Here is a 112,420-nt window from a genome sequence, read left to right as displayed (position 1 = left end):
CGGCGGCCCACCTGTCTTCGTCGATGGTGTGGGCCGCCTGCTGCACGACGGCGGCTTCCGGCGACGCGTCGATGACGACGCACTCGATGCGCTGCAGGCCGCGGCCCGCATGCGCTTCCTGTCGTTGATGGCGGCGAGGCGATGAGCACGCCTGCGGCAATGGAAGGATTGCTGTCGGCGTTCGCCTGGCCGTGGATGCTGCTGGCCTTGCCGTTGCCCTGGGTGCTGCGGCGCTGGTGGCCGCCGGCTCGCAGCGAAGGCGATGCGCTGCGGGTGCCGTATGCCGGTCTCGAGTCGATCGTCACGCCGGCCGCCGGCCGCGGCGGCGCACGGGCGTCATGGCTGCTGTGGTCGGCCTGGGCATTGCTGTGCATCGCGGCGGCGCGTCCGCAGGGCCTCGGGCCACCGGAGCATCCGCCGCGAACGGCGCGCGACCTGATGCTGGCGGTCGATCTGTCGGGCAGCATGAGCGAGGAGGACATGGTGATCGGGCGGCGCGCGGTCGACCGGCTCACGGCGGCCAAGGCGGTGATCGCCGACTTCCTCGAGCGCCGGGCCGGCGACCGGATCGGGCTGATCGTGTTCGGGCAGCGTGCCTATGCAGTCACGCCGATGACGTTCGATCGCGACAGCGTGCGCCAGCAGTTGGACCGGACCGTGGTCGGGCTGGCCGGGCGCGAGACTGCGATTGGCGATGCGATCGCGCTGGCGGTGCGCCGGTTGCAGGACGGCGAAGGCGAGCGCGTGCTGGTGCTGCTGACCGATGGCGTCAGCAATGCCGGCGCGCTGCGCCCGCAAAAGGCGGCCGAACTGGCGCGCGACGCTGGATTGCGTGTGCACACCATCGCCTTCGGCAGCGACGAGGACGGCTTGCAGATGCTGGGCTTCCGTCTGCCCGACGGCGGCGAGCCGGCGATCGACGAGGCGGCGCTGCAGGCGATCGCCGATACCACCGGTGGCCGTGCATTCCGGGCCCGCGACACCGAATCGCTGGCCGGGATCTATGCCGAGATCGACCGGCTCGAACCGGTCGAGACGCCGGGGCCGGCGCTGCGGGCGCGGGTGGAACGCTATCCGTGGCCGCTGGCCGCCGGTTGCGTGCTCCTGCTGCTGGCGCTGGTGCCGCGCTCGTGGCGTGTGCCGATGCGGGGCGCGCGATGAGCGGCGGATGGCCCGACGTGGTCTTCGCTCGGCCGGCCTGGCTGTGGGCCTTGCTGGTGCTGCCGCTGCTGGCCGGCATCTGGTGGGTGCGCCGGCGCGGCGAGGATGCCTGGCGACAGGCGGTCGATCCACATTTGCTGCCGCACCTGCTCGAGCGCCGCCCCGGTGGACGTGGGCTGCTGGCGCTGGCCGCGTGGCTGTGCGCGGGCCTGCTCGCGGTGCTGGCACTGGCAGGCCCAGGCTGGCGCCAGGTCGACGTGCCGTTGGCGTCTGTCGACGCGACCCCGCTGGTCGTCGCCCTGGACCTGTCGTCGGCAACGACGGCGACCGACCTGCCGCCGTCACGGCTGTTGCAGGCGCGGGCCAAGCTCGCGCGCCTGCTCGCGTTGCACCAGGGGCCGGTAGCGTTGCTGGCCTATGCGGACGACGCCTACACGGTGGCGCCGCTGACCGACGACGCGGCGAATGTGGCGCTGTATCTCGACGCGCTCGCGCCCGACATCATGCCGGTCGACGGCCAGCGCGCGGATCGCGCGATCGAGCAAGCGACGCGGCTGCTGCGCCAGGGCGATGCGCTGCGCGGCGAGATCGTGCTGCTGACCGACGGCGCCGATCGGGCCGCCGTGCGCGAGGCCGCCGCCGCGGCGCGGATGGGCTATCGGGTCTCGGTGCTGGGCCTGGGCAGCGCGGACGGCGCCGCCTATCGCGATCGCGATGGGGCACTGCGCCATGCGCGCCTGGATGCTGCCGCGCTGCAGGCCTTGGCGACCGCCGGAGGCGGGCGCTGGCACCCCCTGAGCGCCGACGACGGCGATCTCGACGCACTGGGCCTGCGCGCGGCCCGCGCGGGCGGGGCCGGCGCCGCGGCCGACGGCGACGCGCAGACCCGGCGCATCGCCGACCAGGGCTACTGGCTGTTGCTGCCATTGCTGGCGCTGGTCTTGCTGGCGTTCCGGCGCGGGGCCGCGGTCGCGGTGCTGGCGGTCGTGCTGGTCTGGCCGATCCTGCCGGCACAGGCGGCGCAGCCGCCGGTCGGTACACCCTGGCGGCGCGCCGACCAGATTGCCCACGCCCAACTCGAGCAGGGCGCAGCGGCCTATCGCGACGGGCGGCACGAGGACGCATTGCGCGCGTGGACCGGACTGCCGGGTGCCGACGCCGCCTACAACCGCGGCAACGCGCTGGCGCGCCTGGGGCGGTTCGACGAGGCGATCGCCGCCTACGACGAGGCGCTGCGGTTGCAGCCGGACATGGCCGATGCGCAGGCCAATCGCGCCGCGGTCGATGCCGCGCGTCGCCGTCAGCCGCCGCCCGGTCCGCGCGACGATCCGCGCGCGCCGCCGCGCGACCAGCAGCGCCAGTCCGGACGCCCGGATCCCGGCGATGGCCGGACAGGCGACCGAGGCGCGCCACAGCCTGCGCCCTCGTCGGACGGTGCGCCGCGTCCCGACACGCCGCCGGCGCCCCCCGATGCCGTCCCGCCCACCGACGAGGCCGCGCAGCAGCGCACCGACCAGGCCATGCGCGAGCGCATGCAGCAGGCACTCGACGACGCCGGCGAGGGCAGCCAGACGCCTGGCGACGTCACGCCAGCCGACCGGCAGGACGCCGACACCCGGCGCGAGCGCGAGCAGGCCAACCAGGCCTGGCTGCGGCGGGTGCCCGACGATCCGGGTGGCCTGTTGCGGGCGCAGTTCCGGATCGAACACGAGCGGCGCCACGGCGCGGAGGCACTGCGATGAAGATCGGAGTTCGGGCTTGGCGTGGGACGGTGGTCCTGGCGGTGCTGCTCGCCTGCATGACGGGGAGCCTGCAGGCGCAGACGCGCGCCTGGCTGGACCGGGACCAGATCGCGCTGGGGGAGACCACCACGCTCAATGTCGAAACCGACGAAGCGGTCGCCGTGCCCGACTGGAGTGGCCTGACCCGCGATTTCGAGCTCAGCGGGCACACCAGCCGACGTCAGGTCGAGATCCGCAACGGGCGCCAGATCGAGCGCGCGCTGTTCGGCGTGGCGCTGCGTCCGCGTCGTGAGGGCCGGCTGACGGTCCCGCCGTTGCAGGTCGGTGGTGCGCGCACCGACGCCTTGTCGCTGACGGTCGGCCCGGCGCCGGTGCGATCAGCCCGCGATGGCGCGGCCGCGTTCGTCGAGGCCGAACTCGAGACCGACACGCCCTACGTGCAGCAGGCGGTCGGCTACACCCTGCGGCTGCACTACGCCGTACCACTGGTGTCGGGCCAGCTCGAGCAGCCCGAGCCCGAGGGGGCATCGTTGCAGCGGATCGGCAACGACATCACCTACAGCCGCGAGTTCGAGGGCCGTCGCTACAACGTGGTCGAACGGCGCTTTCTGCTCGTGCCCGAGCGCAGCGGGCCGCTGACGATTCCCGGCGCACGCTTCGAGGGGCGCGGCGCCGGCGGCGGCTTCTTCGATGATCTGTTTGATCGTGGGCCGCGCCAGCTCGCGGCCAACGGCCCGGCGACCGCGCTGTCGGTGCGCGCGATGCCGGGCACGGCGCCGCAGCCGTGGCTGCCGCTGCGGAACCTGGACCTGCGCTGGCTCGACCAGCCCGAGCGCGGCCGGGCCGGAGCTGCGACCACGCTGACCCTGGAGGCGACCTTCGACGGCGCGGTCGGCACGCAGTTGCCCGAGATCAACTTGCCGGCGCCCGACGGCGCGCAGGTGTTCGCCGAACCGCCGCAGTACGACGAGCGCTTCGACGAGGGCCGCCCGCGGGTGCGGATGACCCGCCGCTTCTCGATCGTGCCGCGGGCTGCCGGTTCCTTGCAGGTGGCCGGCCCCCGCCTGGGATGGTGGGATGTCCGCGCAGGCGCCGCCCGGACCAGTGCGGCGCCGGATCTGCATCTGGCGGTCGATCCGGGCGATGGCGATGCCACCGATGGCGACGCCGACACGCAGGCGGTGGCGACTGCGTTGGGCTTGCCGGCCGTCCCTGGGGCGGATAGGGAGGTCAGTCGTGTCTGGCCGTGGCTGGCGGCGCTGTTCGCGCTGCTGTGGTTGGCGACCAGCGTCGTGGCCTGGCATGGGCTGCGCCGGGCGCGTGCCGGCGCGCGGGGGCTGGTCGCTGCGGTGCCGGGCGCCGCGCCAGTGCCGAGGGCGCGGATCGGCGGGCCGTCACTGGCGACCGTGCTGCAGACCGGGGATCCGGCCGAGGTCGACGCGGCGCTGCGCGCGCTGGTCGACCCGCCGGCGGCAGACCTCGAGGCCTTGCGGCGTGCGCTCGGCGATACCGGCCAGCGCGACGCGCTCGCGCAGTGGCAGCGGGCACGCTGGGGGGACGGCGACCTGGTGGCGGCGCGCGCCGCGCTGCGCCAGGCCTTCCGCGCCGGCGCGCGCGTTGCCGGCCCGGCGACGCCCGAGGACGAGGCCGGGCTGCCGCCGCTCTACCCGCGGCGCTGAGGTCCGCTTCCTGCTAGCCTCCGCTGCTTTCCCGCAGCGATCACGCCATGTCCCGTCCGCTCGCATCCGCCCGCGCCCGCCTGCCGCTGCACTGGAAGATCGCGATCGGCTTCGCCGCCGGCTTGCTGCTTGGCATGCTCGCTCACTACACCGGCCTGTCGGCGTGGGCCCCGACCGATCCGGCGTCGGCTGCCTGCGCCGTCGCCGAGCCGGGTTGGCAATGCCGGCCGCTGGTCGCGACGTTCGTGGCCTGGGTCACCGAGCCGCTGGGCACCTTGTTCCTGAGTCTGATCTTCATGCTGATCGTGCCGTTGCTGTTCTCGGCACTGGTGGTCGGCGTGTCGGAGATGGGCGATGTCGCCTCGCTCGGCCGGATCGGCTGGCGCACGCTGGCCTGGACGATCGTGCTGTCGGGCCTGGCGGTGCTGCTGGGGCTGGTGATGGTCAACCTGTTCCGCCCCGGCGCCGGCGTGGATCCGGCGCTGGCCCAGCAGCTGCTGGCCGAGAGCGCGCAGCGCACCGAGGCGATCGTCAGCGACAGCCGCAGCGGGGCCAAGGGCATGGAGATGCTGCTGTCGATCGTGCCGCAGAACGTGGTCGGCGCGGCATCGGACAATGCCAACATCCTGGCGTTGATGTTCTTCGCGCTGATGTTCGGTATCGGCCTGGTGCTGACCAAGTCCGAGGCGGCGGCCGCGCTCAAGCGCGGCATCGAGGGCCTGTTCGAAGTCTCGATGACGCTGATCGGACTGGTGATCCGGCTGGCGCCGATCGCGGTGTTCTGCTTCATGTTCAACCTCGCGGTGCTGTTCGGCTGGGACCTGCTGGTCCGCCTGGGCGCCTACGTCGCGGTGGTGGCCGGTGCGCTGGCGCTGCACATGCTGGTGACCTACTCGCTGGCGCTGCGGGTGTTCGGCGGCTGGTCGCCGCTGGCGTTCTTCCGCGGCGCGCAGGAGGCGATGCTGATGTCGTTCTCGACCGCATCGAGCAACGCCACGCTGCCCACCGCGCTGCGCGTGGCCGACGAGAATCTCAAGCTGCCGCGCAAGGTCTCGCGCTTCGTGCTGACGATCGGCGCGACCGCCAACCAGAACGGGACGGCGCTGTTCGAGGGCGTCACGGTGATCTTCCTGGCCCAGTTCTTCGGCGTCGACCTGTCGATCGGCCAGCAGGTGCTGGTGATGCTGGTCTGCATTCTGGGCGGGATCGGCACCGCCGGCGTGCCGTCGGGCTCGCTGCCGGTGGTGGCGCTGATCTGCACGATGGTCGGTGTGCCGGCCGAGGGCATCGGTCTGGTGCTGGGCGTCAACCATTTCCTGGACATGTGCCGTACGACGGTCAACGTGACCGGCGATCTGGGCATCGCCGCGCTGGTGTCGCGCGGCGAGGTCGACGCACCCGAGCCGCCCAAGAGCGCTTGAGGTGTGACACAACGCCTTGCTCGTTGGATCGAGCGCGCGCCGGCCTTCGGCGATTGTTCTGGCTCCGGAAGCAGCGTTGCGCCGTCCGGGGGGGGGGCTCATCGGCTCGGTCAGTCCGCTCCGCGGTCCGGCCCGATCAGTGAAGCGGAGCGGGCGCGCGCCCGAGTCAAGGCAGGGTGAGCATGGCGGGCGTGCGCGGCACGGTCGCGCATCCATGCGAACGCCACGCGTGCTTCGCGTGGCCGGACCGCGCAGCGGTCTTGACCGAGGGGGAAGCGGCTTCCGGCCGCCAGCCCGATGCCCTTCGGAAGCTGCGCGCTCGCCTCAATCACAAAAAACGCCCGGTGCTGCCGGGCGTTTTCGCAGGACCCTGAGGGGAAGCGCGCTTACTGGAGCAGCGAGCGCAGCATCCAGGCGTTCTTCTCGTGGGTCTGCAGGCGCTGGGTCAGCAGGTCCTCGGTCGGATCGTCGTCGGCATCGTCAGCCACTTCGAGCGCCTTGCGCGCGCTGCGGCAGACCGCTTCGTTGCCCAGGACCAGCTGGCGCACCATCTCGCGCCAGTCGGGCGACTTCTCCAGACCCGGCTCTTCCTTGATCGAGCTCAGCTCGATGAACTCGGCATAGGAGCCCGGCGCGTTGTAGCCCAGGGCGCGGATGCGCTCGGCGATCTCGTCCAGCGCGTTCCACTGTTCGGTGTACTGGCCTTCGAACATCACGTGCAGGGCGTTGAACATCGGGCCGGTGACGTTCCAGTGGAAGTTGTGGGTCTTCAGGTACAGCGTGTAGGCGTCGGCCAGGAACACCGACAGATGCTGGGCGACCTGCTTGCGATCGGCGTCGCTGATCCCGATATCGATGGCCGGCGCGGTCGAGCGCGCATCGGGCGAGGCCACGGCGGGCGCCACCGACGAACGCTTGGTGCTGGATTTGGAGGCAGGTTGGGGTTTGGCCTTGGCCATGGTCGACGACTCCTGTGGGATGGGATTGCGGCCACAATACGCGGCCTTCGCGATCGAATATGAGACCTGGGAGCGGATTCGCAAGCGTGATGGAGTATTTCAGCGACAACGAGGTGAATGCGGCGTTGAGCCGGGCGCGCGCGTCGGTCGATGCCGCCTGCTCGCGCGATCGCGGCCCGCTGCTGGGCCTGTGGTCGCGCTGGCGGCGTACGCCTGGCGACCCGGCCGCGCGCGATGCGTTCAGCAGCCGGCTGCAGGCCTCGGTCGCGCGGCGCGCGGCGCGTGCGCAGCGGCTGCCACGGGCGACGGTCGATCCAGTGCTGCCGATCGCCGGCAAGGCCGAAGAGATCGTCGCACTGATCCAGGCGCACCAGGTCGTCGTGGTCGCCGGCGAGACCGGCTCGGGCAAGACCACCCAGCTGCCCAAGCTGTGCCTGGCGGCCGGGCGCGGGGCGGCGGGCATGATCGGCTGTACCCAGCCCCGGCGCATTGCCGCGCGCACCGTCGCCCGGCGCGTGGCCGAGGAGTTGCAGGTGCCGATCGGCGGTGCGGTGGGCTACCAAGTCCGCTTCAACGACAATATCGGCCCGGACACTGCGGTCAAGTTCATGACCGACGGCATCCTGCTGGCGGAAATCGCCTCGGATCGCTGGTTGTCGGCCTACGACACCCTGATCGTCGACGAGGCGCACGAACGCAGCCTCAACATCGACTTCCTGCTCGGCTACCTCAAGCAACTGCTGGCCCGGCGACCGGACCTGAAGTTGATCGTCACCTCGGCGACCATCGACACCGCGCGCTTCTCCGCCCATTTCGGTGACGCGCCGGTCGTCGACGTCGAAGGCCGCGGCTATCCCGTCGAAGTCCGCTACCGCCCGCTCGGCGAAGAACCGGGGTCGGCGTCGAATGTCGCAGCAGCGGCGAACGGTGCGCCGCGCGGACAGGGAAAAATCGACGCTGATCCCGGTATTTCCGTGCTTGACGGCATTCTTGCGGCCTGCGACGAGATCATGGGCGAGCGCGGGACCGGCGACACGCTGATCTTTCTGCCGGGCGAGCGCGAGATCCGCGATGCGCACCAGGCGCTCGAGCGCCGCAAGTATCGGCACACCGAGATCCTGCCGCTGTATGCGCGCCTGTCGGCGCGCGACCAGGATCGGGTGTTCAACCCGGGGCCGCTGCGCCGTATCGTGCTGGCGACCAACGTCGCCGAAACCTCACTGACGGTGCCGCGGATCCACTACGTGGTCGATCCGGGGCTGGCGCGCGTCAAGCGCTACAGTCCGCGGCAGAAGCTCGACCGCCTGCACATCGAGCCGATCAGCCAGGCCAGCGCCGATCAGCGCAAGGGCCGCTGCGGACGCATCGCGCCGGGCGTGTGCTACCGCCTGTTTTCCGAGGCGGATTTCGACTCGCGGCCGCGCTTCACCGATCCGGAGATCCGACGCGCGGCGCTTGCCGGCGTAATCCTGCGCATGCTGTCGCTGGGCCTGGGCGGAGAGGGCGAGCCGCGCGCGCGGCGCAGCCGGCGGGGCGGCGATGCGCCGCCACCGGCTGCGGATCCGATCGCCGATTTTCCCTTCGTCGAGCCGCCCGATCCGCGCGCGGTCGCCGACGGCTGGCAGCAGCTGACCGAGCTGGGCGCGATCGACGACGGCCGCCGATTGACGGCGCACGGCCGCACGATGGCGCGGTTGCCGATCGATGCGAAGCTCGCGCGCATGCTGGTCGCGGCGAACCAGCACGGCTGCCTGCACGAGATGCTCGCGATCACATCGTTTTTGGGCATCCAGGACCCGCGCGAGCGACCGGCCGACCAGCGCGCCGCGGCCGACGCCGCGCATGCGACCTTCGCCGACCCGCGCTCGGAGTTCGTCGGCATCGTCCGGCTCTGGGACGCGTACCGGCAGGCGCATGAGGACCTGACCCAGTCGCAGCTGCGCAAATGGTGCGAGCGGCATTTCCTTGGCTTTTTGCGGATGCGCGAGTGGCGTGAACTGCATCGGCAGCTCAAGTTGCAGTGCGAGGATCTGGGCTGGTCGGTGGACGCGTCGGTTGTCTCCGATGCGCCAGCCGGGGACGAGACCGAGAGCGCGCGGGCGCGCGGGCAGGCGGCCATGCGCGCGCACGTGGCCTTGCATCGCGCGCTGCTCGCCGGACTGCCCACGCAGATCGGCCATCGCGCCGATCCGGCCGGCGGGGGACGCCATTCGGGGCAGTACGAAGGGCCGCGCGGGCGTCGGTTCCAGTTGTTTCCCGGCTCGCCGCTGGCCAAGAAGCCGCCACCGTGGGTGCTGTCGGCGACGCTGCTCGACACCGAGAAGGTCTGGGCGTTGACCAATGCCGGGATCGAACCGGACTGGGTGATTGCCGAACTCGATCACCTGCTCTCGCGACGGCACCACGACCCGCGCTGGTCGCGCGCGCAGGGCCGGGTGATCGGCAGCGAGCAGATTGCCCTGTTCGGCCTGGTGCTCGCGCCCAAGAAGCCGGTGGATTACGGCCGGCTGTATCCTGATCAGGCGCGCGCGCTGTTCCTGCGCGACGGTCTGGCGACCGGCGAGATCGACCTGCGCGCCGGATTTCTCGAACGCAACCTGCGCACGCTGGCCCGCGCGCGCGAGGAGGAAGCCAAGCTGCGGCGCAGCGGTCTGGTCGTCGACGAGGATTGGATGGCGCAGTGGTACGCGCAGCGCATTCCGTCCGACGTGCTCTCGGCCCAGGCGCTGGACGCCTGGTATCGCAAGGCGCCGGAGGCGGCCAAACGCGCACTCGAGTGGAGCCGCGACGACCTGTTGGTCGCAGACGGCGTCGATGCCGATCTGTTTCCGGCGTTCATCGCGCTGGGCGAGGCGCGGCTCGCGGTGTCGTACCGGTTTGAGCCCGGCGCGCCCGACGACGGCATGACCGTGTCGGTGCCGCTGCATCTGCTCAACGCGATCGACCCGGCCCGGTTGTCGTGGCTGGCGCCAGGGTTCGTCGAGGACAAGGCGGCGGCGCTGATCCGCAGCCTGCCCAAGGCGCTGCGTCGCAATTTCGTGCCGGCGCCCGATTTCGCGCGTGCGTTCGCCCAGGCCTGGCGCGAGGGCGATGCGGATACCTTCGCCGGCACTCTGGCGCGCTTCTTGAAGAAGCTCGGCGGTGTGGAGATCGCGGCCACGGACTTCGACGAGGCAGTGCTCGAGCCGCACCTGCGGGCGAATCTGCGCCTGGTCGACGTCGGCCGCGACCGCAAGGGGCGCACCGTGCTGGCCGAATCGCGCGACCTCGAGGCGCTGCGCACGCGCTTCGGTGCGCAGGCCGCGCGTGCATTCGCCGCCCATGCCGCCGATGGGCTGCAGCAACGGGGTCTGACGGCATTTCCGGACACGCCGGTACCGGTGTCGATCGCCGGGGCCGGCGGGCTGCCGGCGTATCCGGCACTGCAGGACGATGGCGACAGCGTGTCGCTGGCCGTGCATGCCGACCCGGCGCAAGCGCGGCGCCTGCACCCGCAGGGCGTGCGTCGCCTGTTGCGAATTGCACTCGCCGAGCGCGTGCGCCAGGCGCGCAAGCAGTTGCCGGTGGCCCCGAAGACCGCGTTGTTGTATGCGGCCATCGAATCATTGGCGCCGCGTGCGGCCGACCGGCCGGGCGATCGATTGCGTGAGGATCTGGTCGAGGGCGCGCTCGCCGCGTTGCTTGACGACGGCCTGGAGACGATTCGCGACGCCGACGCCTTCGCCGCGCATCGCGACACGATCGGCAAGGCCCTGTTCGGCGAGGCGATGGCACGACTGCAGCGCGCCGAGACGATTCTCGACCTGGTCGCCGAGATCCGCGGGCGACTGGATTCGAAGCTGATGGGCTGGGCGCGGGCGAACCTCGACGACATGCAGGCGCAGCTTGCGGCACTGGTGCCGCCCGGCTTCCTGCGCGACGTGCCGGCGGCCGCATTGGCCGAGTATCCGCGCTGGCTGCGCGCACTGTCGTTGCGCGCAGAACGCGCCTTGCGCGACCCTCAGCGCGATCAGCAGCGCATGCTCGACGTCAAGCCGTTCGTCGACGCGCTGCTCGACGCCGGGGCTCGCGGCCTGGCCGACGACACGCAATGGCAAGCGCTGCGCTGGGAGATCGAGGAACTGCGCGTCTCTTTGTTCGCGCAGGAACTCGGCGCCAAGGGCGGCGTATCGGCAAAGAAGCTGGCCAACCGGGTGGCGGTTTTGCGCGCGGCCTGACGTGTTGCCTGGATGCCCGATCCGTGCCGTGCCGATGCGTTTGCCGCGCATCGGCGCGCCGCTGCGCGGCAGGCGAGCGCCTGTAAAAGTGCTGTGTTGCTAGACTGCGGTCGCGGCCTCGGCGGACTTGCCGCCTCCGGACGAGCCGTGCCGGATCGAAGGAAGTGCGGCGATTCGCTGTAGCCACTTTCAAGGAGGAATACGATGAAGACATCAATCCGCTGGATTTCGACCGTCTGTGCCGTGGTGTGTCTGGGGGCAATGGGAACTGCCCTCGCGGCGCCGGCCACGCCTTGCACGGCTCAGAACAACGGTGCCACCGAGTACGTGCCCAATCTCAATGGCGGCGCGATCTACGAATGCGTCGATGGCAGATGGTGGCGGATCGCTGTCTGCAACCAGAGCGGGCAGTGCACCTACCTCTGACGAAGGATGCGGCCGCTCCGCGCGATGGAGCGGCCGTTTCGCGCGCCCGGTAGCGGACACTCGGCGCGCCTTGCCATAGCGTTGCTTCGAACCTCGGCCGTGTAGCGTATGCAGCCTTGGACCGGGGACGATCGATCGCGTGCTCAGGCGTCCGCCTGCTGGCGAAGCGCTATAGGGCCGCGATGGCGTGCGTGTCGCGCGTCCACCAGTGGCGATGAGCGCGCAAGCGTCCGTCCAGGCCGTCTCGGCGTGGTTGGGCGATGAGTTCGCGCACATGGTCGCCGAGATCGGCGTCCGGGCGCAGCCGCCGATCCATGAACCCGGCCTGCCAGATCGAACCGGCACCGCGGCAGCGGCCGCGAATCGCCCGGGCGGTCTGTGACTTGAACGTCTGCACGACCTGCCCGAGCATCGGGACGCGCAGTTCGAAGAGCCAGTGCACCCGGTCGGGCATCAGCACCCAGGCTTCGGAGCGCAGCCAACCCTGTCGCTCGCAGGTCTCGATCTCATGGCGCGCGATCCGTGCGTAGAGCGGGTCGTGCAGCCAGGGCACGCGGCCGTAGGTGACCGCGGTGACCACGTAGTGCGTGCCTTGTGTGGAGCGCGGAAGCGGTTGGGGGCGAGGACTGGGCATGCCGACAGCGTGCCTCGCACGCCGTGGCACGCGAATCGGGCATCCCCCGCGCAGCGCTTAGGAAAATGCCGCGTGGCGAGGGCGGGAACTTCCCGGTCACTGCACGCAGGCGAACGCGGAGCACTGGCTGTGCCGCGCTCGAGCTCGCAGTGGCGTCGCAGACGGCCGTATGCGCTCGCGGGTCCGGTCAAGCGCCGCGCGCTGCGCACGGCGCCGCCGGGCGCGGCGTGCTCAGCGGACGCGTTCGACCTTGGCCTGGGTGTTGTAGCCGTCCACCTTCAGCCACCAGGCGCCGAGCATGCCGGGGCGGATGCGCACGCCGACATCGGTGCCGCGGGCACCCGAGAGCGTCGCGCCGTCGATCTGGCGCCAGACCTGGCCATTGGCGAGCGTGTACTGCCGGCCGCTGGCAAAGCCCTGGAACGCGCCCACGATCGTGCTCTCGATGGGCTCACGTGCCGGCGCAGGTGCTGGCAGCCCGGTGGCGGCGGAGGCGGCCTCGCGGCGGCCTTCCTCGCGTGCCTGCGCGATTCGCGCCTCGACATCGGTGCCGCTGCCCACCGCAGCAGCCGCGGCGGCCGGGGAACCGGCTTGGCGGGCCAGCCACGCATTGAGCCGATCGAGCTCGGCGTCGTCGAGCTTGCCCAGCCCGGCAGCACGGAATTCCGCGGCGCTCATCCGGTCCTCGATCCGGGGCTGCTGCGCGAATGCGGGCAGAGTGGCCGCCAGCACGGTGGCGATCAGGACGCAGTGGAATGCACGCATGCTCTGTTCCTCGGACGGGGTCGCGGGCTAGTGTAGACGGTCCTGCGACCGTCCCGAACACCTCATGTCCGAGCCTGCCGGCCCACTGCCGGATCGCCTGCTGGCACTGCCTTCCACGGCAGCGCTCGGGCCTGCCCTGCGCGCGGCCTTGCAGGAGGCGGCCGCCGCGGCCGACGGCGTGGCCGAGCTCGATGAGAGCGTGCTGCAGGACACGCTGGCGTCGCTGGCGCTGCTGGGCGCCGATGGCGATGTGGTCGCCGCGGCGATCGCCGATGCGGTGCCGGTCTGGCGCGCGCCGATGCGCGCGCGCGTGCCCGCGCTGGCGCCGCTGCTCGACGGTCTTCGCGCCGCGCATCAGGTCTGGTCGCTGCACGCCGAACACGTGGGCAGCGGCAACCCCGAAGGCCTGCGCCGGCTGCTGCTTGCGCTGGTGCGCGACCTGCGCGTGGTGCTGGTGCTGCTGGCCCGGCAACTGGCACAGATGCGTGCGGCGGTGCGCGCCGACGAGCCGACCCGGCGTGCGCTGGCGCTGCTCACGCGCGACATCCATGCGCCGCTCGCCAATCGCTTGGGCATCTGGCAACTGAAGTGGGAGCTCGAGGACCTGGCGTTCCGCTATCTGCAGCCCGAGACCTATCGCCGCATTGCCGGCCTGCTCGATGACAAGCGCGCCGGCCGCGAACGCTACATCGAACAGGTGCGCACGCAACTGGGCGAAGCGCTCGCTGCGCAGGACGTGCGCGCTGACGTTGCCGGGCGACCCAAGCACATCTACAGCATCTGGCGGAAGATGCAGAAAAAGCAGGTGCCGATCGGCGAACTCTACGACCTGCGCGCCGTGCGCGTGCTGGTCGACGACGTGCCGGCCTGCTATGCGGCGCTGGGCGTGGTGCACGCGCTGTGGACGCCGATCCCCAGCGAGTTCGACGACTACATCGCCCGACCCAAGAATAACGATTACCGCTCGCTGCACACCGCAGTCGTCGGGCCGGAAGGCAAGACGCTGGAGGTGCAGATCCGCACGCGCGAGATGCACGAGGCCTCCGAACTGGGCGTGGCCGCGCACTGGCGCTACAAGGAGACTGGCGGCTCGCAGCGCGCACCGGCCGGCAGCGCCGCGCTCGAACGCCGGATCGAGTGGATGCGGCGGCTGCTCGAATCGCATACCGACGGCGGACGGGCCGAGGGCCTGGTCGATGCGTTCGATACCGAACTGGTCGAGGACCGGGTCTTCGTGCTGACGCCCAAGGGCGAGATCATCGATCTGCCGCAGGGCGCGACGCCGCTCGATTTCGCCTATCACGTGCACACGATGGTCGGGCACCGCTGCCGTGGCGCGAAGGTCGACGGCCGCATCGTGCCGCTCGATACCGTGCTGCGGACCGGCGAGCGCGTCGAAATCCTGACCGCCAAGCTGCCGTCGCCGCGGCGCGACTGGCTGGTCGCGGCCAATGGCTTTCTCGCCAGCCCGCGCTCGCGCGAGAAGGTGCGCAACTGGTTCCACAAGCTCGATCGCGAGCGCAACGTCCAGGCCGGCCGCGAACTGCTGGAGCGCGATCTGCGCCGCTTGGGTCTGCTGCAGGCCGATCTGGCGCCGGTGCTGCCGCGCTTCAACGCGAGCAGCGTGGACGATCTCTACGTGTCGGTCGCGCTCGGTGATGTGGGGCCGAACCAGATCGGCCGGGCGCTGCTGGAGATCGAGCGCGAACGTCACGCGCCCGCGCAGGACGATGCGCCGACGTTGCCGCTGCGCCGGCCGCGCCGCGCGCCCAAGGCGGCCGATTCGAGCTTCCGCGTGGTCGGGGTGGACAACCTGCTGGTGCAGGTCGCCCGTTGCTGTCGTCCGGTTCCGGGCGAGCCGATCGCCGGCTATCTCACCCGCGCGCGCGGCGTGAGCGTGCATCGTCGCGACTGCCCGTCGTTCCTGCGCTTGTCGACAGGCCAGCCGCAGCGGGTGCTGCCGGTCGAGTGGGGCGAGCAGGGCGGCGGCCACGAGTCGGATGTCGTCGTCGAGGCCGTCGATCGTCGGCACCTGCTCAAGGACCTGAGCAACCTGATCGCCCAGGAGGATGTGCACGTGCTGGCGATCCAGAGCGAACACCACCGGCTCTCGCGCGTGCAGTTGCGGCTGCGCTTGCGGGTCTCCGATTACGGCCAGCTGGCGCGGCTGCTGGGCAAGCTCGACAGTGTGCCGGGGGTGGAGCTGGCGCGGCGGGCGTGAACGATCGCGACATCGGTGTTCAGCTCGATCTCGCATACTGCGCGGCGTGAACGGCGACGATCTCTCCAACGGACCTGCGCCCGCCCGGCGCTTGGCTGCCCGACCGTGGCGGTCGCTTGCGGCCGACGCGCCCTGGTGGCGCCGCTGGCCGGGGGTCTTGCTGGCGGCGTGCATCGGCCTGGCGCTGTTGGTGTTCGGCGTGCGTGTCCTCGTCGTCGACCGGCTGTGGCCCGAGACGCGGGTGCAGGCGCTGCTCGACGATGCCGCCCAGGCGATCGCGGAAGGGCGCCTGGATGCCGGCGACGGCAGCGGCGCGCGGCAGCTGTTCGAGGCCGCGCAGGCGCTCGACCCCGACGATGTGCGGCCGCGCGCGGGACTGTCGCAGGTCGCCGATGCGGCGCTCGTCCAGGCCCGCGCCGCCGTCGAGGCGCGGCGTTTCGACACCGCCCGGCGCGCGCTCAAGCTGGCCCAGGACTTGTCCGCACCGCGCGATGCGATCGAGGCCCTGGACGCCCGACTGCGCGCGCTCGAGGCCGGTGGCACGGCGCCCGAGGTGCTGTTGCGCCGGGCCCAGGCAGCGCAGGCCCAGGGGTGGCTCGATGCCGGTCCCGATGCGGCGTTGCCGCTGTACGCGCGGGTCCTCGCGATCGAGCCCGGCAACGGCGATGCGTTGCGTGGGCGCGACGAGTCGCTGGCCGCGCTGCTCGAGCGGGCACGCGCGCGGCTGCGCGACGGCGATCTGAGCGGCGCGGCGGCGCTGGTCGCCACGGTGCGCAATTACGATCCCGGCCACGTCGACCTGCCCGACACCCAGGCACGCCTGACCGAGGAACTCGATGCACTGCGCCGGCGTGCGGCGACGCATCTGGCAGACGGGCGCATCGAACGCGCCGTCGCCGAATGGCGGATTCTGCTCGCCTTCGATGCCGAGGACGCCACTGCGCAGCGCGGGCTGCTCGATGCAGGCGCCGCGTATGCGCAGCGCGCCGAGCGCTATGCCCGCGACTTCAACTTCGCCGATGCCGATGCGCAGCTGCGCGAGGCGCAGGCGCTGGCGCCCGACAGCGAGGCAGTGCGCGCGGCCGCGCTGCGGATCGAGCGCTCGCGCGCGGTGCATGCCGACCGCGGCACGCAATTGCCGCCCCAGGAACGCCGACGCCGGGTCGCGACGCTGCTGCAGCAGGCGGCCGCCGCGCAGGCGCGCGGCGATCTGATGTCGCCGCCGGGCGACAGCGCCTACGACCATGTCCGCGCCGCTCGGTTGCTCGCGCCCGACGATCCGGCGGTCACCCGCGCCTCGGCGCGATTGCTGCCCGGCGCCCGCCAGTGTTTCGACGCCGGCCTGCGCGCCAACAACCTTGCGCGCGCGCATGCCTGTCTCGACGCCCGGGTCGCGCTGGGCGAAGGCGAGCCTGCGGCGCGCGATGCGCGGCGGCGGCTGGCCCAGCGCTGGCTGGCGATCGGCGACGAACGTCTGGGGGCGGGCAATCTCGCCGGCGCGCAGGCCGCGTTGTCGGCAGCGCGCAGGATCGATCCGGGCGTGCCGGGGCACGCCGAGTTCGCGCAGCGGCTGCGCACCGCCTCGCTCAACAGCGGCTGATCAGGGCTGCGCGCGGTCGTCGGCACCGTCGACGAACACCGCCTGGACGGTCCGGCGCGCCGCATCGAGAGAGAAATGCTGTCGGACATTGTCCAGGCCGTGCTCCGCGAGCCGGGCCCACAGCGTTTCGTCCTCGTACAGGCGCACGACCGCGTCGGCGAACGCGTCGGCCTGGTCGGCCAGCAACACGTCGTGCCCGTCATGCAGTTGCATGCCTTCGGCCGCGCAGGTCGTGGCGACCACCGGCTGGCCATGGGCCATGCTCAGATTGACCTTGCCCTTGACGCCGGCCCCGAAGCGCAACGGCGCAACCGCGATGCGACAGCCGTCCATGTAGGGCGTGATGTCCGGCACGTGGCCGTGGATGATCACGCCGTCGACCCGGGCCAGCGCGGCAATGGCGTCGTCGACGTGGTCGCCGATGCAGTGGAAGCGTACCTGCGGCAGGCGTGCGCGGATCGCCGGAAAGATCGCGCCGACGAACCACTTCACTGCATCGACGTTCGGCGGATGGCGGAAGCCGCCGACGAAGACCAGATCGTGCCGCTGCGCGAACGGCCGCCCGGGCCCGGCGATCTCGTGCAGGTTCGACAACAGCGCCACCCGGGCCTGGGGCGCGTCGCGGGCCAGCAGGGCGACCTCGCTCGGGCTCACGACCAGGGTCATGTCGCAGCGGCGGACGACGTCCAGTTCCTGCGCCCGCGTGCGTTCGGCGGCGCGGCGCAGCGCGGGATCGCCCGAGACCTCGGCGCCGCGCAGTTCGCGCAGGTAATGCAGGTCGATGGTGTCGAAGATCACCTGCGCCTGCGGTGCATGCCGGCGCACCAGCGGCAGGAACTCGTGCGCGATGTAATGGCGACACAGCATCACCCGCGAGAACCGGCCGCCGTGCGTGCGTAGCCACTGCGCCGCGCTCTTGGCATAGGGCGCGTACCAGACTTCGACGCCGATCGCCTGCAGCGCCTGCGTGGCCGCGCCCAGGTGACGGCGGTCGGCCGGCAGGAACACCACGTGCATGCCCGCCTCGCGGAGGAGCCGCATCAGATTGACCAATCGCAGCGAGGCCGAGTCGCGGTCGGGCATCGGGGTCACGCTGTCGATGATCAGCACCTGGGGCACACCGGCGCGCGGTAACTGGCCGGCTGCCACCGGATCGGCGGGCCGCTGCGCCAGCACCTGCGCCCAGCGCGCGGCGAACACCGGCTGGTTGCGCGCCTGCGCCGCCTTCATGCCCTGCGACAGGTCGGTGCCTGCACTCACGCCCTCCAGGTGCACCACGCAGGCTTCGGGCTGCACGAGCACGCGCAGCCCGGCGTCGCGCACCCGCAGCGCGAGATCCGCATCCTCGTAGTAGGCCGGCGCATAGCGGCTGTCGAAGCCGCCCAGGCGTTCGAACAGCGCACGCGGCAGCATCAGCGCCGCCCCTGACACGTAGTCGACATCGGCGCAGTAGCGCAGTTGCGGATGCAGCGGGTCGGCGAACCGACCGCGGTTCTCGCCGCGGCCGTCGCGCACGAGCATCGTGCCCGCTTCCTGCAGGCGGCCATCGGGATAGACCAACTGCGCGCCGACGATGCCGACATCGGGGGCACGCGCGAAGGTTGCCAGCATCGCGTCCAGCCAACCCGGCTGGGGCACGGTGTCGTTGTTGAGGAACAGCAGATGGCCCCCGCGTGCCAGCGCCGCGCCCGCGTTGCAGGCGCCGATGAACCCTGCGTTTGCCGGCATGGTGTGCAGGCGCAGGCCGCCGATGCGGGCCAGGGTCGCCGCGCTGTCGTCGGGGCTGGCATCGTCGACGACGATGATCTCGAGCGAGGCCCGTGGCGGGTGCGCGGCGATCGCGCGCAGGCAGGCCAGGGTCTGCGGCAGGTGGCCGTAGACCGGGACCACGATCGACACCGCGGGTGCGTCATGGCACGGAACGTCGAACGGCGCGAACGCGCTCAGGTCGGCGGCGAGCAGGGTTTGCCGCGCGCGCGGTGCGAACACGCCGAACTGCGCGCCGACCCGCTGCCACGTCGCCCGCAGCCCGCGCATGCGCAGGCTTGCGAGTCCGCGGCGGAACAGGCCGAGCGCCCGGACGAGCCGGAAGCGCGCATCGGCCAGGGAAAACGACATGCGTCGGAACTCCAGCTGACTGGTCGGGAGGCCGCCCGATCCCGCCCGAAGGCGCTGGGATAGACTGCCGGGCGCTATTGTGTCACCCACATCGACCCGCTGCCGCGGGTGCAGGACATCCATGGCCCGGATCGATTACGAAGACGACGACGATCTCGACGATGACGGCGCAGCGCCGTCGACCTGGCACCGCCGCCTCCTGAGCTGGATGCTGGCGCTGATCGGCCTGGGACTCGGTTTCCTGATTCCCTACACGCTCTACCTCAATCATCAGGTCGGCGAGCGGTTCGGCGCCTTGCGCTGGCAGATGCCCACGCGCGTCTATGCCCGGCCGCTGCATCTGGCGCAGGGCGTGGCGATGAATGCCGCGACGCTGAAGACCGAACTGGCCGCGGCCGGCTACCGCGAAGGTGACGGGGTCAAGCCCGGGACCTACGCCACCGAGGGGGCACACTGGACGATCGCAAGCCGCGGCTATCGCGATGTCGACGGGGTCGTCGCGCCTGCGCGCGTGCAGGTGTCGCTGTCGGGCGGCCGCATCACGCGGCTGCGCGATGGCGAGGGCGGTGCGATCGAGGCCGCGCGGCTGGACCCGGCGCGCATCGCCACCCTGTACGGACAGCAGCAGGAGGAGCGCCGCCTGGTCCGCGTGCAGGAGGTGCCGCAGTTGCTGACCGACACGCTGCAGGCGGTCGAGGACAAGGACTTCGCGCACCACCATGGCATCGATCTGAGCGGCATGGCGCGCGCGGCGCTGGTGAACCTGCGCGCCGGCGAAGCGCGGCAGGGCGCGAGTACCCTGACCCAGCAGCTCGCGCGCAGCGGCTTGCTGGGCATCGGCCGCGAACAGACCTACACCCGCAAGTTCAACGAGATCCTCTACGCACTGCTGATCGAGGCGCGCTACGACAAGGGCGCGATCCTGGAGGCCTATCTCAACCAGGTCTACCTCGGCCAGCGCGGCGCGCAGGCGATCCACGGCGTCGCCGCCGGCGCCGAGTTCTGGTTCGGGCGCCGGATCGACGATCTCGAGCCCGAACAGGTTGCGTTGTTGGTCGGCATCATCCGCGGCCCGTCCTACTACGATCCGCGCCGCCAGCCTGAACGTGCGCAGGTGCGTCGCGACTTCGTGCTGGGCAAGATGCGCGAGAGCGGGCTCATCGATCAGGCCACCTACGACCGGGCGCTGACTCGCCCGCTGGGGGTGACCGACACGCCGGGCAACATCGCCGCCAATCGCTTTCCCGCCTACGTCGACCTGATCCGCCGCCAGCTGGCCAACGACTATCCGGCCGGCGCATTGCAGGGCGCCGGGCTGTCGGTCATGAGCGCCATGGTGCCCTCCGCCCAGGCCTACGCCGAGGGCGCGACCGTGCGCACGCTCAAGGATCTGGGCACGCGTGGGCGCCCGGAACTGCAGGCTGGCCTGGTCGTCACCGACGTGCATACCGGCGAGGTCATCGCTGCGGTCGGCAGCCGGGTGCCGAGCGAGCACGGCTTCAATCGTGCGTTCGAAGCCCACCGCCCGGTCGGATCGCTGCTCAAGCCGTTCGTCTATCTGATCGCGCTCAGCAACCCGACCCGCTATTCGCTGGCCAGTTGGGTTGACGACTCGCCGGTGACGGTCACGCTCGAGAACGGCAAGCGCTGGTCGCCCGGCAATGCCGACGGCCGCAGCCACGGCACGGTGCGGCTGATCGACGCATTGGCCAACTCGTACAACCAGTCCACGGTGCGCGTGGGCATGGATGTCGGCCCGCGCGCGCTGGCCGACGTGGTGCACATGCTCACCGGCATCCGCGCCGAGGCCAATCCGGCGTTGATCCTCGGCGCGATGGACCAGAGCCCCTATGCGATGGCCCAGCTCTACCAGTTCCTGGCATCGGGCGGCGAAGTGCAGACGCTGCGCACCGTGCGCGGCGTCATCGACGAGCAGGGGCGCGTGGTCAACCGCTACGACATCCAGCCCAGCCCCGCGCAGCAGAGCGATGCGCTGTCGGCGCGCGTGGTCACGATCGCGCTGCAGCACGCGGTGACCTCGGGCACCGCGCGTCGGCTGGTCAACGACGGCCTCGGCCGGCTCAACGCCGCCGGCAAGACCGGCACCAGCAACGACGGACGCGACAGCTGGTTCGCCGGCTGGACCGGCGACCATCTGGGCGTGGTGTGGGTCGGCAACGACCAGAACGCGCAGACCGGACTGGTCGGCGCGACCGGCGCGATGCGGGTGTGGTCGGGGCTGTTCTCGCGGCTGCCCAGTGCGCCGCTCGACGTGGGCAGCGAGGGCCTGGAGTGGCAGTGGGTGGCGCAATCCACCGCGACCGATGCCGACTGTCCGGGCGCACGCCGGTTCGCGTTCGTCGCCGGCTACGCGCCGCCGTACCAGTCCTGCCGCGGCTACGACCAGGACGGCCAGCCGACCTACATCGATCAGGACGGCAACCCGGTCGACGCCAATGGCGCGCCGATCGAGACCGAACGGCGCGGCTGGCGCGAGTGGTTCGGCTTCGGCCGCCGCGATCGCGACGAGGCACCGCCCGCGCCGACGCAACCGCAATCACCGCCGCAACCCGCGGCTCAGCCGCCCGCCGAGGAACTCCCACGATGACCGCCTTCCTGTTGCGTGGTGCCTGCTGCGCCGCCGTGCTCGCACTGGCCGCGTGCACTACGCCGTCTGCATCCGCCCCGGCCGCAGCGCCGGCGACCACCGTCGCGCCGCAGACGATGGTCGCGGCGATCCGCGCCGCCAGCGGCGACGGTGACGGTGAGCTGGCGGTGCAGCCCTTGCGTGATCCGATGGTCGAGGATCTGCGCGAGCGCGCGGTCGCACTCGAAGGCCAGGGCGATGTGGCCGGCGCTGCGGCCGCGCTCGATCAGGCACTGGAGATCGTGCACGACGACCCCGCACTGCTGCAGGAGCGCGCCGAGCTTGCGATCCTGCAAGGCGAGTTCGCGCGGGCGGCCGAGCTGGCCGAGCGTGCGCATGCGATCGGCAGCCAGGTCGGCCCGCTTTGTCGCCGGCACTGGATCACGCTCGAGCAGGTCCTGCTCGCCTCGGGCGATGCCACCGGCGCGACCGCGGCCCGCACGCAGGCCGACGGCTGCCGCGTCGCCGGCCCGCAGCGCTACTGATTCGGGACCGCGACGTCCGGGTGTCGGCAGCGGACGCCAACGGCCTGGCTGCACGCAGCCGCGAGGCGCTGGTCGAAGGCGGGCCGCTGGCCGCGCACATTCCGGCCTTCCGCCCGCGCGCGGCGCAGCAAGCGTTGGCGATGGCGGTCGGTGACGCCATCGAGCAGCGCGCCACGCTGCTGGCCGAAGCCGGCACCGGCACCGGCAAGACCTTTGCTTACCTGGTGCCGGCACTGCTGTCGGGGCTCAAGACGATCGTCTCGACCGGAACGCGCGCGCTGCAGGACCAGCTCTATCACCGCGACCTGCCGCGCGTGCGCGACGCGCTCGGCAGCGGCCTGCGCAGTGCGCTGCTCAAGGGGCGCGCGAATTACCTGTGCCTGTATCGGCTGGAGCAGGCGCGTGGCGCGCCGCGGCTGGCGACGCGCGATCAGATCCATCAATTCCAGCGCATCGTCGCCTGGGCCGGGCGGACTCGGCTGGGCGATGTCGCCGAACTTGACGGCCTGCCCGAGGACACCCCGCTGTTGCCGATGGTCACCTCCACCGTCGACAACTGCCTGGGCAACGACTGCCCGTTCTGGAGCGAGTGCTTCGTGGTCCAGGCGCGCCAGCGCGCGCAGGCCGCGGATGTGGTCGTCGTCAACCATCACCTGCTGCTCGCCGACCTGGCGCTCAAGCAGGAGGGCTTCGGCGAGATCCTGCCCGGCGCGCAGGCCTTCATCGTCGACGAGGCACACCAGTTGCCCGAGCTGGCCGCGCAGTTCTTCGGCGAAGGCCTGAGTGCGCGGCCCCTGGTCGAACTGGCGCGCGACGCCGTGGCCGAGTGCCGCGACGTGCCGGGTGCGCTGCCGGTGCTGCAGTTGCCTGCGCAGGCGCTCGACGGCGCGGCGCGGGGGCTGCGGATGGCGATGGACGGCTTGCCGGCCCGCGGCACCCGCTATCGGGCGCTGTACCAGCCGGCGGTCGAGGATGCATTGCATGCGCTCGACGAGGCCCTGGTGCACCTGCGCGACGTGCTGGCGCCGCTGCGCGAGGCCTCGCCCGGGCTCGACGCCTGCCATGCCCGCGCCGCGCTGTGCCTGACCCGGCTGCGTCGCTGGAACGACGGCGCCGCGTCGGCGGCGATGTTCGACGATGCCCAGGTCACTGACGAGTCGGAAGCCGAAGCAAGCCCCGCCAAACACCCCGGCGACGACAGCGTGTTGTGGTACGAGCTGACGCCGCGCGGCTTTCGCCTGCAGCGCACGCCGTTGGACGTGTCGGCCCCGCTGCGCGCGCATCGTGAGGTCTCGCAGGCGGCCTGGGTGTTCACCTCGGCGACGCTGGCGGTCGACGGCAGCTTCGAGCACATCGCCAAGCGGCTGGGGCTCGACGCACCGCAGACGCTGCTTGCGCCGAGTCCGTTCGACTGGGCGCACCAGGCGCTGTGCTATCTGCCGCCGCGGCTGCCCACGCCGGCCGCGCCCGCCTACACGGCCGCGGTGGTCGATGCGCTGCTGCCGGTGCTGGACGCATCCGGCGGGCGCGCGTTCGTGCTGTTCGCCTCGCATCGCGCGCTGCGCGAGACTGCGGTGCTGTTGCGCGCCTCCACGCGCTGTCCCTGGCCGCTGTTCGTGCAGGGCGAGGCGCCACGGCAGGTGCTGCTGCAGCGCTTTCGCGAGTCGGGCAACGGCGTGCTGCTGGGCGCGGCGAGTTTCCGCGAAGGCGTCGATGTCGCCGGCGATGCATTGAGCGTGGTGGTCATCGACAAGCTGCCGTTCGCCGCGCCCGACGACCCGGTGTTCGAGGCGCGGCTCGATGCGATCCGCCGCGCCGGCGGCAATCCGTTCCGCGACGAGCAATTGCCGCAGGCGGTCATCGCCCTCAAGCAGGGCGTGGGCCGGCTGATCCGCACCGAGGCCGATCGCGGCGTGCTGGTGCTGTGCGATCCGCGCTTGCTCGGACGCGGTTACGGCGCGCTGTTCCTGGACTCGCTGCCGCCGCTGCCGCGCACGCGCGAGATCGCCGATGTCGAGGCGTTCTTCGCCGCGCCAGCTGCGACAATCCTTGCCGGCGAGACCGACGCCGACCTCCCGCATTCCGAGTCCCAGCCTTCATGAAACTGCTCGCGTTCGAAACCGCCACCGAGGCCTGCTCCGTCGCGCTCTGGGACGACGGCTGCGTGCTCCACCGCAGCGAGATCGCGCCGCGGCGCCATGCCGAGCTGGCGCTGCCGTGGGCCGAGGCCTTGCTGGCGGAGGCCGGGATCGCGCGCAGGCAGCTCGACGCGGTCGCGGTCAGTCGGGGGCCGGGCGCGTTCACCGGCGTACGCCTGGGCATCGCGCTGGTGCAGGGCGTGGCGTTGGCGCTCGATCGCCCGGTCGTCGCTGTCTCGACACTGGCCGTGCTCGCCATGCGTGCCGGCGCGGGCGAGGGCGCGCACGTGCTTGCGGCGATCGATGCCCGCATGGGCGAGGTGTACCGCGCCGCATTCGCCATGCGGGCCGACGGACCAGAGGCGATGTCCGACGAGCGTGTCGGTGCCCCCGACACCGTCGAACTGCCGGGGACGGGCGCGGCCTGGTCTGGCGTCGGCACTGGCTTCGGTGTCGCCGACGGCGTGCTGGCGGCGCGCCTGGGCGCGTCCCCAGCGCGGATCGACGCGACCGCATTGCCGCAGGCCGCCGATCTGGCCGCCCTGGCGGCGGCTGCGTTCGCCCGCGGCGAAGCGGTCGCACCGGAGCGGGTCGAACCGGCCTACCTGCGCAACGATGTCGCACTGACGCTGGCCGAGCAGCAGGCGCGCCGCGCGGCGCGCTGAGCGGAACCGCGAACGTCCGCGACTGTCCTATCCTGAGTCCACCCTCATGCGGAAGCCGACCATGTCCTCGCCGTCGCCTGCAGGTGCTCGCCCCTCGTCCACCGTGCGCCCCGCCGGGCGTCTGCGCGGCTGGCTGCGTCGCGAGGGACTGCCGCTGGTCGTCCTGCTCGGTCTGTTGTTGATCGCGCGCTCGTCGCTGGCCAACCACTATCACGTGCCCAGCGGTTCGATGATGCCGACGCTGCAGCCGGGCGACCGCGTGGTCGTCGACATGCGCGCCTACGGCCTGCGGGTGCCCTTCACCGAATGGATCCTCTGGCCGGGCGACCGCCCGGCGCGCGGGGACGTGGTCGTGTTCCGCTCGCCGGCCGATGGCATCCGGCTCATCAAGCGGGTCGTTGCCACCGGCGGCGACCGGGTCGATCTCATCGACGGCCACCTGTCGATCAACGGGGTCGCGCTGGCGCCGGTGGCCGGCGCGCCCGAGGATTTCGGCACCCGCCAGGCCGTGCTCGATCTGGCCGACGGCGGCGGGCCGGACATCCACGGCCTGCGGGTGCCGGCAGGGCATGTGCTGGTGCTCGGCGACCATCGCGGCGCGAGCCTCGACGGCCGCTGGTTCGGCGTGGTGCCCAGCGACGCGATCTACGGCCAGGCCCGCGGCGTGTTCTGGCGGCGGGGCGAAGGCCCGGGCTGGACCCCGCTGTGACCGCTGTCGACGCACAGATCCGCTTCGACGATGGCGCACGCTACGAACGCTATATGGGCATCTGGAGCCGGCTTGCCGGTGACCGGTTTCTCGACTGGCTCGCAGCGGCGCCGGGCCTGGACTGGCTCGATGTCGGCTGTGGCAATGGCGCCTTCACCCAGGCGCTGATCGCGCGCTGCGCGCCGGCACGGGTGTACGGGATCGATCCGTCGGTGCCGCAACTGACGCACGCGCGGGCGCGGCTGGCCGGAGGTGCGGCGCAGTTTCTGGCCGGCGATGCGATGGCATTGCCGTTTCCGGCGGCCAGTGTCGATGCGCTGGTCATGCCGCTGGTCATCTTCTTCGTGCCCGATCCGGCACGCGGCGTGGCCGAGATGGCACGGGTCGGGCGCCCCGGCGCGCTGGTCTCGGCCTATGCCTGGGACCTGCCCGGCGGCGGTTTTCCCTACCACGCGTTGCAGGCGCGGTTGCGTGCCTTGGGGCTGACGCTGCCCGCACCGCCGTCGCCGGATGCGTCGCGCCTGGAGGTGCTGCAGGCGCTGTGGACCGGCGCCGGGCTGTGCGAGGTGCACACGCATGCGATCGCGGTGCAACGCACATTCGTCGGGTTCGACGATTACTGGCAGACCGTGCTGGAGGCGCCCAGCATCGGCCCGCAACTGGCCCGGTTGCGGTCGGCCGAGGTCGCGCAGTTCGCCGCCGAGGTCCGCGCCGAACTTCCGATCGATCCTGCGGACGGCACGATCTCAGTCTGGGCACGCGCCCATGCCGTGGCCGGCCGTGTGCCCGGCGGGCGGTGAGCGCAGGCGCCGTCAGTCGTCCACCAGGGCGCCACCGGGCAGAAAATTCCAACTGCGGGTGACGTGCAGGATGTCGATCTGCTCGTCGGTCGGCGGCAACGGCGGATAGGGTTCGGCGAGCCGGGCAATCCGCAGCGCGGCGTCGTCGAGCAGGGGCACGCCGCTGCTGCGGATGATGTCGGCGCGTTCCACCGAGCCATCGCGGCGGATCGCCACGCTGATGACCAGGCGGCCGGCCAGCCCGCGCTGGCGGGCCTCGTCGGGGTAGTTCAGGTTGCCCACACGCTCCACGCGATCCACCCATTGCCGCAGGTACGTGGCGTAGACGTACTCCTGGGTGCTGGCGGAGACGAACTTGCGCTTGGGCCTGCGCGCATAGCGCTCCGAGCGCAGGTGGATCTCTGCGGCCAGTCGCGCCATTTCCAGGTCGCGTTCGACCCGTTCGGGGCCGGGCGGCTGCGTGCGGCGGTCGGCCTGCGGCGTGGGGTCGGGGCTCGGTACCCGGGCCTGGCCGCGAGCACTGGCGACGATGCGCTCGCGCGGCGGCGGCTGGGTGTCGGGCGATTGCGCACGCAGCGGGCGGGGCGCGACGCCTGCCTCCGGTTGCGGCTGCAAGCCTGGTCGCGGCTCGCGCGGCCGCAGGCTGCGCGTGTCCTCGCCGCCGCCCTGGTGGCTGGCCTGGGCGAGGAAGTCGGCCTGGGCCTGGGTCAGCGGGCTCGTGGTCTCGGTCAGGATCACGTCCAGCGTCGGCACCACCGGTGCGGCGTCTTCGGTCGAAAAGCCGATGCCCAGCACCAGCAGCCCGTGCACCAGCAGCGACAACGCCAGCGTCGCGCCCAGGCGCGCGTCGTCGCCGATCCGCGGCGGCGACGCGGCGGTCACGGCCTGGCGCCGCCGGCGCTAGCGGCGCGCATCCGGAGCGATCCGCGACCGGGCCCGTGTCATCCGCGCTCGATCGCGTCGAACAGCTGCCCGGCGATGTTCAGGCCGAACTGCGCATCGAGCTCGCGCACGCAGGTCGGACTGGTGACGTTGACCTCGGTCAGCCAGTCGCCGATCACGTCCAGGCCGACGAAGCGCATGCCGCGCGCGGCGAGCGTCGGGCCGACCTGGGCGGCGATCCAGCGGTCGCGCTCGCTCAGCGGCCGGCCCTCGCCGCGACCGCCGGCGGCCAGGTTGCCGCGGAACTCGTCGCCCTGCGGAATCCGTGCCAGGCAGTAGTCCACCGGCACGCCGTCGATCAGCAGGATGCGCTTGTCGCCGTCGACGATCTCCGGCAGGTAGCGCTGCGCCATCGCCAGCCGGCGGCCTCCGTCGGTCAGGGTCTCGAGAATCACGTTGAGGTTCGGGTCGCCGGCCGCGGCGCGGAAGATCGAGCGTCCGCCCATGCCGTCGAGTGGCTTGAGCACCGCCTGGCCGTGCTCGGCAACGAAGGCCTTGAGGGCGGCCGCGTCGCGGGCGACCCGCGTCGGCGGGCAACATTGCGGGAACGCGAGCGCGCCGAGCTTCTCGTTCATGTCGCGCAGGCCCTGCGGATCGTTGACGATCTGCGCGCCCTGGCGCTGGGCGACGCTGAGGATCTGGGTGTCGTTGATGAACTCCGGATCGACCGGCGGATCCTTGCGCATCAGCACCACGTCGCCCTCGCCGAAGCGATGCACGGACGGTGTGCCAAGGCTGAACCAGTCGGCGGGATCGTCGCGCACGGTCAACGGCGCCAGCGTGGCCACGGCCTCGCCGCCGTCCATGCCCAGGGCGCCGGGCAGCACGTACTGCAGGCGGTGGCCGCGCCGCTGCGCCTCGAGCAGCATCGCGAACGTCGTGTCCTTGGCGATCCGGATCGACCCGATCGGGTCCATCACCACGACGACGTTGAGCGACATGCCGGCATCCGCGCAGAGGGAAAGCCGGCATGGTAGCAGGGCGATTCCAGCGCAGCCGGCACCGGTGCGTGTACGCTTGACAGCCCAGCGACCGGCTGGGATATAACTCCGCGATGCTGCGGCGCCGAACCGGCGCGCCGGGCAGGGGACAGCAACCGCATGAGCAGTGACGACAGATCATCCACCGGATGCCTTGATGGCTTGCGGGTGATGGTGATCGACGATTCGAAGACCATTCGACGGACCGCCGAAACGCTGCTGCGCCGGGAAGGCGCCGACGTGGTGACCGCGGTCGACGGCTTCGAAGCCCTGGCCAAGATCGTCGAGCACGCCCCGCAGGTCATCTTCGTCGATGTGATGATGCCGCGGCTCGACGGCTACCAGACCTGCGCGCTGATCAAGAACAACCGCCGCTTCGGCACGACACCGGTCATCATGCTCTCATCCAAGGACGGGTTGTTCGACAAGGCGCGTGGCCGGATCGTCGGTGCCGACGAATACGTCACCAAGCCGTTCACGCGCGAGGAGTTGCTCGATGCGATCCGTCACCACGTCGACGCCTGAGGGGAAAGGCATGGCTCGCATCCTGTTGATCGAGGACTCGCCCACCGACACCGCGGTGCTGACCCAGTGGCTGGAGCGGCATGGCTACGAAGTGCTCGCCGCCGCCAATGCCGAGGACGGCATCGCGTTGTGCCGCAGCGAGCGGCCCGACTTGGTGCTGATGGACGTCGTGCTGCCGGGCATGAGCGGCTTCCAGGCCACCCGGGCACTGGTGCGCGATCCGCAGACGGCGGCCATCCCGGTGGTGATCGTCAGCACCAAGGGCATGGAGACCGACCGCATGTGGGGCCTGCGCCAGGGCGCGAAGGGCTATCTGGTCAAGCCGCCGACCGAAGTGGCATTGATCGCGCAGATCCGTCAGGTCCTGGGCGGGTGAACGCCGCGGCGCCCGACCTTGCGGCATCAGCGCCAGAGGCGTTCGCGCTGCTGGCCGACTTCGAGCGACGCAGCCTGGCGCATGTCGTCGGGCTGCCCGAACAGTTGGATGCGCCCGGCCTGTGGCGCGGCGTGGGCTATCGCGTCGGTCGCCGGCTGCTGGCCTCGGCCTTCGACGAGGTCGTCGAGATCCTGACGATGCCGCCGATCACGCCCGTCCCCGGCGCCCAGCCCTGGATGCTCGGGGTGGGCAATGTACGCGGCGCCTTGCTGCCGATCGTCGATCTGCGTCAGTTCCTGGAAGGCGAACGCAGTGCGCCGCAGGACGGCCAGCGGATGCTGCTGGTCCGTCAGCCCGGCGGCGATGTCGCGGTGACGATCGACGCGCTGTTCGGCCAGCGCAGCTTCCTGGAACAGGACCAGGTGCCGGCCGACCCGATCGCCACGGGGCGCTACGCGCACTTCGTCGATCGCGCCTACGCGCAGGCCGGCGCGGTCTGGGGCGTCTTCAGCCTCGACCGTCTGGTCCGCACGCCCGAGTTCAGACATGCCGCGGCCTGACGCCGCGGCGCGCATCACGATCAGGAAACGCAACGCATGAGCACAGTGGTCGATCCCAGCGCAGGCAAGCGGCGCATTCTCGGCACGAACTTCTGGGTCGCGATGATGATCGTCGCCGGCACGATCCTCGTCCTCAACACCGGCTACGGCACCTGGCGCGCCGCCCAGCTCGGCAGTGCCAGCCTCTCGGCCTCGAATCTGCGCGTGGACAGCCAGCGGTTGGCCAATCAGGGGTCGGAAGCGGCGCGCGGCAATGCGGTCGCCTTCGCGGCGTTCAACGCCACCCGGGCGCAGATCGAGCGCGACATCCGCCAACTCGAGGAGCGCTACGGCAGCACCGCGGGCGTGTCCGGCCCGATCCGCAAGGTCGCCGCGACCTGGGAACCGCTGGGAGAGAGTGCGGCGCGGCTGGCCGAAGGCGAAGCGGCGGTCACCGCGTTTGCCGGCCATGCCGAGCGTTTCAGCCAGCGTGTGCCGCAGTTGCAGGCGCTGCTCGACGAACTGGTGCGGGCGATGTCGAGCAGCGGCTCGCCGTCCTCGCAGGTGTACATGGCGCTGCGCCAGGTGGTGATCGCCGGCGACATGGCGCGGCGGGTGACCGAAGTGCAGGCCGGCGGCGCGGTCGCCACGGTCGCCGGTCAGGGGCTGCGCCGGAACGTCGAGGATTTTCAGCAGGTGATGACCGGCCTGCGCGAAGGCGATTCGACGCGCGAGCTGCAGGCGTTGACCAATGGCAACGCGCTCGCGGCGCTGGCACGGGCCGACGAGGCCTGGGCACAGATGCGCACCGACCTGGAAGCGATCCTGGCCAGCAGCGAACCGCTGTTCCAGGCCCAGGCGGCGGCCGGCGAGCTGGTGACCGGCTCCGATCGTCTGCTCAGTGACAGCGAGGCGCTGTTCAACGCCTTCACTGCCTTCGGCTCGCTGCAGGACCGCAGCCTGCTGGGCAACGTGTGGGTCAGCATCGTCGCCGGCCTGCTGGCGCTTGCCGCGATCGCCGGCCTGGTGACCGAGCTCAATCGCGCCCAGCGCCGGCGCTACGAGACCTCGCTGGAGCTCAACAACCGCAACCAGGAAGCGATCATGCGCCTGCTCGACGAGATGGGCGCGCTGGCCGAGGGCGACCTGACCGTCAAGGCCTCGGTGACCGAGGACATCACCGGCGCGATCGCCGACTCGATCAACAACGCGATCGAGCAGCTGCGCAGCCTGGTGCAGACCATCAACGACACCTCGGTGCAGGTCGCCTCGAGCGCGCAGGAAACCCGCGCGACCGCGATGCACCTGGCCGAGGCGGCCGAGCATCAGGCGCACGAGATCAATTCGGCGTCCGACCGCATCAACGAGATCGCCGTCAGCATCGACCAGGTCTCGCGCAATTCGTCCGAGTCGGCCGATGTCGCCCAGCGCTCGGTGCGCATCGCGACCAAGGGCGCCGGCGTGGTGCGCGAGACGATCGCGGGCATGGATTCGATCCGCGACCAGATCCAGGAAACCTCCAAGCGCATCAAGCGCCTGGGTGAGAGCTCGCAGGAAATCGGCTCGATCGTCGAACTGATCACCGACATTTCCGAGCAGACCAACATCCTGGCACTCAACGCCGCGATCCAGGCGGCCTCGGCCGGCGAGGCGGGCCGGGGCTTTGCGGTGGTCGCCGACGAAGTGCAGCGGCTGGCCGAGCGCGCGACCGGCGCCACACGCCGGATCGAGACCCTGGTGCAGACCATCCAGTCCGACACCAACGAGGCGGTCACCTCGATGGAGCAGACGACCTCCGAGGTCGTCGCCGGCGCGCGGCTGGCCGAGGACGCGGGCACCGCACTGGGCGAGATCGAGAGCGTGTCGACGAGCCTGGCCGATCTCATCGAGGGCATCTCCTCGGCTGCGCAGCAGCAGTCCTCGGCTGCGACCAACATCACCGAGGCCATGCACACGATCCAGTCGATCACCGCGCAGACCTCGCGCGGCGCCAGCCAGACCGCCGAGTCGATCGGCAACCTCGCCCAGCTCGCCGCCGACCTGCGTCGTTCGGTCGCCGACTTCAAGCTGCCGACCTGAGCCGGACGGACGCATGAGCGGGCTGCGCGACGCCATCGACCACACGATGCTGGGCTGGATCAAGCCCGAGCTCGACGAGGTGCTGCGCCAGGCGCGGATGGAACTGGAGCGCTTCGTCGAAGCGCCCGACGACGGCACACGCCTGCGTCACTGCGCGGCCGGGCTGCGCCAGGCGACCGGCACGCTGCGCATGGTCGAACTGCAGGCGCCGGCACTCGTGGCCGAGGAGATGGAACGGCTGGTCGAAGCCTTGCAGCGGGACGAGGTGGGCGATCGCGACGTGGCGGCCTCGGCCTTGCTGCGCGGCCTGCTGTTGCTGCCCGACTATCTCGAACGGTTGCAGGGCGGTCATCGCGACATCCCGATCGTGCTGCTGCCGCTGCTCAACGACCTGCGCGCCGCGCGCAGCGCCTGGGCGCTGGACGAGCGTCTGTTCTTCGACGCCGGAACGGCGGACACGCCGCGCATCAGCGTCCAGGAAGAAGGGGCGGCTGCCGTCCCGAGCGACGTGCCGGCCGACGCGCTCGATGCATTGCGCCAGGCCTTCAGCCCGGGCGATACGCGCCCCAGCGACGCCGAACTCGACCATGCGCGCGGCAGCCTGGCCGGGCGCAATCGCGCCCTGCTCGGCACCGTGACCGGTGCGGTCAAAGACGAACTGCTGCAGGTCAAGGATGCGCTCGATCTGCATCTACGCACCGGCGTGCGCGATCCGGCCGCGCTGCGGCCGCAGGCGGCGCTGCTCGCCACGGTGGCCGACACCCTGGGCATGATCGGCCTCGACGACGCGCGCGCGGTGATCGCGCAGCAGCGCGAGGCGCTGGCGGCGATCGCCGACGGCGCAGTGCCGGCCGACGAAGCGGCATTGCTCGACATCGCCGGCGCCCTGCTCTACATCGACGACACGCTCGATGCCCAGGCCGCGCAACTGGGCGATGCGGCCGCGGCCGACGGCGCGCTCGCGGCCGAGGCGCAGCGCTCCCGGGCGGCGGCGATCGGCGAGGCGATCACGGCGTTCGCCGAGGCGCGCGAAGCGCTGGTCGTGTTCGTCGATCGGCAATGGGATCACACCGCGCTGCTGGCGGTGCCGGGCCTGCTGATCGAGGTGGCCGGGGCGCTGGCGATGCTGGACCAGCCGCAGGCGGCGGCCTGCCTGGATGGCGTACGCCTGTACGTCGATCGCGAACTCCTGGCCGAGTCGCAGCCACCGGAGGCGGGGCAGTTGGACGCCTTTGCCGATGCGGTCGCGAGCCTGGAGTCCTTCCTGCAGGGAATGGGCGAACAACGGCCCGACCGCGACCGGTTCCTCGATGTCGCCCGCAGCCGCCTGCAGGCGCTGGGATACTGGCCGCTGCCCGGCACAGCGCCGCATTCACACGATGCGGATGGACGCCTCGACGTGCATGGCGAGGACGACCGCCCATCGACCGACGACACCGAGGCGGTCGACGAGGGGCCGGCGTCCGCACGCGAGGTGCAGGCGCCGCCCCGGGGCGGCTTTGCTGCCGTCGGCAACGACATCGACGACGAGATCCGGGAGATTTTCCTCGAAGAACTCGCGGACGAGATCGCGCATCTGGGCACCTTGTTGCCGCAGTGGCGGCGTCAGCCTGGCGATCCGGAGCGGCTGCGGCAGGTGCGGCGCGTTTTTCACACGCTCAAGGGCAATGGACGGCTGGTCGGCGCGGTCGAACTGGGCGAGTTCGCCTGGCGTGTCGAATCGTTGCTCAATCGCGTGATCGACGGCCTGCATCCAGGCGGCTCCGCCATCGTGGCGGCGGTCGACCTGGCCGCGCAGACACTGCCGGCGCTGGACGCGGCACTGCGCGGCCAGGCGCCGTTACTGCTCGATGTGGACACGGTCGCCGCCAGGATCGCCGAAATGGCGGCCGATGGTTCCGACGTCTCGTCGCCTGCATCGAAGGCGACGGCGCAGGCCGCGTCCATCGATGAAGCACCGCGCCCCGTGGAGCCCGGTGAGACGGTGCCGGCACAGATCGACGCGCTGCTGCTCGAGATCCTCGATGCCGAGGCCAACGAACATCTGCGGACCGTCGATGCCTGGATCGCCGCGACGCGCGCCGGGGATGCATTCGACGTCGAACGGCTGCTGCGCGCGCTGCATACGATGCACGGCGCGTTCGCGATGGCCGAGGTCCCGGCGGTCGGCGCGTTGCTGGCGCCGGCCGAAGACTACGCCCGGCGGCTGGTGGCCACGCCGTCGGTGCCCGATCCCGAAGCGGTCGACGCGATCGACGCGTTGTGTCGTGCGTTGCGCGAGGCGCTGACGCGGCTGCACGACGACGATCCGCGGATCACCCTGTTGCCCGCCCTGGCGGCACGCCTGGGCGTCGTCCGCGACCGCCTCGATGCGTCACCGGTGCCGGGCTATGACATCGCCGACTTCGATGCGCCGATCGTGGACGCACCGGTGCTGGACGATGGGGACGACGCGGCGGGCGCGCTGCGCGATGGCTTACGTTTCGAACAGGCCGAGCTCGAGCAGGCCGGCTTCGAGCAGGCGCGGCACGCCGATGACGCGTGCCAGGCAGACGCGCGCAGCGACACGCATCGGTCGGACGTCGAGGACGTCACCGCTGAAGCGTGGGCGCCCGCACACTCGGACACCGACACCGACACCGACACCGACACCGACACCGACACCGACACCGACGCCGACGCCGACGCCGACGCCGAAGCCGAAGCCGAAGCCGACATCGAAGCCGACATCGAAGCCGACGCGGATCGGTCGGCGACCGAGCACCTCGACCGCGATCGCCGCGAGACCGAACAGCGGTCGGCGCTGCAGCGCCAGGCCGCGATCGACGCGGCGGTCCTCACCGACGAGCGCCATCGATACGCCGCGAGGGCACTGCGAGAGGCGGTTGTCGCGCATCGGCCGGTCGACGTCGCGCCTCCCCAGATCGATGACATGGTGCCTGTCACGGCGCCGGATGCGGGTGATCGCGATGACATCGCCCCACCGCCCGAGGCGCCGTCTATTGTGGATGCCGGCCTGTCCTCGCCAGCACTGTCCGCAGACGATGCACCGGACCCGGCGACCTCGTGGGCGGAGAGTGCTCCCGACACCGACACCGACACCGACACCGACGCCGGTGCCGAGGTCGAGGTCGAGGTCGAGGCCGCTTCCGATCTTTCTTCCGATCCCGATCCCGAAGGCCCGCTGGACCTGGCCGGCCTGGATCTCGACCTGATCGACACTTTCGTCGAGGAAGGCATCGACCTGCTCGACGATGCCGATGGTCTGCTGGCGCTGCTGCGCGACGATCCGGGTGCCTCGCCCGCGATCGCCGGCCTGCAACGCGACCTGCACACGCTCAAGGGCGGCGCGCGCATGGCCGGGCTGATGCCCATCGGCGATCTCGGGCATGCGATGGAGACGCTGCTCGAGACGCTTGCAGAGCGACGCCGGCCGATGCGTCGAGACGAACTCGCGCTGCTGGAACAAGGCTTCGACCGATTGCACGCAATGCTCGTGCGCGCCGGGGAACGGCGGGCCATTGGGCCGTCGCCGGGGCTGGTCGACGCGTTCGCCGCGATCGCGCGCAGCGCCGCGGATGTGGCAAGACCGATCGACGAGACGCAGGGCGACGCCGCGCTGACGCCCTTGTCGGCGCCATTGCCCGCGCCGACGCGCTCGGCCGACGGCGACGACGACGCCGCGCGCGGCACGCAGGAACAGGTGCGTATCCGGGCCGGTCTGCTCGACCGCCTGGTCACCTACGCCGGCGAAGTCGCGATCTACCGCGCACGACTCGAGCAGCAGTTGGGGACCTTCCGCGGCGCGATGCTCGAACTCGCGCAGACCAACGACCGCCTGCGCGACCAGTTGCGACGGCTCGACATCGAGACCGAGGCGCAGATCGTCGCCCGCTATCGGCGCGAGGGCGACAGCGGCGACATCGCCTTCGATCCCCTCGAACTCGACCGCTTCTCGACCCTGCAGCAGCTCTCGCGCGCACTGGGCGAAACGGCCGCCGATCTCGACAGCCTGCAGCACACCCTCGACGAGCAGACCCGGCATTACGAATCGCTGCTGCAGCAGCAGTCGCGCGTGAGCTCGGACCTGCAAGAGGGCCTGATGCGCACGCGCATGGTGCCCTTCGATGGCATCGTGCCGCGCCTGCGGCGCGTCGTCAGGCAGGCCGCGCAGGACACCGGCAAGCAGGTGGAGCTGCACCTGACCGGCGCCCACGGCGAGATCGACCGCAATGTGCTCGAGCGCATGGGCCCGCCGCTCGAGCACCTGCTGCGCAACGCCGTCGCGCATGGACTGGAAACGCCGCAGGCGCGCCGACAGGCCGGCAAGCCCGAGGTGGGCGCGATCCGCATCGCGCTCCGCCGCGAGGGCGCGGAGATCGTGCTGGAGGTCGCCGACGACGGTGCCGGGCTCGACCGGGCAGCGATCCGTCGCCGCGCACACGAGCGCGGCCTGCTGGCGCCCGGGGCACAGATGGCCGAACGCGATCTGGATGCGTTGATCCTGCAGCCCGGCTTCACGACCGCCAGCGCGCTCAGCCACGTGGCCGGGCGCGGCGTCGGCCTGGACGTGGTCGCCAGCGAGGTCCGCCAACTCGGCGGCAGCGTCGACATCCAGTCGCGGGATGGCGCGGGCAGCACGTTCGTGTTGCGATTGCCGCAGACGCTCGCCGTCACCCAGGCGGCGTTCGTTCGCATCGGCGAGACGACCTTCGCGGTGCCGATCGCCTCGGTGCGCGGCGTCGGACGCATCGCCCGCGACGCGCTGCGCGCAGGCGAACACTACCGCTACGGCGACGAGGACTACGCGCTCCACGACCTGGGTCGGCTGGTCGGGCAGGCGCCCGCGCGCGCCGAGGGCCACCTGCAGATGCCCTTGTTGCTGATCCGTGCCGGTGAACTGCGCGCGGCGGTCGCGGTGGACGAGATCCTGGGCAATCGCGAAATCGTGGTGAAGCCGGTCGGCCCTCAGCTCACGTCGATCCCGGGTATCTTCGGCGCGACCATCATGGGCGATGGCCGGGTGGTGGTGATCCTGGATATCGCGCCGCTGGCGCGCCGACAGGCGGCGCAGCCCGACGCGGCCATCGCCGCAGCGTCGCCCGTGCAGGCCCGTCGCGTCCCCCTGGTGCTGGTCGTCGACGATTCGATCACCATGCGCAAGGTGACCTGCCGCGCGCTCGAGCGTCAGGGCCTGGCGGTCGCGACCGCCAAGGATGGCATCGATGCACTCGAGCGCATGGACGAACGGATTCCCGACCTGGTGCTGCTGGATATCGAGATGCCGCGGATGGATGGCTACGAACTGGCGATGCGCATGAAGGCCGATCCCCGGCTGCGCGCGCTGCCGATCATGATGATCACCTCCCGCAGCGGCGACAAACATCGCGAGCGTGCGCTGGAGATCGGTGTCGACCGCTACCTTGGCAAGCCGTACCAGGAGGCCGAGCTCCTGCGGCATGTCCAGGCCTTGCTGGGACTGGAGCCCGACGATGCGTGACCCTGCCCTGCGTGTGGTGGTGCTGGCCCGGCCCGGCCCGGTCTGCGACCGGCTCGCGGCCGCCGTGGTGGAGGCCGGCGCGGCCGCGGCCGTGGAGGTCGATCCGCTGATGGCGGATGCAGGGCAGCTCGATGCGCTCGCCCCGGCCGCGATCGTTGTCGCGCTGGAACCGGCAATCGCCGAGGCGCTCGATGCGCTGACGCCCGTGCTGGCGCACCCCGGACGCACGGTGGTCTTCGAGGAAGCCGACCGCGTGCTCGAGCGCAGTGGCGACGATGCCGCGCACTGGGTGCGGCAACTGGGCGCCAAGCTGCGGCTGCGCGAGGCCCTGCAGGCAGGCCCCGCGGCGGCGCAGACCGACGAGGCGTCGGCTGTGTCGCCCGCCCATGCGGGCTATGCCTTCGATCCGGTCGCGGCCGAATACGACGACGCGCCCGCCACGCCGCACGCCCCCTTCGCGCTCGATGTCGATGTCGACTTCGCGGCCGATGAGGTCGCTGCGGCGCCCATGCCCGCTGCCGTTGCGGACAGCGCGCCGGCCGTCGCATCCGTCGACCCGGCCGAGCGCGACCACACGGCCGCGGCCGCGGTGCCCACGGCGGACATCGACCTGCTGCCGTCGTTCCGTGGGCTCACCGACGTGCCCGATCCGCCGCCGCAGCGCCCGCCGGGCCACGACTTGGCCGATCTCGAGCAGCGGATCGCCGGCCTGGCGCTGGCCGACGCCGACAGCTACGGCCACGGCCCGGAGCGCGGACTGGTCCTGATGGACGGCGGGCTCGGCAGCCCGGATGCGGTCCGGCAACTGCTCGCTGCGCTGCCCGAAGCGTTCCCGCGGCCGGTGCTGGTGCGGCTGCGTCTGGAGAGCGGTCGCTACGACCAACTGGTTCGGCAGATGGCGCGTGTGGCGGCGATGCCGGTCCATCTGGCCGAGGCTGGCATGGAGATCACGCCCGGTGCGGTGTACGTGCTGCCGCCGGACCTGCAGCCGCTGCGCACGGGCGCGCAGTTGCGCTTCGCCGCCGGTGGCGACCCCGCTGCGATCACGCAGGCGATGCCGGCCGCCGACAGTGCCTGGCTGCTGCTCAGCGGCGCCGATCCCGCGCTCGTGCCGCTGGCCACGGCGCCCACCTGGCAGGGCGCGCTGGTCATCGGACAGGACGGGGCGGGGTGCTACGACCCCACTGCCGGCCAGGCGTTGAACGCACGCGGCCATCGGACAGGGCCACCGCCGACCCTCGCCGCCTGGGTGATCGAACGCTGGATGCCCGGCGCCGGTGCGCCTCAGCATGAGGGCTGGTCGCTGTGAGCGCGGCGGCCGACATCCGCTGCGTGCTGATCCGGGCCGGGGCAACCCAACTGCTGCTGCCCAACGCGACGATCTCCGAGGTGCTGTCGTACTCGTTGCCCGAGCCCATCGCCGGTGCGCCGGCGTGGCTGCCCGGTCGCTTGCGTTGGCGCGGCTGGCGGTTGCCGCTGGTCGACTTCGCAGCGCTGTCGGCGCAGGGCGACGAGGCGGCCGGCACCGGCAACAAGGTGGTCGTGCTCAAGGCGCTCGGCGGCGATCCGCGGTTGCCGTATCTCGCGCTGTCGACCCAGGGCTTCCCACGCCTGGTGACGGTTTCGGCCGCACAATTGCGCGACACCGATGGCGCGCACGCCGCGCCGTTGCCGTTCGCAGTCCGCGCCCGTGTTCAGTTGGGCGAGGAGCGCGCGCAGATCCCGGACCTGGATGCGCTCGAGCGCGCGGTGCGCGAGGTCGTGGACTAGGTCGGGCCGGTTCCGGGGCAGGCCGGACCCCGGCTCACCCCAGGTCGCCGAAACGCGCCTGCAGCGCGGCGATCGCGGCGATGCCGGCGGTCTCGGTGCGCAGGATCCGGGGGCCCAGGCGCAGCCCGGCGAAGCCGGCGGCGACAAGCGCGGCGCGGTCGTTGGCCGACCAGCCGCCCTCCGGGCCGATCGCGAGCACCAGCTCGCCGGCCGGGGCGGGCATCGTCGTCAGGCCCGCGGTCGCTTCGGGATCGAGCAACCAGCGGCCGGTGCCCGGCGGCAACGTGGCCAGTGCCGCCGCCAGCGATTGCGGCGCGGCGACCTCGGGCACGCGCGCGCGCCAGCTCTGCTCACAGGCCGACACCACGACGCTGCGCCAGTGCGCGTGCCGCTTGCCGGCGCGCTCGGCGTCGAGCCGGACCTCGCTGCGCTCGCTCGAGACCGGCACGATTGCGGCCACGCCCAGTTCGGTGGCCTTCTGCAGGATCCAGTCCATCTTCTCGCCGCGCGCGATGCCCTGCAGCAACACGATGCGCAGCGGCGATTCGAGCGCGACCGGCGTGCCGGTGCCGATGCGCGCGGCCGCGCCGCGCTTGTCGGCCCGGGTCAGCTGCGCCTCGTGGTCGTATCCGTCGCCGTTGAACAGCACGCAGCGCTCGCCCTCGCGCAGGCGCAACACGCGGACCAGGTGCGCGGCGGCGTCGTCGGGCAACGTGATCGTGTCGCCCTCGTGCAACGGCAGGTCGACGAAGGCCCGGATCACGCGCACGACGTCGCCACCTCGATGGCCTCGGCGGTGACCTGCGCGAGCAGTTGCAGTTGGTCTTCGTCGATGCAGTAGGGCGGCATCCAGTAGAGGATGTCGCCCAGCGGGCGCAGCAGCACGCCGTGCTCGACCGCATGGCGGTAGGCGCGCAGGCCGATGCGCAGCGCCGGATCGAACGGCGTCGTGCGGTTGCCCTCGCGGGTGAGCTCGAACGCGACGACCATGCCGGTCTGGCGGGTGTCGGCGACATGCCGGTGCGCGCCGACCTGCGCGGCCAGCGCGGCCATGCGCGCGGCGGTGTCGCGGTTGCGCGCGAGCGTGTCGTCGGCGGCGAAGATGTCGAGCGAGGCCAGGGCCGCGGCGCAGGCCAGCGGATTGCCGGTGTAGCTGTGCGAGTGCAGGAAGGCGCGCTCGCGCGAGGCGTCCAGGAAGCCGTCGTACAGCGCCTGGGTCGTGAGCACCGTCGACAGCGGCAGGAACCCGCCGGTCAGGCCCTTCGACAGGCACAGCAGGTCGGGCTGGATGCCGGCGGGCGTGCCGGCGTTGCCGGGCGCCTGCTCGCAGGCGAACAGGGTGCCGGTGCGCCCGAAGCCGACTGCGATCTCGTCGGCGATCAGGAAGATGCCGTGCACATCGCACAGCTCGCGCACGCGCCGCAGGTACACCGGGTCGTGCATGCGCATGCCGCCCGCGCACTGGATCAGCGGCTCGAGGATCAGCGCGCAGATCTCGCCGGCGTGCGCATCGAGCAGCCGCGCCAGCGCATCGGCCGCATCTTCGGCGTGCCCGGCGGCGCTCTGGCCGTCGCGGGCCTCGAAGGCGTCGGGCGAGGGCGCGAACAGGGACTCGCACAGCAACGGGGCATAGACCCGGCGGTACAACGGGATGTCGCCGACCGCGAGCGCACCGAGCGTTTCGCCGTGATAGCCGTTGCGCAGCGCGACGAACTTGGTCCGCCGCGGCGCGTCGCCGCGGTTGGCGAACCACTGGAACGCCATCTTCAGCGCGACCTCGACGCCGGCCGAGCCGTTGTCGGCGTAGAACACCTTCGACAACGGCGCCCGTCCGGGCTCGCGCGGGGCCAGCGCCAGCAACCGTTCGGCCAGCTCGACCGCGGCGGGGTGGGTGCAGCCGGCCAGGATCACCTGCTCGAGCGTGCGTGCCTGGCGCGCGATCGCCTCGGCGATGCGCGGCTCGGCATGCCCGTGCAGGTTGGTCCACCAACTGCTGCCCGAGTCGAGGATGCGGCGACCGCCGGCCTCGACCAGCCAGGCGCCCTCGCCGCGCACGATCGGCAGCAGCGGTTGCGTATCGGGGTGCTCGCGCATCTGCGTGCACGGGTGCCAGACCGCGGCGAGGTCGCGGGTCCGCCAGTCGTTGCCGTCGGCTAGAATGGCCGGATCGTGGATCTGTCCTGTCATCCCACCATTATCGCCCCGCAGCGCCGGCGCCGTGCAGGCCGGAGCGTGCGCGCGTGAGCCGACGGCTGCCGACGATCCACGGGATCACCGAGCACGACGCTGGCCCGTACCGGATGGAGCAGCTCGATCTGGAGTTCTCCAACGGCGAGCGCCGACGCTACGAGCGCCTGCACGGGCGTGGCCATGGCGCGGTGATCGTGGTCCCGTTGATCGACGCGGAAACCGTGTTGCTGGTGCGCGAGTACGCTGCCGGCATGCATCGCTACGAGCTGGGCCTGGTCAAGGGCCGGATCGACGCCGGCGAGACGCCGATCCAGGCCGCCGACCGCGAGCTCAAGGAGGAGGCCGGCTACGGCGCCCGCCGGCTCGATGCCTTGCGCAGCCTGAGCCTGGCGCCGACCTACATGAGCCACCAGGCCACCCTGGTGCTCGCGCGCGACCTGTATCCCGAGCGGCTGCCCGGCGATGAGCCCGAGGAGCTGGACGTGGTGCCGTGGAAGCTCGATGCGCTGCACGAATTGATCCTGCGCGAGGACTTCTCGGAAGGGCGCTCGATCGCCGCGTTGTTCATCGTCCGCGACTGGCTGCGCCATTACGGTGGCTGACGGCCGCGCGCCGGTCGAGGCTGCGATCGTCGAAGGCGCGATCGCAATCGCGCACCGCGCCGCCGAGGCGATCCTCGCGGTCTACGCACACGCTTTCGACGTGGTCGCCAAGGCCGATGACAGCCCGGTGACCGCGGCCGATCTCGCCGCGCACCATGTCATCGTCGACGGCCTGCAGCGGCTCACGCCCGACATTCCGGTGGTGTCGGAGGAAGCGGCCGATACGGTGCCGGCGGCCGAGCGCCGCGCCTGGCGGCGGATGTGGCTGGTCGACCCGCTCGATGGCACCCGGGATTTCGTCAAGCGCAACGGCGAGTTCAGCGTCAACCTGGCGCTGATCGACGACGGCGTCGCGATCCTCGGGGTGATCCAGGCCCCGGTCACCGGCGCGCTGTGGTACGGCATGCCGGGCGTCGGGGCCTTCCGCCGCGATGGCGGCGGCGAGACCACGATGCGTGCGCGCCGGAGCGCAGGCATGGCTGGCCCGCTGCGGGTCGCCGCCAGCCGCTCGCATCGTGATCCGCGGACCGCAGCGGTACTGGCACGGATCGGCGACATCGAGCCGCGTCCGCTCGGCTCGTCGCTGAAGTTCTGTCGGCTCGCCGAAGGCGCCCTCGATGTCTACCCGCGCTTCGGACCGACCTGCGAGTGGGACACCGCGGCCGGGCAGGCGATCCTGGAGGCCGCCGGCGGCGCCGTGCTCGCGCCCGACGGCCGGCCCTTCCGCTACAACCAGCGTCCGATCCTGCTCAACGGCGACTTCATCGCCCTCGGCGACCCCGACCTCCCCTGGCGCACATGGCTCTGACGCCCAGAACCGGGGTCAGAGTCGATTTTTCGGGCTGCCCGTTATGTTCAAGAAATCGACTCTGACCCCGGTTTTGGTTGAAGGATGTGTGTGATGGCTGAGAACGACGGCGGGATGGCGCGGTTGCTGGCGGTGATGGCGCGGTTGCGCGATCCGCAGACCGGCTGTCCTTGGGACCTGCAGCAGGATTTCTCCACGATCGCGCCGTACACGATCGAGGAGGCCTACGAAGTTGCCGATGCGATCGACCGCGGCGACTTGCCGGGCCTGTGCGACGAGTTGGGCGACCTGTTGCTGCAGGTCGTCTTCCATGCCCGCATGGCGCAGGAGCAGGGGGCGTTCTCGTTCGACGACGTGGTCGCGGCGATCGTCGGCAAGCTGGTCCGGCGGCACCCGCACGTGTTCGCACAGACCTCGGCCCCAGATGCCGGCGCGGTTGCGACCAACTGGGAGGCGATCAAGCGGGCCGAGCGCGCCGAGGCCGGCGAGACCGACCGTTCGGCGTTGGCCGGCATCGCCCGTGGCCTGCCGGAATGGCAGCGCGCGACAAAGCTGCAGAACCGCGCGGCGCGGGTGGGGTTCGATTGGCCCGGGCCGCAGCCGGTGCTCGCCAAGCTGCAGGAGGAACTCGACGAGGTGCGCGCCGAGTTCGATGCGCTCGCCGCCGATTCCGATGATGCAGCCGCGCGCGATCGGCTGGAGGACGAGTTGGGCGATCTGCTGTTCGTCGCCGCCAATCTGGCACGCCATGCGAAGGTCGATGTCGGCAGCGCGCTGCGCCGCGCCAACCACAAGTTCGAACGACGGTTCCGTGCGATGGAGACGCTGGCCGAGGCCGACGGCACCGCGTTCGCCGAACTGCCGCTTGCCGCGCAGGAGGCCTACTGGACGCGGGTCAAGCGCAGTGAAGGCGGGTCTGACCCCGGAGGCCCGGACTGACGCCTGCGTAGCGCGAGGCCCGGCTTCGCGCCGCGCCGCCCGGCCGCTACCGTAACGACGCATTGTCCCGTCCCCCAACTCCCTTCCGGCTCATGAAGACTCTGCTGCTGTTCCTGCTCACCGCCGTGGCCGAGATCGTGGGCTGCTATCTGCCTTATCTGTGGCTGCGCAAGGCGGGCAGCGCTTGGCTGCTGGTGCCGGCCGCGCTGTCGCTGGCGCTGTTCGTCTGGCTGCTGAGCCTGCATCCGACCGCCTCGGGACGCGTTTATGCGGCCTATGGCGGGGTCTATGTCGCGGTGGCCCTGGTCTGGCTGTGGCGGGTGGACGCGGTCGTGCCGACGCGCTGGGACCTGCTCGGTGCGGCGCTGTGCCTGGCCGGCATGGCGGTGATCATGCTCTCGCCGCGAGCTGCCTGATCCGCGGTCCCGTGTCGGGGTTCACTCCAGGAAGACCAAGTTCTTCTCTTGAATTTGGGAATTCTGTGCGCCCCATCCCTGGCCTGCGATCGCAATCTGCGAACAGCACGACACACTGAGACCCAAGGCGTGCGACTTTTTCCAGTGGTCGACGCCGCGTCTACCGAAGTCAGGGTGCGCACGTCCGCAGCAGCGGACTGACAGCCGGTGGCGTGCTACGCCGGGCGGGGCCGAGCCGTGAAGCGGAGCGGGCGCGCGCCCGAGTCAAGGCAGGGTGGGCATGGATGGCGTGCGCGGCACTGCCGCGCATCCATGCGAACGCCACGCGTGCTTCGCGTGGCCGGACTGCGAAGCGGCCTTGACCGAGGGAGAAGCGGCTTCCGGTTGGCAGGCTGCTGCCCATCCGAAGTGGAGCTTTCAGCCGTGCTCGGGAGAAGAACCGAAGATCAGCCAAGTCGCGACGACGATCAGGGCCGCTCTCGGAACGCAGTGCGCTCATTGGAACAATGAGGCCGCGCGCGCGGCCGGGAACACGTCAGGCGCCAGCGGCACTGCGTTTGGGTTCACTCCAGGAAGATCAGCCAGGCTGCGAAGACGATCATCGCGAAGCCCGCCCCGCCCTCGATTGCGTTCCGCCTGGTCAGGGCAATGAGGCCGCGCGCACGGCCGGGAACACGTAGGGAGCCAGCAGCACCGCGTTTGGGCTCACTCCAGGAAGATCAGCCAGGCTGCGAAGACGATCATGGCGAAGCCAGCCCAATGGTTCCACTTCAACGGCTGCCCCAGGTACCACGTCGAGAACCCCGCGAACACCAGCAGGGTGATGACCTCCTGCATGCCCTTGAGTTGCGGCGCCGAGTAGACCGCCGCGCCGATCCGATTGGCCGGCACCATCAGGGTGTACTCGAAGAACGCGATGCCCCAGCTGACCACAATCACCGTCAGCAGCGGTGCGCTGCGGTACTTGAGATGGCCGTACCAGGCAAAGGTCATGAAGATGTTGGACCCCAGCAGCAGGAGCACGGGGAGGAAGCGTTCGAAGCCGGGCATGTCGAGGGCTCGGGCGAGGGAGCGCGAAGCGTAGCGCAGGGCCTGCCGGTCGGGTGATGCGCCGCAATCTTCACGAACTGTGCACCCGGCCCGTGAGATTTTCACAAAGATTAATCACCGCACCAGCCACGGGAGCCAAGCAATGCGTGCAGGTCAGGAACCAGGGGGACTCGTTCTCATTGTCGAGGACAATCGCAACATTTCAGAGATGGTCGGCGAATATCTGGAAGGGCGCGGTTTCGAGGTCGACTACGCGGCCGACGGCCTGGACGGGTACCGCCTGGCGACCGAGAACAGCTATGACGTGATCGTGCTCGACCTGATGCTGCCCCGGCTGGACGGCATCGAGGTCTGCAAGCGCTTGCGCGAGGATGCGCGCAAGTCGACGCCGGTGCTGATGCTGACCGCGCGCGACACGCTGGACGAGAAGCTGACCGGCTTGAGCTCCGGCGCCGACGACTACCTGACCAAGCCCTTCGCGATCCAGGAGCTCGAGGCCCGACTGCGCGCGCTGATCCGCCGCGAGCGTCGCCAGGTCGGCTCGGAGGTGTTGAAGGTGGCCGACCTGGTGCTCGACCCGGCCAGCATGCGCGCCACCCGCGGCGGCACTGAACTCCAGCTCTCGCCGATCGGCATGAAGCTGCTGACGATCCTGATGCGCGAATCGCCGCGGGTGGTCAACCGCCAGGAGATCGAGCGCGAGATCTGGGGCAACAGCCTGCCCGACTCCGACACCCTGCGCAGCCACCTGTACAACCTGCGCAAGATCATCGACAAGCCCTACGACAAGCAGTTGCTGCACACCGTGCAGAGCGCCGGCTACCGGATCGCCGACATCGAACAGTCGCCGGCCTGAAGCCGGCACGTCAGGCGCTCGATCCAATGCCCCAAGGGCTTCCCAATCGCATCCGCGATGCGTTCACGTTCCAGGCGGTCATCGCTGGCATGACGCTGATCGTGTGCATCCTGGCCGCGGCGCTGGTGGGCCGTGAGGTCGCGGCGCGCCATTGGCTGCGCGCCGAGGCCGAGGCCTATTGGCGTGCACGCACGACCGACGCGGCCTATCCGCCGCCGTTTGGCGCGAATATGCAGGGCTACTTCGTCCCCAGCGGCGGCGGTGCCTGGGACAGCATCGTCAGCGGCGACCGAGCGGTTGCCAGCCTGATCTGGTTCAAGGATGCACCCGAGGGCTTTTCGCAACGCCGCGACACCAGCGGCGTGCTGCTGGTGGACCGGCGCGAGGCCGGCACGCTGTATCTGGCGGTGTCGATGGGACTGTTCGACCGCATGCTGGCCCTGGCTGCAGGTGGCCTGATCGTGCTGACCGTCGGCACGATCTTCATCGTGTCGTGGCTGACCTACCGCACGTCCAAGCGGATGGTGCTGCCGATCCACCAACTCGCCGTCGAGGTCGGTCGCTGGAATCCCGCCGGCGACGAGGACGGGATGCCGCCGCCGCTGGAGTCGCGCGAGGGCGGCGGCCGCGAGGCCCAGGCACTGTCGAGCGCACTGCACGGACTGGGCGAGCGCATCGCCTCGTTCGTGCGCCGCGAACGCGAGTTCACCCGCGATGCCAGCCACGAGCTGCGGACGCCGCTGACGGTGATCCGCGTCGCCAGCGACATGATCGCCGCCGATCCGTCGACGCCCCCCCATCAACAGCGTCCGCTGCTGCGCATCCGCCGCGCCAGCCAGGACATGGAGGCGGTCATCGACGCCTTGCTGGTGCTCGCGCGCGAGCGCGGGGTGATGCCGCAAAGCGAAGTGTTCGAGGTCGCTGCGGTCGTCGACGAAGAGGTCGAGAAGGTCCGGCCGATGTTCGATGCCAAGCACCTGGGGCTGCGGGTCGACCTGCAGGCCAGCCCGCGGCTGGAGGCCCCGCCGCGCGTGCTCGGTGTGATGCTCGGCCATCTGCTGCGCAACGCCTGGGCGTTCACCGAGAAAGGCGAGGTGGTGGTGGTGGTCGCCGAGGATCGCATCGTCGTGCGCGATACCGGCATCGGCATGACGCACGAGGTGCTGCAGCGGGTGTACGAGCCGTTCTACCGGGTCGACCCGTTCGGCCAGGTCGGCAAGGGCATCGGCCTGTCCATCGTGCGCCGGTTGGGCACCCGCTTCGGCTGGCCGGTGAGCCTGGACAGCACGCCCGGCGAGGGCACCACGGTGACGATCAAGCTGACGCGCCCGGCCGGCTGAGCCCGCGCCCACCGGTCCTGCACGCGGCATGATAATCGGTGCGCACTCCGGTCAACTGCGGCCGGCCTGGTGCGTTACCCCGTCATATCGCCCATCGAAGATGCCTGCATGTCGAGCCGTGCCAAGCCCAAGTCCGTGTCCCGTCGCCGTGGTCCGGCGCGCATCGTGCCCATCGTCGTGGGGATCGCCGTCATCGCCGCGGGGCTGTGGTGGTGGACCGGGCGCAGCAGCGAGGGCGCCGAGTCGGCCTACCGCACCACGCTGGTCGAGCGCGGCGACATCCGCGTGGCGATCTCGGCGACCGGCACCCTCAGCGCGACCTCGACGGTGACCGTCGGCAGCCAGATCTCGGGGCAGATCACCGACGTGCTGGTCGATTTCAACGACAAGGTCGTCAAGGGCCAGATCATCGCGCGCATCGATCCGAGCAGCTACCAGGCGCAGATCGAGCAGGGCAGCGCGCAGATCGCCTCGGCGCGGGCGTCGTTGGCGCAGGCGCAGGCGACCCTGGAGAACGCTGAGCTCGACTATCGCCGCAAGGCCGACCTGGGCACCCAGCGCTTGGTCGCGCAGAGCGACATCGACCTGGCCAAGGCCGCACTCGACCAGGCGCGCGCCCAGGTCGCCTCGATGCAGGCGCAGATCCGCCAGCAGACCGCCGCGACGCAGACCACGCGGGTCAACCTGGATCGCACGGTGATCCGCTCCCCGGTGGACGGGGTGGTGCTGCTGCGCTCGATCGAGCCCGGGCAGACGGTGGCCGCGAGCATGACCGCGCCCGAGCTGTTCCAGATCGCCGAGGACCTGGCGAAGATGCGCATCGAGCTGTCGGTCGATGAATCGGACATCGGCCAGGTGCGCGCCGGGCAGACGGTCAACTTCACCGCCGACGCCTTTCCCGATCGTCAGTTCCGCGGCGTCGTCGAGCAGGTCCGGCTGTCGGCGACGACCACCAACAATGTGGTCACCTATCCGGTGGTGGTGACCGTCGACAACAGCGACGGCACGCTGCTGCCGGGGCTCACGGTCAATGCCGAGATCGAAGTCAGCAACCGCCGCAACGTGCTCAAGGTGGCCAGCGCCGCGACACGCTACAAGCCGGCCGATGCAGCGCAGATCGCGATGGCGGCGCCCTCGGGTGCCCCCGGTGGCGGCCTGGCGGCGGACCTCGAGGCCGCAGCCGCAGACCTCGAATTGAATGCATCGCAGCGGGCCGCCTTCGATGCGGCGCTGGCCGCCATGCGCGCGCGCCAGCAGGAGCGTCAACAAGCCGGGGCCCAACGCGCACCCGCGGGCGGGCGTGGCCCGGCGGCAGGCGGCCCTGGTGGACCGGGCGGCGGACCGGGCGGTGGCGCGCGCGCGCTCGACCCCCGGCTGCAGGCGCAGATCCGCCAGCGCATGACCGAGCGCGTCCAGCAGGAGTTTGCCGGCTTCGCCGCACAGCTCGACGACACCCAGCGCGCGCAATGGCAGCGCACGCTGGCATCTCTGGTCGGCGCCACGCGGACCACGCTCTATCGCCTGGTCGACGGGCAGCGCGAGGCGGTGCCGGTGCGCATCGGCGCCAGCGACGGCAGCAGCGTCGAGATTTCCGGTCCGCTCGCCGAGGGCGATGCGATCGTCATCGGCGAACGTGCGCCGCGATGAGCACATCCGCTCCGGCACCCGCGGCAGCGCCCGTCATCGAGACCCGCGCGTTGAGGAAGGTCTACGCCGAAGGCAGCGAGGCGGAGGTCGTGGCCTTGCGCGGCGTCGATCTGCTCATCCGGCGCGGCGAGTTCGTCGCGATCATGGGGCCGTCGGGGTCGGGCAAATCGACGTTGATGAATCTCATCGGCTGTCTCGACACGCCCAGCGATGGCATCTATCTGTGCGACGGCGTCGATGTCGCGACCCTCGACCGCGAAGCGTTGGCGGCCCTGCGTCGCGACACGATCGGCTTCGTGTTCCAGGGCTTCAACCTGCTGCCGCGGATGAGTGCGCTCGACAACGTGGCGATGCCGCTGGGCTATGCCCGCGTGTCGCCCGCCGAACGGCGGGCGCGGGCGCAGGCCGCGCTCGAGGCGGTCGGGCTGGGCGCGCGGACTGCGCACCGGCCCAGCGAGTTGTCCGGTGGCCAGCAGCAGCGCGTCGCGATCGCGCGCGCGCTGATCAACCGCCCGCCGGTGCTGCTCGCCGACGAGCCGACGGGCGCGCTCGACACCCGCACCGGCGAGGAGATCCTCGCGCTGTTCAAGCAACTGCGCGACGACGGCCATACCGTGGTGCTGATCACCCACGACCCCGAGGTTGCCGCGCATGCCGACCGCACCTATGTGATGCGCGACGGCGAGCTGCATGAAGAGCTGGGAAGCGGGCATCCGGCCCTTCATACCGAGGCCGCCACCCAACCGTCTGGAGGGCGCCCATGAGCTTCCTCGACGTGCTGCGCACGGCGATCTTCGCGCTGCGCGGCAACTGGATGCGCAGCGCGCTGACGTCGCTGGGCGTGATCATCGGCATCGCCGCGGTCATCGTCATGGTGTCGGTGGGGCAGGGCACCCAGGCCGAGATCGATCGGCAGCTGTCGGGCCTGGGCGCGCAGAAGCTCGACATCGGCCCCAGCGCTGGCCGCTCGCCTGGCGGCGCACGCATGAGCGCCTCGAGCTTCTTCACCCTCAACGAGGGCGACATCGATGCGATCCGCCAAGAGATCCCGGAGGTGCAGTACATCTCCGGTTCGTTGCGCGGCAGCAGCCAGGTGGTCTACGCCGAACGCAACTGGAACAGCAGCTGGCGCGGCGTCCAGCCCGATTTCCTGGAGATCAATGGCTGGACGATCGCCAATGGCAGCGGCTTCGAGCCCCAGCACTTCACCGGCGCCGAGCGCGTGGTGCTGCTCGGCGAAACGGTACGCCGGGAGCTGTTCGGTGAGGCCAGCGGCGTCGGCGAACAGGTGCGCATCGGCCGCACGATCTTCACCGTGCTCGGCACGCTCGACAGCAAGGGGCTGAGCGGCTTCGGCAGCGACCAGGACGAGATCCTGATCGTGCCGCTGGACACCGCGCGAAGGCGCCTGATGGGCGCGATGGGCCTGCCGGCCGGCGCGGTCATGGATGTCTCGCTGACGGTCGCCGATGCCGGCGACCTGGGCTATGTGCAGAACGAGGTGGAGTCACTGCTGCGCCAGCGCCACCGCATCGGCCCCGGCGAGCCGGACGACTTCCAGGTGCGCAACGTCTCGCAACTGGTCGCCACCCGCAACCAGACCACCCGGCAGATGTCGTGGCTGCTCGGCGCGGTCGCGACGATCTCGCTGATCGTCGGCGGCATCGGCATCATGAATATCATGCTGGTCTCGGTGACCGAGCGGATCCGTGAGATCGGTCTGCGCATGGCGGTCGGCGCCGGGCCGTCGGATATCCGCCGCCAGTTCCTGGCCGAGGCGATGCTGCTGTCGTTGGGCGGCGGTGTGCTGGGCATCGCGCTGGGCGTGATCGGGGCGTTGTTGGTAGGGCACTACAACAGCGAGTTGCCGATCCAGCTCAACGGCAACGTGGTCGCGCTGGCAGCCGGGTTCTCGGTCGCGACCGGCCTGTTCTTCGGCTACTACCCGGCGCGCAAGGCCTCCGAGCTCGATCCGATCGAGGCGCTGCGCCAGCAGTGAGCCGCGAGGCGGACGTCCTGCGCGCACGGGGTGGCGCTATGCTCCGTGCATGCCTGCGCCTCGTGCCGATGCCACAAGCGGCGATCTGCCCCGATCGCCGGCGATCGACGCTACCGTACTGCGTCGTCTGCGCGCACAGGCGGCGCGCCTGAGCCGACGCGCGGCCGATGTCGACGATCTGGTGCAGGAGGTCCTGCTCGCCGCGATCCTGGCCGGCCGCACCGATGCGGCATGGCTGGCAGGCACCTTGCGCCGGCAGGCCGCCATGGCGGCGCGCGGTGCGGTGCGACGGCGGCGGCGCGAGGATGCGGCCGGCCAATGGCTGCAGGCACGCGATCCCTGCGACGTGGTGGCTCTGCCAGCGCTGCCGACGATGCCGCTCGCGGCACGACGCGTGGCCCGGCTCGCCCTGCATGGGCTCGATGCTGCCGAGATCCGTTGGCTGCTCGGCATTTCGCCGCAGGCGTTCCGGCAACGCTTGGTCTCGATCCGCAAGTCCGTCGCGTCGGCACCTGCAGATGTCCGGGCGGCTCTGCAGGCCTTTGCCGCAGCGCCGGCGTCGCGCTGCGCTCCGATGCCCCGGCCGATGGGGCCGATCCGCTGCGTGCTGCAGCACGCAGCGTTGGGCAGTGCGCTCGGCACACACGATCCCAGTGGGCAGCTGTTGCTGATTCGTCGCGGTGCTCACACTTCGGCCCCCGGCGGCAACGTATCGGCGTAACCCATCCTCAGGACTCGCCATGCTCGCAAATGCCCGACTCGAAACGCTTGTGTTCTTCGTCGCCGACCTGCCACGCAGTGCGGTCTTCTACCGTGACGTGCTCGGTCTGACGCTTACGGTCGAAGACAGTCATGAGGGCTCGATGGCCATCGCCCAGGCCGGCAGCGTGACGCTCGTGTTGCTCGAACGCGCCGTCCGGATGGGCGACACCCCGATCCCGGTGTTCTCGCTCGATGGCGGCATCGACGATTGCGCCGATGCGCTCGTCGCCAAGGGCGTGGAGATCGTGACCCCGGTCAGCGAAGCGCCCGATGGCGGGCTCACCCTCGACTTCCTCGATCCCGACGGCACCGTACTGAGCCTGCACCAGCCCATGGGGGCCGCCCGCCGGCGCTGATCGCTGATCGCTGATCGGTCGAGCCACGGGCAGACGGCGGCGCGATGGGCGGCGCACGAGGGCTTGCACGTCTGCACGCAGGCCGATCGCCCCGTCGCTTCACAACGCACACGGCATCGCCGTGGCAATGCCGTCGCATGGACAGGCCGGGCCGCGCGATGAATGGGGAACGCCTTCGGACTAGGGTCGCTCCCAGATTGAGCGGGTGGATCGGGGCGGTGACAGTGCAGGTGTCCGCCCCAGTGACCTGGGGCCTGCCCGAATCCGTTCCGGAGGCTCAGCGATGACTGCGATCGGCAGCACCTCGTCCCACCACATCGCCTGGGGCGATACCCTCAGCGCACTGGCCGTGCGCTATGGCACGTCGGTCGATGCGCTGATGTCGGCCAACAGCCAGATCCGCGACCCCAACAAGATCTACGCCGGCGACACGCTCAATATCCCCGGCGCCGCAGGCGGCGCGACCGGCAGTCAGGGGACCGGTGGCGTTGGCGGCACCGGCGCGGTCAGCGATACCGGGGCGGTCGATGCACGCAACCCGGCCGCGATCGCCGAGCAGTTCATCGGGCGCAACGCGGGCGAACTCAAGTACAGCGACGAACTCCCGATGCAGTCGTGGGTGCCCAACAACGTCAACTGCGCGAACTTCGTCTCGGCGGTGCTGCAGAAGGCCGGTGTCATCGATGCCGGCCAGGCCAGCGCCTCGGTCGACCAGTTGGCCAACAACCTCAAGGGCGAGGGTTGGCAGACGGTGTCGCTGGCCAATGCCCGACCTGGCGATGTCGTGCTGATGCAGAAGAACGGCCAGTCGCACGTGGTGCTGTTCGCCGGCTTCGAAGGCGGCAAACCGCAGTTCATCGGCTCCAACAACGTCAATGCCGACGGCTCGCAGCGCATCAGCTGGGGCGGTGCCTCGGGCAATTACGAGATCATCACGCCGCCGCGTTGAGGCCGGGTCGCGGATCCATCGAGGCCGGCATTCGCCGGCCGCTTTGATGTGTGCACAAGTCGTGCGAGCGCCCGCGCCTTGGCGCACACGGAGGGCGCCGCCGCTAGAACCCGAACAACTGGCGGGGTGCCGCGTGCGTCTGCGGCCAGGTCAGCCACGCCACATCGGACGGCCCGATCGCTTGGTCGAGCACCGTCCATTGCGTCGTGGCGGGGTTCGCGTCCGTCGCTGTCCCGTCGTGGGGCGGCGCTTCCGACGCCGCGTCGGCGGCGTTGGTCGGCGCAGGCTGCGCGCGCAGCAGCGCCACATAGACATCGGACATGCCACCGGCCGCAGCACGCTCCGCATACGGCGTGCCGGCGTAGTCCGGGCGTCCGCCCCCGGGGGCGCGCAGCGTGCCCTGCAGGAACGCCCAATCGCCCAGCCGGTCCAGGCGTTCGACGTCGAGGACCACGCGGTCACCGAGCGCGTTGCGCAGTGGCGCGGTGGCGGCCTCGAGCAGGGCGTCGTAGCCCGGTGCGCCGGGGTGCTGTGGCGCGACGGTCGATTGTGCGAACGCATGCGGCATGGGAACTCCCAGGGTCAGCGCGGCCAGCAGGCCGGCGGCGAGGCGGAGGCGCATGGCCGTGCTCCGGGTCGATACCCGGCGCAGTCTCGCCGGGCACGCATTCGGGCCGGGTGAACGCCCGGCGTCAGCGGACCAGGTAGGGGCCGATGATCTCGCGCCACAGCGCATAGCCGGCGGCGTTCATGTGCAGGCGATCTTCGATGAACAACGCCTCGCGCGGCACGCCGTTCACATCCAGCATCGGGGTGAAGACATCGATATAGGCGACATTGCGCTGGGTCGCGGCCCAGGCGCGCAGCGCGTCGTTGGCCTCTCGCTGGACGCCCAGCAGGTTCGCGCGCAACGGGCTGGGCTTGATGCCGAGCAGCGCGATCTGGGTGCCGGGCAGCTCGGCGTGGACACGCCGGACGAAGAGCTGCGTGTCGGCCAGCACCTGTTGCGCGGACCGGCCGTCGGCGGTGTCGTTGTCGCCGGCGTAGAGCACGATCTGGCGCGGGCGGTAGCGCAATGCGATCTCGTCGGCGTACCACACCGAATCGCGCACCTGCGAGCCGCCGAAACCGCGGTTAAGCACCGGCACGTCGGGGAAGTCGGCCGCTAGTGTGTCCCAGAAGCGCACCGACGAGCTGCCGGTGAACACCACCGGCCGCTCCGGCGGCGGCGTCGCGGCGTCCTGGGCGGCGAACCGGGCCATATCGGCTGCCCATTCGGGCGATGACACCGGGTCGAGGCCGGCGGTGAAATTGCGCGGGCTGCTGGCACAGGCGGCCAGCAGCAGGGCAGCGAGCGAGAGGACGGCGGCGGCGCGGAAACGGGCGAAAAGCGGGGCATGCATCAGGGACAGGACCAGGTTCGAACGAGCCGCCAGTCAAACAGCCCCTGTCGCACGATGCAAACCACGGCCGGCCCGAGGCCCGGGATGTGGCAGAATCGCCCGGTCGCGACAGTCCTTCCGATCCGGTCTGCCAATGCTTTCGACCCCTCCGCGGCCCGTGCGCCGAGCCCCGCCGGTGCGCATCTGGCGTTCGGCGATGATCCATCGGGCGCGGACGTGAGCGATGGCTGACGAGACCGGACACTGGCCGCGCGGGCCGGCACGGATGCTCAAGGCCACGGTGTGGTCCTGCCAGGGCCTGCGCGCCGCCTGGTTACACGAGTCTTCGTTCCGGCTCGAGGTCTGCCTGCTGGTGGTGCTCGCGCCGCTGGCCTTGTGGCTGGGCGCGACCGGCGTGGAGCGGGCGCTGCTGCTGGGCAGCTGCCTGCTGGTGCTGGCGGTGGAGTTGTTGAATTCGGCGATCGAGGCGGTGATCGAGCGTTACGGCGCCGAGCATCACGAGCTCGCCGGGCGGGCCAAGGATATGGGATCGGCCGCAGTGTTCGTGACGATGATCAATGTGGTGGCGGTATGGACGCTGATCCTGCTGCCGCGCTGGCTGTAGACGCCGCCGCGAGCCCCGCGGTGGCTGGACCCAAACGAGGAAGCCCTCCCCATGATGGAACTGCTGACCGACCCCCAGGTCTGGATCCTGCTGATCACGCTCAGTGCGATCGAGATCGTGCTCGGCATCGACAACCTGGTCTTCATCTCGATCGCCGTCGGCAAGCTGCCCGTCGAGAAGCGCGAGTTCGCGCGCAAGTTCGGTATCGCCGTGGCCTGCATCACGCGCATCGGCCTGCTGCTGACGCTGGCCTGGCTGGCGCGGTTGACCGATCCGCTGTTCGAGCTGTTCGGCCGCGGCATCTCGGTGCGCGACCTGATCCTGATCCTCGGCGGCCTGTTCCTGATCGTGAAGGGCGCGATGGAGATCCGCGAGCAGCTCAAGGGCGAGGATCCCGAAGCCCATGGCAGCGTCGGCAAGGCGACGGCGTCGTTCGGTGCGGTGATCGCGCAGATCGCGGTCATCGACATCGTGTTCTCGCTCGACTCGGTGATCGCCGCGGTCGGCATGGCCGGCGAGTACGTGCCGGTAATGGTCTGCGCGATCCTGCTGGCGGTGACGGTGATGCTGCTGGCCGCGCAGCCGCTGGGCAAGTTCATCGACGCCAACCCGACGGTGAAGATGCTGGCGCTGGCCTTCATCGTGCTGATCGGTGTCTACCTGCTGCTCGATGGCTTCGGTCTGCACATCCCCAAGGGTTACATCTACGGCTCGATGGGCTTCTCGGCGTTCGTGGAGATGCTCAATCTGTGGGCCAAGCGCAACGCGATGCGCAATCGCGGTGAGGTGACACCGCCGGTCGACGAGCCCACGCATCCGCTGCCGCGCTGATCCGATGATCATCCTTCACCAGATCGATCCGATCGCGCTGCAACTGCCGCAGATCGGCCCGTTCCATCCGTCGGTCCACTGGTACGGCGTGATGTACCTGCTGGGCTTCGGCATGGCCTGGTGGCTGGGGCGGCTGCGCATCCGCGCCGGCCGCCTGCCCGGCGTCGATGTCGAGCGCTTTGGCGACCTGCTGTTCAACGGCATCCTCGGCGTGATCCTCGGTGGCCGCATCGGCTACGTGCTGTTCTATACGCCGGGCGAGCTGATGGCCGACCCGTTGATGCTGTTCAAGGTCTGGGACGGCGGCATGAGCTTCCACGGCGGTCTGATCGGCGTGCTGGTGGCGGCGTGGTGGTGGGCGCGGCGCCAGCGCCTGCACTTCTTCGACGTGATGGACTTCGTGGCGCCGTTGGTGCCGCCGGGCCTGGGCTTCGGCCGGCTGGGCAACTACATCGGTGCCGAACTGTGGGGCAAGTACACCCAGGCTGGCTGGGGCGTGGTGTTCCCGACCGATCCGGCGTTCGCCGGCTGGTCGGCAGAACGCCTGCAGGCCGAGTTTGCGACCGGTGCGCTGGATCAATTCGCGCGCCACCCCTCGCAGCTTTACCAGGCGGGCCTGGAGGGGCTGGCGATGTTCGTCATCCTGTGGCTGTTCTCGCGCAAGCCGCGTGCGCGCTATGCGGTCTCGGGGATGTTCGCGCTGCTCTACGGCGTGTTCCGGATCCTGGTCGAGTTCGTGCGTGTGCCCGATGCGAATATCGGCTATCTGGCCTTCGGCTGGGTCACCCAGGGACAACTGCTGTCGCTGCCGCTGGTCGCGCTGGGTCTGTTCCTGCTGTGGCGTTCGCGCAGCGCGCCGGTGTTGCAGCCGGCCGTGCCGGCGCAGGCGGGCTGAGCATGCGCCAGTACCTGGATCTGCTGCGTCATGTGCTCGAGCACGGCAACGACAAGGCCGACCGCACCGGCACCGGCACGCGCAGCGTGTTCGGCTGGCAGATGCGCTTCGACCTGGCCGAGGGCTTTCCGCTGGTCACGACCAAGAAGCTGCACTTGCGCTCGATCGTGCATGAGCTGCTGTGGTTCCTGAAAGGCGAGACCAACATCGGGTATCTCAAGGCCCACAAGGTCGGCATCTGGGACGAGTGGGCCGATGCCGACGGCGAACTGGGGCCGGTCTACGGCAAGCAGTGGCGGCGCTGGACCGGCAGTGACGGTCGCGAGATCGACCAGATCCGCTGGGTCGTCGAGGAGATCGTGCGCAATCCCGACTCGCGCCGGCTCATCGTCAGCGCCTGGAATGTCGCCGACCTGCCGCAGATGGCGCTGATGCCCTGCCATACGATGTTCCAGTTCTACGTCGTCGACGGCCGCCTGAGCTGCCAGCTCTACCAGCGCAGCGGCGACATTTTCCTCGGTGTGCCGTTCAACATCGCCAGCTATGCGCTGCTCACGCACATGGTCGCGCAAGCCACCGGCCTGGGCGTCGGCGATTTCGTGCACACGCTCGGCGACGCGCATCTGTACACCAACCACTTCGACCAGGCCCGAGAGCAACTGACGCGCACACCGCGCCCACTGCCGCGGCTGCGCTTGAATCCGGACGTGACCGACCTGTTCGCGTTCGGCTACGACGACATCGCTTTCGACGGCTACGACCCGTGGCCGGCGATCAAGGCGCCGGTCGCGGTATGACGGCGCGGCAGTCGGCCGTGGGGGCGCCGATGACCGAGCGTGCCACGCCGCGGATCGTGTTGATCGCAGCCCTGGATCGCAATCGCGCGATCGGTGGCAGCAATGCTCTGCTCTGGCACCTGCCCGACGATCTGAAGCGCTTCAAGGCGTTGACGTTGGGCCAGCCAGTGCTGATGGGGCGGAAGACCGCCGAGTCGATCGGCCGCGCGCTGCCCGGTCGCCGCAATCTGGTGCTGACGCGTTCGGGCCGCGCGCCGTTCGACGGGATGGAAGCGATCGCGTCGCTCGATGCGGCGATCGCGCAGACCGCCGCCGACGGTGCCGATGCGCTGTGTGTGATCGGCGGCGGCGAGCTCTACGCGCTCGCACTGCCGCGCGCCACACACCTGGCGCTGACCTGGGTCGATGTCGAGGCCGATGGCGCCGATGCCTGGTTTCCGGCCTTTGAGGCGGCCGACTGGATCGAGACTGCGCGGCAGGATCACGCCACCGACGCGCGCCACGCGCACGCGTTCGCGTTCGTCGATTACCGCCGCGCCTGAGCCGCCGACGCCGGCGCGAGCGCGGGCCGGTAATGGCCGATGATGCGCCAGCGCCGCAACACGTTTTCCTCGCGCGTGCCGCGGGCGATGTTGTGCAGCACCAGCGGCGTGCCGTCGCCGGCCTTGCGGTCGGACACGATGCCGATATGCAGCAGGCCGTTGTCCAGGCGCCAGGCGACGATGTCGCCGGCGCGGACATCGCCTGGCGCCTGGGTGACGGGCCGCGACCAGCCCTGGCGCGTGAACCAGGTCGTCTGGTTGGGCACGCGTCGATGGTCAATGTGCGGGTCGGCGGCCAGGTGCTGCCATTGGCGCGGGTAGGCGTGCGGATGGGCGCGCTTGTCCTGGTGGATGCGTTGCTGCAGGTCGATCCCCTGCGTGCGCAGCGCGCGCACCACCACATCGGTGCAGACGCCGCGGTCGGCCGGCACGTCGCCGCCGGGATAATCCAGGCGGACGTAGGCCGGGTCGTAGCGGACGGTGACGCCGACTTGCCGGCGGGCGGCGTCCGCCAGCGGATGCGCGATCGCGGTCGCCGACAGCACCAGGCCGATCAGCGCGAGCGCTGCCAGCCGGCGCTGCAGGCGCGGACGCCGACTCATCTGGCCGGCGGCGGTACGTCGCGTCCGGGCACCTGCACAATGCGCAGGGTCTCGGCATCGAGCTGCAGCGCGGTGAGCTTGCCGCCCCAGACCGCGCCGGTGTCGAGCGCGTGGATGCCGTGGCCGATGAACAGGCCCAGCGTCGACCAGTGGCCGCAGACGATCTTCAGGTCGCGCTCGGCACGGCCCGGGACCTCGTACCAGGGATAGAGGCCAGGCTGCTGGGTCCCGGGCGCGCCCTTCTCCTCGAATGCGATGCGGCCCTTGGGCGCGCAGTAGCGCATGCGGGTGAAGATGTTGATGATCGCGCGATCGCGGTCGGGCCCGGACAGGTTCGGCGACCACGCCGGGCGATCGCCGTACATGTTGCGCAGCAGCTTGCGATAGCCGGGGCTGCGCAGCTTGCGTTCGATCTCGGCGGCGTGCTTTTCGGCCAACTGGGTGGTCCAGCGCGGCGCCAGGCCCGCGTGCAGCATCATCCAGCCCAGCGTGCGGTCCACGTGCAGCAGCGGACAGGCGCGCAGCCAGTCGAGCAGCACATCGCGGTCGTGCGCGAACAGCACGCCGCGCAGATCCGGATTGACCTTGCGCTGGTCTTCTTCGCGACGCTCGGCGATCGCCAGCAGCGACAGGTCGTGGTTGCCCAACACGCTGACGACGTTCTCGCGCAGCGAATGCACCAGCCGCAGCGTCTCGACCGATTCGCCGCCGCGATTGACCAGGTCGCCGCAGAACCACAGCCGGTCGACGGCCGGATCGAAGCGGATCGCCTCGAGCAATCGCGCGGTCGCACCGTAGCAACCCTGCAGGTCGCCGATCGCCCAGATCGCCATCAGTGCAGGGTACGCGGAACCGACAGCGTGAACGGCGGAATCGGGGCGTCAAAGTGCGCGCCGTCGTCGCCGACCATGTCGTAGCTGCCCTCCATCGTCCCGACCGCCGTCGACAGCACCGCGCCGGAGGTGTAAGTGAAGGCCTCGCCGGGTTCGAGCCGCGGCTGTTCGCCGACGACGCCGTCGCCATGCACTTCTTCGACGCGGCCATTGGCGTCGGTGATGATCCAGTGACGCGAGACGAGCTGGGCCGGCAACCGGCCGACATTGCGGATCCGGATGGTGTAGGCGAACACGTAGCGATCGTCGTCGGGCGTCGATTCCTCGTCGAGGAAGCGCGTCGCGATCTGGATTTCGAGGGTGTAGTCGGCAGTCTCGTCCATGGCGCGCTCAGTGTAGCGGGCGGCAATGAATGCTTCGACTATGGCGTGGCCGTATGGTTGGCCAGACGCACGAAATCGGCCACCGACAACTGCTCGGCGCGTTGCTGGGGATCGATGCCGGCTGCCGTGATCGCCTCGGCGTCCATCGTGCCGCCCAGCGCGTTGCGCAGGGTCTTGCGGCGCTGGCCGAACGCGGCGCGGACGATATCGGCGAAGCGCTTGGGATCGATGATGCCGATGCGCTCGGGCGCACGCGGCACCAGCCGCACGACCGCCGAGTCGACCTTCGGCGGCGGGCGGAACGCGCCGGGGCCGACGACGAACAGCGACGTGACCTCGCAATAGGCCTGCAGCATCACGCTCAACCGTCCGTAGACCTTGCTGCCAGGGCCTGCGGCCATGCGCTCGACCACTTCCTTCTGCAGCATGAAGTGCATGTCCACGATCGAGGCCGCATGGGCCAGCGCGTGGAACAGGATCGGCGAGGACAGGTTGTAGGGCAGGTTGCCGACCAGCCGGATCGGCGTGCCGTCTGCGAGCGCGCTCAGATCGACGTCGAGCACGTTGGCATGGACCAGAGTCAACGCGCCGTGTGCGGCCGCCTGCGCGGTCAGTGGCGTCAACAGGTCGCGGTCGAATTCGATCGCCGTCAGGCTGCCGTGGCGGTCGAGCAGCGGGAACGTCATCGCGCCCTGGCCGGGCCCGATCTCGACCAGGCGGTCGCCGGGCTTGGGGTCGATCGCCAGCACGATCTTGTCGACGACCCCGCGCTCGTGCAGGAAGTTCTGGCCGAGCGATTTCTTCGGCGGTTCGGTGAAGCTGCCGGAAGCGGCGGAGGATCGGATCATGGGACGGGTCGCTGAAAAAGAAGGGAGGTCACAGCAGCCGGGTGCCGGGCGCGATGTCGCCGTCGGGCACGCACAGCCGGACCTTGCCCTCGGTGTCGTGGAAGCCGGTGATCAGGCACTCCGACATCAGTGGCCCGATCTGTTTAGGGGGGAAGTTCACCACACCCACGACCAGACGGCCGACCAGGGCCTCGGGTGCGTAGTGGTCGGTGATCTGCGCGCTGGACTTGCGCACGCCGATCTCGGGGCCGAAGTCGACCTGCAGCACATAGGCCGGGCGCCGCGCCTTGGGAAACACTTCGGCGGACACCACGCGGCCCACGCGCAGGTCGACGCGCAGGAAATCGTCCCAGTCGATCGGCGCGCCGGCGCTCATGCCGCGGCCCGGCGATGGCGAGCGAGCGCGGCGCACTGGTCGATCGCACAGAACAGGCTCGACGGGTCGGCGCGGCCGCTGCCGGCGAGGGCGAGCGCGGTGCCATGGTCCACCGCGACGCGGGGATACGGCAAGCCCAGGGTCAGGTTGACCGCCGATTCGAAACCGCTGTGCTTGAGCACCGGCAGGCCCTGGTCGTGGTACATCGCCAGCACCGCATCGACATCGGCCAGACGCGTCGGCAGGAACGCGGTATCGGCCGGCAGCGGGCCGTCGAGGGCGAGCCCCTCGGCACGCAGCCGCGTCAGCAGCGGCGCGATGATGTCGCGCTCCTCAACGCCCAGGTGACCGTCCTCACCCGCATGGGGGTTGAGGCCGAGGACCGCGATCCGCGGCGCCGGCAGCCCGAAGTCGCGACGCAATGCGGTGTCGAGGATGCGCAACACGCGCTCGAGGACGGGCGCGGTGATGGCATCGGGGACGGCGCGCAGCGGCAGATGGGTGGTCGCGAGCGCCACGCGCAGTTGCGGGTTGGCGAGCATCATCACGACATCGCAGCCGGCGTCGTCGGCCAGCAGCTCGGTCGTGCCAGTGTAGGGCACACCGCCGGCGTTGATCGCCGCCTTGTGCACCGGGCCGGTCACCAGGCCGTCGAAGCGGCCTTCGCGGCAACCGGCCGCAGCGTGCAACAGCGCATCGAGGATGCTGCGTGCGTTGCGCGGGTCGGGCGTGCCGAACGCGGGGACATGCGCATGCGGGAGCTCGATCAGGCGCAGCGTACCGGGGGGCACCTGCGGTGCCTGGGCATCGGCGAAGGCGATCGGCAGCGCGATCGCGTCGGCGGCCCGACGCAAGGCCTCGCGATCGCCGATCGCGACCAGGTCGGCCTCACAGGCGCGCCAGGCGGCGCGCACACACAGCTCCGGGCCGACGCCGGCCGGCTCGCCCGGCACCAGCGCCAGCCTGGGCCGGGTCATCGCTCAGCCGCCGCCGCCGATCTCAGGATCGGGGTTGGGGCCGATGCGGACGCTGACATAAGCCTCGCCGCGCATCTCACGCACATAGCGATCCCATTCGTCCTCGAGCTTGCGCTGGCCGATGGCCTCGCGTGCCTGAGCGCGCCGGTTGTTGTCGTTGCCGGCCGACTGGCGGCTAGCCATGCGCTGGACGATGTGCCAGCCGGCCTGCGTGCGGAACGGCTGGGAGACATCGCCGTTGCCGAGCGCGGCGACCTGGCCGCCGAAGTCCGGGCCGAACTCGTCCTGCGTGAACCAGCCCAGGTCGCCGCCGTTGGCCTTGGTGGCGTTGTCCTCGGAGCTGTCGCGGGCGATCTGCGCGAAGTCGGCGCCGCCCACGATGCGTGCGCGCAGCGAATCGGCACGCGCCTTGGCGGCGCTGTCGTCGTCGCCCTGGGCGCGGATCAGGATGTGGCGGGCCTGGTACTCGGTGACCGTGCCGGCGCCGCCGTTCTGGCTGGCGTCGCGCACATCCACCAACTGCAGCAGCTGGAAGCCGCTGGGGCCGCGGATCGGGCCGATGACCTGGCCCGGCTGCAGCGAAGTGACCGAGGTCGCGAACGCGGCCGGGATCTCGTCGCTCCGGCGCCAGCCCAAGTCGCCGCCTTCCAGTGCGTTCGGGCTGTCGGAGTAGCGCACCGCCGCGGCCGAGAATTCCATCTCGCCACGGTCGATCAGGCCCTTGATGCCGTCGATCTTCTGCTGGCCGGTCTGGATCTGCTCGGGCGTGGCGCCCTCGGGCAGCGCGACGAGGATGTGCGCCAGGCGGTACTGAGCGCCGGTGGCCTGCGCCGACAGGGCGGCATCGACCTCGGCATCGCTGACCGAAATGCGGGTCTGTGCGAAGCGCTGGCGCATGCGCTGGATAAGCAGTTCGTCGCGCAGTGAGGCGCGGAAGTCGTCGAACGACATGCCGTCGCCGGCCAGCTGACGACGCAACTGGTCCATCGAGAAGTTGTTCTGCTGCGCGATCGCCGCGATCGCCTGGTCGACTTCTTCGTCGCTCACGCGCACGCCCGTCTGCTGAGCACGCGCGGTCTGCAGGCGCAATGTGATCAGCCGCTCGAGCACCTGGCGCTCGAGGATCTCCTGTGGCGGCAACTGGTCCTGGCGGGTCGCGTACTGGGTGCGGATGTTGTTCACCGCGCGGTCGAGTTCGCTGGCGAGGATCACGTCCTCGTCGACGACCGCAGCGATGCGGTCGAGCGGTTGCAGGGTCTGGGCATGCGCGGCGGCGGCGCACAGCACGATGGCGGCCGCGAGGGAACGGATCAGTGTCTTCATTGGCTCAGGCCGGGAGTGATGGATTCATCGTCGTCGCTGTTGCGCAGCTCCGACGGCGGCACGAGATAGAGGTCGTCACGGTAGTAGCCGAGAATAGCACGGCGCAGACGGCCCTCCGTGTCGGGTCCGGCCGACCCCAGGCCCTTGAGTTCGACTTCGAACATGATGGCGTTGTTCATCTCGCCCTGGCGGTTGCGCAGGTAGCGCCGGCCGACCACGCGAGCGGCCAGGCAGCAGCTGTCCCACTGCACACCAGCCACCGCTTCGAGCAATTGATTGTCGGCGAGCGAGTAGTAGTAGCGCCCGACCAGGCTCCAGGTCGGGTTGATCGGATACAGGAACGACAGGTCGGCCTGCTCGATGAGGTCGCTGCGGCGGCGGTAGGCAAAGTTGACGATGCCGTCGTCGCCGATCAGGTAGCGGGTGCGGACACTGGCCAGGTCCTCGCGGCGGAACTTCGGGTCCCACTGGTAGCCGGCGCTGATCGTCCAACGGTCGTTGATCGCATAGGTCGAGTCGGCGACCCAGGCCGAGCGCCCGCGCTCGATCTGGGTTTCGTTGCCGACTGTCACCCGCGAATCGTCCAGGTAGACGATCTGGCCCAGGCTCGCGCTGAGCTTTTCCCGGCCGTCGGACTCACGGATCAGGCGCGTGCTCACCGCCAGCGTCACCTGGTTGGCGTCGGCCTGACGGTCGGCACCCGAGTAGCGGTTGTCGCGGAACAACTGCCCCCAGCCGAAGGTCAGCGGGCTGGTGTCGAACAGCGGCAGCGCCGACTGATCGCGGTAGGGCGAGTGCAGGTAGTAGATCCGCGGCTCGAGCGTGTGCAGGTAGTCCTCACCACGGAACCGGGTGTTGCGGTCGAAGAACAGCCCGGCATCGAGCGAGGTGATCGGCTGGCTGCGGCTGGGTGCGGTGTCACGCAGCTGGCCAAAGGCCGCCTGGTACTGGCCCTGCAGCGCATCGGGAATGGGCTCCCCACCGCCGATGCCCAGCGCCCCGCGGGCGCGCTGGTCGGCGATCGAGTCGGCCAGCTCCCGGTCCAACCCGTAGGCGGTGTGCCGCCAGGCGAGTGTGGGACGCAGGAACCAGCTCGGGCCCTCGAGCGGCATCGAGATGTAGGGCTTGAGGTCGACCCGGCTGCCGCCGGGACGGGCAACGTCGTCGACGTGCGAGAACCGGGTCGCGGTGGCGTTGACGCCGGCAGTGAACCAGCGCCCGTACGGCCGTTCCCAGCTGAAGTAGGCATGCGGCAGGCGGTTGTAGGGCAGGATCGACTCGGGCAGCGTGTAGTCGGTCAGCATCTGGTAGTCGGCCAGCACGCCGGCGTTCCAGTAGCCCTGCGGACCCGATCGGCCCTGGCCGAAGACACCGAGCTGGCTGACGCCGCTGATCGACGAGATGCCGTCGACATTGTTGCTGGCGTCTTCCAGATAGCGCGGGTCGCTCATCCAGGTCAGGTTCGCGCGCGCCTGCCAGGTCGGATTGAGATCGGCCGAGCCGCTGAAGCTCAGGAACCCGCGGTCGTCCTTGCGGCGGTTCTCGGCGATCGGCACCTGGGTCTGCTCGAGTTCGCGCTCGCGGCTGGCGAGCTTGTCGGACGGCAGGTAGGCCACGTCGAGCACGCCGCGGGTGGCGTCGGTCATGAACCGGAACTCGGTACCCAGTTGCAGGCCGCGCTTACTCATCCAGCGCGGCTCGAGCGTCATGTCGTAGTTCGGCGCCAGATTGAGATAGATCGGCTGCGAATAGTCGAAGCCGTTGCGGCTGGACTGCGAGATCCGCGGATAGAGCAGGCCGGAGATACGGCGCTCGTCGATCGGGAAGCGGAACCAAGGGATGTACAGGACCGGCACCTTGCCCACGCGAAGGGTCGCGCTGCGGGCCGTGCCCATGCCCAGGTCGGTGTCGACGTCGATCTGCCGGGCCTTGAGTTCCCACCAGCGGTCGCTGGGCGGGCAGGTCGAGTAGGTCGAACCCAGCAGCGCACCCTGGGCGCCCTCCATGCGGATGTGGTCGGCGCCGCCGTTGCCACGCCGGGCCGTGAGCTGGTAGCGCACGTTGTCCATGCGGTAGGCCTCGGCCAGGGTGTCGCCCTGCAGCTTGTCGGCGACCACCCGCATGCCGGCGTCCTGATAGCGGACGTTGCCATCGGCCACGAAGGTGCCGTCTTCCTCGGAATAGTCGAGGTCGTCGGTCCCCAGGAACTGATCGCCGCGGCGCAGTGTGACGTTGCCCGAGAACGTGCTGCTCTCGCCAGTGACGCCTTCGAAGGCATCGCCGTCGATGTCGGTGGGCTGTTTTTCGCGGTCTTCGACCGAGCCGACCGGCGCCTGGGCGTCGGCGAACGCCGGGACGGCATCTTCGACCGGGCACAGCGCCCAGTAGTTGGGACGTGGCAGGTCGTCGGCCTGGGCCGTGAGCGACAGCGCGATGCAGAACGGAAGAGGCAGCAGGCGGAGGGCGGGGCGCACGGTCGATCCGTTCGGCCAAAACGGGCGCCAGCATGCCGCATCCCTTGTGCAGCGGCAATGCAGCCCCTCGGCCTTCCGTTCACGTCCGCAGGCGCGGCCCGGCGCTCAGCTGGCCAGTGCCTGAAGGTGGGCCACCGTGCACTCGCGCAGCGCCTGCAGGTCGTAGCCGCCCTCGAGCATCGACACCAGGCGCCCCTCGGCATGGCGGTCGGCCAGCACGACCAGCTCACGGGTCAGCCAGGCGAAGTCCTCGGCCTCGAGCTCGAGTTGGGCCAGCGGGTCGAGGCGATGGGCATCGAAGCCGGCCGACACCAGCACCAGCTGCGGGGCGAACGCGTCGATCTCGGGCAGGATCCGTTCCCGCCAGGCCTCGCAGAAACGGGCGCTGCCAGTGCCCGGCGCCAGCGGGATGTTGACGATATTGCCGACCCCGCGCTCGCGGCGCAGGCCGGTGTCGGGAAACAGCGGCAGTTGGTGTGAGCTCAGGTACTGCACCCGCGGCTCCTGCTCGAAGATCGCCTGGGTGCCGTTGCCATGGTGCACGTCGAAATCGACGATCGACACCCGCATCAGCCCGTAGCGCTCCAGCGCATGGGCCGCGGCGACGGCGATGTTGTTGAACAGGCAAAAGCCCATCGCGATGTCGGCGGTGGCGTGATGACCGGGCGGGCGTACGGCGCAGAAGGCCCGGCGCAGCTCGCCGTTGCAGACCAGATCGACCGCGGCGACGCCGGCACCCGCGGCATACAGCGCGGCCTGGGCCGAGCCGGGCGAGAGCACGGTGTCGGCGTCGAGCGGGATACGTCCGGTCGGGCGCGATTCGAGCACAGTCTGCAGCAGGGTTTCGTCGTGCACCCGCAGCAGTTGCCCGCGGGTGGCGGCCGGGGCCTGGCGCAGATCGAGGTCGGGGAACGCGGCACGCAGCGCCTCGATCACCGCGACCAGTCGCTGCGGCCGCTCGGCATGGTCGGGGCCGGTGTCGTGATCCAGGCACGCGGCATGCGAGAACACCGGCACCTGCCGGTCGTCGCCGCCGAAGCCGATCGGGTGGTGCATGTCAGGCGCGCCGCCGGGGCTGCCACAGCACCTCGCCGTGGCCGTCGCTCCGGGCGAGCACCCGGGCCAGCACGAACAGCAGGTCGGACAGGCGGTTGAGGTAGCGCAGCGCCTGCGGCCTGACCGTCTCCACGCGCGACAGCGCGACGGCCTCGCGCTCGGCGCGGCGCACGATGGTGCGGACGAGATGGCAGCGCGCCGCGGCCTCGCCGCCGCCGGGCAGGATGAAGTCGCGCAGCGGCGGCAAGGCGGCGTTGTGGTGGTCCAACTGCGCCTCCAGGTCCGCGACATCCGCATCCTCGATCGCGGCGTGGCCGGGGATGCACAGCTCGCCGCCCAGGTCGAACAGCCGGTGCTGGAGCGCAGTCAGCAGCGTGCGCACGTCCTCGGGCAGCGGCGTGGCGAGCAGCAGGCCGAGGGCCGAGTTCGCCTCGTCGACAGTCCCGTAGGCCGCCACCCGCAGCGCATCCTTGCCGGTCCGGCTGCCGTCGCCCAGGCCGGTCGAGCCGTCGTCCCCGGTGCGGGTGTAGATCCTGGAGAGGCGATGGCCCATCGCGTGCTCAGTCGGTGCCCAGCGCGCGGGCCGTCGCGGACCGCGGCGCGCCGCGCGCCGCCACCAGGTGGGCCATGACCGCGGCACCAACATAGAGTGCCGTCGTCCACAGGTAGGCCGGCAACCAGTCGGTGTAGTTCTTCCACCAGCCGGCCATGGTCGGCGCCATGACGCTGTCGCTGATCCAGTAGAAGCTGCCCTGTGCCACCAGGTGGCAGAGCGCGACCGACACGATCAGCGCGGCTGCGAGCCTGGCCAGCGCCACAGCCGCAGGTCCACCGCGGTATCCGCGTAGCCAGGCCCCGCCCATCCACAGCGCGAAATGCGCCGGGATCAGGCACCAGTAGGCCGGCGATACGCAGTAGTGCTGCCAGAACGACAGGCCCTGGGCCTGGATGACGAGGGCATCGATCGCCACCGCCAGGACCATCAGCGCCGGAAATGCCAGACGCGTCCAAGGCCGCAAGTAGAGGCCGCCGAGGAAGAACACCGCCCAGGAGGCATCGGGAACCGCCGCGAAGTGATGCACGCGGGTGGCAGCCATCAGCAGGGCTAGCGAGGCGAGGATCGTGGCGCGGCGGGCGGTGGCGGACATGCTGCGACTCCCGGCGGAGACGGATGAGACGGGCATTCTATCGGAGCGTCGGTCAGGCCGCGTGGCGCGGCGTACCGGGCCGAACGCTTATCATCACGCCATGAACCATGCACATCAGGTCCTGATCGTCGGTGGCGGGCTGGTTGGTGCCAGTCTGGCGATCGCGCTCGATCGCGCCGGCGTCGATACCGGGCTGGTCGAGGCGACGCCGCCCGAGTCGATGCCGGCGGTGTTCGACGAGCGGAATCTCAGCTTCGCCGAGGCCACGGTCAACGCGCTGACCGCGCTCGGCGTGCTGCAGAAACTGCAGATGCCGCCGGGCCCGATCCGTCGCATCCACGTCAGCCGCCAGGGCGACTTCGGCCGCCTGCGGCTGGACGCCGCCGACTACGGCCGCGAGCAGTTCGGGCAGGTCGTGGTCGCCCGCGACTTCGGTCAGGCGCTGGAGTCGCGGCTGGGCGAGCTGTCGCATCTCACCCGCTACCGGCCCGCGCGTTTCGTCGGGCTGGAGCCGGAGGCCGACGGCCTTCGCATCGCGCGCATCGCGGGCAGCGAGGGCGAACAGCGGATCGGTGCGGCGCTGGTCGTCGCCGCCGATGGCACGGCGTCCGCCGTCCGTGCGGCATTGGGCATCGACACTCTGGAACACGACTATCGCCAGGATCTGTTCGTCGCGCGGCTGCGCACGGCGCGGGCGCCGGACGGCAGCGCGTTCGAACGCCTGACCGACAGCGGCCCGACCGCGCTGCTGCCGCGTGGCGATCGCCACTACGGCCTGGTGCACGGCGTCGATCGCGACGCCGCCGACGCGGTCGCCGCCCTCGACGAGGCCGCGTTCCTGGCCCGCGTGCAAACGGCCTTCGGCTGGCGTGCGGGTCGGTTCGAGGCCGTCGGCCCGCGCAGCCGCTACCCGCTGCGCCGCGTGGTCGCCGAACGCAGCACCGCTGCACGCGCGGTGCTGGTCGGCAATGCGGCGCAGACCCTGCATCCGATCGGCGCGCAGGGCTTCAACCTCGGCTTGCGCGATGCGCTGACGCTGGCCGAACTGGTCGCCGATGGCGGCGATCCCGGCGCGCCGGCGTTGCTGGCGGCCTGGGCGGCGCGCCGGCATGAGGACCGCACGCGCACGCTGGCGTTCTCCGATGGCCTGGCGCGGCTGACCGCCAACCCCTCGCCGCTGCTGCGCCCATTGCGCAGCGCCGGGCTGCTGGCGCTCGACGCCGACCGCGGCCTGCAGGCGATGCTCGCCGGCGGCGCGATGGGCTACCGCGGCGATGTGCCGGCGCTGTGTCGCGGAGCCGCGGCATGAGCCGGCGCGGCGTGCGCGATGTCGTGGTCGTCGGCGGCGGCGTGGTCGGTGCGGCCTGTGCCCTGGCGCTCGCTGGCCAGGACCTGGACGTGGTGCTGGTCGAGGCCAGGCCGCCGGCCGGCTGGACGCCGGCCGAGCCGGACCTGCGCGTCTACGCGTTCGCGCACGACAACGCGCGGTTGCTGGCGCAGGTCGGCGCCTGGGACGCGGTGCGCGCCGCACGCGCGCACCCTTACCGGCGTATGCGGGTCTGGGATGCCGGCGGCGGCAGCGAGCTGATCTTCGACGCCGATGCGCTGGGTATGCGTGAGCTGGGCTGGATCGTCGAGCACGGCCTGCTGGTGGATCGGCTCTGGGCGCGGTTGGCTGCGGCCGGGGTCGAGGTGCGCAGCCCGGCGACGGTCGAGGCGCTGGAGACCGCCGCAGACTCGGTCGCGCTGCGGCTGGCCGACGGGCCCCGGATCGAGGCGCGACTGGCGATTGCCGCCGACGGCGCCGGCTCGGTGCTCCGCCGCCTGGCCGGGATCGGTGCGCAGGCCCACGACTACGGCCAGAGCGGCGTGGTGGGGTATGTGCGCGGCGAGCAGCCGCACGAGGACACGGCCTGGCAGCGCTTCCTGCCGACGGGCCCCCTGGCGCTGCTGCCCTGTGGCGACGGCAGTTGTTCGATCGTCTGGACCTTGCCGGCCGACGAGGCCGCGCGCGTGCGCAGCCTGGACGATGCCGCGTTTGCCGACGCGCTGACGCGCGCTGCGGAAGGGCGCTTCGGGCGGCTGACGCCGGTCTCGGCGCGGGCGGCCTTCCCGCTGCGTCGCCAACTGGTCGACAGCCAGCACGCCGGGCGTGTGCTGGTGGTCGGTGATGCCGCGCATGTGGTCCATCCTTTGGCCGGGCAGGGCGTGAACCTGGGGCTGCGCGATGTGGCCGGCCTGGCGGAGACCGTGGCGCAGGCCCGCCGCCGCGGCGCGGCCTGGGACGCGCCGCACCGGCTGGCGCGCTGGGCGCGCACCCGGCGCAGCGACAACACCGTCGCGGCCTACGCGTTCGAGACCATCAATCGTGTCTATTCGACCGACGCACTGGCACCGACGCTGCTGCGCAGCCATGCGCTGGGTATCGCGCAGGCGCTGCCGCCGCTGCGCAACCTGCTGTGGGCGCGCGCCGCCGGTCGCTGAGCCGGCGCGGCGTCGCCTGCCTGCGGGCGGCGACGGGCGTGGCCGCGTGGCTGGGCGCGGCGCCCGCGTTCGCGCTGCGGCAGTGTCCTGTAGTCAGCGACGATGCGGGCCTGTTCGCGTTCCTGGGCGTCGCCTGTCTGGTACTGGCGGTCGTCGTCGGCAGTGCGGTGCCCTGGATCACGTTCCGCAGGCTCCGCGGGCGGCGTGCCGCCGTGGTCGCCCTTGGGCTGCTGCTGGCGATCGTCGCCATGCTGGCGATCTGGGTCGCGGGCATCTGGGTCTGGGGCGCCTGGGCGGTCATGCGCTGCTGACCGGGCGACGCCCGCTGTCGCGTCAGCCCGCCGGCGTGGGCGCCTTGCCCGTACGCAGGCGGCGGATGCCTGACACCACGGCGACCGCCAGGCCGCCGGCGACCACGCCCACCACCGCATTGATCAGCGTCGGCAGCAGCGCGCCGAGCACGGTGCCGACTGTCGGCAATGCGCCCAGGCCGGTTGCGGTCTCGTCGATCCAGGTCGCCAGGTCGTGGATGGCGTGGGTGATGATGCCGCCGCCGACCAGGAACATCGCCGCGGTGCCGACGATCGCCAGGCCCTTCATCAGCCAGGGCGCGGCGCGCAGGATCGCGCGGCCTGTCGTCTGCGCCGCCGCCGAGGTGCGGCGGGTCAGCGCCAGGCCGGCGTCGTCGAGTTTGACGATGCCCGCGACCAGACCGTAGACCCCGATGGTCACCAGCGCCGAGATGCCGACGAGCACGCCCAACTGGGTCGCGAAAGGCTGGCCGGCGACGGTGCCCAGCGCGATCGCGATGATCTCGGCCGACAGGATCAGGTCGGTGCGCACCGCGCCGCGGATCTTGTCGCGCTCGAATGCCACCGGGTCGACATCGGCTGCGGCCAGCGCTGCGGTGCGCGCGGGCTTGTCGGCATCGTCGCGCGCGCGGTGCACGAGCTTGTGCAGGACCTTCTCGAAGCCCTCGTAGCACAGGAACAGGCCGCCGGCCAGCAACAGTGGGGTGACCAGCCACGGCAGCCAGGCGCTGATCGCCAGCGCGCCGGGCACCAGGATCAGCTTGTTGCGCGCCGAGCCCTTGGCGACCGCCCAGACCACCGGCAGCTCGCGGTCGGCCTGAACGCCGGTGACCTGCTGCGCGTTGAGTGCCAGATCGTCGCCAAGCACGCCTGCGGTCTTGCGTGCGGCGACCTTGGTCATCAACGCGACATCGTCGAGCACGGTCGCGATGTCGTCGAGCAGGGTCAGCAGGCTGAAGGCCATCGCAAGGGCGCCGAAAAAGGGGAGGTCGGCGCGCAGTATCCGTCAGCGCGGTGAGCGCGCAATCACGCGCCCCGGGGCATCACCGTGCCAGCGCGTAGGCGGCGAGCGCGAAGGCCAGCCCCGCGGCGGTCGTGGCAGCCACGGCCAGCCGGTTGGACAGCACCAGCCGACGCTCCAGGCGCTCGGCGCCCAGTTGCAGCACCTCGATGGTCTTCTGCATGTCGACGGCGAGCTTGGCGATCGAGTCGGCGTTCTGGCTCGCCGCATCCTGCAGTTCGCCGATCTGCGCGTCGATCACGTCGAGCCGCCGTTGCTGGCCGAGGTCGATCTGGGGTGGCGTGCGGGTGAAGATCGGCCGTGCCAGCCGGACGATCTCGGGCAGGTACGGGGCGACGGCGGTGATCCAGCCTGCGGCCATGCGGTGTCCTCCGGTGCGCTTCTACTCGACGCTGGCGTAGACCGTGATCTCTTCGCGGTCGTGGTAGAGCTGGCGGGCGCGCAGCGTCAGCGTTGCATGCTCGCCGGCGTTGTTGGCGAACAGGTCCAGCGCCAGCAGCGTTTCCTGCCAGCGCTTCTTCATCGGTAGCTTGAGATTGAAGATCGCGTGTCGGCACCAGCCCTCGCGGAACCAGGTGGCCATGCGCTCGGCCACGCGGCGCGGCTGTTCGACCATGTCGCACACCAGCCAGTCGACAGGGCCGACGGGCTGGTAGCGGAAGCCGTCGACGCGATGATGGTCGACCAGGCCGGTGTCGAGCAGATCGGCCTGCATCGGCCCGTTGTCGACTGCGACCACGCGCATGTGCTCGCGCGTCAGCACCCAGGTCCAGCCGCCGGGGGCTGCGCCCAGATCGACCGCGCGCATGCCGGGCTTGATGCGGGCATTGCGCTCGCGCTCGGTCAGCAGGGTCATGAAGGCCTCTTCGAGCTTCAGCGCCGAGCGCGACGGGGCCTCGGTGTGCGTGCGCAGGCGCGGGATGCCCATCGCCCACGGGGCGCTGTCGCCGACGACCGATTGCGCGATGAACGCGCGGGTGCCGCTGACGAAGAAGACGTGCAGGCGCGGGAAGCGCGCTTCGTCCTTCTGGCTCAGGAAGCCACGCTTGCGCAGCGCCGGACGCAGCGCGTTGCCGAAGCTGCGCGCCAGGCCGGCAAGCTGCTTGCCGTCGTCGGAGTCGGGATGCTCGACGATCAACTCGCCATGACGTCCGCGGCCGGCCAGCGCCTCGAAGATCGGCGTGATCCGGTCGGTCGGGTCAAGATCGCGCAACTCGGCCAGCAACATCAGCTTCTGGCGCGCGAAGATCAGTTCGCGGAACGGCAGTTCGTGGGTCAGGGCCGGGCCATTGTCGGAATGGAACAGCACGTAGCCGTCGCCGCGCGTGGCCTGCGCATAGCCGGCGACGTGGACGCCGGCAGCGCGCTCGGTCAGCTCCGCGGCGAGGTCGGACTCGAACCCGGGGCGGCAGTAGCACAGCAGGCCGCTGATCGGCGGGGCGGTGCCGAGGTCCGGCTGGGTCGGGTCGATGTCGTGCATGTCAGTACTTCGCTCCTTCGGATTCGCCGTAGGTGCGCAGCACCGTGCAGGCCTCGTCGCGCAACAGGTCGCGCACGACCGCAATGCCGCGGCCGGTCAGGGCGCCGACCCAGTCTTCGGGCAGCGGGCCTTCATCGAAGGGCGTCAGCGCCTCGACATCTTCGGCGCGTGCGCCGATCAGCAGCCGGTCGATGCCGGCCCAGACGGTGGCGCCGTAGCACATGCAGCAGGGCTGCGATGAGGTCGCCAGCGTCACCGGGCCGATGCGCTCGTTGAGCCGCGGCGTCTGCAGCCGTTGCTGCGCCAGCATGTAGGCCATGGTTTCGGCGTGGGCGACCGAGCAGGTGTGTGGCATCACCCGGTTCACGCCGACCGCCACGATGCGGTCCTGGCCGTCGAAGACCGCCGCGCCGAACGGGCCACCACTGGCGGCCTCGACATTGCGCCGCGACAGCGCGATCGCGAGCGCGACCTTGGCCTCGTCGCCGGGATAGGCGCGCGCCGTGTCGACATGCTCGTGGACCCAGGCGGGCAGGGTGAGGTGGACTTGTGCGTACAGCATTGCAGATACCTTGAAAGAAGCGAGGCGGCGAAGCCGCGGTCAGCGCGTGTGCACACGCATCGGCGCCGCTTCGCAGCGGTTGGAGACGCAGCGGCAGGCCTCGATCTCGCGGAAGCCGCAGACCGAGGCCAAGCCGCGCGCGGCGCAGTCGGCCGCGACGGCCTGCGGGTCGACCGCGGCGTCGCGATGGACGCAGGCCGGATAGACGCCGCAGCAGTTGCCGACATTCTTGACGGTGCAGTCGGCATCGACGTTGCAGCCGGTGTCGGGGGCGAGCGGGTTGCCAGTGCCAGCCGACAGGGCCGGAGGCGCGCCGGCGGGCACGCCTGCCGGTGGCGTGCTCGGTGCCTGCGGCGCGGCGCAGGCCGCAAGCGCGAGCAACGACACGAGGGTCAAGAGGCCGAACAGCAGGGAGCGCAAACGATTCATCGGCGCGATGGTACCGCTCCGGCCCCGTCGGCGTGTCGAGTGCGCGCGGCGGGCGCGCACCGACACGCCCGGGCCATCAGCCGGGCTTGGCCGAGGTCCAGACGTCGCGCAAGGTGACGCTGCGGTTGAACACCGGCTTGTCGCTGGCGTGGTCGTAGCGGTCGGCGACGAAGTAGCCCAGGCGCTCGAACTGGAACGCCTGCTCGGGCGCGGCCTGCGCCGCGGCAGGCTCCACGTAGCCGGTGGTGCTGCGCTTGGACTCGGGATTGAGATGATCGCGGTAGGTCTTGCCGGTGGATTCGTCGTCGGGCTTTTCGACCACGAACAGGCGGTCGTAGAGCCGCACCTCGGCCTGGACCGCATGCGCGGCGCTGACCCAGTGGATCGTGCCCTTGACCTTGCGGTTGGCGCCTTCCATGCCGGGTCGCGACTCGGGATCGAGCGTGCCGCGCAACTCGACGATCGCACCGTCGGCGTCCTTGATCACCTTGTCGACGCGCACGATGCCGGCGCCGCGCAGGCGCACTTCGCCGCCGGGCACCAGGCGCTTCCAGCCCTTGGGCGGTACTTCGGCGAAATCCTCGCGCTCGATCCACAGCTGGCGCGAGAACGGCACTTCGCGCGTGCCCTGCGCCTCGTCCTTGGGGTGGTTGGGGAAGGTCAGCGTTTCGGCATGGCCCTCGGGCAGGTTGGTCAGCACCAGCTTGAGCGGGTCGATCACCGCCATGCGCCGCGGCGCGCGCGCATCCAGGTCGTCGCGCAGCGCCCCTTCGAGCACCGAGAAGTCGATCACCGAGTTTTGCTTGCTGATGCCCACCCGGTCGACCAGCAACCGCAGGCTCGAGGGCGTATAGCCGCGGCGGCGCAGCCCCTGCAACGTGTACATGCGCGGGTCGTCCCAGCCGTCGACCAGGCCATCGGCGACCAGTTGGGTGAGCTTGCGCTTGCTCATCACCGTGTAGTTGATGTTCAGGCGCGAGAACTCGATCTGACGCGGCTTGGCCGCGACGACCGGCAGGCCGCGCGCGGTCAACGATGCGAGCAGCTCGGGATGTCCGGCCAGGTCGACCCGGTCGACGACCCAGTCGTAGAGCGGGCGATGGTCTTCGAACTCCAGCGTGCACAGCGAGTGGGTGATGCCTTCGACCGCGTCGCCCAGCGCGTGGGCATAGTCGTACATCGGATAGATCGGCCAGGCATCGCCGGTGTTCTGGTGGGCGAGATGCTTGATCCGGTACAGCGCCGGGTCGCGCAGATTCATATTGCCGCTGGCCATGTCGATCTTTGCGCGCAGCGTGCGCGTGCCGTCGGCGAACTCGCCGGCGCGCATGCGCCGGAACAGGTCCAGGTTCTCGTCCACGCTGCGGTCGCGGAACGGCGAATTGCGGCCCGGCTCGGTCAGCGTGCCGCGATACTCGCGGACCTGCTCGGCGGTCAGGTCGCAGACGAAGGCATCGCCCTGCGCGATGAGCTTCTCGGCGGCCAGGTAATAGACCTCGAAGTAGTCCGAGGCGTGGCGCAGTTCGGCCCAGTCGAAGCCTAGCCAGCGCACGTCGTCCTCGATCGCGCGCACGAACGCGAGGTCTTCCTTTTCCGGGTTGGTGTCGTCGAAGCGCAGGTTGCACCGCCCGCCGAACTCATCGGCGATGCCGAAGTCCAGGCAGATCGCCTTGGCGTGGCCGATGTGCAGATAGCCATTGGGCTCGGGCGGGAAACGGGTCCGGACCGTGGTGTGCCGGCCGCTGGCGAGGTCCTCGCGGACGATCTGCCGGATGAAGTCCTGGCGCACCGGAGCGGCGGCGTCGGTGGGCGGGGCGGCGGATTCGATCGGACCTGCGGACATGGGGCGGACGGCTCGGGGGATGCGGAATGAACTGCGCAGTGTAGCGGACCGGCCGGTGGGGCCGACGGAGGCGAGCCCTACCCGGGGTGCCGCGCTTCTGTGACCGCCAGTGACATAATGTTGTGACGGAGTACGGATTTCCGACGGGAAGGAGCAGGATGCAGCGCGACAGCGACAACGCGCGCGGGCGGCGCGTGGGCGACGATGTGTCGGCCGCGCGCCGGCGTGTGCGAGAGGGCCCGCCGATGACGAGCAGCGAACGTGCGCGTGCGATTCCCGGCCATGGCTGGGTGCTGGCCGGCTGCCTGCTGTTATTGCTGGGCCTGTTCGTCGCGCTGGTCGCCTCCACCCAGTTGCGGCCGGGCGAGCGCCGCGCGGTCGAGATCCTGGCCCCGGCGTCCGATGCGGCCCCCGGGGTCGAGGCGCGCCTGCGTTTCACGCTGCCGAGCGGCGATGCCGCCGGCGCGCGTTGGGCGCTGTGGTTTCCCCGAGAAATGGTCGAGGGGTTGCAGCTGCGCGCGGCCGATGGCTGGCAAAGCGAACCGCGCGGCTTCTTCCGGGTCGGTGACGATGAGGGCATGTTGCCGACCGGCTACGGCTTCGTGCTGCCGGAGTGGCAGGGCCCGGTGGAACTGACGCTGCATGCCGACCGGCCGCTTCCGGCGACGATGCGGCCGGTGCTGGCCCGCGCCGTCGACGTGCGGCGGATCGAGCGCTCGGGTGTCGCGCTGGCCGGTGCGGTCTACGGCGGCCTGTTGGCGCTGGCGGCGATGGCGCTGGCGCTGGCGCACGCCTCGCGTGACCGCCTGTTCGTGGGGTTCTTCGGCTATGTGGTCGTGCTGGTGCTGCTGCTGCAGGCACGCAACGGCCATCTGTACGGGCTGCCCGGCGCGTCGTTGCTTGGGGCGTGGCGCGAACAGGGGGTCTCGGCGCTGGCGCTGCTGTATGCCGCCGTCTGGCTGTCGCTGGTGCGCGCCTACGCGATGCCCGAACGGCGCGACCGTCTGGTGGCCATCGTCCGCGTGCTGGGAGGCGTGTTGACGGCGTTGGCCGCGGTCTGTGCTCTGCGCCTGCCGGCGCTCGATGGGGTCATGGAACGCGTCACCGCCTACGGCTGGCTGCTGGCGGGCATCGCCGGACTGGCGATGCTGGTCGATGGCGCACGCCGCGGCGTCAGCCTGGCCGGCTGGTTGCTGGTGACGGCATTGGTGCCGGTCGTCGCCGGTGCTTGGGCTGCCCTGGTGCGGCACGGCCTCGCCGCAGACGTACCGCTGGTCCACCTGGGCTATCAGGGCGGCGCGGTGGCGTTCGTGCTGGTGTTGGGCCTGGCACTGGTGCAGCGGATCGGCGATTACCGCGATCAGCGCGATCGCGACCGGATCGCGCGACTGGAGACCGAGCGCCGCATGCGCCGGGAGGCCGCCCGCGCGAACCTGTCGGCGGCCCTGCAGGCCCAGCTCGACGGCCTGGATGCGGGCGACCTGCCGGCCTGCGGTTTCCGCTTGCTGGTCGAGCACCTGATGCCGCTGGTGCCTGCCGAGTCGTGCGCGGTGATGCTGCGCGGTTATCTCGGCGTGGACCGGGTGTTCGTCGAGCCGGCCGGGGTGGCGGCGCGCGTCGAACGCAGCCTCGCCTCGCGCGAGCAAGCCCTGCGCCGACTGGCCGTCGCTGGCGTGGCGACCCAGCAACCTGCGCCGGAAGAAGGCCGCGGACCGGCCATCGAGGCCTGGGTGCCGCTGCAGATGCGCACGCCGGTCTGGGGCGTGCTGGTGATGCGCCGTGCCGGCGACGCCGGATTCCTGCCCGAGGACATGGCGCTGATCGCCGAACTGCTGCGGCTGGTGCAGCAGCACGTCGACCAGGCGGCGGCCGCGCTCAAGCTGCGCCGCTCGGCCGAGATGGACGCACTGACTGGCACGATGAACCGCCGCATGCTCGACCAGTGGGTGGCGCGGATCTTCGCCGATGCGGAGCGCGACGAACGGCCGGTCTCGGTGCTGTTCGTCGACCTGGATCACTTCAAGTCGGTCAACGACCGCTACGGTCATGCCTGCGGCGACGACTGCCTGCGCCGGGTCGCGGCCGCGCTGCAGGGCGCTTTGAGCGACGGCGCGGTGTTCGGCCGTTACGGCGGCGAGGAGTTCATGGTCGTGCTGCCGGGCCTGGAGGGCGCCCGGGCGCGGGTCATCGGCGAGCGCATGCGCATGGCGGTCGAGGAGGTCGATGTCCGCCACGAAGGTACGCGCGTCGGGCTGTCGGTCAGCATCGGCATCGCGACCCGACGCCGCGGCGAACGTACCGCCGCCGAGACGCTGTCGCGCGCCGACAAGGCGCTCTACGCCGCCAAGCACGAGGGCAGGAATCGCGTCCGGATGGCGCCAGCCGTCTTCGCCTGAGGCGCAGGCCGGGGGCTGGGCGCTGTTACGCTGCCGCTCCCCCTCGCTGGATCGGTGCCATGCAGGACGTTCCCGCCGGCCGCGCCGCGCTCGCGAGCATGTTGGCCGGCGCCGTGTTGATCGGCAGCAATGGCCTGATGGTGCGTCTGGCCGGGACGCCGCCGACGATCTCGGCGTTCTACCGCATGCTGTTCGCCGGTGCGCTGCTGACGCTCTGGGTCGCGCTGCGCCGCGATTGGCGGCCGATTCCGGCACGGCTGTGGTGGCTGGCGCTGTTGCCCGCCGCCGCGTTCGCTGCCGACCTGTGGCTGTGGCATCGCAGCATCCTGCTGATCGGCCCCGGCCTGGCAACGCTGCTGGCCAATGCGCAGGTGTTCTTCATGGCGCTCGCCGGCATGCTGCTGTTCGGCGAACGGCTGGGGCCGCGCTTTCTGGGCGGCATCGTGCTCGCCTTCGCGGGGCTGTGGCTGCTGCTGGGTGCCGACTGGGCCGCGCTGCCGGCCGACTATCGCTGGGGCGTGTGGCTGGGGCTGGGGACCGGGCTGTGCTACGCGATCTACAACATCGGCCTGCGCCAGGTGCAGCGCGCAGGACAGCGGCTGGCGCCGCTGCGGGCCGCGCCGATCGCGCAGGTGCTGGCGCTGGTGTCGCTGCTGTGTGCGGTATTGCTGGGGCTGGCGGGCCTGGCCGAGGGCGTGTCGTTCGCGATCCCGAGCTGGCGCGCCCTGGCCTGGCTGCTGGTGCTGGCCGGGCTCGGGCATTGCCTGAGCTGGATCCTGATTTCGCGGGCAATGCAGCAGTTGCCGGTCGCACTGGTGGGCCTGTTGCTGCTTGCCCAGCCGGTGTGCGCGTTCGTGCTCGATCTGGTGGTGCTGCAGCGGCCGACGCTGCCGCGCGAATGGCTGGGGCTGGCATGCACGCTGGCCGGCATCTTCCTCGCCGGGCTGAAGGGCCGCGATCGCGCGCGGACATCGCCGCCGCAGCGCCCTTGAACCCCGGCTCGGCATGCCGCATCCATGAGAGGCGGCGACCGGCCGCATCCGCAGGAGGGTTCGATGATGCTGGGAATCGGAGCGTGGAAGCAGCGCCTGCCGCGGGCGCAGGACGCGCTGCCCGGCCGCGACACACCGCTGCCGCTGCACAACGTGCATGCCGTGCACGGCCGACCGCTGCGCGATGCGTTCGCCGGTCTTGAGCAGGTGCAGTTCGGCATGGGCTGCTTCTGGGGCGCGGAGCGCAAGTTCTGGTCGCTGCCGGGCGTGGTGACGACCGCGGTCGGCTACGCCGGCGGGCTCACCCCCAACCCCACCTATCGCGAGGTGTGCTCGGGTCAGACCGGCCATGCCGAGGTCGTGCTGGTGGTCTACGACCCGGCCCAGGTCGCCTTCGAGCATCTGTTGCAGCAGTTCTGGGAAGGCCACGATCCCACCCAGGGCATGCGCCAGGGCAACGACGTCGGCACCCAGTACCGCTCGGCGATCTACTGCACCACTGCCGATCAGCATGCCCTGGCGGTGCGCAGCCGCGATGCCTATCAGGCACGGCTACAGGCCGCGGGCTTCCCGACGATCACCACTGAGCTGGCGGGACCGCCCGCGCCGACGTTCTACTACGCCGAGGACGAGCATCAGCAGTACCTGCACAAGCACCCTGGCGGCTATTGCGGGCTGGGTGGTACCGGCGTCGCCTGCCCGGTGGGCGTGGCGCTGTAGCGTCGTCGGCGCAGGGCCGACTCAGGCGGCGCGCGGCGCCGCCGGATCGAGCAAGCCGGCCGGCAGCGCGCGCAGCGCCTCGGCCAGCCGCAGCAGGAAATCGTGCATCGCCGAGCTGCGGCGCCACACCATCGCGATCCGCCGTGTCGGGCGGGTGTCACTGAAATCGAGCAGGTGCAGATGCGGCGACGGCGCCACCGGTGGCTTGGTCGCGAGCACCGGCAGCAGGGTCACGCCGACGTTCGCGGCGACCATCTGGCGCAGCGTTTCCAGACTCGTGGCGCGGAATTCGGCATGCTCGGCGGCGCCCGACAACCGGCACACGTCCAGCGCCTGCTCGCGCATGCAATGGCCGTCTTCGAGCAGCAGCAGCTTCTGCTGCGACAGGGCCGGCAGGTCCAGCCGGTCCTGCGCGGCCAGCGGGTGGCGATCGGACACCGCGAGCACGAACGGCTCTTCGAACAGAAACTGGGTGTGCAACTGCTCCTCGTCCAGCGGCAAGGCAAGAATCGCCGCATCGAGCCGGCCGTCGTGCAGCCGCGACAGCAGCACGTCGCTCTTTTCCTCGATCAGCAGCAGTTCGAGCTCGGGGAAACGTGCGCGTACCAGCGGCACAGCGTGCGGCAGCAGGTAGGGCCCGAGTGTGGGAAACACGCCCAGCCGGATCGAGCCGGCTTCGGGGTCGGCGCTGCGCCGCGCGACATCCTTCATCTGCTCGATGTCGGCGACGATCCGCCGCGCGCGCTCGGCGATCTGCTGGCCGGTCGGGGTCAGCATGACCTTGCGCGGCGCGCGTTCGACCAGCGCCACGCCCAGCTCCTCTTCCAGCTTGCGGATCTGCGTCGACAGCGTCGGCTGGCTGACGAAGCAGCTGGCCGCGGCGCGGCCGAAATGCCGGTGCTCGGCCAATGCGACGAAGTAGCGCAGATCCCGCAGGTTCATCGCTGCGTGCTCCGATGGCCGCGCGCCGACGCGATGCCCCGTCGCCGCACTGCGACGACCGGGCAGGTCGCAGGGTCTGCGGGCGCGCCCATGCTCAGGCGGCCGCCACCTGTGGTGCCGGCGCGGAGTGCCGGATCAGGTGGTCGAACGCGCTCAGTGCTGCCTTCGACCCTTCGCCCATCGCGATGACGATCTGCTTGTAGGGCACGGTGGTCGCATCGCCGGCGGCGAACACGCCCGGCACGCTGGTCTGACCACGGGCATCGACGACGATCTCGCCGCGCGGGCTCAACTCGACCACGCCCTTCAACCACTCGGTGTTGGGCAGCAGGCCGATCTGCACGAACACGCCTTCGAGTTCGACGCGGTGATCGCCGCCGCCGACGCGATCGCGGTACACCAGGCCGTTGACCCGGCTGCCGTCGCCGAGCACCTCGGTCGTCTGCGCGCTGGTGACGATGCGCACGTTCGCCAGGCTGCGCAGCTTGCGCTGCAGCACCTCGTCGGCGCGCAGCTGCGCGTCGAATTCGATCAGCGTGACGTGGGCGACGATGCCAGCCAGGTCGATCGCGGCTTCGACGCCGGAGTTGCCGCCACCGATCACCGCCACGCGCTTGCCCTTGAACAGCGGCCCGTCGCAATGCGGGCAGTAGGCCACGCCCTTGTTGCGGTACTGCTCCTCGCCCGGCACGTTCATCTGCCGCCAGCGCGCGCCGGTGGCCAGCACCACGGTCCGCGAGCGCAGCGACGCGCCGTTTTCCAGTTGCACCTCGATCAGCCCGTCGTCGCCGGCCGGCACCAGTCGCGTGCCGCGCTGCAGATTCATGATGTCGACCTCGTACTCGCGCACGTGCTGCTCGAGTGCGGCGGCGAGCTTCGGGCCCTCGGTCTCCTTGACCGAGATGAAATTCTCGATCGCCATCGTGTCGAGCACCTGGCCGCCGAAGCGTTCGGCGGCGATGCCGGTGCGGATGCCCTTGCGCGCGGCGTAGATCGCCGCGGCCGCGCCGGCCGGACCGCCGCCCACGACCAGCACCTCGAACGGCGCCTTGTCGGCGATCTTCGCGGCCTCGCGCTTCGCCGCACCGGTGTCGAGCTTGGCGACGATCTGCTCGAGCGTCATCCGGCCCTGATCGAACTTCTCGCCGTTGAGGAACACGGTCGGCACCGACATGATCTCGCGCGCCTCGACCTCGTCCTGGAACAGCGCGCCGTCGATGGCCACGTGGCGGATGCGCGGATTGAGCACCGCCGCAAGATTCAGCGCCTGCACCACGTCCGGGCAGTTCTGGCACGACAGCGAGTAGTAGGTCTCGAACAGATAGTCACCCTCGAGCGCGGCGACCTGTTCGAGCGTCTCCTGCGCAGCCTTCGACGGGTGGCCGCCGACCTGCAGCAGCGCCAGCACCAGCGAGGTGAACTCATGCCCCATCGGCAGGCCGGCAAAGCGCAGCGAGATGTCGTGACCCGGGGAGGTCAGCGCGAACGATGGGCGCCGCGCATCGTCGCCGCCCAGGTCGATCGTGATGCGATCGCTGGCTTCGGCGAGGTCATCGAGCAGGCTGCGCAGTTCGGCGGACTTGGGGCTGTCGTCGAGCGAGGCCACGATATGGATCGGGCGCACGGCGCGGGCCAGGTAGCCCTTGAGCTGGGCTTTGAGGTTGGCTTCCAACATGGTCGGCTCCTGGAGGCAGGGTGGGGCGGTACGCGACGGGCCATGACGGCGCATCGGACGGCGGGAGGGAGGCGAACCGGAAACCGCGCACGCACGGGCTCCGGTTCGCCTCCATCCCCGAAGCGGGGATGGAGGCGGCCGCGGCACACGCCGCGGCCGGCACGCAGATCAGATCTTGCCGACCAGATCCAGCGACGGTGCGAGGGTCTTCTCGCCTTCCTTCCACTTGGCCGGGCAGACCTCGTTCGGATGGGCGGCGACGTACTGCGCGGCCTTGAGCTTGCGCAGGGTCTCGGTGACGTCGCGGGCGATGGCGTTGTCGTGGATCTCCAGCGTCTTGATCACGCCTTCGGGGTTGATGATGAAGGTGCCACGCAGCGCGAGGCCTTCTTCCTCGATGTGCACGCCGAACGCGCGGGTCAGCTGGTGGGTCGGGTCACCGACCAGTGGGAACTGCGCCTTGCCGACGGCAGGCGAGGTCTCGTGCCACACCTTGTGCGAGAAGTGCGTGTCGGTGGTGACGATATAGACCTCGGCGCCAGCCTTCTGGAACTCGGCGTAATGCTCGGCGGCGTCCTCGACCTCGGTCGGGCAGTTGAAGGTGAAGGCGGCCGGCATGAAGATCAGCACCGACCACTTGCCCTTCAGGCTCTCGTTGCTGACTTCGACGAACTCGCCGTTCTGGAACGCGGTGGCCTTGAACGGCTTGATCTCGGTGTTGATGAGGGACATGGAAACTCCTTGGGTGAAGAGGGTGCGGCCGTGGCTGGCCGGCGGCCGGAGAGACCGGCTGGACATAGAGTAGGCAAGCCCTATCGATATGTAAAATCGATAAGTCGAATCCTATCGATAGGTTCAGGCTATCGATAAGGAAGCTGAGGAGGATGCCTATGAAAACGCTTGCAATGGCTGTTGCAGTGCAGCAATATCAGGCGCAAGGAGCTGGTCGACGCGCTATCGCCGCCCAGCCCACGCGGTCCAGGCCGCACACCCCCGTTCCGTGTCCGTACCTCCCTCCCACACGTGTCACGGAATCTTTGAAGGCGGCTTCGGCCGCCTTCATTTTGTCTGTCTGCAAGTGAGAGGGCGGGCCTTACTCCGCATGGGCAGCTGCCTGCCGGCCGGAAACCGCTCTCCCCTCGGCCAAGGCCGCTGCGCGGTCACGCGAAGCGCGCCTGGCGCTCCCATGGATGCGCGGCAATGCCGCGCACACCATCCATGCGCTCCCTGCCTTGGTTGGGGCGTGCACCCGCTCCGCTTCGCGGATCGGTCCGGCCCGGCGCAGCGCGCCGGGCGTTCGCCCACTCGCGCGGCATGCCACGCAAGCTAAAGTGGGCTCACCCATGGCGCGCTTGACGCGGTCACCCGTCACCGGTCACCAGTCAGCTGCCATGAACGCTTGCAATCCGACTTCGGATGGAGGTTGTAGTCGTCCGCTTGAAGAGTCGCGCGCCGTCGGCCCCAGCGCGTTCAGGACTGCTCCCCGGCTCGGTCAGTCAGGATAAAACCGGGGTCAGAGTGCAATTTCGCGAGGCGAAATTGCACTCTGACCCCGAAGAGGCAGCTCCCGGCCCCGCACTCGGGAAGAGAACCCTTATCTTGCCCGCGCACCGGGCACCGCCCGATGGGGACCCGGGCCTTGTTCGGTGCCTGCGCGCCCGGTCGACGACACGAAGTCCAGCACCGCAGGCAACACCGTTGGCGCCCGCGCCGGGTTGTAGAACGCCGCCGCCGGCGCGAAATGATGCGCGCCGGGCAGGATCAGCAGCGTCGAGGCCTCGCCGTGACGGCGTAGCGCGGCGTCCAGGCGTCGGCTTTCGTCCACATCGACGGTGCGGTCGGCATCGCCGTGCACCAACAGGAAGGGCGGCTCGTCGCCATCGACGAATCGCAGCGGCATCGCGTCGGGCCACTGCGTGCGCGGCCCGAACACGGGCGCCAGGTGTGAGTCGATCGCGAAATCGTAAGGCCCGGCCAGGCCAATCACCCCAGCCAGATCGCGCGGTGCCATGCCGACCGCGGCCAGGTGACGTGCGTCGGTGCCCAGCAGCGCCGCGATCTGTGCGCCCGCCGAATGCCCGGCGACGAACAGCCGCCGCGGATCGCCGCCATAGGCCTGCGTATGGTCGCGGGTCCAGCGCACCGCTCGCGCCGCGTCGCCGACGAAATCGGGAAAGCCGGCCGCCGGATAGGTGCGGTAGTCGGCGACGATCGCGACGATGCCGTGCTGCGCCAACCGGCTGCCGACGAAGCGGTACTGCGCGCGGCTGCCACGCCGCCACGAACCGCCGTAGAAGAACACCACGACTGGGGCGCCGCTGACCGGCGCGGCCGGCCGGTAGAGGTCGAGCGACAGTCCGCGGTCGGCGTCGTAGACCGCGCTGATTGCAGGTCGATCGCTGTGCCGGTTGACCACCGCGAAGAACGCGCTCTGGCAGGCGGATAGCATCAGCGCGACCAGCGCCGCAAGGCAGATGCGCAAGGAAGAAGGCATCGGCGGCCGCTCGAGCGAAAGGGCGACCACCATGCCGGACGCCCGCGCCGCTACGATGTGAAGCCATGGATACGCCTTCTCCCCGACTCGATGCGGTGCTGCGCGCGGCTGCGTCGCGCATCGACGCCACCGATGCCCGCTGGCTGCTCGCGCACGCCGTCGGGCGTCCGCACAGCTGGCTGTTCGCGCATGGCGACGACCCGATCGAACCGGCATTGGCCGCACGTTTCGAAACGTTGGTGGCGCGTCGCGCTGCCGGCGAGCCGGTCGCCTACCTGATCGGGCGCCGCGGCTTCTGGCGGTTCGACCTGGCGGTGTCGCCCGCGACGCTGATTCCCCGGCCCGAGACCGAGCGGCTGGTCGAGCTGGCGCTGGCGCGGCTGCCGGCCGGGCCCGACGCCGCGGTTGCCGACCTGGGCACTGGTAGCGGCGCGGTCGCGCTCGCGCTTGCGGTCGAGCGCCCGGACGTCGAGGTGGTGGCGACCGACCTGAGCGAGGATGCGCTCGCCGTCGCGCGCGCCAACGCCGCCGAACTGGGGCTGGCGCGCGTGACGTTCCTGGCCGGCGACTGGTACGCGCCGCTTGCGGGCCGGCGCTTCGATGTGCTGGTCAGCAACCCGCCGTATATCGAGGCGGGCGATGCGCACCTGGCCCGTGGCGACCTGCGCTTCGAGCCGCCGACCGCACTGGCCTCCGGCGACGACGGCCTCGATGCGATCCGCGTGCTGGCCGGCGGTGCCTGTGCGCACCTGCGCCCAGGCGGTTGGCTGCTGGTCGAGCACGGACTGGCACAAGGCACGGCGGTACGCGCGCTGTTCGAGGCGGCCGGGCTTGCCGACGTGGAGACCGCGCGCGATCTCGAACAGCGCGACCGCGTGACCTTCGGACGCGCCGGAGGCGCCTGAGCGCGGCTGATAGAATGGCGGCCGGTTCCTTTCGGATGCCCGTGCATGCGACAGCTCTATCCCGCCATCGAGCCCTACGACACCGGTTCGCTGGCCGTCGACGATCGACACGTCCTGTACTACGAACAGTGCGGCAACCCGAAGGGCAAGCCGGTCGTGCTGCTGCATGGCGGCCCGGGTGGCGGTTGCAGTCCGAAGATGCGCTGCTTCCACGATCCGGCGAAGTACCGCATCGTGCTGTTCGACCAGCGTGGCGCCGGGCGCTCGACGCCACATGCCGATCTCGTCGCCAACACCACCTGGGATCTGGTCGCCGACATCGAGCGCCTGCGCGAGCACCTGGGCATCGAGCAGTGGCAGGTCTTTGGTGGTTCGTGGGGCTCGACGCTGGCGCTGGCCTACGCCCAGAGCCACGCGCGCCGGGTCACCGAACTGGTCCTGCGCGGCATTTTCATGTTGCGTCGCTGGGAACTGGAATGGTTCTACCAGGAAGGCGCGTCGCGGCTGTTCCCGGAAGCCTGGCAGCAGTACATCGCCGCGATTCCGCAGAACGAGCGTGGCGATCTGATCACCGCGTTCCACAAGCGTCTGACCAGCGACGACGAAGGCGTGCGCCTGGACGCGGCCCGCGCGTGGAGCGTCTGGGAAGGCGCCACGAGCTTCCTGCACATCGACGAGGACTTCGCCGGCAGCCATGCCGATGCGCGGTTCGCGCTCGCGTTTGCACGCATCGAGAACCACTATTTCGTCAACGGCGGTTTCTTCGAGGTCGACGACCAGTTGCTGCGCGACGCCTATCGCATCGTCGACATCCCGGGCGTCATCGTGCACGGCCGCTACGACGTCGTCTGCCCGGTGCAGAACGCCTGGGACCTGCACCAGGTCTGGCCGAAGGCCGAGCTGGTGATCACGCCGGCCTCGGGCCATTCGGCGTTCGAAGCGGAGAACATCGACGCGCTGGTCCGCGCGACCGACCGCTTCGCCTGATCCACTGCGCGCCCGCATGCGCGGGCGCGATCATCCACGCGCGCTCGCGTGGCACGTATCCACTGCTCATGCGCCGGACACCGGCGCACACCACGGGACATCGCACCATGTCGGAAGAAGACACCCTCGTCGTCAAGGACAGCAACGGCACCGCGCTCGCCGACGGCGACTCGGTCACGCTGATCAAGGACCTCAAGGTCAAGGGCACCAACGTCACGCTCAAGCGCGGCACGCTGGTCAAGAACATCCGTCTCACCGACGACGCCGACCTGATCGAGTGCAACGCCGAGAAGGTCAAGGGCCTGGTGCTGCGCACCGAGTTCCTCAAGAAGGCCTGAGTGCAGGTGGTGCCGGGCGCAGGCCCGGCCCATGACCGTCAGTCGACCGGTGTGCCGTCGGGCTGGTGGTCGATCATCCACAGCCCCGCCCAGAGTTTGAGATCGAGCTCGTAGCCTTCGGCATGCTTGCGCATCAGCCAGGCCGGCGCGGTGGCGCGCGGCACGGTGTGGACGATGATGTCCTCGTCATCGATGCCGCCGCCTTTGCCGACCCGGGTCAGTTCGCGGGCGCGGACGAAGGCCACGCGCTCGTTGCTCATGCCCGCCGTCGTCGGGCCGGTCAGCAGCACATCGACACGCCCGGCCGACCAGCCGGTCTCCTCGATCAACTCGCGCCGGGCCGCGTCCTCAAGCGAATCGGAGCTGCCGTGGTCGCCGACCAGGCCGGCAGGCATCTCGATCGTGCGCGCACCCAGCGGCACGCGGTACTGCTCGACGAACAGCACCTCGTCGTCCGGCGTGACCGCAATGATCAGCACCGCCATGCCGTTGCCGCCGTGCGTGCGCTCGCATGATTCCCACTTGCCCCGGCGCACCAGCCGCAGCCAGTCGCCCTGGTAGAGCACCTCCGCCGCGTCGGCGGGTCCCGTGTTCTGGTTCGTCATGCGTCGATGGTAGTCCCCCGGCCGCAGCGTCGATAGCACGCGGCGGCGCGCCGGTCAGGCTTCGGCCACCGGCGCCCAGGTCAGGCCGGCCGCGGCGTACAGGCGCCGCCGGGTCAGCGGACCGAAACGCAACGCGGTGCACAGCGCCGACAACGCCTGCGCATCGCCGTCGCGCCGCGCGAAGCCGTCCGCGCCCTCGCCCAGTGGCGCGTCGCAGGCGATCGTCGTCAGCTGTCGATACAACTGCGCAGCGTCGGCGTGCTGGCGCAACTTCGCCGCCGCCTGGGCGGCGCCGCGGAAACGCAGGAACCCGATCTCGTCGCTGCGCGCCAGCAGCGCGTCGAGCGTGCCGAAGTGGTGCAGCAGGCTGGCCGCGGTCTTGCAGCCGATGCCCGGCACGCCGGGGATGTTGTCGATCGCGTCGCCGCACAGCGCGAGGTAGTCGGCGATCTGATGCGCCTCCACGCCGTGGCGTGCCCGCACGCCGGCCGCCGTCCAGCGCTGGCCGCGAGCGTAGTCCCACTGCTCGTCGGCGCCCTGGAGCAATTGCGACAGGTCCTTGTCGGCCGAGACGATGACGCCGTGGTGCGCGCGGCGGCGACCGGCCTGCAACGCGCTGCCGATCAGATCGTCGGCTTCGTACTCGGTGTCGGCGAGCACGACCAGGCCGAGCGCGCGGCACAGCGCCTTGCAGTGCGCGAACTGCCGGCGCAATGCGTCCGGCGCGGGCGGGCGATTGGCCTTGTAGGCCGGGTACAGGCGATTGCGGAAACAGCTGTCGAGCGCTTCGTCGAAGGCGATCGCGATGTGCCGCGGGCGCTCGCGCTCGATCAGTTCGGCGAGAAACCGTGCGAAGCCCTGCACGGCATTGGTCGGCCAGCCCTCGGCGTCGTGGAACTCGTCGGGCATCGAGTGCCAGGCGCGGAACACGTAGAGGCTGGCGTCGACCAGGTACAGCGGGGCGGTCGGCGGCGGGGCGGACGACTGGACGGCGGGGGGCGTCAGACTCACGGCGCGACCCAGTCCTGCAGCAGCGCGGCCGGGTCGGGTCGCTCGCGTTCGGGCGGATCCAGCCGCGGGCTGCCGATGTGGATGAAGCCGGCGATGCGTTCGTGCTCGCCCAGGCCGAGCGTGGCGAGGATCTCGCCGTCGTAAGCCGGCCAGCCGGTCAGCCAGGATGCGCCGAAGCCACAGGCCTGCGCGGCCTGCAGCAGTGCAAAGCACACGCTGCCGGCGGTCAGCAGCCGCTCGATGTCGGGGATCGCGGTGTCGTGCGGGTCCAGGATCGCGACGACCGCGATCACCAGCGGCGCGTGCGAGAACCGGTGGCGGTCCTTGTCGAGCGCGCCGGCGCCGATCTCCGGATCGCGTGCGCGGGCGCGGGCCACCAACCGTTCACCGAGCGCGTGGCGCGCGTCGCCGGCGATGCGCAGGAACCGGAACGGCACCCGCTTGCCGTGGTCGGGGACCCGCACCGCCGAGCGCAGCATGCGCTGCAGGGTCGCGTCGTCGGGTCCTGGCGCATCGAGCTGGCGCGCCGGCACCGAACGCCGCGCATCGAGCGCGTCGAGAAGGCGTTCAGCATTTGGGAGTATCGTCACGGACTTGTGCCTCTGGTTTCGGAAAGCTAAGTGCGGGGGCGCTGTGCCCCATCCCCCGATTCTCCCCCAAGATGACGCATCCCCACGACATCGGTCCGGCGCCGCCTTCGCGCCGACCTGCGCCGGGCGAGCCCGAGGCGGTGTTCGACGCGCTGCGACGCGACGCGGTGACGGCGCTGGGCGAGGTGTTGTCGACGCTGTGGGATGAGGTCGAGACCCAGGTCGAACGCGATGCGCTTGGCGCTGCCGCCGACTACATGGCCGCACAGGACGCACGATTGGCTGCGCGCGCATTGCGCATGCGTGCGCCGGTGCTGGCGGCGAGCTTCCGTGCCGCGATCGAGGCGGCCTTCGAATGTTGGCGCAGCGCCCCCCCGCCGCGGCCGGCGCACGACGCGATGGCGCTGATGTCCGAAGGCCAGCTGGAACTGCATCTTGCGGTCCAACAGCAGGTCGACCTGCTCGAACACCAATGGCTGGGCCCGTTGACCGTGCTCGATGGCCGGATGGCGGGGCTGGCATCGCGCCTGGGTGTCGCCGATGGCGCGGCGCATCCGCTGCGTCCGCTCGTGCCGGTCCAGGCGTTCGCCGGTCTGCTCGATCCCGACGCGCTGCCGCGCGACCTGCGCACCCGGCTGTTCGAGCAACTCGGCGCACGACTGCCGGCGGTTCTCGCCGGGCTCTACGCCCGCGCCGATACCTTGCTCGACAACGCGTTCGGGCCGGTGCCGAGCACACCGGCTGCCGACCGTGGTGGCCGCGAGGCGACGTGGCAACCCGAGGGTGGGCTGGCCGAGGTGCGGGCGGCCACGGCCGACGCCGCCCCGCCCGTGCAGGGGCCGTTGTCGGCGGATCTGGTCCGGCTGTTGGCCGCCGGTGGTCCCGACACGACCGATCCCGATCCGCAGGGCGTCGAACTCGCGCTGGTCCGGGCGCAACTGCACCGCTGGCGGGCGCAACGCGCGCCTACCTCGGCGTCTCCGGTGGAGGATGCGCCCGCGCGCGATGTGCCACGCCGTGCCCACCAGGCCGTCGAGGCGGCGAAGCTGCTGAGCGTGGCGCGATTGCTGCAAGGCGACGACCCCTCGCCGTATGCCCGGGTGCTGGCCGGCGACGACCGGCGGCGATTGGGTGAGGTGATCCGGCTGGAACTCGCGCGCGGTCTGCGCGGCGTCGGTGTCGATCCCGACCGCGCGCCGCTGAGCGGCGACGACGAAGACGCGATCGATCTGGTCGGCCTGTTGTTCCAGGCGCTGTTCGAGGCCAACGACCTGATGCAGCAGGCGCGCGATCTCTACGGCCGACTGGTTATGCCCTGCCTCAAGGTGGCCTTGACCGACGAATCGATGTTCAGCCAGCGCGGCCATCCGGCGCGCCGGCTGCTCGATGCGGTCACCGAGGCCTGCGACGGCAATACCGGCGACACCGCGCTCGACCGCGACCTGCTCGAGCATGCCGGGCGGCTCGTGGACCGGGTCGTGGAGGAATACGAAACCGACCAGGCGGTGTTCGCGCTCGCGGCCGAGGAATTGCGCGAGCGCCTGGACCAGCAACGCCGTCGCACGGAAGTTGCCGAGCGCCGCGCCGCCGAGGCGATCCATGGCCGCGAACGCCTGCAGCAGGCGCGCCGCGGCGTGGCCATGCTCGTGGCCGAGCGCATGACCGCGCAACCGCTGACCGACGCGGTCGCCCGGTTTCTCGATCAGCACTGGCGCCACCACCTGACCCAGACCTGGCTGCGCGACGGCCCCGATTCGCCGCGCCACCGCGCCGCGGTCGCGATCGGCGATGCGATGATCGGCATCGATCTCGACGCCGCCGCGGCCGATGGCGACGCAGTGGCCGCGTCCCTGCGCGCGCTGCAAGGGCCGCTGGCCGATTGCTACGCCAGCGGTGGCCTCGATGCGGCCGCCGCGCGCGAGGAGGTCACGCGCATCGTCGCTGCGCTCGCGCGTTGCGATGCGCCCCGGCGCATGCATACGCCGCTGTCGGAGGACGAGGCGCTGGACGAGCCGTCCGACCCCCTGCTGCGCCTGGTGGACGGCACGGCGACGCCGGCCTTCGATCCGACCATCGCCGCACGGATGCGCCAGTTGCGCCCCGGCCAGGGCCTGCGGCTGATCGACGAGCACGGTCGCCAATCGGTGGCCCGGGTGGCATGGATCAGTCCGCTGACCTCGCGGCTGCTGATCGTCAACCGGCGCGGTGTGCGTCGGATGGTCGTCTCGCCCGAGGAACTGGCCGCCTTGGTCGGGGCCGGGCGTGCGCTGGTGCGTTCGATCGATGCCCCGTTCGACGAGGCCATGAAGCATCTGTGGCAGCACCTGAGTGCGGCCAACGACGACGGTGACAGCGCCGCAGTGGGCTGAGCGCCGCGGCCGGCAACGACACGATGGGTCTCGGGGGCGGCGTCAGCGCGGCGGCGTTGCGGCACCCTCGCGCGGCTCGGGCGCGGGGTTGGCCTGCGCCCAGCGGCGGCGCTGTTCGGGTGTCATCTGCTGCCAGCGCTCGCGCAGCGCGGCGCGCTCGGCCTCGGGCAGCGTACGCAGCTTGGCGTACAACGCACGCGCTTCTTCGCGCTGTTCGGGCGGCAACCGCTTCCAGCTGTGCATGCCGTGACGGGCGTGCTCGCGTTCGGCAGGCGTCATTGCTTGCCAGCGCTGGGCGTGGCCGAGCATGCGGCGGCGTTTGTCGGCATCGGCGTCGTTCCAGCGCTCGCGGATCGGCGCGACGAGCTGGTCGCGCTGCGCGGGCGTGAGCCGGTCCCACTCAGGCAGGGCAGGGCCGGGCTGGGCGGCCGCAAGGCCGATCGCCGACAGGCCGCCCAGCAACAGGACCGCACGCAGAAAGGGGGAAGACAGGCGCATGGGTCACTCCATCGCAAGCAAGGTGGACTCGTTCGCGGCGAGCCACAGGTAGAAGTCCGGCGACTCCTCGTACGTCGCCAGGGCGTCGGCGACGCCGTCGTCGAGTACGGCAGCTTCCTCGACCTCGGCCAGCACCGGCGCAGGAGCGGCACTCGGCGGCGCCGGTGGGGCGAGCGACTGCATGCCGATCGCCAGTGCGAACAGCGCGGCGAAACCGGCCGCGGCCGGCCAGGCCCAGCCGCGCCGTGCAGGCGCGGCGGTCGTGGCGGCATGCCGCGCGCGATGCAGGCGCGCGGTGGTGCCGGCCGAGATCTGCGCCTGGGCATGGCCGTAGAGCGCACGCAGCGCGGCGTCCCCGTCCGCGGCGGTGTGCGGGTGATTCGGGCGGATCATCGAAACTCCTCCAGTTGCGTCTGCAGCGCCTCGCGGGCACGGAACAGATGGGTTTTCACCGAGCCCTCGCCGCATCCCATGATGCGCGCGGTGGTCCCGACGTCGAATTCCTCAAGCACCCGCAGCGTGAACGCTTCGCGCTGGCGGCGCGGCAGTTGACGCAGCGCCTCGGCCAATCGCTGCCAGGCCTCGCGGCCGTCGTGCGAGCGCGACGGATCGGGGCCGGCATCGGCCCAATCGATCTCCTCGCCCTCGGACGTGCGGGCATCGGTGAGCCAGCTCAGCCGGAAGGTGCGCCGGCGCTGGGTGTCGACGATCCGGCTGCGCAGCACGGTCCAGAACAATGGTGTCCATTCCGACGCCGGCCGGTCGCGATAGCCGAGCATCCGGACCATCGCGTCCTGCACCGCGTCGAGCGCGTCGTCGCGATGGCGCAGGCCGAGTTCGGCGAAGCGGAACGCGCGGCGCTCCACGCTCGCCAGAAACGCCTCGAGCGTGGCCGGCGGCGCGGTGTCGGGGGCGGCCGTCGCCGCGGGCAGGGGAGCGCTCACCGGCGCCAGCCTACCGTGCACGGCATGCGTCTGCGGGTCGAACGGGCGGCTGCCATCCATCGTCGGTCGTTGCGCCATGGGCGGGGTCGTCATGGACAACGCCTCGTGGCGTCGACGGTTGACGCGGACCCGGCAGATCGTTGGACGAGCCGCCACGGTTCATCGGCGGTTGCGCCGGGCCGCTCGGCATGCGGCCATCACGGCCTCCGGCAGGTGTGCCGTCGGGGCAGAAACGAACGGCCGCAAGCCGACGGCGGGGCTAATGCCCGCCGTCGAGCGCCTTGAGCTCGGTGACCAGGGCGCCGGCTGCCTCGGCGCCGTCGCCATAGAGCATGCGCGTGTTGTCGGCGTAGAACAGCGCGTTCTCGATGCCGGCAAACCCTGTGCCCTTGCCGCGCTTGATGACCACGACATTCTTCGAATCGATCACGTCCAGGATCGGCATGCCGTAGATCGGGCTCGCCGGGTCCGTCTTGGCGACCGGGTTGACGACGTCGTTGGCGCCGATGACCAGGGTCACGTCGGTGTTGGCGAACTCGGGGTTGATATCGTCCATGTCGACGATCAGGTCGTAGGGCACACCGGCCTCGGCCAGCAGCACGTTCATGTGCCCGGGCATGCGCCCGGCGACCGGGTGGATCGCGAACTTGACCTTGACCCCACGCTCGATCAGGCGCTGGCTCAGTTCGCGGATCTTGTGCTGCGCCTGGGCCACGGCCATGCCGTAGCCGGGCACGATCACCACCCGCTCGGCATAGGCCATCATCGCTGCGACGTCGCCGGCCTCGATCGGCTTCTGCGTGCCCTCGATCGCCTGGGCCTGCGCGTTGCCGCCGAAGCTTGCGAACAGCACGCTGCGGATCGAGCGGTTCATCGCCTTGGCCATCAGCCTGGTCAGCAGCATGCCGGCCGCGCCGACCATCGTGCCGGCGATCATCAGTGCCTCGTTGCCCAGCACGTAACCTTCGAAGGCCACCGCCAGGCCGGTCAGCGCGTTGTACAGCGAGATCACCACCGGCATGTCGGCGCCGCCGATCGGCAGCGTCATCAGCACGCCCAGCGCGAGTGCCAATGCGAAGAACGCGACGATCGCCGGCAGCTCCAGTGCATGCACGACCAGCCCGCCGACGACGAGCGCGGCGACGAACACCGCCAGGTTGAACAGTTGCTGCCCGGGAAAGGCGTAGCGCTTGTCCATGCGCCCATCGAGCTTGGCCCAGGCGATCACCGAGCCCGACAGCGCGATCGCACCGATCAGTGCGCCCAGCGTCGCCAGCACCAGCGGCACCGAGGCGGGTGCGCCGGCATGCTGCGACCAGCGGAGCAGCTCGACCGCGCCGATCGCCGCCGCCGAGCCACCGCCCAGACCGTTGTAGAGCGCGACCATCTGCGGCATGTCGGTGATCGCGACCTTCTTGCCCGACACCCAGGCCAGCACGGTGCCCAGTGCGATCGCCGTCGCCATCAGGCCGAGGTTGTGCAGGCCCGGCACGAAGAACGTGGCCGCGGTTGCCAGCAGCATGCCCACGCCGGCCCATTGGATGCCCGAGCGCGCGGTCTTCGGCGAAGCCATGCGCTGCAGGCCGAGCAGGAACAGGGTCGCGGCGATGAAGTAGCTTGCCGCGATCAGTCCTGTGCGCAGATCGAGGCCGCTCATCGCGTCGTCACCATCGTGGCGCCCGTCACCGGAGACGGGCTGCGGTCGAGTCGATGGTGCTCGCGCATCTCCATCGCGGTCTTGAGCAGGCCGATCATGCCTAAGCCGAATGCGAGCAGGCCCAGCGACAACTGGCCGACCACCGGGTCGCCGGCCACATAGGCGCCGATCAGCCCCAGCGCCATCGCGCCGAGCGCGTAGACGGCCAGCAGCCCCAGCATCCAGCGCCCCTTGCGCGGGTCTTCCCAGACCCGACGCGAGAATGCGTTCTGGGTCTTGGTCGGGTCCTGCAGCGACGACAGGCCGATGCCGATGCCGGCATGCAGCAGCACCATGTTCGCCGCCTCGTAGACCGGTCCCCAGCCGGCCCGGCCCGAGGCGCCGGCGGCGAGCCCGGCGCGCACGGCGTAGGACAGCGCCACCAGCAATGCCGGGTACTGGAGGTAGCTCAGCCACTGGAACACGGTGCGGGCCGAGGGCAGGCGCCGCGACGGTGGAAAGACGGGCAGGTCGGTCACGGCGCGTCGCTCCGCTTGGCGGTGGGCTTGAACATCTCCAGCATCCGCTCGGTGACGACATAGCCGCCGGCGGCGTTGCCGGCGCCCATCAGCACCGCGAGGAACCCGATCGCCTTCTCCAGCGTGGTGTCGGCATGGCCGAGCACGACCATCGCACCGATCAGCACGATGCCGTGGATGAAGTTCGACCCCGACATCAGCGGCGTGTGCAGGATCACCGGCACGCGCGAGATGATCACGTGGCCGGCGATCGCGGCCAGCATCACGATGTACAGCGCCACGAATCCATCGATCATGCAGGAGCTCCGGAAGTGGGGGCGGTAGCCGGCACCTGCGGCCAGACCGTCCGGGCCAGCAGTTCGTCGGTCCAGTCGAAGGCGAGGGCGCCATCGACGAGCAGCAGCGACACGAAGTGCTGGACGTTGCGTGCGTACATCTCGCTGGCGTGGGTTGCGCCCAGGCTCGCCAGATCCAACGGGCCTGCGACCGTGACGCCTGCGACCTCGACGGTCTGACCGGGTACGGTGACCGCGCAGTTGCCGCCGGTTTCGGCGGCCAGATCGACGATCACGCTGCCCGGCCGCATGCCGGCGACCATGTCGGCGTCGATGATCGTCGGCGCACGCCGGCCAGGCACGGCGGCAGTGCACACCACGACATCGATGCCGGCCAAGTGCGCGGCCAGGCGGCGTTGCTGCTCGGCGCGCTCCTCGTCGGTCAGGGCACGGGCGTAGCCGCCCTCGCCGGCGGCGCTCACGCCGAGGTCGAGAAAGCGTGCGCCCAGCGATTCGATCTGCTCGCGCGTCTCGGGCCGCACGTCGAAACCCTCGACCTGCGCGCCCAGGCGCCGCGCAGTCGCGATCGCCTGCAGTCCGGCGACACCGGCGCCGACCACCAGCACCTTCGAAGGCCGGATCGTGCCGGCGGCGGTGGTCAGCATCGGGAAGAATCGCGGCGCCAGTTGCGCGCCGATCAGCACCGCCTTGTAGCCGGCCATGCCGGCCTGCGAGCTGAGCACGTCCATCGCCTGTGCGCGGGTGGTACGTGGCAGCCGTTCGAGCGGGAAGGCGAGAATGCCGTGTGCGCGCAGCGCGTCGGCGCGCGCCGGTTCGGCGTCGGGCTGCAGGATGCCGACCAAGGCGGCACCCGGCCTGAGCCGGGCGATCGCGTCGGTCGGTGGCGCCTGCACGCACAGCACCACATCGGCCTGCGGCAGCGCGTCGTCGCCGACCAGCTGCGCGCCGGCCTCGACATAGGCGGCATCGGCGAAATGTGCGCCGTCGCCCAGGCCGCGCTGCGCGAGCACGGTGGCCCCGGCGGCGATCAGTTTCCGCACCGTTTCCGGCGTCAGCGCCACCCGGCGTTCGCCAGGCGCCGTTTCCTTCATCGCAAGCACGACGACCGCCATCACCACTCCCCGTGGGTCAAGGACACCGGACGATGCCGTCCGAACCGGACACGCTGTTGCCGGTGTCGATCCTAGCCTGAATGCTGCGGCAGGTCAGCGGGTGCGTGATCGATGTGGGCAATGTGATCGGTCAGCGCCAAGGGCGCGAGGCGAGTTCCAGGCCGAGCAGCAGCAGGCAGACCAGGAACCCCACACGAAAGCGCGCTGGCGGGATGCGCTGGCGCAGTCGTCCGCCGAGCCACATGCCGGCCAGTGCGGGCACGACCGCCAGCGTCGACAGACCGGCCTGCTCGAACCGGAACGCGCCATGGGCGCCCAACCCGATCGCCAGCGCCAGCGTCGAGACCGTGAACGAGAGTCCCAGTGCCTGCACCAGCGTGTCGCGCTGCAGTCCCAGCGCCTGCAGGTACGGCACGGCTGGAATCACGAATACGCCGGTGGCGCCGGTGACCAGCCCGGTCGCGAGACCGACCGTGGGCGACCACCCGCGCTCATGGCGTGCAGGCACGGTCAGCGGCGGGGCGAGCAGGGCATGGCCGGCGTAGGCGATGAGCGCCAGCCCGAGCGCGCACCCCGACCAGGTCGGATCGGTCGTGGCCAGTGCGCCGGCACCGGCGATCGTGCCGACCACGATGCCCAGCAGCATCGGCCAGAGCCGGCGCATCAGCGGTCCCAGTTCGGGGCCGGCGGCCAGTTGCCAGACATTGGTCACCATCGAGGGCACCACCAGCATCGCCGCCGCTGCTGCTGGTGGCATGCCCAGCCCGAGCAGTCCCATGGCGATCGTCGGCAGGCCCATGCCGGTCAGGCCCTTCACCGCGCCTGCGAGCAGGAAGATGCCGACCAGTGCTGCGAGGGGGAAAGCGATCGCCATGTCCATGGCGCCATTGGGCGCCGGGGCGGGGCCGGGCACAATGCGGTTTTGACCGCGTGTCCCTTCGGATGGACCGAAGGGCACGTCCTGGAGGTCCCGTGCGAATCGACCTGGCCGACCTGCGCCTGTTCCTGCACATCGTCGATGCCGGCAGTATCAGCCAGGGCGCGGCACAGGCGCATCTGGCACTGGCCTCAGCCAGCGAGCGGCTGCGGCGGATCGAGGCCGATGCCGGCATCGCCTTGCTCGAGCGGCACGCCCGCGGTGTCCGCGCGACCGAGGCCGGCGAGGCGCTCGCGCACCATGCGCGGCGCATGCTGCGACGGCACGGCATGCTGCGCGACGAACTGCAGGCGTTCGCGGCCGGCGCGCGCGGAACCTTGCGGCTGTACGCCAATACCGCAGCGGCGACCGGTTTTCTGCCGGAGGCGCTGGCGCCGTGGCTGGCGGCGCGCCCGGCAGTCCGCATCGCGTTGAAGGAACGCACCAGCGCAGAGATCGTGCGTGCGGTCGCCTCGGGCCGCATCGAGGCTGGCGTGGTCGCCGACAGTGTCGATGCCGGCGATTTGCATCTGGCGCCGGTGGCGGACGACCGACTGGTGCTGATCGTGCCGGTCGACCATCCGCTCGCCGCTGTGCGCGAGGCGGCATTCGCCGATGCGCTCGCACTGCCGTTCATCGGCCTGGCGCCGGGCAGTGCATTGCAGGATCACCTCGACGCGCACGCGACTGACGCCGGACGCGCATTCGCGTTCCGCATCCGTGTCCGGACCTTCGAGGACCTGTGCCTGCTGGTCGCGCGCGGCGTCGGCGTGGGCATCGTGCCGGCCGGCGCCGCGCAGCGTTACCGTCGCCGCCATCCCCATCGCGCGATCGCGCTGCGCGAGCCCTGGACACGCCGCCGGCTATGCGTCTGCGTCCGCGACTGGCGAGGCCTGGCGCCGCCGATGCGCGACCTGCTCGTCCACCTGGGGGCCGGCCCGCCGCCCGACATCGACGGCTGAACGCCGCGGCCGTCCGTGCCGTTCAGAGCGCCGGCTTGGCGGTCATCAGGTAGAAGATCGCCAGGAACGAGAACAGCGCCGGCACGCCCATCGCTGCCCAGGTCCCCAGGTGCCGGTCGTAAGCCGCCGGCAGCGGCTGGCCGCTGGCGGCGGCCTGCTGCGCGATGTCGCGCAGCCGGATCTGGATGCCGACGACCGGCAGCCAGCACAGCCCGGCGATCACGAACAGCACGATCGACCAGTACAGCCACGGCGTCGACAGTGGAATGTGCAGTCGGTGCGCCAGATAGAGGCCGGTCAACGGCTGCACGACGATCGTGGTCGCCGTGAACAGCCAGTCGGCGATGACCACCAGCCGGGCCACCGCGGCGACCACCACCGGGTCGCGCTGGCGGCTTGCGAACAGCAGGTAGAACGCCGTGCCCACCCCGGTGCCGAACAGGAACGTCGACGACAGGATGTGCAGGAACTTAACGAGGGCGATGTCCATCGGGGGCGTCCAGTTTCAGCAGGGCATAGATCAACGCGAGCACCGGCAGGTTCTTCAGCACCGGTCCATAGGGATGCGCCCAGTACTCGGGCAGCCAGAGGCTGATGACCAACGTATAGAACGCGATCAGCCCCAGTTGCGCGCAGTAGGCGGCGCGCCGCCAGCGGGGCCGCCAGACCGCCAGCCCGAGCAGCGCATCCAGCGCCGCTGCGCCGTAGAGCGACGGCAGGGTGAGCGCATCGGGCACGTGCGCGCGCTGCAGCAGCTCCACGCTGGCCTGGACCGGATACACGAAGGCCGACACCCAGGCGGTGACCAGCCACATCAGCGAGTTGGCCGTTCGCAGGGTCGGGAGCAGCACGCGCAGGTGGGCGGCGCGGCGCACGTCGGCGCGCGCGCCGGGTGCGAGGAAGCGGGTCGCCGGGCGCAGCGGCCGGGCGAGCAACGCCTGCCAGGGGGCCGCGTCGCCATGATTGCCTGCCTCGAGCATGCGCAGCGCATCGGCGTCCAGGAACTGGGCGAGCCCCGGGATCGGCCACCGCACCGCCATCCGCACTGCCCAGGCCGGCGCGGGCAGCACGCGTAGCCGCTGGCCCATCTGCGTCGCCAGGGTCCGCAGGTAATCGGCGAACGTCAGCGGTGCGGGCCCGACCGCCTCGATCACCGCTGGCGGGTCGGGATGCTCGACCAGCGCGGTCACGCCATCGAGCAGGTCGTCGAGATGGATCGGCTGGACGCGCTGCCGGCCACCGTCTGGCAGGGCGATGAGCGGTTGCGCAGCCAGCGCTAGGAACAGGCGCGTGCTCGTGCCGGACTCGGCGAAGACCAGCGACGGGCGAACCACGACACCGCGGCCGGGAAAGGCCGCCACGCAGGCATCGCCCGCCGCCTTGCTGCGCCAGTAGGCCGTCGCGGCCTGCGCATGGGCGCCCAGCGCCGAGATCTGCACGAGCCGCGTCACGCCGGCCGCTGCCGCCAGCGCGAACAGCGTGCACGGCCCGCTCACGTGCACCTGCTCGAAACTGGCCCCGTCCGTCTCCCGGAAGATGCCCGCGGCATTCACCACGACATCGACCGTTCGCAACACGTCCATCCACTGATCCTGGCACGGCCGGGCGAGGTCGAGTGCGACGTGTCGCCCGGGGCCGGCATCCTCCGTCACATGCCGCATGGCGAGGACCACCGCATGGCCTGCCCGCTCGAGCCGTTCCGCGATCGCACTGCCGATCAGCCCGTTGGCGCCCACTACCAGCACGGTCAGCGGCGTCGCTGGCGTCTCGCCTTCGTGCGTGCGCTGCGTTCCGGGGCTGCGGCCAGCCTGCTCTCCACCGCGGTGGTGTCCTGGCTCAGTCACCGGCGCACCCGCGCGCCGGCTGCGGGAACCAACGCCACCAGCCAATGGGTCTGGGGGCAGGCGGCGCATCGCCAAGGACCGGCCGTCATGGGCGTACACCGGGGTGGGCTACGGCATCCATCATGCGTGTTCCCTGTTCTGGGCCTCGGGTTTCGAGTACGCCCGGCGTGGCCGCCGCACACCGGGGCGGGTCGCCGCACTGGCGACGGCAATGGCAGTGGCGGCGTATGTGGTGGACTACAAGGTCGTGCCGGCGCGTCTGTCGCCCGGCTTCGACCAGCGCTTGCGCGACCGTGACCTGTTCGCCGTGTATGCGGCGTTCGGGGCCGGTGTCGCGTTGCCCTGGTTGCTGAAACGAAGGTCCCGGCGCTGATGCTCTCACCGCGCGCAGGCCGGTCTGCTTGCGTGTCCGACACCGCGTCACGGGCCTAGCGGGCGAGGACCGCCGCGATCACCAGCCCGGCGCCGAGCCAGGCCAGATCGGCCGGCGTGTTGGCCAAGCCGGCCAAGGTCCAGGCGTGGTGCGGGCCGAGCTTGAGTGCCGATTCCCAGGGCATCAGCCCCATCGGGCGGGCGAGTTGGGTGGCGACGATGCCCCAGTTGGCGATGACGATCGCCAGCAGCGTCGCGGTCGTGCCTGCGAGCGCGCGCGTGAGCCCCGGGCGGAGCCGGGCCAGGCGGACCAGCAGCGCGGCATCGAGCGCGGCGACCACCGCCATCCAGGCGCCTTGCGCGCCCAGTGCGTCGGCCAGCAGGATCCAGGCGGCTGCGATGCCGGCGCTGCCGAGCAGCAGCAGACCGATCGCCAGCGGCCAGCGCCGGGCGCGGGCGGGTTCGGACATGGAAGACAGCATCGCGGGAATGGTGGGTCAGCATACCGGCGGGCAGCGATACAATGACAGCCTTGTCGCGGCCACTTCCGGCCCTCATGTCCTGGGCCATGTACTCCCGCAGCAGCGAACCCGTCCGTTTCGAACGCGATTGCGAAGCCGTCCTCGTCCCTCAGGGCGAGGAGGTGACGCTGCCGGCCGGCAGCGCCGGCTACATCACCCAGGCACTGGGCGGCAGTTACACCGTATTCGTCGAGGGCAATCTGTTCCGGATTGCCGGCCGCGACGCCGATGCCATCGGCAAGGAGCCGCCGGTGCCGCTGGAACTGCCCGACGACGCCGACGATGCCGCGGTTGAGCGCATGGTCTGGCACCAGTTGCGGACCTGCTTCGACCCCGAGATTCCGATCAACGTCGTCGATCTGGGCCTGGTCTACGAGGCCGTGGTGATTCCGGTCGACAACGGGCACCGCAAGGTCGAGGTGCGGATGACGCTGACCGCGCCGGGCTGCGGCATGGGCGAAATCCTGGTCGACGACGTGCGCAGCAAGCTCGAACTCATCCCGACGGTCGACGAGGCCGATGTCGAACTGGTGTTCGATCCGCCGTGGAACCGGTCGATGATGTCCGAAGCCGCGCAACTCGAGACCGGCATGCTCTGACGGCGCCGCCGCGCTGTCCATCGTCAGAACCCCGTATGGCAGGCAGAGGCGCCGGGCGTGCTGCTGCGTGCCGGTGAACTCGACGATCCGCTGCTCAAGGCACCCCTGTGGGTCTGCCGCGCACATGCGCGAGCGCGTTCTGCCGATGTCGCGTGCGGTGCGCGACACCTGTCCGCGCCCACCTCACAGCGGTAAGGTTTTCGGGGCCGCTCACGTGGCTGAACGCAGAGCATCATACAGAAGTGTGATGCTCATCGCATTAATTAGCGAAAAATTAATGGAAACCGCCATTGCGCGCGAACATGACTGTCGCGTAGCGTCAGTTTGCGGTCAGTTTCGTCATGTCCGCGTTCGTTGCGGGTCGGCCATCGTCCCTGGCGATGCGCCCGGCTCCGGCCTCGCGCCGCGGCTCCGGCGCGCCCACCGTTTCGGGGGTATTCCATGTCGAACACGTCCATTCCGTTCCGTCGCCTCCAGCGCCGCGCACTTGCCGCGGCCACGCTGTTGGCCCTCGCCGCGCCGCTGGCCGCGGCCCAGGCTGTCGAGCGACTCGATCTCGCCGGGCTGCAGTCCGCCGAGCAGCACGATCGTTTCATCGTCAAATACCGCGACGGCAGCGCCGCGCAGGCGCAGCCGGCCTCGATCAACGCGGCACTGGGGACCGTGGCCGGTCGCCTGGCCGTCGGCGGCGGCAAGCAGTTGCGGCTCGAGCACCTGCGCCGTACGGCGGTCGGCGCCGATGTCGTGCGCACCAGCCGCAAGTTGGATCGGGCCGATGCCGAATCGGTGATGCGCCAGCTCGCCGCCGATCCCGATGTCGAGTACGTCGAGGTCGACAAGCGCAACCGCGTGTTCTGGACGCCCAACGATCCGCGCTTCAGCCAGCAGTACGGCTTCGGCACCGGCGCCGGGGGCATCCGTGCGACCACCGCCTGGGACGTGACCCGCGGTGCGGGCGCTGTCGTCGCGGTACTCGATACCGGCATCACCTCGCACAGCGACCTCAATGCCAACATCCTGCCCGGCTACGATTTCATCACCGATCCGGCAATCGCAGGCGATGGCAATGGCCGCGATGCCGATCCCAGTGACCCGGGCGATTTCGACGGCATCTATCCCTCGAGTTGGCACGGCACGCACGTTGCGGGCACGGTCGCGGCGGTGACCAACAACGGCGTCGGCGTCGCCGGCACCGCGCCGCTGGCCAAGGTCGTGCCCGTCCGGGTCCTCGGCCGCGGCGGCGGCTACGACTCCGACATCGCCGACGCGGTGATCTGGGCCTCGGGCGGCACGGTCCCCGGGGTGCCCGCCAACCAGAATCCGGCCGAGGTCATCAACCTGAGCCTGGGCGGACGCGGCAGCTGCGGCAACACGATGCAGAGTGCGATCAACGGCGCGATCGGCCGCGGGACCACGCTGGTCATCGCGGCCGGCAACAGCAATGCGAACGTCTCGGGCTTCTCGCCGGCCAATTGCGCCGATGTCATCGCGGTGGCCTCCAATACCAGCACCGGCGCGCGTTCGAGCTTCTCCAACTACGGCACCGGCATCACGATCTCGGCGCCCGGCTCAGGCATCGTATCCACGCTCAACAGCGGACAGACCACGCCGGGCAGCGAGAGCTATGCCTCCTACGACGGCACCTCGATGGCCGCGCCGCATGTCGCTGGTGTGGTCGCGCTGGTGCAGTCGGTGTCCAACCCGGCCAAGACGCCGGCCCAGATCAAGGCCCTGCTGACCAGCACGGCGCGCCCGTTCCCTTCGACCCCGTCCCAGCCGATCGGCGCGGGCATCGTCGATGCGAAGGCTGCGGTGGATGCCGCGTCGGGCGGCGGCACCGGCCCGGGTCCCGGCCCGGGCGACGGCAGCCTGGTCGTCGGCACGCCGATCACCGGCCTGTCGGGCGGCAGCGGCAGCAGCCAGTTCTGGACGGTCAATGTGCCGTCGGGGGCGACCAACCTCGTCATCGCGCTGTCTGGGGGCAGCGGCGATGCCGACCTGTACGTCCGGCGCGGCGCGCAGCCGACGACCTCGACCTGGGACTGCCGTCCTTACCGGTCGGGCAACAACGAAAGCTGCGCGTTCGCCGCGCCGCAGGCCGGGACCTACCACGTCCTGGTGCGCGGTTATTCATCGTTCTCGGGGGTCACGTTGCGCGCCGATCACGACTAGCGCGGCGGGGATGCAGGGCTCGGGGATAGAGGGCAGGCGGCGCGCCGTGATCGTCGCGCGTGTCGCCGGCGGAGCACACCGGTATTCGGCGTGCTCCGTTTTTTCGGTGCAATCCAACGAGGGGTAGAAAGGGATGAAGACTCTGATCGCAAGCCTCACCGCCGGCGCGTTGTCGCTCGGCATCGCGACGGCGGCGCCGCGCGACGCGCGACCCGCGGCGTTCGCCCACCGGCTGCCGGCCGAACACACTGTCGAACTCAAGCGCATGCCCGGCGTGGACGTCGCCCGGCTGCGTGCCGAGGACGCTCGGCAATCGCGTACCCAGGGCCTGCGCCCGGTGCGGTTCGCCGCCCCGCTGGCCGTGGACCTGACACCGGCCGATGCCGGCGACTGGGACGAGATCGCCGGCGGCAACCTCGTCTGGCGGCTGCGTGTGGAATCGAAGGATGCGCTGTCGCTGAACTTCGGCTTCTCCGAGTACCACATGCCCGAGGGCGGGCGCCTGCTGGTCTATCCGGCGGGGCTGGACCGCAACGCCGATCCCGAGGCGATCCGCGCCTTCGATGCCGCCGACAACAAGCCGCACGGCGCACTGTGGACGCCGATCGTGCCGGGCGACAGCGCGGTGCTGGAGGTTGTGGTGCCCAAGGCCAAGTTGCCCGAACTCAAGCTGCGGCTGACCAGCGTCAACCACGACTACGTCGGCTTCGGGCGGCTCGCACGCGAAGGCGCGCTGGCGCAGACCAAGGGCGTGTCGGGCAGTTGCAACGTCGATGTGGTGTGCCCCGACGGCGACGACTTCCGCGACGAGATCCCCTCGGTCGGTGCGTACTCGCGTTTCGGTACGTTCTACTGCAGCGGTTCGTTGCTCAACAACACAGCGGGCGACCGCAAGATGTACTTCCTGACCGCGCACCATTGCAGCATGGGCACGGCGGACGCGGCGGCCAGCATCGTCGTCTACTGGAACTATGAGAACTCGACCTGCCGCACGCCGGGCAGTGCCGCCAGTGGGGCCAACGGCGACGGCAGCCTGGCGCAGAACCAGACCGGCGCGGTCGTACGCGCGACCCACGCCGGCTCGGACTTCACCCTGCTCGAGCTCGACACGCCGGCCGACCCGGCATTCGCACTGAGCTGGTCGGGCTGGGATCGCCGCGACCTCGCACCGAGCGGCGCCACCGGTATCCACCACCCGCGGGTGGCCGAAAAGCGCATCACCCATTCCGACAATCCGTTGCGCGTCGAGGGCTACCTGGGCGCCAGTGGCAACAGCCATCTGTGGGTGCAGTGGAACCCGCGTGGCACCACCGAAGGCGGATCCTCGGGCTCGCCGCTCTACAGCCCCGAGGGCCGTGTGATCGGCCAGTTGCACGGCGGCTACGCCTCGTGCACGACGACCGGTGCCAACCACGTCGACTGGTACGGCCGGCTGTTCACCTCCTGGACCGGCGGTGGCACCGCAGCGACCTCGCTGGCGAGCTGGCTCGATGCGGGCGGCACCGGTGCGCAGTTCGTCGACACCCTGACCGCCGACGGCGGCGTGGCGCCGGGCGCGCCAACCGCCGACTTCACCTATGCGATCGATCCCGACACGCTGACCGTGACCTTCACCGATACCTCCAGCGCCGGCGAGGATGCGATCGACAGCCGGTCGTGGACGTTCGGCGACGGCGCCAGTTCGACCCAGGCCAGCCCGGTGCACACCTATGCCGAGGCCGGCACCTACACCGTCACGCTGACGGTGACCGACACCGAGGGCCGTAGCCATAGCCGCAGCGAGACCTTGGAGGTCGGCGACACCGGACCGGACGCGATCGCGATCGAGAACGGCGTGGCGGTCCCGGGCCTGGGCGGCGCGGCGGGCAGCGAGCAGCTCTACAGCCTGGTCGTGCCCGAAGGCGTCACCGGCCCGCTGTTGATCACCACCTCCGGCGGCACCGGCAACGTCTCGCTGTACGTCAGCCGCGATGCCGAGCCCGGCCCGGACGCGGCCGATTTCCGCTCGCAGCGGCCCGGCAACAACGAGTCGATCCGGATCGTCGACCCGGAAGCCGGCACCTATTACATCAAGCTGGTGGGCACTGCGGCCTTCGCCAACGTCCGGCTCCAGGCGCGCCATGCCGAGCCCAGCGACGGCGGTGGCCAAGGGTCGCTGCGCAACGGGGTGCCGGTGACGGGCATCTCGGGCGAAGCGGGCAGCGCGCAGTATTGGACGGTGCAAGTGCCGGCCGGCACCATGAGCCTGGATGTGACGATGAGCGGCGGTACCGGCGACGGCGATCTGTACGTGCGCTATGGCGAGCAGCCCACGACCAGTGCCTACGACTGCCGGCCCTACCGCTTCGGCAATGAGGAGAGCTGCTCGTTCGTCAATCCGCAGCCCGGCACCTGGCATGTGATGGTGCACGCGTACTCGGCGATCTCGGGCGTCACGTTGACCGCGGCGTACTGAAAGTGAACGGCCGGTCGGCAGCGGTCGCAGGCAGGAAGGCCTGCTGCCGCTGTCGATCGACCGTGCGATGCGGCGCCAGCGGCTGTCCGGCGGCGCAGCGCACCGTGTCGCGCAATCGTCTTGCGGCCTTCATCCGGGCATCGCCAGGATGAAGGCATGCTCGACACGCCGCAGTCCGCGGTTTCGACAGGGCAGGGCCATGCGTCCGATTTCGATGGGCTACGCCATTCTGGCCGTGGCGGTGCTGTGCGCACCGGTCGCGGCATTGATGGCATCGCGTGGCCCCGACGCGCCTGCGCCGCCGCACAATGAGCCCGCCATGCAGCAGCGTTTCATCGTCAAGTATCGGGCCGGCACCGAGCCGGCGCGCGACCCGCACGCCGTGCAGGCGCACCTGGACCAGGTGGCCGACGCCCTGTCGCAGACCGGCAAGGCGGCTGCGTCGCCGAAGCTGTCGTGGCTGCGCCGACTGGCCGTCGGGGCGGATGTGTTCTCGGTCGACCCCGCGCTCGACGCGGCCGGCACACGCCGCCTGCTCGAGGCGCTGCAAGCCGATGCCGATGTCGACTACGCAGAGCCCGACGGCATCATGACCATCCAGCGCTGAAGCGCGGGGCGCTTGCTCAGGCCACCGGCTCGAAGCGGTTGGCCTCGACATTCTTGCGGACTTTGAGCGGGTCCCAGATCCGGCCGTTCATCGCCACGTAGACCCCCGGCGGCTTGGACTGCACGGCGCCCACGGCGGTGCCGATATTGAATTCGGCGTCCGAGCCGCGGAAGCGCGCCGGACTCAGCGCCCCGGTCAGCACGATGGTCTTGTCGGTGATCGAGGCCAGCACCTTCGCGGTCTCGACCATCGAGTCGGTGCCGTGGGTCAGCAGCACGTGGCGTGCAGGCTGCGCGGCGATCGTCGCGCGGATCAGCTCGCGGTCGTCGTCGGTGATGTGCAGCGAATCCTTGCGGATGATCGGAATGACCCGGAACCGGAACGCGACGCCCAGCTCCTCGAGCATGCGTCCGATCTGCGGTTCGCCGACCTGGTAGTCCGATTTGTCGTCGAAGTAGATCTTGTCGATCGTGCCACCGGTGGTGACGATCAGCAGCTCGTCCATTGCCATGCAGTCTGTGTGGAGTGGGGGGGCATGATAGCGGGCGGGATTGTGGCTGCGCGATCGGTGATCACGGGCCCGGCACCTTCCGCCCGACCCCGGCCCGTCCCCGATCATGCGTCGCCGCGCTTGCGCGAGAAGCGCGCGCGCATGCCCGGCAGACTGGCCGAGAACACGACGACCAGCGACAGCGCGATGCCGGCCCAGGCGAAGCGCCCCTGCTCGGGCTGCGACCAGGCATACATCACCCCGTGCGAGAACCAGAACAGCGCCGCGATGCCCGACCACAACGGCGCGCTGGGCGCGCCGCGCAACACGCCGGCGAGCAGCAGCAGCGGCGGCAGCACGAACACCAGCAAGGCCGCACCGAAATGTGCATCGCCCCAATGCCAGGCCAGGTACAGCAACGCGATCGCGGCGAGCGCACCGGCGAGCACGGGGCGCGACCCTCCCGCCCTCATGCCGCGAGCTTGCCGGCCAGCATGGCGATGCGCCGACCCAGTGCGCGGGCGAGCACCGCCTCGTCGTCGCTCGGCTGTGGGTCGTCCTGCTGACCGGCGACGTGGCTGGCGCCGTACGGCGTGCCGCCGCCGCGCGTGCTGGTCAGCGCGGGCTCGGTATAGGGAATGCCGGCGATCACGCAGCCGTGGTGCAACAGCGGCACGAGCATCGTCAGCAGCGTCGCCTCCTGGCCGCCGTGCTGGGTGGCGGTCGAGGTGAACACGCCGGCCGGCTTGCCGACCAGCGTGCCGCTTGCCCATTCCGCGCCCAGACCGTCGAGAAAGTGCTTGAGCGGGGCGGCCATGTTGCCGAACCGGGTCGGGCTGCCGAGCAGCAGCCCTGCGCACTCGGCAAGGTCAGCGCGTTCGACGTAGGGCGCGCCGTCCTCGGGCACCGGCGGCGCGGTGGCCTGTGTGACGGCGGCGACCGGCGGCACGGTGCGCAGCCGGGCCTGCATGCCGTCGACTTCGCCGATGCCCCGCGCGATCTGGCGGGCGAGGCGGGCAACCGAGCCGTTGCGGCTGTAGTAAAGAACGAGGATCTCGGGCATCGATACGATCTGCAGTGCAGGACGTTCAGTGTGACAGGCCCAGGCGGCGGTGTCCGGCCGCGGGCACCGGGGCACTCCGCGCTGCCCGCGTCATCGCTTTGCTACGCTGCGCCGATGGAACCGCTCGACACCCTGAGCCGCTGGAGCGAGCGCATCACCGACCGCGCACGGGCGCTGTCGTTCGCGCGTTTTTTGTGGCGGCGCTTTCTCGACGATCGCCTGTTCGAGGCGGCCGGTGCGCTGGCCTTCACGACGGTGTTCGCGCTGGTGCCGCTGTCGATGGTGGTGTTCGGCGTGCTGACCGCGTTTCCTGCGTTCGGCCAGTGGCGCGACCAGCTCAGCGACTACATCTTCTCCAACTTCGTGCCCAGCAGCGCACGCGCGGTGGAAGCGGTGTTGCTGCAGCTCTCGGCCAATACCGGGCAGCTGACGACGATCGGCGTGGTGGCGCTGGTGATCTCGGTGCTGGTCACGCTGCTCAGCATCGAGGGCACGTTCAATCGGATCTGGCGGGTGAAGTCGGCGCGGCCGACGGTCGGCCGGTTCCTGGTGTACTGGACCGTGCTCACACTTGGCGCGCTGATCGCGACCGCGAGCCTGGCGGTGTCGGCGCGGTTCTTCGCGCTGGAGATCTTCAGCACCGAATCGGGGCGCTGGTTGCGCGGCGCGATGTTGTGGGCGGCGCCGATGCTGATCGAACTGACGGCATTCGCAACGATCTTCCGGGTCGTCCCGCACCGCACCGTGCAGTGGCGGCATGCGTTCGCAGGCGCTGCGCTGTCGGTGCTGCTGTCGGAACTGGTGAAGTGGGGCATCGGCCTGTACCTGGGCAGCTTCAGTGCCTACGAGAAGATCTACGGTCAGATCGCGTTCCTGCCGATTTTCCTGCTGTGGGTGTATCTGGGCTGGGTCGCGATCCTGCTCGGCGCCTCGTTTGCCTCGTCGATCTCGGCCTTCCGCTATCAGCCGGCGCACCTGCGCCTGCCGCGCGGCTACGAGCTCTATGGCCTGCTGCGCATGCTCGGGCGCTTCGCCGAGGCGCGCCCGTCCGGGCGCGGCCTGCACAGCGACGAGATCCAGGCGCTGGAGCCGATGCTGACCGATGCGCTGGTCCAGCAGATGCTCGCGCAACTGGAGGAGATCCAGCTGCTGCGCCGCGCCGAGACCGGCGAGTGGCTGCTGGCCCGCGACCTCGACGGTTTGAGCCTGGCCGAGCTCTACGAAGCCTGCCATCTGCGCATCCCGATCGAGGAAGCGCACCTGCCGTGCCGCGACGACCGCCTGGGCGTCGCCGCGTCTGCCGCCCTCGACGACCTGCGCATTCCCTTGCGCGACCTGCTCAAGCGCCGGGTTGCCGGCGTCTACGCCCCACCGGAGACTTCCGCATGATCCGCCGCCTCGTTCCCTGCCTCGCCCTCGCCGCCGCCCTCGTCGCCTGCCAGCGCGGCGAAGAGGCTGCCGCCCCGGTCGACGATCGCGCCGCGGCCACGCCTGCCGGCGATACCGCGCCGGCATCGTCGCGCGAGCAGCCGGCGCTGCGGGTCGAGACGATCGACGGCGGGACGTTCGATCTGGCCGAGCATCGTGGGCAATGGGTCGTCGTCAATTTCTGGGCCACCTGGTGCGCGCCGTGCCTGAAGGAGATGCCCGAGCTGTCGGCGCTCGATGCGATGCGCGAGCATGTGCAGGTGGTGGGACTGGCCTACGAGGACACCACCGCCGAGGACCTGCGCACGTTCCTGGAGGCGCGCCCGGTGGTCTATCCGATCGCGATCGTCGACACCTTCGAGCCGCCGGCCGATTTCGAGACGCCCAAGGGCCTGCCGATGACCTATCTCATCGGCCCGGACGGACGTGTGGTCGAGAAGATCCTCGGTCCGGTCACCGCGGCGCGGCTGGAGGAACTGATCGCGCAGGCGGGCGGGCCTGCAGCCGGCTGAGTGTGAGCGGCGATCAAGGCCCGGTACGCACCGGGCCCTTCGACGTCATTCCGGCGTCGCAGCGGCGCGGTGTGTGGTGCTGCCGCCGCTGGGCGTGTGCGCCGGTGCGGGACTGCGTTGGGCGTGCAGCAACTCGATGTTCGGGTCGACGTCGAGCCAGCGCTGCGGCGGCAGGCCGATGGCGCGGTCGAGGATCGTCGGCATCAGCCCGGACGGCAGGCTGCTCTCGCTGTTCCACAGCACCACGATGCCCAGGTCGCGCTCGGGCATCATCGCCATCAGGCCGCGGTAACCCTGCACGGCGCCGCCGTGGAAGACCACGCGCTCGCCCGAGTAGTCGAACACGCGCCAGCCCAGCCCGTAGCCGGCGGCCTCGAGCCGGTCGCGGCGCCAGGACGAATTGCGCATCTCCGGTGGGGTGCCGACGATCGGCGCCTGCAGCGTCGCCAGCAGCGGTGCCGGCAGCACGTCGGGGCGGTGCCCGGTCTGGCCGAGCATCCACTGCGCCATGTCGGCGATGCTGGCGTTGACGCCCGCGGCCGGTGCCAGCCGGTAGTAGGTCGGCTTGGGCATCAGCGAGGTCCAGCCGCCGCCTGCGCGCACATGCGGCTTGGCCCAGCGCGGGCTGGCCTGGATGCCCTCCAGGCCATAGCTGGCGTCGTTCATGCCCAGCGGCTTGAAGATCCGCCGCGACACCGCCTCGCTGAAGAACTGGCCGGAGGTCGCGAACACGACATCGCCGATCAGGCTGAAAGCGACGTTCTGGTAGGCGTAGCAGTTGCCGGGCTGGCAGGTCATCGGCGCGGCCGAGAGCCGCTGCACCAGATCGTGATAGTCGGCGTTGCGCTCGATGTCGCGGTCGTAGGTGTTGCGACCCAGACCGACGCGATGGCTCAACACGTCAGCGACCGTGAGCTGCTGGGCGGCCGAAGGATCGGAGAAGCGCAGCGATGGCATGTAATCGACGACATGGCTGTCCCAGCGCAGTGCGCCTTCGGACACCAGCAGGCCGGTGATGGTGCCGGCGAAGGACTTCGACAGCGAGGCGAGCCGGAACACGGTGTGCGCATCGACCGGCTCGGCCGATTTGACGTCGGTGATGCCGTAGCCGCGCGCGCTCAGCACCTGGCCGTTGTGAACGATCGCCATCGCCAGGCCGGGCACGCGCTGGTTGGCGACCAGGTCCTGGGCCATCG

General features: G+C 70.7%; 105 protein-coding genes and 2 pseudogenes (2 of these 107 only partly in view). 57 read left to right on the top strand and 50 right to left on the bottom strand.

The window, feature by feature from the left end; all coding sequences use genetic code 11:
- The 5 genes in view from FHW73_RS15020 to FHW73_RS15000 are tightly spaced (at most 47 nt apart) and all read left to right on the top strand, a layout consistent with a single transcriptional unit that may run on beyond the window.
- Window positions 1-145: the 3' portion of a DUF4381 family protein gene (locus FHW73_RS15020; RefSeq protein WP_183427554.1), read on the top strand. The gene continues 314 nt to the left of window position 1, outside the view; 145 of the gene's 459 nt are visible here — the last part of the coding sequence; its start codon lies beyond the left edge, outside the window; the stop codon is at window positions 143-145.
- Window positions 142-1,161, top strand: coding sequence for a VWA domain-containing protein (locus FHW73_RS15015; RefSeq protein ID WP_183427553.1), 1,020 nt, complete (start codon window positions 142-144; stop codon window positions 1,159-1,161). Before FHW73_RS15020 ends, FHW73_RS15015 begins: the two co-directional genes overlap by 4 nt.
- Window positions 1,158-2,903, top strand: coding sequence for a tetratricopeptide repeat protein (locus FHW73_RS15010; protein ID WP_183427552.1), 1,746 nt, complete (start codon window positions 1,158-1,160; stop codon window positions 2,901-2,903). Before FHW73_RS15015 ends, FHW73_RS15010 begins: the two co-directional genes overlap by 4 nt.
- On the top strand, window positions 2,900-4,582 hold the full coding sequence (locus FHW73_RS15005) for a BatD family protein (RefSeq protein ID WP_183427551.1): 1,683 nt from the start codon (window positions 2,900-2,902) through the stop codon (window positions 4,580-4,582). Before FHW73_RS15010 ends, FHW73_RS15005 begins: the two co-directional genes overlap by 4 nt.
- Window positions 4,583-4,629: 47 nt before the next feature.
- Window positions 4,630-6,003, top strand: a complete 1,374-nt coding sequence (locus tag FHW73_RS15000; RefSeq protein WP_183427550.1) for a dicarboxylate/amino acid:cation symporter — start codon at window positions 4,630-4,632, stop codon at window positions 6,001-6,003.
- A 386-nt stretch (window positions 6,004-6,389) separates the two neighbouring features.
- On the opposite strand, the gene FHW73_RS14995 is transcribed toward FHW73_RS15000, so the two are convergent.
- A complete protein-coding gene (locus tag FHW73_RS14995; RefSeq protein ID WP_183427549.1) occupies window positions 6,390-6,962 on the bottom strand; it encodes a Dps family protein in 573 nt (190 codons plus the stop codon).
- A gap of 89 nt (window positions 6,963-7,051) precedes the next feature.
- Between FHW73_RS14995 and hrpA the strand changes: the two genes are divergently transcribed.
- Window positions 7,052-11,179, top strand: coding sequence for an ATP-dependent RNA helicase HrpA (gene hrpA / locus FHW73_RS14990; protein WP_183427548.1), 4,128 nt, complete (start codon window positions 7,052-7,054; stop codon window positions 11,177-11,179).
- Window positions 11,180-11,383: 204 nt separating this feature from the next.
- Window positions 11,384-11,605, top strand: coding sequence for a hypothetical protein (locus tag FHW73_RS14985; RefSeq protein WP_183427547.1), 222 nt, complete (start codon window positions 11,384-11,386; stop codon window positions 11,603-11,605).
- 169 nt (window positions 11,606-11,774) lie between these two features.
- Here the strand turns inward: FHW73_RS14985 and FHW73_RS14980 are convergent, their stop codons facing one another.
- Both FHW73_RS14980 and FHW73_RS14975 read right to left on the bottom strand, forming a co-directional pair.
- Window positions 11,775-12,239: a transposase gene (locus FHW73_RS14980; RefSeq protein ID WP_183427546.1), complete on the bottom strand. Its 465-nt coding sequence runs from the start codon at window positions 12,237-12,239 to the stop codon at window positions 11,775-11,777.
- A gap of 231 nt (window positions 12,240-12,470) precedes the next feature.
- Window positions 12,471-13,004: a hypothetical protein gene (locus tag FHW73_RS14975; RefSeq protein ID WP_183427545.1), complete on the bottom strand. Its 534-nt coding sequence runs from the start codon at window positions 13,002-13,004 to the stop codon at window positions 12,471-12,473.
- A 64-nt stretch (window positions 13,005-13,068) separates the two neighbouring features.
- Between FHW73_RS14975 and FHW73_RS14970 the strand changes: the two genes are divergently transcribed.
- Both FHW73_RS14970 and FHW73_RS14965 read left to right on the top strand, forming a co-directional pair.
- Window positions 13,069-15,225 carry a bifunctional (p)ppGpp synthetase/guanosine-3',5'-bis(diphosphate) 3'-pyrophosphohydrolase gene (locus tag FHW73_RS14970; protein ID WP_183427544.1) on the top strand — a complete coding sequence of 719 codons (2,157 nt, stop codon included), beginning with the start codon at window positions 13,069-13,071 and terminating at the stop codon, window positions 15,223-15,225.
- 91 nt (window positions 15,226-15,316) lie between these two features.
- On the top strand, window positions 15,317-16,825 hold the full coding sequence (locus FHW73_RS14965) for a hypothetical protein (RefSeq protein WP_183427543.1): 1,509 nt from the start codon (window positions 15,317-15,319) through the stop codon (window positions 16,823-16,825).
- On the opposite strand, the gene FHW73_RS14960 is transcribed toward FHW73_RS14965, so the two are convergent.
- Window positions 16,826-18,943 (bottom strand): glycosyltransferase, encoded by a 2,118-nt coding sequence (locus tag FHW73_RS14960; RefSeq protein ID WP_183427542.1) that lies wholly within the window; start codon window positions 18,941-18,943, stop codon window positions 16,826-16,828. It abuts the gene before it with no gap.
- Between the two features lie 121 nt (window positions 18,944-19,064).
- Between FHW73_RS14960 and mrcB the strand changes: the two genes are divergently transcribed.
- Genes mrcB through FHW73_RS14930 form a run of 6 tightly spaced genes read left to right on the top strand, consistent with a single transcriptional unit; the run spans window position 19,065 to window position 26,387 of the window.
- Window positions 19,065-21,551 (top strand): penicillin-binding protein 1B, encoded by a 2,487-nt coding sequence (gene mrcB, locus FHW73_RS14955; RefSeq protein ID WP_183427541.1) that lies wholly within the window; start codon window positions 19,065-19,067, stop codon window positions 21,549-21,551.
- Complete coding sequence (locus tag FHW73_RS14950) at window positions 21,548-22,075, top strand: hypothetical protein (protein ID WP_183427540.1); 528 nt, start codon at window positions 21,548-21,550, stop codon at window positions 22,073-22,075. The genes mrcB and FHW73_RS14950 overlap by 4 nt, the downstream gene beginning before the upstream one ends.
- A gap of 20 nt (window positions 22,076-22,095) precedes the next feature.
- Window positions 22,096-24,177: an ATP-dependent DNA helicase gene (locus tag FHW73_RS14945; protein ID WP_183427539.1), complete on the top strand. Its 2,082-nt coding sequence runs from the start codon at window positions 22,096-22,098 to the stop codon at window positions 24,175-24,177.
- Window positions 24,174-24,878, top strand: coding sequence for a tRNA (adenosine(37)-N6)-threonylcarbamoyltransferase complex dimerization subunit type 1 TsaB (tsaB, locus tag FHW73_RS14940; RefSeq protein WP_183427538.1), 705 nt, complete (start codon window positions 24,174-24,176; stop codon window positions 24,876-24,878). The genes FHW73_RS14945 and tsaB overlap by 4 nt, the downstream gene beginning before the upstream one ends.
- 46 nt (window positions 24,879-24,924) lie before the next feature.
- Window positions 24,925-25,587, top strand: a complete 663-nt coding sequence (lepB, locus tag FHW73_RS14935; RefSeq protein ID WP_255493018.1) for a signal peptidase I — start codon at window positions 24,925-24,927, stop codon at window positions 25,585-25,587.
- Complete coding sequence (locus FHW73_RS14930) at window positions 25,584-26,387, top strand: class I SAM-dependent methyltransferase (protein WP_221187584.1); 804 nt, start codon at window positions 25,584-25,586, stop codon at window positions 26,385-26,387. The genes lepB and FHW73_RS14930 overlap by 4 nt, the downstream gene beginning before the upstream one ends.
- Window positions 26,388-26,399: 12 nt before the next feature.
- On the opposite strand, the gene FHW73_RS14925 is transcribed toward FHW73_RS14930, so the two are convergent.
- Both FHW73_RS14925 and gshB read right to left on the bottom strand, forming a co-directional pair.
- Window positions 26,400-27,269 (bottom strand): energy transducer TonB, encoded by an 870-nt coding sequence (locus FHW73_RS14925; protein ID WP_345776196.1) that lies wholly within the window; start codon window positions 27,267-27,269, stop codon window positions 26,400-26,402.
- A 59-nt stretch (window positions 27,270-27,328) separates the two neighbouring features.
- A complete protein-coding gene (gshB, locus tag FHW73_RS14920) occupies window positions 27,329-28,270 on the bottom strand; it encodes a glutathione synthase (RefSeq protein ID WP_183427537.1) in 942 nt (313 codons plus the stop codon).
- Window positions 28,271-28,429: 159 nt separating this feature from the next.
- On the opposite strand from gshB, the gene FHW73_RS14915 reads away from it, so the two are divergent.
- Genes FHW73_RS14915 through FHW73_RS14885 form a run of 7 tightly spaced genes read left to right on the top strand, consistent with a single transcriptional unit; the run spans window position 28,430 to window position 39,098 of the window.
- Window positions 28,430-28,834: a response regulator gene (locus FHW73_RS14915; protein ID WP_183427536.1), complete on the top strand. Its 405-nt coding sequence runs from the start codon at window positions 28,430-28,432 to the stop codon at window positions 28,832-28,834.
- 10 nt (window positions 28,835-28,844) lie between these two features.
- The gene (locus FHW73_RS14910; RefSeq protein ID WP_183427535.1) at window positions 28,845-29,210 is read left to right on the top strand and encodes a response regulator; all 366 of its coding nucleotides are present in this window, start codon (window positions 28,845-28,847) and stop codon (window positions 29,208-29,210) included.
- Entirely contained in the window at window positions 29,207-29,770 is a 564-nt protein-coding gene (locus tag FHW73_RS14905) for a chemotaxis protein CheW (RefSeq protein WP_183427534.1), read from the top strand. The genes FHW73_RS14910 and FHW73_RS14905 overlap by 4 nt, the downstream gene beginning before the upstream one ends.
- Window positions 29,771-29,806: 36 nt before the next feature.
- Window positions 29,807-31,828 (top strand): methyl-accepting chemotaxis protein, encoded by a 2,022-nt coding sequence (locus tag FHW73_RS14900; protein ID WP_183427533.1) that lies wholly within the window; start codon window positions 29,807-29,809, stop codon window positions 31,826-31,828.
- A 13-nt stretch (window positions 31,829-31,841) separates the two neighbouring features.
- Window positions 31,842-37,328 carry an Hpt domain-containing protein gene (locus FHW73_RS14895; protein ID WP_183427532.1) on the top strand — a complete coding sequence of 1,829 codons (5,487 nt, stop codon included), beginning with the start codon at window positions 31,842-31,844 and terminating at the stop codon, window positions 37,326-37,328.
- Entirely contained in the window at window positions 37,321-38,637 is a 1,317-nt protein-coding gene (locus FHW73_RS14890; RefSeq protein WP_183427531.1) for a chemotaxis protein CheB, read from the top strand. Before FHW73_RS14895 ends, FHW73_RS14890 begins: the two co-directional genes overlap by 8 nt.
- Window positions 38,634-39,098, top strand: coding sequence for a chemotaxis protein CheW (locus tag FHW73_RS14885; RefSeq protein WP_183427530.1), 465 nt, complete (start codon window positions 38,634-38,636; stop codon window positions 39,096-39,098). The genes FHW73_RS14890 and FHW73_RS14885 overlap by 4 nt, the downstream gene beginning before the upstream one ends.
- Before the next feature lie 34 nt (window positions 39,099-39,132).
- Here the strand turns inward: FHW73_RS14885 and FHW73_RS14880 are convergent, their stop codons facing one another.
- Together FHW73_RS14880 and bioA are read right to left on the bottom strand one after the other, a co-directional pair.
- Window positions 39,133-39,867: a 16S rRNA (uracil(1498)-N(3))-methyltransferase gene (locus tag FHW73_RS14880; protein WP_183427529.1), complete on the bottom strand. Its 735-nt coding sequence runs from the start codon at window positions 39,865-39,867 to the stop codon at window positions 39,133-39,135.
- On the bottom strand, window positions 39,858-41,285 hold the full coding sequence (gene bioA, locus FHW73_RS14875; RefSeq protein WP_183427528.1) for an adenosylmethionine--8-amino-7-oxononanoate transaminase: 1,428 nt from the start codon (window positions 41,283-41,285) through the stop codon (window positions 39,858-39,860). The genes FHW73_RS14880 and bioA overlap by 10 nt, the downstream gene beginning before the upstream one ends.
- Window positions 41,286-41,338: 53 nt before the next feature.
- Here bioA and nudE point away from each other — a divergent pair, with 53 nt between their 5' ends.
- The 4 genes from nudE to FHW73_RS14855 all read left to right on the top strand — a co-directional run bounded on the left by nudE (window position 41,339) and on the right by FHW73_RS14855 (window position 44,053).
- A complete protein-coding gene (gene nudE / locus FHW73_RS14870; protein ID WP_183427527.1) occupies window positions 41,339-41,890 on the top strand; it encodes an ADP compounds hydrolase NudE in 552 nt (183 codons plus the stop codon).
- Window positions 41,883-42,698, top strand: a complete 816-nt coding sequence (gene cysQ, locus FHW73_RS14865; protein WP_183427526.1) for a 3'(2'),5'-bisphosphate nucleotidase CysQ — start codon at window positions 41,883-41,885, stop codon at window positions 42,696-42,698. Before nudE ends, cysQ begins: the two co-directional genes overlap by 8 nt.
- A gap of 93 nt (window positions 42,699-42,791) precedes the next feature.
- Window positions 42,792-43,637, top strand: a complete 846-nt coding sequence (gene mazG, locus FHW73_RS14860) for a nucleoside triphosphate pyrophosphohydrolase (protein ID WP_183427525.1) — start codon at window positions 42,792-42,794, stop codon at window positions 43,635-43,637.
- A gap of 92 nt (window positions 43,638-43,729) precedes the next feature.
- Complete coding sequence (locus tag FHW73_RS14855) at window positions 43,730-44,053, top strand: YnfA family protein (RefSeq protein WP_183427524.1); 324 nt, start codon at window positions 43,730-43,732, stop codon at window positions 44,051-44,053.
- 705 nt (window positions 44,054-44,758) lie between these two features.
- Here FHW73_RS14855 and FHW73_RS14850 read toward each other — a convergent pair.
- Window positions 44,759-45,103 carry a DMT family protein gene (locus FHW73_RS14850; RefSeq protein WP_183427523.1) on the bottom strand — a complete coding sequence of 115 codons (345 nt, stop codon included), beginning with the start codon at window positions 45,101-45,103 and terminating at the stop codon, window positions 44,759-44,761.
- A gap of 142 nt (window positions 45,104-45,245) precedes the next feature.
- Between FHW73_RS14850 and FHW73_RS14845 the strand changes: the two genes are divergently transcribed.
- From FHW73_RS14845 to FHW73_RS14810, 8 genes are all read left to right on the top strand, one after another.
- On the top strand, window positions 45,246-45,959 hold the full coding sequence (locus FHW73_RS14845) for a response regulator transcription factor (protein WP_047137337.1): 714 nt from the start codon (window positions 45,246-45,248) through the stop codon (window positions 45,957-45,959).
- Between the two features lie 26 nt (window positions 45,960-45,985).
- Window positions 45,986-47,299, top strand: a complete 1,314-nt coding sequence (locus FHW73_RS14840; RefSeq protein WP_183427522.1) for a HAMP domain-containing sensor histidine kinase — start codon at window positions 45,986-45,988, stop codon at window positions 47,297-47,299.
- A gap of 135 nt (window positions 47,300-47,434) precedes the next feature.
- The gene (locus FHW73_RS14835) at window positions 47,435-48,946 is read left to right on the top strand and encodes an efflux RND transporter periplasmic adaptor subunit (protein WP_345776195.1); all 1,512 of its coding nucleotides are present in this window, start codon (window positions 47,435-47,437) and stop codon (window positions 48,944-48,946) included.
- On the top strand, window positions 48,943-49,710 hold the full coding sequence (locus tag FHW73_RS14830; RefSeq protein WP_183427520.1) for an ABC transporter ATP-binding protein: 768 nt from the start codon (window positions 48,943-48,945) through the stop codon (window positions 49,708-49,710). Before FHW73_RS14835 ends, FHW73_RS14830 begins: the two co-directional genes overlap by 4 nt.
- Window positions 49,707-50,945 carry an ABC transporter permease gene (locus FHW73_RS14825; RefSeq protein ID WP_183427519.1) on the top strand — a complete coding sequence of 413 codons (1,239 nt, stop codon included), beginning with the start codon at window positions 49,707-49,709 and terminating at the stop codon, window positions 50,943-50,945. Before FHW73_RS14830 ends, FHW73_RS14825 begins: the two co-directional genes overlap by 4 nt.
- Before the next feature lie 49 nt (window positions 50,946-50,994).
- Complete coding sequence (locus FHW73_RS14820; RefSeq protein WP_183427518.1) at window positions 50,995-51,666, top strand: sigma-70 family RNA polymerase sigma factor; 672 nt, start codon at window positions 50,995-50,997, stop codon at window positions 51,664-51,666.
- A 19-nt stretch (window positions 51,667-51,685) separates the two neighbouring features.
- Window positions 51,686-52,063, top strand: a complete 378-nt coding sequence (locus FHW73_RS14815) for a VOC family protein (protein WP_183427517.1) — start codon at window positions 51,686-51,688, stop codon at window positions 52,061-52,063.
- 283 nt (window positions 52,064-52,346) lie between these two features.
- Window positions 52,347-53,012, top strand: coding sequence for a LysM peptidoglycan-binding domain-containing protein (locus FHW73_RS14810; RefSeq protein WP_183427516.1), 666 nt, complete (start codon window positions 52,347-52,349; stop codon window positions 53,010-53,012).
- 103 nt (window positions 53,013-53,115) lie between these two features.
- Here FHW73_RS14810 and FHW73_RS14805 read toward each other — a convergent pair whose 3' ends face one another.
- Window positions 53,116-53,634, bottom strand: a complete 519-nt coding sequence (locus FHW73_RS14805; protein ID WP_221187583.1) for a hypothetical protein — start codon at window positions 53,632-53,634, stop codon at window positions 53,116-53,118.
- Window positions 53,635-53,704: 70 nt separating this feature from the next.
- Window positions 53,705-54,415 carry an SGNH/GDSL hydrolase family protein gene (locus FHW73_RS14800; RefSeq protein ID WP_183427515.1) on the bottom strand — a complete coding sequence of 237 codons (711 nt, stop codon included), beginning with the start codon at window positions 54,413-54,415 and terminating at the stop codon, window positions 53,705-53,707.
- Window positions 54,416-54,638: 223 nt separating this feature from the next.
- On the opposite strand from FHW73_RS14800, the gene FHW73_RS14795 reads away from it, so the two are divergent.
- The 5 genes from FHW73_RS14795 to FHW73_RS14775 are packed head-to-tail and all read left to right on the top strand — an operon-like array spanning window position 54,639 to window position 58,084.
- The gene (locus FHW73_RS14795) at window positions 54,639-55,019 is read left to right on the top strand and encodes a diacylglycerol kinase (protein WP_183427514.1); all 381 of its coding nucleotides are present in this window, start codon (window positions 54,639-54,641) and stop codon (window positions 55,017-55,019) included.
- A gap of 51 nt (window positions 55,020-55,070) precedes the next feature.
- Window positions 55,071-55,850 carry a TerC family protein gene (locus FHW73_RS14790; protein ID WP_183427513.1) on the top strand — a complete coding sequence of 260 codons (780 nt, stop codon included), beginning with the start codon at window positions 55,071-55,073 and terminating at the stop codon, window positions 55,848-55,850.
- A gap of 4 nt (window positions 55,851-55,854) precedes the next feature.
- Window positions 55,855-56,745, top strand: coding sequence for a prolipoprotein diacylglyceryl transferase (lgt, locus tag FHW73_RS14785; protein ID WP_183427512.1), 891 nt, complete (start codon window positions 55,855-55,857; stop codon window positions 56,743-56,745).
- A 2-nt stretch (window positions 56,746-56,747) separates the two neighbouring features.
- Window positions 56,748-57,542, top strand: coding sequence for a thymidylate synthase (locus FHW73_RS14780; RefSeq protein ID WP_183427511.1), 795 nt, complete (start codon window positions 56,748-56,750; stop codon window positions 57,540-57,542).
- Window positions 57,543-57,571: 29 nt separating this feature from the next.
- Entirely contained in the window at window positions 57,572-58,084 is a 513-nt protein-coding gene (locus tag FHW73_RS14775) for a dihydrofolate reductase (RefSeq protein WP_183427510.1), read from the top strand.
- Here the strand turns inward: FHW73_RS14775 and FHW73_RS14770 are convergent.
- The 11 genes and pseudogenes from FHW73_RS14770 to FHW73_RS14720 form a co-directional block, all read right to left on the bottom strand.
- Window positions 58,069-58,686, bottom strand: a complete 618-nt coding sequence (locus tag FHW73_RS14770; protein ID WP_183427509.1) for a DUF1287 domain-containing protein — start codon at window positions 58,684-58,686, stop codon at window positions 58,069-58,071. The two genes, FHW73_RS14775 and FHW73_RS14770, sit on opposite strands and share 16 nt — an antisense overlap.
- Before the next feature lie 5 nt (window positions 58,687-58,691).
- Window positions 58,692-59,519: pseudogene (locus tag FHW73_RS14765) on the bottom strand (symmetrical bis(5'-nucleosyl)-tetraphosphatase); the annotation flags it as partial.
- Window positions 59,519-59,902 carry a Co2+/Mg2+ efflux protein ApaG gene (apaG, locus tag FHW73_RS14760; protein WP_047137325.1) on the bottom strand — a complete coding sequence of 128 codons (384 nt, stop codon included), beginning with the start codon at window positions 59,900-59,902 and terminating at the stop codon, window positions 59,519-59,521. The pseudogene FHW73_RS14765 and the gene apaG, both read right to left, overlap by 1 nt.
- A gap of 38 nt (window positions 59,903-59,940) precedes the next feature.
- Window positions 59,941-60,750 carry a 16S rRNA (adenine(1518)-N(6)/adenine(1519)-N(6))-dimethyltransferase RsmA gene (rsmA, locus tag FHW73_RS14755; RefSeq protein ID WP_183427507.1) on the bottom strand — a complete coding sequence of 270 codons (810 nt, stop codon included), beginning with the start codon at window positions 60,748-60,750 and terminating at the stop codon, window positions 59,941-59,943.
- A 28-nt stretch (window positions 60,751-60,778) separates the two neighbouring features.
- A complete protein-coding gene (locus FHW73_RS14750; RefSeq protein ID WP_183427506.1) occupies window positions 60,779-61,126 on the bottom strand; it encodes a tRNA-binding protein in 348 nt (115 codons plus the stop codon).
- Complete coding sequence (gene pdxA, locus FHW73_RS14745) at window positions 61,123-62,103, bottom strand: 4-hydroxythreonine-4-phosphate dehydrogenase PdxA (protein WP_183427505.1); 981 nt, start codon at window positions 62,101-62,103, stop codon at window positions 61,123-61,125. The genes FHW73_RS14750 and pdxA overlap by 4 nt, the downstream gene beginning before the upstream one ends.
- Before the next feature lie 3 nt (window positions 62,104-62,106).
- Window positions 62,107-63,426 carry a peptidylprolyl isomerase gene (locus FHW73_RS14740; protein ID WP_183427504.1) on the bottom strand — a complete coding sequence of 440 codons (1,320 nt, stop codon included), beginning with the start codon at window positions 63,424-63,426 and terminating at the stop codon, window positions 62,107-62,109.
- Window positions 63,423-65,900: an LPS-assembly protein LptD gene (lptD, locus tag FHW73_RS14735; RefSeq protein WP_183427503.1), complete on the bottom strand. Its 2,478-nt coding sequence runs from the start codon at window positions 65,898-65,900 to the stop codon at window positions 63,423-63,425. The genes FHW73_RS14740 and lptD overlap by 4 nt, the downstream gene beginning before the upstream one ends.
- A 105-nt stretch (window positions 65,901-66,005) precedes the next feature.
- Entirely contained in the window at window positions 66,006-66,917 is a 912-nt protein-coding gene (locus FHW73_RS14730; RefSeq protein ID WP_183427619.1) for a histone deacetylase family protein, read from the bottom strand.
- A gap of 40 nt (window positions 66,918-66,957) precedes the next feature.
- A complete protein-coding gene (locus FHW73_RS14725) occupies window positions 66,958-67,509 on the bottom strand; it encodes a cob(I)yrinic acid a,c-diamide adenosyltransferase (RefSeq protein ID WP_183427502.1) in 552 nt (183 codons plus the stop codon).
- Between the two features lie 7 nt (window positions 67,510-67,516).
- Complete coding sequence (locus tag FHW73_RS14720) at window positions 67,517-68,104, bottom strand: hypothetical protein (protein ID WP_183427501.1); 588 nt, start codon at window positions 68,102-68,104, stop codon at window positions 67,517-67,519.
- A gap of 100 nt (window positions 68,105-68,204) precedes the next feature.
- On the opposite strand from FHW73_RS14720, the gene ubiH reads away from it, so the two are divergent.
- Genes ubiH through FHW73_RS14705 form a run of 3 tightly spaced genes read left to right on the top strand, consistent with a single transcriptional unit; the run spans window position 68,205 to window position 70,899 of the window.
- The gene (gene ubiH / locus FHW73_RS14715) at window positions 68,205-69,413 is read left to right on the top strand and encodes a 2-octaprenyl-6-methoxyphenyl hydroxylase (protein WP_183427500.1); all 1,209 of its coding nucleotides are present in this window, start codon (window positions 68,205-68,207) and stop codon (window positions 69,411-69,413) included.
- Entirely contained in the window at window positions 69,410-70,588 is a 1,179-nt protein-coding gene (locus FHW73_RS14710; RefSeq protein WP_183427499.1) for an FAD-dependent oxidoreductase, read from the top strand. The genes ubiH and FHW73_RS14710 overlap by 4 nt, the downstream gene beginning before the upstream one ends.
- Window positions 70,589-70,626: 38 nt before the next feature.
- A complete protein-coding gene (locus tag FHW73_RS14705) occupies window positions 70,627-70,899 on the top strand; it encodes a hypothetical protein (RefSeq protein ID WP_183427498.1) in 273 nt (90 codons plus the stop codon).
- Between the two features lie 22 nt (window positions 70,900-70,921).
- On the opposite strand, the gene FHW73_RS14700 is transcribed toward FHW73_RS14705, so the two are convergent.
- The 6 genes from FHW73_RS14700 to FHW73_RS14675 form a co-directional block, all read right to left on the bottom strand.
- Window positions 70,922-71,863 carry a DUF808 domain-containing protein gene (locus FHW73_RS14700; protein WP_183427497.1) on the bottom strand — a complete coding sequence of 314 codons (942 nt, stop codon included), beginning with the start codon at window positions 71,861-71,863 and terminating at the stop codon, window positions 70,922-70,924.
- Between the two features lie 79 nt (window positions 71,864-71,942).
- Window positions 71,943-72,281 (bottom strand): hypothetical protein, encoded by a 339-nt coding sequence (locus FHW73_RS14695; RefSeq protein ID WP_183427496.1) that lies wholly within the window; start codon window positions 72,279-72,281, stop codon window positions 71,943-71,945.
- A gap of 21 nt (window positions 72,282-72,302) precedes the next feature.
- The gene (gene rlmM, locus FHW73_RS14690; protein ID WP_183427618.1) at window positions 72,303-73,352 is read right to left on the bottom strand and encodes a 23S rRNA (cytidine(2498)-2'-O)-methyltransferase RlmM; all 1,050 of its coding nucleotides are present in this window, start codon (window positions 73,350-73,352) and stop codon (window positions 72,303-72,305) included.
- Between the two features lie 49 nt (window positions 73,353-73,401).
- On the bottom strand, window positions 73,402-73,962 hold the full coding sequence (locus tag FHW73_RS14685) for a nucleoside deaminase (RefSeq protein ID WP_183427495.1): 561 nt from the start codon (window positions 73,960-73,962) through the stop codon (window positions 73,402-73,404).
- Between the two features lie 39 nt (window positions 73,963-74,001).
- Window positions 74,002-74,391, bottom strand: coding sequence for a hypothetical protein (locus FHW73_RS14680; RefSeq protein WP_183427494.1), 390 nt, complete (start codon window positions 74,389-74,391; stop codon window positions 74,002-74,004).
- A 76-nt stretch (window positions 74,392-74,467) separates the two neighbouring features.
- A complete protein-coding gene (locus FHW73_RS14675) occupies window positions 74,468-76,234 on the bottom strand; it encodes a glutamine--tRNA ligase/YqeY domain fusion protein (protein ID WP_183427493.1) in 1,767 nt (588 codons plus the stop codon).
- Between the two features lie 245 nt (window positions 76,235-76,479).
- On the opposite strand from FHW73_RS14675, the gene FHW73_RS14670 reads away from it, so the two are divergent.
- From FHW73_RS14670 to msrA, 3 genes are all read left to right on the top strand, one after another.
- Window positions 76,480-78,630, top strand: a complete 2,151-nt coding sequence (locus FHW73_RS14670; protein ID WP_183427492.1) for a GGDEF domain-containing protein — start codon at window positions 76,480-76,482, stop codon at window positions 78,628-78,630.
- A gap of 59 nt (window positions 78,631-78,689) precedes the next feature.
- Window positions 78,690-79,622 (top strand): DMT family transporter, encoded by a 933-nt coding sequence (locus FHW73_RS14665; protein ID WP_183427491.1) that lies wholly within the window; start codon window positions 78,690-78,692, stop codon window positions 79,620-79,622.
- A gap of 66 nt (window positions 79,623-79,688) precedes the next feature.
- Window positions 79,689-80,342, top strand: coding sequence for a peptide-methionine (S)-S-oxide reductase MsrA (msrA, locus tag FHW73_RS14660; RefSeq protein ID WP_183427617.1), 654 nt, complete (start codon window positions 79,689-79,691; stop codon window positions 80,340-80,342).
- A 21-nt stretch (window positions 80,343-80,363) separates the two neighbouring features.
- Here the strand turns inward: msrA and FHW73_RS14655 are convergent, their stop codons facing one another.
- The 4 genes from FHW73_RS14655 to FHW73_RS14640 form a co-directional block, all read right to left on the bottom strand.
- Window positions 80,364-81,284, bottom strand: coding sequence for a LysR substrate-binding domain-containing protein (locus FHW73_RS14655; protein ID WP_183427490.1), 921 nt, complete (start codon window positions 81,282-81,284; stop codon window positions 80,364-80,366).
- Between the two features lie 94 nt (window positions 81,285-81,378).
- The gene (gene ahpF / locus FHW73_RS14650; RefSeq protein ID WP_183427489.1) at window positions 81,379-82,959 is read right to left on the bottom strand and encodes an alkyl hydroperoxide reductase subunit F; all 1,581 of its coding nucleotides are present in this window, start codon (window positions 82,957-82,959) and stop codon (window positions 81,379-81,381) included.
- Between the two features lie 168 nt (window positions 82,960-83,127).
- On the bottom strand, window positions 83,128-83,691 hold the full coding sequence (gene ahpC, locus FHW73_RS14645) for an alkyl hydroperoxide reductase subunit C (RefSeq protein ID WP_183427488.1): 564 nt from the start codon (window positions 83,689-83,691) through the stop codon (window positions 83,128-83,130).
- 862 nt (window positions 83,692-84,553) lie between these two features.
- A complete protein-coding gene (locus tag FHW73_RS14640; RefSeq protein WP_221187580.1) occupies window positions 84,554-85,453 on the bottom strand; it encodes an alpha/beta hydrolase in 900 nt (299 codons plus the stop codon).
- Between the two features lie 65 nt (window positions 85,454-85,518).
- On the opposite strand from FHW73_RS14640, the gene prmC reads away from it, so the two are divergent.
- From prmC to FHW73_RS14625, 3 genes and pseudogenes are all read left to right on the top strand, one after another.
- A complete protein-coding gene (gene prmC, locus FHW73_RS14635) occupies window positions 85,519-86,358 on the top strand; it encodes a peptide chain release factor N(5)-glutamine methyltransferase (protein WP_183427486.1) in 840 nt (279 codons plus the stop codon).
- Between the two features lie 45 nt (window positions 86,359-86,403).
- Window positions 86,404-87,345: a prolyl aminopeptidase gene (gene pip / locus FHW73_RS14630; protein ID WP_183427485.1), complete on the top strand. Its 942-nt coding sequence runs from the start codon at window positions 86,404-86,406 to the stop codon at window positions 87,343-87,345.
- A gap of 119 nt (window positions 87,346-87,464) precedes the next feature.
- A pseudogene (locus FHW73_RS14625) lies at window positions 87,465-87,683 on the top strand (alkylphosphonate utilization protein); the annotation flags it as partial.
- A 38-nt stretch (window positions 87,684-87,721) separates the two neighbouring features.
- Here FHW73_RS14625 and FHW73_RS14620 read toward each other — a convergent pair.
- The 3 genes from FHW73_RS14620 to FHW73_RS14610 are packed head-to-tail and all read right to left on the bottom strand — an operon-like array spanning window position 87,722 to window position 89,889.
- On the bottom strand, window positions 87,722-88,288 hold the full coding sequence (locus FHW73_RS14620; protein WP_183427483.1) for an NUDIX hydrolase: 567 nt from the start codon (window positions 88,286-88,288) through the stop codon (window positions 87,722-87,724).
- Between the two features lie 54 nt (window positions 88,289-88,342).
- Window positions 88,343-89,299 carry a 5'-3' exonuclease H3TH domain-containing protein gene (locus FHW73_RS14615; RefSeq protein ID WP_183427482.1) on the bottom strand — a complete coding sequence of 319 codons (957 nt, stop codon included), beginning with the start codon at window positions 89,297-89,299 and terminating at the stop codon, window positions 88,343-88,345.
- Complete coding sequence (locus tag FHW73_RS14610; RefSeq protein ID WP_345776194.1) at window positions 89,296-89,889, bottom strand: nitroreductase; 594 nt, start codon at window positions 89,887-89,889, stop codon at window positions 89,296-89,298. The genes FHW73_RS14615 and FHW73_RS14610 overlap by 4 nt, the downstream gene beginning before the upstream one ends.
- 71 nt (window positions 89,890-89,960) lie before the next feature.
- On the opposite strand from FHW73_RS14610, the gene FHW73_RS14605 reads away from it, so the two are divergent.
- Window positions 89,961-92,258 (top strand): DUF1631 family protein, encoded by a 2,298-nt coding sequence (locus tag FHW73_RS14605; RefSeq protein WP_183427481.1) that lies wholly within the window; start codon window positions 89,961-89,963, stop codon window positions 92,256-92,258.
- 42 nt (window positions 92,259-92,300) lie between these two features.
- Here the strand turns inward: FHW73_RS14605 and FHW73_RS14600 are convergent, their stop codons facing one another.
- From FHW73_RS14600 to FHW73_RS14565, 8 genes are all read right to left on the bottom strand, one after another.
- Window positions 92,301-92,756 carry a DUF3106 domain-containing protein gene (locus tag FHW73_RS14600; RefSeq protein ID WP_183427480.1) on the bottom strand — a complete coding sequence of 152 codons (456 nt, stop codon included), beginning with the start codon at window positions 92,754-92,756 and terminating at the stop codon, window positions 92,301-92,303.
- A gap of 3 nt (window positions 92,757-92,759) precedes the next feature.
- Complete coding sequence (locus FHW73_RS14595) at window positions 92,760-93,149, bottom strand: hypothetical protein (protein WP_183427479.1); 390 nt, start codon at window positions 93,147-93,149, stop codon at window positions 92,760-92,762.
- Window positions 93,146-93,793, bottom strand: coding sequence for an RNA polymerase sigma factor (locus FHW73_RS14590; protein ID WP_255493017.1), 648 nt, complete (start codon window positions 93,791-93,793; stop codon window positions 93,146-93,148). The genes FHW73_RS14595 and FHW73_RS14590 overlap by 4 nt, the downstream gene beginning before the upstream one ends.
- Window positions 93,794-93,959: 166 nt before the next feature.
- On the bottom strand, window positions 93,960-95,357 hold the full coding sequence (locus FHW73_RS14585; RefSeq protein WP_183427478.1) for an NAD(P)(+) transhydrogenase (Re/Si-specific) subunit beta: 1,398 nt from the start codon (window positions 95,355-95,357) through the stop codon (window positions 93,960-93,962).
- Window positions 95,354-95,875 carry a hypothetical protein gene (locus FHW73_RS14580; protein WP_183427477.1) on the bottom strand — a complete coding sequence of 174 codons (522 nt, stop codon included), beginning with the start codon at window positions 95,873-95,875 and terminating at the stop codon, window positions 95,354-95,356. The genes FHW73_RS14585 and FHW73_RS14580 overlap by 4 nt, the downstream gene beginning before the upstream one ends.
- Window positions 95,872-96,171: an NAD(P) transhydrogenase subunit alpha gene (locus tag FHW73_RS14575; RefSeq protein ID WP_047138234.1), complete on the bottom strand. Its 300-nt coding sequence runs from the start codon at window positions 96,169-96,171 to the stop codon at window positions 95,872-95,874. The genes FHW73_RS14580 and FHW73_RS14575 overlap by 4 nt, the downstream gene beginning before the upstream one ends.
- The gene (locus FHW73_RS14570; protein WP_183427476.1) at window positions 96,168-97,283 is read right to left on the bottom strand and encodes an NAD(P) transhydrogenase subunit alpha; all 1,116 of its coding nucleotides are present in this window, start codon (window positions 97,281-97,283) and stop codon (window positions 96,168-96,170) included. Before FHW73_RS14570 ends, FHW73_RS14575 begins: the two co-directional genes overlap by 4 nt.
- 130 nt (window positions 97,284-97,413) lie before the next feature.
- Complete coding sequence (locus FHW73_RS14565) at window positions 97,414-98,163, bottom strand: sulfite exporter TauE/SafE family protein (RefSeq protein WP_183427475.1); 750 nt, start codon at window positions 98,161-98,163, stop codon at window positions 97,414-97,416.
- A gap of 92 nt (window positions 98,164-98,255) precedes the next feature.
- Here FHW73_RS14565 and FHW73_RS14560 point away from each other — a divergent pair, with 92 nt between their 5' ends.
- Window positions 98,256-99,161 (top strand): LysR substrate-binding domain-containing protein, encoded by a 906-nt coding sequence (locus FHW73_RS14560; protein ID WP_183427474.1) that lies wholly within the window; start codon window positions 98,256-98,258, stop codon window positions 99,159-99,161.
- Between the two features lie 22 nt (window positions 99,162-99,183).
- Here FHW73_RS14560 and FHW73_RS14555 read toward each other — a convergent pair whose 3' ends face one another.
- Both FHW73_RS14555 and FHW73_RS14550 read right to left on the bottom strand, forming a co-directional pair.
- Window positions 99,184-99,651 (bottom strand): DUF2269 domain-containing protein, encoded by a 468-nt coding sequence (locus FHW73_RS14555; protein WP_183427473.1) that lies wholly within the window; start codon window positions 99,649-99,651, stop codon window positions 99,184-99,186.
- The gene (locus FHW73_RS14550; RefSeq protein WP_183427472.1) at window positions 99,632-101,005 is read right to left on the bottom strand and encodes an SDR family oxidoreductase; all 1,374 of its coding nucleotides are present in this window, start codon (window positions 101,003-101,005) and stop codon (window positions 99,632-99,634) included. The genes FHW73_RS14555 and FHW73_RS14550 overlap by 20 nt, the downstream gene beginning before the upstream one ends.
- 103 nt (window positions 101,006-101,108) lie before the next feature.
- On the opposite strand from FHW73_RS14550, the gene FHW73_RS14545 reads away from it, so the two are divergent.
- Complete coding sequence (locus tag FHW73_RS14545; RefSeq protein WP_183427471.1) at window positions 101,109-101,378, top strand: hypothetical protein; 270 nt, start codon at window positions 101,109-101,111, stop codon at window positions 101,376-101,378.
- Between the two features lie 55 nt (window positions 101,379-101,433).
- Here the strand turns inward: FHW73_RS14545 and FHW73_RS14540 are convergent, their stop codons facing one another.
- Window positions 101,434-101,847 carry a hypothetical protein gene (locus FHW73_RS14540; protein WP_183427470.1) on the bottom strand — a complete coding sequence of 138 codons (414 nt, stop codon included), beginning with the start codon at window positions 101,845-101,847 and terminating at the stop codon, window positions 101,434-101,436.
- Window positions 101,848-101,945: 98 nt separating this feature from the next.
- Here FHW73_RS14540 and sufT point away from each other — a divergent pair, with 98 nt between their 5' ends.
- From sufT to FHW73_RS14520, 4 genes are all read left to right on the top strand, one after another.
- Window positions 101,946-102,497, top strand: a complete 552-nt coding sequence (gene sufT / locus FHW73_RS14535) for a putative Fe-S cluster assembly protein SufT (RefSeq protein WP_183427614.1) — start codon at window positions 101,946-101,948, stop codon at window positions 102,495-102,497.
- Between the two features lie 441 nt (window positions 102,498-102,938).
- Entirely contained in the window at window positions 102,939-104,669 is a 1,731-nt protein-coding gene (locus tag FHW73_RS14530; protein WP_183427469.1) for a S8 family peptidase, read from the top strand.
- 133 nt (window positions 104,670-104,802) lie between these two features.
- Window positions 104,803-107,124: a pre-peptidase C-terminal domain-containing protein gene (locus FHW73_RS14525; RefSeq protein WP_183427468.1), complete on the top strand. Its 2,322-nt coding sequence runs from the start codon at window positions 104,803-104,805 to the stop codon at window positions 107,122-107,124.
- 199 nt (window positions 107,125-107,323) lie between these two features.
- On the top strand, window positions 107,324-107,731 hold the full coding sequence (locus FHW73_RS14520; RefSeq protein WP_183427467.1) for a hypothetical protein: 408 nt from the start codon (window positions 107,324-107,326) through the stop codon (window positions 107,729-107,731).
- 16 nt (window positions 107,732-107,747) lie between these two features.
- Here the strand turns inward: FHW73_RS14520 and FHW73_RS14515 are convergent, their stop codons facing one another.
- From FHW73_RS14515 to wrbA, 3 genes are all read right to left on the bottom strand, one after another.
- A complete protein-coding gene (locus FHW73_RS14515; RefSeq protein WP_183427466.1) occupies window positions 107,748-108,236 on the bottom strand; it encodes an asparaginase domain-containing protein in 489 nt (162 codons plus the stop codon).
- Between the two features lie 110 nt (window positions 108,237-108,346).
- A complete protein-coding gene (locus FHW73_RS14510; protein ID WP_183427465.1) occupies window positions 108,347-108,694 on the bottom strand; it encodes a DUF2069 domain-containing protein in 348 nt (115 codons plus the stop codon).
- Entirely contained in the window at window positions 108,691-109,284 is a 594-nt protein-coding gene (gene wrbA, locus FHW73_RS14505; protein ID WP_183427464.1) for an NAD(P)H:quinone oxidoreductase, read from the bottom strand. Before wrbA ends, FHW73_RS14510 begins: the two co-directional genes overlap by 4 nt.
- 114 nt (window positions 109,285-109,398) lie before the next feature.
- Between wrbA and FHW73_RS14500 the strand changes: the two genes are divergently transcribed.
- Entirely contained in the window at window positions 109,399-110,673 is a 1,275-nt protein-coding gene (locus FHW73_RS14500) for a YihY family inner membrane protein (protein WP_183427463.1), read from the top strand.
- Window positions 110,670-111,224: a TlpA disulfide reductase family protein gene (locus FHW73_RS14495; protein WP_183427462.1), complete on the top strand. Its 555-nt coding sequence runs from the start codon at window positions 110,670-110,672 to the stop codon at window positions 111,222-111,224. Before FHW73_RS14500 ends, FHW73_RS14495 begins: the two co-directional genes overlap by 4 nt.
- A gap of 45 nt (window positions 111,225-111,269) precedes the next feature.
- Here the strand turns inward: FHW73_RS14495 and FHW73_RS14490 are convergent, their stop codons facing one another.
- On the bottom strand, window positions 111,270-112,420 hold the 3' portion of the coding sequence (locus FHW73_RS14490; RefSeq protein WP_183427461.1) for a serine hydrolase domain-containing protein. 265 nt of this gene lie beyond the right edge of the window; the window shows 1,151 of its 1,416 coding nt (coding positions 266-1,416); its start codon lies off the right edge, out of view; the stop codon is at window positions 111,270-111,272.

It is taken from the genome of Luteimonas sp. RC10 (assembly GCF_014192745.1).
GTDB lineage: Bacteria > Pseudomonadota > Gammaproteobacteria > Xanthomonadales > Xanthomonadaceae > Luteimonas.
The sequence above is the reverse complement of the archived record's forward strand: the minus strand, read 5'-3'. Positions and strand labels throughout refer to the sequence as shown.

Excerpts from the sequence above, each read along its gene's own strand:
- FHW73_RS14720 (WP_183427501.1), bottom strand. The coding sequence starts at position 68,104 with ATGTCCGCCACCGCCCGCCGCGCCACGATCCTCGCCTCGCTAGCCCTG.
- lgt (WP_183427512.1), top strand. The coding sequence starts at position 55,855 with ATGATCATCCTTCACCAGATCGATCCGATCGCGCTGCAACTGCCGCAG.
- lepB (WP_255493018.1), top strand. The coding sequence starts at position 24,925 with ATGCGGAAGCCGACCATGTCCTCGCCGTCGCCTGCAGGTGCTCGCCCC.
- ubiH (WP_183427500.1), top strand. The coding sequence starts at position 68,205 with ATGAACCATGCACATCAGGTCCTGATCGTCGGTGGCGGGCTGGTTGGT.
- FHW73_RS14820 (WP_183427518.1), top strand. The coding sequence starts at position 50,995 with ATGCCTGCGCCTCGTGCCGATGCCACAAGCGGCGATCTGCCCCGATCG.
- FHW73_RS14500 (WP_183427463.1), top strand. The coding sequence starts at position 109,399 with ATGGAACCGCTCGACACCCTGAGCCGCTGGAGCGAGCGCATCACCGAC.
- msrA (WP_183427617.1), top strand. The coding sequence starts at position 79,689 with ATGCTGGGAATCGGAGCGTGGAAGCAGCGCCTGCCGCGGGCGCAGGAC.
- FHW73_RS14850 (WP_183427523.1), bottom strand. The coding sequence starts at position 45,103 with ATGCCCGGCTTCGAACGCTTCCTCCCCGTGCTCCTGCTGCTGGGGTCC.
- ahpC (WP_183427488.1), bottom strand. The coding sequence starts at position 83,691 with ATGTCCCTCATCAACACCGAGATCAAGCCGTTCAAGGCCACCGCGTTC.
- FHW73_RS14840 (WP_183427522.1), top strand. The coding sequence starts at position 45,986 with ATGCCCCAAGGGCTTCCCAATCGCATCCGCGATGCGTTCACGTTCCAG.
- prmC (WP_183427486.1), top strand. The coding sequence starts at position 85,519 with ATGGATACGCCTTCTCCCCGACTCGATGCGGTGCTGCGCGCGGCTGCG.
- FHW73_RS14575 (WP_047138234.1), bottom strand. The coding sequence starts at position 96,171 with ATGATCGATGGATTCGTGGCGCTGTACATCGTGATGCTGGCCGCGATC.
- FHW73_RS14590 (WP_255493017.1), bottom strand. The coding sequence starts at position 93,793 with ATGACGACCCCGCCCATGGCGCAACGACCGACGATGGATGGCAGCCGC.
- FHW73_RS14790 (WP_183427513.1), top strand. The coding sequence starts at position 55,071 with ATGATGGAACTGCTGACCGACCCCCAGGTCTGGATCCTGCTGATCACG.
- FHW73_RS14995 (WP_183427549.1), bottom strand. The coding sequence starts at position 6,962 with ATGGCCAAGGCCAAACCCCAACCTGCCTCCAAATCCAGCACCAAGCGT.
- FHW73_RS14750 (WP_183427506.1), bottom strand. The coding sequence starts at position 61,126 with ATGAGCGCCGGCGCGCCGATCGACTGGGACGATTTCCTGCGCGTCGAC.
- FHW73_RS14520 (WP_183427467.1), top strand. The coding sequence starts at position 107,324 with ATGCGTCCGATTTCGATGGGCTACGCCATTCTGGCCGTGGCGGTGCTG.
- FHW73_RS14805 (WP_221187583.1), bottom strand. The coding sequence starts at position 53,634 with ATGCGCCTCCGCCTCGCCGCCGGCCTGCTGGCCGCGCTGACCCTGGGA.
- FHW73_RS14800 (WP_183427515.1), bottom strand. The coding sequence starts at position 54,415 with ATGCATGCCCCGCTTTTCGCCCGTTTCCGCGCCGCCGCCGTCCTCTCG.
- FHW73_RS14830 (WP_183427520.1), top strand. The coding sequence starts at position 48,943 with ATGAGCACATCCGCTCCGGCACCCGCGGCAGCGCCCGTCATCGAGACC.
- FHW73_RS14740 (WP_183427504.1), bottom strand. The coding sequence starts at position 63,426 with ATGAAGACACTGATCCGTTCCCTCGCGGCCGCCATCGTGCTGTGCGCC.
- FHW73_RS15015 (WP_183427553.1), top strand. The coding sequence starts at position 142 with ATGAGCACGCCTGCGGCAATGGAAGGATTGCTGTCGGCGTTCGCCTGG.
- FHW73_RS14585 (WP_183427478.1), bottom strand. The coding sequence starts at position 95,357 with ATGAGCGGCCTCGATCTGCGCACAGGACTGATCGCGGCAAGCTACTTC.
- hrpA (WP_183427548.1), top strand. The coding sequence starts at position 7,052 with ATGGAGTATTTCAGCGACAACGAGGTGAATGCGGCGTTGAGCCGGGCG.
- FHW73_RS14890 (WP_183427531.1), top strand. The coding sequence starts at position 37,321 with ATGCGTGACCCTGCCCTGCGTGTGGTGGTGCTGGCCCGGCCCGGCCCG.
- FHW73_RS14770 (WP_183427509.1), bottom strand. The coding sequence starts at position 58,686 with ATGAGTCGGCGTCCGCGCCTGCAGCGCCGGCTGGCAGCGCTCGCGCTG.
- rsmA (WP_183427507.1), bottom strand. The coding sequence starts at position 60,750 with ATGATCCGATCCTCCGCCGCTTCCGGCAGCTTCACCGAACCGCCGAAG.
- FHW73_RS14565 (WP_183427475.1), bottom strand. The coding sequence starts at position 98,163 with ATGGACATGGCGATCGCTTTCCCCCTCGCAGCACTGGTCGGCATCTTC.
- FHW73_RS14600 (WP_183427480.1), bottom strand. The coding sequence starts at position 92,756 with ATGCGCCTGTCTTCCCCCTTTCTGCGTGCGGTCCTGTTGCTGGGCGGC.
- FHW73_RS14530 (WP_183427469.1), top strand. The coding sequence starts at position 102,939 with ATGTCGAACACGTCCATTCCGTTCCGTCGCCTCCAGCGCCGCGCACTT.
- FHW73_RS14710 (WP_183427499.1), top strand. The coding sequence starts at position 69,410 with ATGAGCCGGCGCGGCGTGCGCGATGTCGTGGTCGTCGGCGGCGGCGTG.
- FHW73_RS14950 (WP_183427540.1), top strand. The coding sequence starts at position 21,548 with ATGACCGCCTTCCTGTTGCGTGGTGCCTGCTGCGCCGCCGTGCTCGCA.
- FHW73_RS14685 (WP_183427495.1), bottom strand. The coding sequence starts at position 73,962 with ATGCTGTACGCACAAGTCCACCTCACCCTGCCCGCCTGGGTCCACGAG.
- FHW73_RS14780 (WP_183427511.1), top strand. The coding sequence starts at position 56,748 with ATGCGCCAGTACCTGGATCTGCTGCGTCATGTGCTCGAGCACGGCAAC.
- FHW73_RS14975 (WP_183427545.1), bottom strand. The coding sequence starts at position 13,004 with ATGCGTGCATTCCACTGCGTCCTGATCGCCACCGTGCTGGCGGCCACT.
- FHW73_RS14915 (WP_183427536.1), top strand. The coding sequence starts at position 28,430 with ATGAGCAGTGACGACAGATCATCCACCGGATGCCTTGATGGCTTGCGG.
- FHW73_RS14825 (WP_183427519.1), top strand. The coding sequence starts at position 49,707 with ATGAGCTTCCTCGACGTGCTGCGCACGGCGATCTTCGCGCTGCGCGGC.
- ahpF (WP_183427489.1), bottom strand. The coding sequence starts at position 82,959 with ATGTTGGAAGCCAACCTCAAAGCCCAGCTCAAGGGCTACCTGGCCCGC.
- FHW73_RS14980 (WP_183427546.1), bottom strand. The coding sequence starts at position 12,239 with ATGCCCAGTCCTCGCCCCCAACCGCTTCCGCGCTCCACACAAGGCACG.
- FHW73_RS15005 (WP_183427551.1), top strand. The coding sequence starts at position 2,900 with ATGAAGATCGGAGTTCGGGCTTGGCGTGGGACGGTGGTCCTGGCGGTG.
- FHW73_RS14555 (WP_183427473.1), bottom strand. The coding sequence starts at position 99,651 with ATGGACATCGCCCTCGTTAAGTTCCTGCACATCCTGTCGTCGACGTTC.
- FHW73_RS14640 (WP_221187580.1), bottom strand. The coding sequence starts at position 85,453 with ATGCCTTCTTCCTTGCGCATCTGCCTTGCGGCGCTGGTCGCGCTGATG.
- FHW73_RS14620 (WP_183427483.1), bottom strand. The coding sequence starts at position 88,288 with ATGACGAACCAGAACACGGGACCCGCCGACGCGGCGGAGGTGCTCTAC.
- mrcB (WP_183427541.1), top strand. The coding sequence starts at position 19,065 with ATGGCCCGGATCGATTACGAAGACGACGACGATCTCGACGATGACGGC.
- FHW73_RS14605 (WP_183427481.1), top strand. The coding sequence starts at position 89,961 with ATGACGCATCCCCACGACATCGGTCCGGCGCCGCCTTCGCGCCGACCT.
- FHW73_RS14495 (WP_183427462.1), top strand. The coding sequence starts at position 110,670 with ATGATCCGCCGCCTCGTTCCCTGCCTCGCCCTCGCCGCCGCCCTCGTC.
- FHW73_RS14895 (WP_183427532.1), top strand. The coding sequence starts at position 31,842 with ATGAGCGGGCTGCGCGACGCCATCGACCACACGATGCTGGGCTGGATC.
- FHW73_RS15000 (WP_183427550.1), top strand. The coding sequence starts at position 4,630 with ATGTCCCGTCCGCTCGCATCCGCCCGCGCCCGCCTGCCGCTGCACTGG.
- FHW73_RS14815 (WP_183427517.1), top strand. The coding sequence starts at position 51,686 with ATGCTCGCAAATGCCCGACTCGAAACGCTTGTGTTCTTCGTCGCCGAC.
- FHW73_RS14655 (WP_183427490.1), bottom strand. The coding sequence starts at position 81,284 with ATGAACCTGCGGGATCTGCGCTACTTCGTCGCATTGGCCGAGCACCGG.
- FHW73_RS14670 (WP_183427492.1), top strand. The coding sequence starts at position 76,480 with ATGACGAGCAGCGAACGTGCGCGTGCGATTCCCGGCCATGGCTGGGTG.
- apaG (WP_047137325.1), bottom strand. The coding sequence starts at position 59,902 with ATGGACGAGACTGCCGACTACACCCTCGAAATCCAGATCGCGACGCGC.
- FHW73_RS14525 (WP_183427468.1), top strand. The coding sequence starts at position 104,803 with ATGAAGACTCTGATCGCAAGCCTCACCGCCGGCGCGTTGTCGCTCGGC.
- FHW73_RS14515 (WP_183427466.1), bottom strand. The coding sequence starts at position 108,236 with ATGGACGAGCTGCTGATCGTCACCACCGGTGGCACGATCGACAAGATC.
- FHW73_RS14985 (WP_183427547.1), top strand. The coding sequence starts at position 11,384 with ATGAAGACATCAATCCGCTGGATTTCGACCGTCTGTGCCGTGGTGTGT.
- FHW73_RS14680 (WP_183427494.1), bottom strand. The coding sequence starts at position 74,391 with ATGAATCGTTTGCGCTCCCTGCTGTTCGGCCTCTTGACCCTCGTGTCG.
- FHW73_RS14910 (WP_183427535.1), top strand. The coding sequence starts at position 28,845 with ATGGCTCGCATCCTGTTGATCGAGGACTCGCCCACCGACACCGCGGTG.
- pdxA (WP_183427505.1), bottom strand. The coding sequence starts at position 62,103 with ATGACCCGGCCCAGGCTGGCGCTGGTGCCGGGCGAGCCGGCCGGCGTC.
- FHW73_RS14775 (WP_183427510.1), top strand. The coding sequence starts at position 57,572 with ATGACCGAGCGTGCCACGCCGCGGATCGTGTTGATCGCAGCCCTGGAT.
- pip (WP_183427485.1), top strand. The coding sequence starts at position 86,404 with ATGCGACAGCTCTATCCCGCCATCGAGCCCTACGACACCGGTTCGCTG.
- FHW73_RS14855 (WP_183427524.1), top strand. The coding sequence starts at position 43,730 with ATGAAGACTCTGCTGCTGTTCCTGCTCACCGCCGTGGCCGAGATCGTG.
- FHW73_RS14570 (WP_183427476.1), bottom strand. The coding sequence starts at position 97,283 with ATGGCGGTCGTCGTGCTTGCGATGAAGGAAACGGCGCCTGGCGAACGC.
- tsaB (WP_183427538.1), top strand. The coding sequence starts at position 24,174 with ATGAAACTGCTCGCGTTCGAAACCGCCACCGAGGCCTGCTCCGTCGCG.
- FHW73_RS14665 (WP_183427491.1), top strand. The coding sequence starts at position 78,690 with ATGCAGGACGTTCCCGCCGGCCGCGCCGCGCTCGCGAGCATGTTGGCC.
- FHW73_RS14845 (WP_047137337.1), top strand. The coding sequence starts at position 45,246 with ATGCGTGCAGGTCAGGAACCAGGGGGACTCGTTCTCATTGTCGAGGAC.
- FHW73_RS14510 (WP_183427465.1), bottom strand. The coding sequence starts at position 108,694 with ATGAGGGCGGGAGGGTCGCGCCCCGTGCTCGCCGGTGCGCTCGCCGCG.
- FHW73_RS14700 (WP_183427497.1), bottom strand. The coding sequence starts at position 71,863 with ATGGCCTTCAGCCTGCTGACCCTGCTCGACGACATCGCGACCGTGCTC.
- FHW73_RS14695 (WP_183427496.1), bottom strand. The coding sequence starts at position 72,281 with ATGGCCGCAGGCTGGATCACCGCCGTCGCCCCGTACCTGCCCGAGATC.
- FHW73_RS14595 (WP_183427479.1), bottom strand. The coding sequence starts at position 93,149 with ATGATCCGCCCGAATCACCCGCACACCGCCGCGGACGGGGACGCCGCG.
- mazG (WP_183427525.1), top strand. The coding sequence starts at position 42,792 with ATGGCTGAGAACGACGGCGGGATGGCGCGGTTGCTGGCGGTGATGGCG.
- FHW73_RS14900 (WP_183427533.1), top strand. The coding sequence starts at position 29,807 with ATGAGCACAGTGGTCGATCCCAGCGCAGGCAAGCGGCGCATTCTCGGC.
- FHW73_RS14970 (WP_183427544.1), top strand. The coding sequence starts at position 13,069 with ATGTCCGAGCCTGCCGGCCCACTGCCGGATCGCCTGCTGGCACTGCCT.
- sufT (WP_183427614.1), top strand. The coding sequence starts at position 101,946 with ATGTACTCCCGCAGCAGCGAACCCGTCCGTTTCGAACGCGATTGCGAA.
- FHW73_RS14795 (WP_183427514.1), top strand. The coding sequence starts at position 54,639 with ATGGCTGACGAGACCGGACACTGGCCGCGCGGGCCGGCACGGATGCTC.
- FHW73_RS15010 (WP_183427552.1), top strand. The coding sequence starts at position 1,158 with ATGAGCGGCGGATGGCCCGACGTGGTCTTCGCTCGGCCGGCCTGGCTG.
- bioA (WP_183427528.1), bottom strand. The coding sequence starts at position 41,285 with ATGACAGGACAGATCCACGATCCGGCCATTCTAGCCGACGGCAACGAC.
- FHW73_RS14725 (WP_183427502.1), bottom strand. The coding sequence starts at position 67,509 with ATGGGCCATCGCCTCTCCAGGATCTACACCCGCACCGGGGACGACGGC.
- FHW73_RS14810 (WP_183427516.1), top strand. The coding sequence starts at position 52,347 with ATGACTGCGATCGGCAGCACCTCGTCCCACCACATCGCCTGGGGCGAT.
- FHW73_RS14540 (WP_183427470.1), bottom strand. The coding sequence starts at position 101,847 with ATGTCCGAACCCGCCCGCGCCCGGCGCTGGCCGCTGGCGATCGGTCTG.
- FHW73_RS14960 (WP_183427542.1), bottom strand. The coding sequence starts at position 18,943 with ATGTCGTTTTCCCTGGCCGATGCGCGCTTCCGGCTCGTCCGGGCGCTC.
- FHW73_RS14675 (WP_183427493.1), bottom strand. The coding sequence starts at position 76,234 with ATGTCCGCAGGTCCGATCGAATCCGCCGCCCCGCCCACCGACGCCGCC.
- wrbA (WP_183427464.1), bottom strand. The coding sequence starts at position 109,284 with ATGCCCGAGATCCTCGTTCTTTACTACAGCCGCAACGGCTCGGTTGCC.
- gshB (WP_183427537.1), bottom strand. The coding sequence starts at position 28,270 with ATGTCGCTCAACGTCGTCGTGGTGATGGACCCGATCGGGTCGATCCGG.